This window comes from Pseudomonas cavernae, from assembly GCF_003595175.1.
In the GTDB taxonomy this organism is placed as follows: Bacteria; Pseudomonadota; Gammaproteobacteria; order Pseudomonadales; family Pseudomonadaceae; genus Aquipseudomonas; species Aquipseudomonas cavernae.
On the sequence record NZ_CP032419.1, the window covers coordinates 4,214,453 to 4,325,836 of the forward strand.

Below are 111,384 nucleotides of genomic sequence, written 5' to 3' on the forward strand. Positions count from 1 at the left end.
AACTACACCAGCCCGGCGGTGATGGAAGCCCAGGGTTCGGTGCTGACCAACAAGTACGCCGAAGGCTATCCGGGCAAGCGTTACTACGGCGGTTGCGAATACGTCGACGTGATCGAGCAACTGGCCATCGACCGCGCCAAGCAGCTGTTCGGCGCCGACTACGCCAACGTCCAGCCGCACGCCGGCAGCCAGGCCAACAGCGCGGTCTACCTGGCCCTGCTGCAGGCCGGTGACACCATCCTCGGCATGAGCCTGGCCCACGGCGGCCACCTGACCCACGGCGCCAGCGTCAGCTCCTCCGGCAAGCTGTACCACGCCGTGCAGTACGGCATCGACGGCAACGGCCTGATCGACTACGACGAAGTCGAGCGCCTGGCCGTCGAGCACAAGCCGAAGATGATCATCGCCGGCTTCTCCGCCTACTCGCAGGTCCTGGACTTCCCGCGCTTCCGCGCCATCGCCGACAAGGTCGGGGCCTACCTGTTCGTCGACATGGCCCACGTCGCCGGCCTGGTTGCCGCCGGCGTGTACCCGAACCCGGTGCCGTTCGCCGACGTGGTCACCACCACCACCCACAAGACCCTGCGCGGCCCGCGCGGCGGCCTGATCCTCGCGCGCAAGAACGAGGAGATCGAGAAGAAGCTGAATTCCGCGGTCTTCCCGGGCGCCCAGGGCGGCCCGCTGGAGCACGTCATCGCCGCCAAGGCGGTGTGCTTCAAGGAAGCGCTGCAGCCTGAGTTCAAGGCATACCAGCAGCAGGTGGTGAAGAACGCTCAGACCATGGCCAGCGTGTTCATCGAGCACGGCTTCGACGTGGTTTCCGGCGGCACCCAGAACCACCTGTTCCTGCTCAGCCTGATCAAGCAGGACATCACCGGTAAGGACGCCGACGCCGCCCTGGGTCGCGCCTTCATCACCGTCAATAAAAACAGCGTGCCCAACGACCCGCGTTCGCCGTTCGTCACCTCCGGTCTGCGCATCGGCACCCCGGCCGTGACCACCCGCGGCTTCAAGGAAGCCGAGTGCCGCGAGCTGGCCGGCTGGATCTGCGAGATCCTCAACAACCTGGGCGATGAGTCGGTGGTCGACCGCATCCGTGAGCAGGTCAAGGCCCTGTGCGCCAAGTTCCCGGTGTACGGCAACTAAGCTCTGCGCAATAGAAAAAGCCCGGCCAAGTGCCGGGCTTTTTTGTTTCTCACTCCAGGAGCCTGCTTTTGTAGGATGGGTTAAGCCGAAGGTGATACCCATGCAGGCCGGTGGCGATGGGTGTCGCTGCGCTCAACCCATCCTACGGACTGCGGGTGATGGACTCATGCCACGACGGCGGCGAAGCCCTGGCGGATCTGCTCCTCCGGCAGATTGTCACCAATAAACACCATCACGCTCTCACGCGCCTCAGCGGCGCCCCACTCGCTGTCCCAGTCGAAGCCATAGAGCTTGAGCACGCCCTGGAATACCAGGCGGCGCGGTTCGCCAGCGATGCTCAGCACGCCCTTGTAGCGCAACAGAGAGCTGCCGTGCTGCTCCAGCAGCGCGTTCATGAATTCGCTGAGCCGGTCTATGTCCAGCGCCTGTTCACTGCGCAGCACCAGGGTGGCGATGCGATCGGCATTCTTTCCGGCGGGCACCGCCGGACGCAGGTTGAGGTTCGGGCCGAGCTCGGCATTCAGGTTGAAGCCGCGCACATCGAGCAGCTCGGCCAGGTCGATACGGCCGTGCTCGACCACGCGGATCGGCGCGCGGCTATTGATCCGCTGCAAGCGCTGGGACAGCGCCGCGAAGCTGGCCGGCGCGACCAGGTCGGTCTTGCTCACCAGAATGCGGTCGGCGAAACCGACCTGGGCCTGGGCGATGGCCTCTTGCAGGTGGATGTCGGCATGCGCGGCGTCCACCAGGGTGATGATGCCGTCGAGGACATAGCGCTCACGCAACTCCTCGTCGACGAAGAAGGCCTGTGCCACCGGCGCCGGATCGGCCAGGCCGGTGCATTCGATCACCAAGCGGTCGAAGGCGATCTCGCCGCTGTCCAGGCGCTCGAGCAGCAGATACAGGGCACGCTCGAGGTCGCCGAGGATGCTGCAGCACACGCAGCCGTTGGCCAGGGTCAGCACTTGCACCGGCTGGTCGCCGAGCAGTTGGCTGTCGATGCCGGATTCGGCGAACTCGTTTTCGATCACCGCGAGCTTCAGACCGTGTTCGGCCTCGAGCAGGTAGCGCAACAGGGTGGTTTTGCCGGCACCGAGAAAGCCGCTGAGCACGGTGACGGGAATGGGCAGATGGGGCATGGGGATTCCTGAAGGTTTGGCGACCTGCATGTTGGGGAGATTTCGTAGGTTGGGCTGAGCCCGCGCCGCCCAACGACGGGGCGCGAGCCTGGCCACGGTGTTGCAGCCATCCCTGCTCGTTGGGCTTCGTCGCTACGCTCCTCAACCCAACCTACAACAGCAACGCGCCACGACGAGGCGTGGCGCGTGAGTTACAAACAACCACTTTCAGCAACAGCGAAAGCCCTTGCTGCCGCCGTAACGCGCCTCCTGACGCTCGCGGAAAAACTCCTCGTAGCTCATCACCGGCAGGTCCGGATGGGTCTTGTGCATGTGCTCGACGTAGTTATCGTAGTCCGGCATGCCCACCATCAGGCGGGCCGCCTGACCCAGGTACTTACCCAAGCGGCTGAGGTCATTGAACATATCCGGCTACCTCATGAGGGTGCGGCACTCGGCCGATTGGCCGGGTGCCGCACCAGTTTACGCCTCTGGAATCGGCTGGAACGGACTTTCCCGGTCGCTCCGCTCGCCCTTGCCCAAGGCCGCCAAGCCGACCTTGAAGGCATAGAGCAGGATGCTGAACACCACCAGCAGGAACAGCGCGGTGAGCGTGGCATTGGTGTAGGCGTTGAAGATCACATGCTGCATCTGGCCGATGTCCTTGGCCGGGGCCAGCACCTGGCCGGCGGCCAGGGCGTCGCTGTATTTCTGCCCGAGGGCGATGAAGCCGACCGCCGGGTTCGGATCGAACAGCTTGATCAGGCCGGCGGCCGTGGTGCAGATCAGCAGCCAGAGGGCCGGCACCAGGGTGACCCAGACATAGCGCTGGCGCTTCATCTTGATCAGCACCACGGTGCCGAGCATCAGCGCGATGCCGGCGAGCATCTGGTTGGAGATACCGAACAGCGGCCACAGGGTGTTGATGCCGCCGAGCGGGTCGATCACGCCTTGATACAGCAGCCAGCCCCACAGCGCCACGCAACCGGCGGTGGCGACCACGTTGGCGCCCCAGGACTCGGTATTCTTCAGCGCCGGCACGAAGTTGCCCAGCAGATCCTGCAGCATGAAACGCCCGGCACGGGTGCCGGCGTCCACCGCGGTGAGGATGAACAGCGCCTCGAACAGGATCGCGAAGTGGTACCAGAAGGCCATGGTGTTCTCACCCGGCAACACCTGGTGAAGGATGTGGGCAATGCCCACCGCCAGGGTCGGCGCCCCGCCGGCACGGGCGAGGATGGTGTTCTCGCCGATGTCCCTGGCGGTGGCCGTGAGCATTTCCGGCGTGACGGCGAAGCCCCAACTGCTGATGGTCGCCGCCACGCTGGTGACGTCGGCACCGACGATCGCCGCCGGGCTGTTCATGGCGAAGTAGATCCCCGGTTCGATCACCGACGCGGCAACCATGGCCATGATGGCGACGAAGGACTCCATCAGCATGCCGCCGTAACCGATGTAACGGGCATGCGACTCGCTGGCCAGCAGCTTCGGCGTGGTGCCGGAGCTGATCAGCGCATGGAAGCCGGATACCGCGCCACAGGCGATGGTGATGAACAGGAAGGGGAACAGTGTGCCTTTCCACACCGGCCCGGTGCCGTCGGTGAACTGGGTCAGCGCCGGCATTTTCAGCTCAGGCAGGACGATCAGGATGCCGATGGCCAGGGCGATGATGGTGCCGATCTTGAGGAAGGTCGACAGATAGTCACGCGGCGCCAGGATCAGCCATACCGGCAGCACCGCGGCGACGAAGCCGTAACCCACCAGCATCCAGGTGATCTGCACCCCGGTGAAGGTGAACACCGGCGCCCACTCCGGGCTGGCGGCGATCTGCCCGCCCAGCCAGATCGAGCCGAGCAGCAGCGCCACGCCGACCACCGAGATCTCGCCGATCCGGCCCGGACGGATGTAACGCATGTACACGCCCATGAACATCGCGATGGGGATGGTCGCCATCACCGTGAACATGCCCCAGGGGCTCTCGGCCAGGGCCTTGACCACGATCAGCGACAACACCGCGAGGATGATGATCATGATCAGGAAGCAGCCGAACAGGGCGATGGTGCCGGGCACCTGGCCCATCTCCTCACGGACCATGTCACCCAGCGAACGGCCGTTGCGGCGGGTGGACATGAACAACACCATGAAGTCCTGCACCGCACCGGCCAGCACCACGCCGGCGATCAGCCACAGGGTGCCGGGCAGGTAGCCCATCTGCGCGGCCAGCACCGGTCCCACCAGCGGTCCGGCGCCGGCGATGGCGGCGAAGTGGTGGCCGAACAGCACGTGCTTGTTGGTCGGCACGTAGTCCAGACCATCGTTGTGCAGCAGCGCCGGCGTGGCGCGGCGCGGATCCAACTGCATCACCTTCTCGGCGATGAACAGGCTGTAATAACGGTAAGCAACCAGATAGATGGCGATGGCCGCCACCACTATCCAAATCGCGTTGATGGCTTCACCGCGACGCAGGGCCACGACACCCAAGGCACAAGCACCCACTATCGCCAGCACGATCCAGGGGATGTGGCGCAGGACGCTGTTGTTATTATTCATGGAAGACTCCAAACGGATGGACAGACAGGCTGCCGCCTAAGCTTAGCCGGCTCAGTGGAATCAGCCATCAGACCTTGGTCTAGAGCCTCTGGACAGCCAAACCGCAGGCATAAAAAAGCCGGGCGAGCCCGGCTTGGGGTATGCCTGCGTGCGGGTCAGGCCGGTTGCTTGGCGTAGCGTGCCAGTTGCGCGTCGCGGCTCATGACCTCCAAGGTGGCCGTCAGCACCTGCTCGCTGGTGACATCGGCACGGGGGAAAATGGTGCCGAAATTCTGCTGGGTAACCTTGGCGAAATGCGCGCGGTCAGCCTTCTCCACGCCGAGCAGGACGGCGTAGGCATCCAGCGCCTCGCCTTGGCCCTGCGCCATATCCTCGGCGATGGAGTCGAGCATGCCGTTCATGGCAAACCAGGAACGCCCACCGTAACCCAGCTTGACACTGGAGTCGCAGCCGTTGGTGCCCGACGTCAGGCCGAAGGTGGCATTGCCGGAAGTACCGTTGGTAGTGGTCGCTATCAGGTGTGGGAACAGTCCGCGCTGACCTTCGAACAGCATGTTGCCCCAGCCGCACCCTTTACCACCGGCCTCACTGGCCTGGGCGGCCAGGCTGGCCAGGCTCAACGCGCCGATCATCAAACCTTTGCTCAGCAGTCGCTTATCCATGTTTGCGCTCCGCGGGAAATGACAGAAAAACTGCACTAGGAGCTTTGGCGACACTTCTGTTGCTGTCAAACCACGGGCGACAATAGCGCTAAACTGGGTCTGATCGTTCTGCCAGGAGGCGCCATGTCGACCCGCGAAGGCCGCATCATCCTTGCTCCGCCGCTGATCTACCTGATCTTCATCGCCCTGGTCTGGGCCCTCAGCGCCCTGCTGCCGCTGCCACTGGGGGAAAACGTCTGGACCCGCTACCTCGGCTGGGGCCTGATCGACGCCGGCATCCTGCTGGCCGCCTGGTCGGCGCTGGCGTTAGCCCAGCACAAGACCACCATCAACCCCTACAAGAAGCCCAAACGCCTGCTCGCCAGTGGCCCGTTCCGCTATTCGCGCAATCCGATCTACTTGGGTTTCAACCTGATCTACTGCGGCATCGGCCTGCTGTTGCACAGCTGGTGGCCGTGGATCGCCCTGCCGCTGCTGATCCTGACCATGAACCGCGGCGTGATCGTGCACGAGGAACAGATACTGGAACAGCTGTTCGGCGATAGCTATCGGCGTTATCGCCGCCGCGTGCGGCGCTGGCTATAGTGGACGCGACGATTCAGGAGTACGGATATGAGTGAGCCAACCCGGGAGCGCCGCCGCTTCCACCGCGTCGCCTTCGACGCCAGTACCGAAATCAGCCAGGGCGAGCGCCGCTGGCGCGCGGCACTGCAGGACCTGTCGCTGCACGGCCTGCTGGTGGAGCGCCCGCAGGACTGGGCCGGCAACCCCGCATTGCCGTTCATGGCGCGCATCCAACTGGCCAGCGATGTGCAAGTCGTCATGGAAGTGGCACTGACGCGCAGCGAGGGCGACCTGCTCGGCTTCGTCTGCCAGCACATCGACCTCGATTCGATCAGCCACCTGCGTCGCCTGGTGGAACTCAACCTCGGCGATCAAACCTTGCTGGAGCGCGACCTCGCAGCGCTCAGCGAGGAATAGCGGCGTTATTCGAACAGCGCATCCAGCGCCTGCTCCAGGCGCGTCACCGCAATCACCTGCAGCCCGCTCGGGGACTCCTTCGGCGCGTTGCCCTTGGGCACGATGGCGCGTTTGAAGCCGTGCTTGGCCGCCTCCTTCAGACGCTCCTGACCACTCGGCACCGGGCGCACCTCGCCGGACAGGCCGACCTCGCCGAACACCAGCAGGTCATGGGGTAGCGGCCGATTGCGCAGGCTGGACATCACCGCCGCCATCAAGGCCAGGTCCGAGGCGGTTTCCAGCACCTTGACCCCGCCGACCACGTTGAGGAACACGTCCTGATCATGGGTGGGGATGCCGCCGTGCCGGTGCAACACGGCCAGCAGCATGGCCAGGCGGTTCTGGTCGAGACCGAGGGTGACGCGCCGTGGGTTGGCCAGGTGGCTGGTGTCGACCAGTGCCTGCACCTCCACCAGCATCGGCCGGGTGCCTTCCCAGGTGGCCATCACCACGCTGCCGGGCACTTCCGCCTGGGCGCGGGTGAGGAAGATCGCCGAAGGGTTGGAGACTTCTTTCAGGCCACGGTCGGTCATGCCGAACACGCCGAGTTCATTGATCGCGCCGAAGCGATTCTTCACCGCGCGCAGCAGGCGCAAACGGCCGTCCGATTCGCCCTCGAAATACAGCACGGTGTCGACCATGTGTTCGAGCACGCGCGGGCCGGCCAGTGCGCCTTCCTTGGTGACGTGGCCGACCAGGAAGATCGCCGTACCGCTCTGCTTGGCGTAACGCACCAGCAGCGCCGCGCTCTCGCGCACCTGGGCGACGCCGCCGGGGGCGGACTGCAGTTGCTCGGTGAAGATGGTCTGGATCGAGTCGATTACCATGACCTTGGGCTGTTCGACGCGGGCGGTGGCGATGATGGCCTCGATGCAGGTCTCGGTCATCACCTTCAGTTGGTCTTCCGGTAGGCCCAGGCGGCGGGCGCGCATGGCCACCTGCTGCTGCGATTCCTCACCGGTGACGTACAGCGCCGGCAGGCGCGTGGCGATGTTGCACAGGGTCTGCAGGAGGATGGTCGACTTGCCGATGCCCGGATCGCCGCCGATCAGCACCACCGAGCCATCCACCAGGCCGCCACCGAGCACCCGGTCGAGCTCCGCCGAGGCGGTGGAGAAGCGTGGCATCTCCTCGACGCTGACTTGCGCCAGGGTCTTGATCTGCGCCTGTTGCCCAGCCCAGCCGAGCCGGCCATTGGCGCTCTCGCCAGCGGGCTCGATACTCTCCACCAGGGTGTTCCAGGCCCCGCATTCTGCGCATTGTCCAGCCCACTTGGGGAACGTCGCGCCGCACTCCGTGCAGCCATAGATGCGCTTGGCCTTGGCCATGGAACCACTCCGTCAGACGAAAGCGCGCATCATACCAGCGCTTTTCTCCTCGGCTTGGTTCTGAAGGCGGCCCCGCGAACTGCTGAGCAGCCGGTCGATGTCCTCGCGCAGACCACTGCGATGCAGCTTGAGCGCCGCCAGGCTGAGATTTTCCAGCGATTCGATGCCGTTCTCGACGCGGAAGATATGCTTGTCCACCGCCTCGAACTGCTGTTGCAGGCGCGATAGCCGCTCCTGCTGCCGGGCGATGGCCTTGCGCGGTACAACGGGATCGAAGGTACGCAGCTTGAAGGGCATGGCGCGACTCCCACAAGAAGATTCGGATGCTGGGTAGCCTAGCCACTTGCGCCGCCCCCGCAGTTGACCTCAATCAATAGCAAGCGAACTATTAGCCCGCCTGTTGCAACAGCTTGGCGATCTGGTCCTTCAAGACCACGCGCTGCAGTTTCAACCCCTGTAACGTCAGGTCATCGAGCGGCTGGCGGCCATCTTCGGCGGCATACACCTGCTGATCCAGGGTCTGATAGTCCTGGGCCAGACGGGAAAACTGCGCGTTGCTCTGCAGCAAGGTGCGGAGCTGGCTCTGATATTGAGGAAATTCGCGGGTCAACGGGTGGTGTTCGAGCGGCATGATCGGCCCTCCTCAACGGTGGTCCTTTCAGGCTAGACCAGTCAGGCGCGAAGGCCCGCACGCGCCGACGAAATCCACCTGAACGCCCGTGACAACCGCCAATCCTGGCAATTTCACCCGCCAATCCCGGCCGCTCACGCCGCAACCGCGCGGGTGCTGGATTACACTGCCCCCACCTCATTCAAAAAACAGGGAGTCAACCTATGAGCGTACTCAGCGAATTCAAAGCCTTCGCGGTCAAAGGCAATGTCGTCGACATGGCGGTGGGGATCATCATCGGCGCGGCGTTCGGCAAGATCGTCTCGTCCTTTGTCGGCGACGTCGTCATGCCGCCGATCGGCCTGCTGATAGGCGGCGTCGACTTCTCCGACCTGGCCATCACCCTCAAGGCGGCCGAGGGCAACATCCCCGCGGTGGTGCTGAGCTACGGCAAATTCATCCAGACGGTGCTGGACTTCCTGATCGTCGCCTTCGCGATCTTCATGGGCGTCAAGGTGATCAACAAGCTCAAGCGTGCCGAGGAAGCCGCGCCGGCGGCACCGACCAAGGATCAGGAACTGCTGAGCGAGATCCGCGACCTGCTCAAGGCGCAGCAAAACAAGTAGCTCGGCAGGACCTGGAAAGGCAAAACAGCGCCCTCGGGCGCCGTTTTGCCTTGACTCACCAGTAGTTTTCCACCGCGATCTGCCCGGGGCGACGGGTCAGGCTCAGGTGCATGTCGCGCTTTTTCAGCACGGCGCGGGTGTCTTCGATCATCTGCGGGTTGCCGCAGAGCATGACCCGCGAATGCTCGGCGCTCAGCTCCAGGCCGGCGGCGCGCTCCAGTTCGCCGTTCTCGATCAGCGTGGTGATGCGCTGGCCCAGGGCGCCGGGGTGCGCCTCGCGGGTCACCACCGGAATGTACTGCAGCTTGTGCGCGTACTCGGCCAGATAATCGCGCTGAGCCAGGCCGGCGATCAGCTCCTGATAGGCCAGTTCACGCGCCTCGCGCACGCTGTAGACCAGGATGATGCGCTCGAAGCGTTCCCACGCCCCGAAGTCCTGGAGGATCGACAGGAACGGCGCCAGCCCGGTGCCGGTGCCGAGCAGCCAGAGATCGCGGCCGTCGACGAAGCGGTCGAGGGTGAGGAAGCCGAAGGCCTGCTTGTCCACCAGTAGCCGATCGCCCTCGCGCAGGCGGCTCAGCTCGCTGGTGAATTCACCGCCGGGGATGACGATGGAGAAGAAATCCAGACACTCGTCATAGGGCGAGGACACCATCGAATAGGCGCGCCAGACCAGGCTGCCATCGGCCTTGCTCACCCCCAGACGGGCGAACTGGCCGGCGCGAAAACGGAAGCCCGGATCACGGCCGGTGCGCAGGGTGAACAGGCTGGGGGTCAGCGGCTGTACTTCGAGCAGGGTCTGACGGGTGAACTTCTCTTCGCTGGCGGTCATACTTTCGCTCCTTTCTTCTTCCAGTCTGGCGCAAATAGGCGCCGGGAAACACCGCCGGTTCTTATGCCTATATTCAGTACGCCTTTTGCCAGCCTCGATCTGCACCGCCAGCCGCCGCAACGCGATGACCCGTTGCAGGCCTTCGATGCCGCCGACGAATACCTGCTCAGCCATCTGCACGAACAGGGTCTGCGCGCCGACGCCCGGGTGCTGCTGCTCAACGACGGCTTCGGCGCCCTGGCCTGCAGCCTGGCGCCCCACGCGCGGGTGACCAGCAGCGGCGACTCGCACCTCGGTGCCCTGGCGCTGGCGCACAACCTCGCCGCCAACCAGCTGGCCTCCGAGGCGGTGCGCTTCGTGCCGGCCAGTGAAGCGGTCGCAGGGCCGTTCGACTGGGTGCTGATCCGCGTGCCGAAGACCCTGGCGCTGCTGGAGGAGCAACTGATTCGCCTGCACGGCCAGCTGGCGCCCGGCGCACGGGTGATCGCCGCGGCGATGGTCAAGCACCTGCCGCGCGCCGCCGGCGAGTTGCTGGAGCAGTACATCGGCCCGCTGCAGGCCTCGCTGGCGGTGAAGAAGGCGCGCCTGCTGTTCGCCACCCCACAGGACAAACCGGCGCCGCGCTCGCCCTACCCGAGCCACTACCGCCTGGAGCAGCCGGCGCTGGAGCTGGTCAACCACGCCAACCTGTTCTGCCGCGAAGGCCTGGACATCGGCACCCGTGCCTTTCTCCCCCATCTCCCGAGCGGACTGGGCCAGGCGCGGGTGGCCGACCTCGGCTGCGGCAACGGCGTGCTCGGCATCGCCTGCGCGCTGACCAACCCCGAGGCGCGGCTGACGCTGGTCGACGAGTCCTATATGGCGGTGCAGTCGGCGCGCGAGAACTGGCGCGCGGCGCTGGGCGAGCGCGCAGTGGAGATCCGCGCCGGCGACGGTCTGGCCGAGCAGGCGGCGGACTCGCTCGACCTGGTGCTGTGCAACCCGCCGTTCCACCAGCAGCAGGTGGTCGGCGATTTCCTCGCCTGGCGCATGTTCCAGCAGGCCCGCGCGGCGTTGGTGACCGGCGGCGAGTTGTGGATAGTCGGCAATCGCCATCTCGGCTACCACGCCAAGCTCAAGCGCCTGTTCCGCGGCGTCGAGCAGGTGGCGGCGAATCCCAAGTTCGTGGTGCTCAGGGCACGCAAATAAGCGCCCTCTCCCCCGGCCCCTCTCCCGTAAACGGGCGAGGGGTGACTCACGCCGGCACCGCCACGCTCCCCAGCCACTCCGAGCAACGTAGGATGGGTTGAGCCTGCGATACCCATCAACCCGCACCGATGGGTATCGCTTCGCTCAACCCATCCTACGCGTCACGGCGTACTCAACCCCGCGGCATTCATAACCTGGCGCAGCAGCCAGGCCACCGCGCCGAGGGCCAGCACGCTGGCGGTCCAGATCGCCAGCAGCCAGGCCAGACGTTGCCACAGCGGTTTCTGCTCGGTGCGGTTCATCAGTGGTAGCCCTGATCCGGGGTCACCTTGCCGCGGAACACGTAGTAGCTCCAGGCGGTGTACATGAGGATGAAGGGGATGATGAACAGCGCGCCGACCAAGGTGAAACCCTGGCTCTGCGGCGGTGCGGCGGCCGCCCAAATGCTCACCGCCGGCGGGATGATGTTCGGCCACAGGCTGATGCCCAGGCCGCTGTAGCCGAGGAAGATCAGCACCAGGGTGAGGATGAACGGGGCGTAGTGGGCGTAGCGCTGGATCGCCCGCAGCAGGGCGAAGGTGCACAGCAGCACCAGCAGCGGCACCGGCAGGAACCAGAACAGGTTGGGCAGGCTGAACCAGCGGCGGGCGATCTCCTCGTGGGCCAGCGGTGTCCAGATGCTGACGATGCCGGTGACCAGCAATACCGCCCACACCAGCGGCGTGCCGAGGTTGTGCATCTGCTCCTGCAGGCGGCCCTCGGTCTTCATGATCAGCCAAGTGCAGCCGAGCAGCGCGTAGGCGACGATCAGCGCCAGGCCGCAGAACAGCGAGAACGGCGTCAGCCAGTCCAGCGCCCCGCCGGCATACAGGCGGTTCTCCACCGGAATGCCGTCGATGTAGGCGCCCAGGGTCACGCCCTGGAAGAAGGTCGCCGCCAGCGAGCCGCCGATGAACGCCTTGTCCCAGATATGGCGCTTGTGCGCCTGCGCCTTGAAGCGGAACTCGAAGGCCACGCCGCGAAAGATCAGGCCGATGAGCATGAAGATGATCGGCAGGTAGAGCGCCGACAGCACCACCGAGTAGGCCAGCGGGAACGCCGCGAACAGCCCCGCACCGCCGAGCACCAGCCAGGTTTCGTTGCCGTCCCAGACCGGCGCCACGGTGTTCATCATCACATCGCGTTCGCCGTCGTCCTTGACGAAGGGGAAGAGGATGCCGATGCCGAGGTCGAAGCCATCCATCACCACGTACATCATCACGCCGAAGACGATGATGATGGCCCAGATCAGAGAGAGATCGATGCCCATGGTTCAACTCCTCGCCTCGGAATTACCGTTGTCGTCATCGTCCATGCCCTCTTCCGTCGCCGACAGCGGCCGCGCCGGCGTGCGCTGCTGGCCGGGACCGCCTATGCCCTGCTGCTTGCCCTCGTGGGTGATCGGGCCCTTGCGCACCAGGCGCATCATGTAGCCGAGGCCGGCGCCGAACAGGACGAAATACACCAGCACGAACAGCGCCAGGGTCAGGCTCATCTGCGCCAGGCTCTGTCCGGAGGAGGCGTCCGCCGTGCGCATCAGGCCATAGACCACCCAGGGCTGGCGGCCGACTTCGGTGGTGAACCAGCCGGCGAGGATGGCGAGCAGCCCGGACGGCCCCATCCACAGCACCAGATGGAGGAACGGCCGCGCCTGGAACAAGCTGCCGCGCCAGCGCAGCCACAGGCTCCACAGGCCGCAGAGGATCATCAGCAGGCCGAGGGCGACCATGATCCGGAACGACCAGAAGACGATGGTCGAGTTGGGCCGGTCCTGCTTGGGGAACTCCTTCAGCGCCGGCACCTGCTTATCCAGACTGTGGGTCAGGATCAGGCTGCCGAGGTAGGGAACCTCGAGCTTGAAGCGGGTCTCCTCGCGCTGCATGTCCGGCCAGCCGAACAGGATCAGCGGGGTCGCCTCGCCGGGATGGTTTTCCCAGTGGCCCTCCATGGCGGCGATCTTCGCCGGCTGGTGCTCGAGGGTGTTGAGGCCATGCAGGTCGCCGATGAAGGCCTGTACCGGCGCCACCAGCAGGGCCATCCACATGGCCATCGACAGCATCTTGCGGATCGCCGGGTTGTCACGCCCGCGCAGCAGGTGCCAGGCCGCCGAGGCACCGACGAAGAAGGCGGTGGCGAGGAAGGCCGCCGTAGCCATGTGCAGCAGGCGATAGGGGAAGGACGGGTTGAAGATCACCGCGAACCAGTCGATTGGGATCACCCGCCCGTCGACTATCTCGAAGCCCTGCGGGGTCTGCATCCAGCTGTTGGAGGCGAGAATCCAGAAGGTCGAGATCAGCGTGCCGATGGCCACCATCACCGTGGCGAAGAAATGCAGGCCGGGGCCGACGCGGTTCCAGCCGAACAGCATGACGCCGAGGAAGCCGGCCTCGAGGAAGAACGCGGTGAGCACCTCGTAGGTCAGCAGCGGGCCGGTGACCGAACCGGCGAAATCCGAGAAGGCGCCCCAGTTGGTGCCGAACTGATAGGCCATGACCAGGCCGGAGACCACGCCCATGCCGAAGTTGACCGCGAAGATCTTCGACCAGAAATGGTAGAGGTCGCGGTACACCTCCTCGCCGGTCTTCAGCCACAGCCCCTCCAGCACCGCCAGGTAACTGGCCAGGCCGATGGTGATGGCCGGGAAGATGATGTGGAAGGAGATGGTGAAGGCGAACTGTATTCGCGCCAGGTCTAGGGCTTCTAGGCCGAACATGGGAGCTCCTCGATCAGGTTATACGCTGGTCTGGCGCACAGGCGCACAGACCACGCACTCCAATGGAGTGCCGTGCCGGGGGAGTTGTTGTTCGGCTGGCGTTGGGTTGCGGGGGTCAGGCCAAAACGGCCTGCACGCAAAACCAAGTGGCGGTTTTGACGTGGATCAATCAATAGGGAAAGCGTAGCGCTTTGCCGAGCGCCTGCCGCTGTGGTTGATTGCCGCTGTGGCCGATTGTCACGCGACGGCCTGCCACAGCGCCCGGCGCGTCAAGCCAGATCCGCCGGCGTGTCGACGTCGCGCAGCACGCCGGGGTCGTCTACCTCGATGCCCAGCCAGGCCTCCTCATGGGCGAGCATCACGGCCCTGGCCCCCTGGTCGCCGGTCAGGCGCAGCAGCGCCGGCCAGTAGCGGCGGCCGAACAGCACCGGATGGCCGCGTTCGCCCCGGTACAGCGGAAACACGATGCGCTCGGCGTCGGCCGCCTGGGCCAGACGCAGGAGGCTGGACTCGGCGACCCAGGGCATGTCGCCGAGCAGGATGGCCAGGGCCCGGCTGCGCCGCCCGGCCAACGCGCGCACGCCGGCGGCCAGGCTGTGGCCGAGGCCGAGTTCGGCGTCGGCGCAGCGGATCAGCGGGCAGTCCGCCGGCAGGCCCAGCGCCGCGGGATCGTCCTCGGGGCGCAGCAGCACATGCACCTCGCTGAATGCCCGCCGCGCATTGGCCAGACTGGCGGCCAGCAGCGAGCGGCCGTCAGGCAAGGTGGCGCGGCGCTTGTCGCTGCCGAAGCGGCTGCCGCAGCCGGCGGCGAGGAGCAAGGCGATGACCTGGGGCATGGGTTGCCTCACGGATGCTGGTGAATAAACCGGCCCTCTCCCCCGGCCCCTCTCCCGTGAACGGGCGAGGGGTGACCGGGCCTGAATCTACTATAGCCCGACTGCAATCCTGGTTTGCCGGGGAGCCCCATCCCGAATTGCAACCGGGCTACGCCGATACGGCCAGGATGTAAATGTAGGGTGGAAAACCGCGAAGCGTTTTCCACCAGAAAAGCCGGTGGATGTAAAAGGCGACATCCACCCTACAACTGCCGTGCGTTGGCTATCGCTGCGCTCAACACCAACCTACAACAGTTCACCCTCCGGCAAGCACGCTCAGGAGCCCGACTCAATCGCACATCACGCAAACCAGCCCCCTCGCCCATTTATGGGAGAGGGTTGGGGAGAGGGCAGTTCGTAGGATGGGTTGAGCAGCGCGATACCCATCATCTCGCCCCCACTATGCATGCAGAAGCCTGCGCCACGAGCCCCGCCACGCGTGGGTATCGCTGCGCTCAACGCCACCCTACAACGCCTCTGCAGCCGACACGCCAGCGCCCCTACACCGCCCCGCGGGCAATGCCGTTGCGCACCCGCAGGATATCGGCCAGCACCGCCAGGGCGATCTCCGCCGGGGTCTTGCTGCCCAGGTTGAGGCCGATGGGCGCGGTGATTCGGGCAATCTCCGCCTCGCTCAGGCCGCCGACCCGGCGCAGGCGCTCGAAGCGCTTGGCGCTGGTCAGCCGCGAGCCCATCACGCCGATGTAGAAGGCCTCGCTGCGTACCGCCTCGAGCATCGCCAGGTCGTCGATGCGCGGGTCATGGGTCAGGGCCACCACCGCGGTGTCGGCGTGGCAGGCGCCCTGGCGGATCACTTCCGAGGGCAGTTCGCGGCGGATCTCCACGCCCGGCAGCTCGACACCCGCCAGCACTTCCTCGCGCGGGTCGCAGAGCAGCACCTCGAAGCCCAGGGCCTGGGCGAACTCCGCACACAGCTGCGCCACGCTGGAGTAGCCGGCGAGCAGCAGGCGCTGGGCGGCGCCGACGCGAATGCGCACCTGCCGGCCCTGGCGCTCGACCCGCGCACCCTGTTCGCGGTCGTCGCACAGGCGACGGCTACCCTCGGGCAAGTCGATCTCGCGGATTAGCCGGCGCTGGCCACTGAGCGCGCCTTCCAGTTCGCGCAGGTAGGCCTGCACAGCACAATCGGGGCCGAGGTTTTCCACCAGCACTTCCAGCACGCCACCGCAGGGCAGCTCGATCCGCGCGCGCGGGTCGCTGCCGTCGCCGTAGCGCACCAGCGCCACCGGCTCGGCGAAGGCGCCCTCGCCCAGGCGTTCGAGAAAGTCATCCTCGACGCAGCCGCCGGACAGCGAGCCGATCCATTGCCCCTGGTCGTTGGCCGCCAGCAGCGCACCCGGCGCACGGGGCGCCGAACCGTAGGTGACGAGCACGGTGCACAGCCACAGGCGCTGGCCGGCGCGGGACCACTCCAGCGCCTTGCGGATCACCAGCAGATCGAGATGTTGCATGGCCGCCCTCCAATCTCGCCCGTCAGTGCGCAGCCGCGCCACGCAGCGCGGCGACGCTCTCGGCCGGCAGGTCGTCCTGCAGCCCGCCCCAGGTCTGGCGCAGGTAGTTGAGCAGGTTGCGCATCTGCTCGGCGCTGAGCTTGTCGTGGAAGCCGGGCATCGGCTGCATGCGCTCGAAGCCGGTGAACTGCTGCTCCTTGATGCCGTCGTCGATCACCCGCAGCAGGTTGCGCGGGTCGTCCAGGCGCACGATGGTGTTGCCGTTCATCGCCACCGCCACGTGGTCGACGCCCTCACCCGCCGCACCGTGACAGCCGGCGCAGACGTTGAGGTAGTCCTGGCGGCCCTGCTGGGCGCTTTCGCTCAGTTGGGCCAGCGGCTGCGCCGCGATGCGCTTGGCCGGCGGCGGCTGGTCGCCAAGCAAGTAGGTGGCCATGGCCTTATGGTCGTCCAGCGGCAGGTACTGGCTGCTGTGGTGCAGCACCGGGTACATCTCGTTGAACACCGAACCCTGGGCGCTGATGCCGTGCTTGAGGAAGGTGGTCAGGTCCTCGCTGCTCCAGCCGCGCGCGGCCAGGTCGTCGGCCAGCAGACTGGGCGCCAGGTAGCCGGCGAGCACCCCGCCTTGCAGGCGCTGATCCTGCTGCAGGGCGCCGAGGGCGTTGCGCGGAGTGTGGCACTCGCCACAGTGGCCGAGCACTTCCACCAAATACTGACCGCGCTGCCACTGCTCGCTCTTGCCGTCGGCCGGCTGCAGCTGCACGCGGTTCTTGTACAGCATGTTCCAGAACGCCAGGCCGAAGCGCAGGTTGAACGGGAAGGCCAGGTCGGTCTGCGGGTTGGGCCTGGCGATCGGCGGCCGGCTCATCAGGTAGGCGTAGAGGGCGTCCGAATCCTCGCGCTTGAGCAGGTGATAGGAGGTGTAGGGCATCGCCGGATAGAGCTTGCTGCCGTCGGCGCGCTCGCCCTGGGTCACCGCGCGGTAGAAGTCCTCGGCGCTGTAGTTGCCGATGCCGTGGGTCTTGTCCGGAGTGATGTTGGTGCCGTAGATGGTACCGAACGGCGACTCCAGCGGCAGGCCGCCGGCGTACTCGGCGCCGCCCTCGACCGTATGGCAAGCCACGCAGTCGGCGGCCTGCGCCAGGTATTTGCCGCGTTCGATCAACTGTTCGTCCGCAGCCAAGGCCGCCAGCGGCAGCAGCAGGCTGGCGAGAAGGAATGCACGCATCCTCAACCCTCCTTGACCAGGCCGAGTGCCTCGACCACATCGCGCGCGGCGCTGTAGTAGCGGACGTAGCCGGTGCAGCGGCAGATGTGGTTGCCCAGCGCACCTTCGATCTCCGCTTCCAACTCGCTGCGCTTGACCGGCTGGCGCTGCAGCTTTTCCACCAGCACGGTGGCGGCGTTGACGTAGCCGGGGGTGCAGTAGCTGCACTGGAAGGCGAACTTGTCGACGAACTGCTGCTGGATCGGATTGAGCTCGCTGACCTCGCCATTGGCGTCGCGCTTGGCCAGGCCTTCGATGGTGCGCACCTGCTTGCCGGCGAAGAAATGCGCGCCGGTGATGCAGGTGCGGATCTCCTCGCTGCTGCCGTCGGGCTTGTCGAGGATCGCCACGCAGGCGTGGCAGATGCCCTGGCCGCAGCCCAGGCGCGAGCCGGTGAGGTTCAGGTACTCGTGGAGAAAGTCGATCATCATCAAATCGTCGGCCACCTCGAGGGGGCCGACGGCCTGGCCGTTGATGGTCAGGCTCAGTGCGCGCTTAGCCATGCAGGGCCTCCTTGATGCGAGCGGGAGTGAGGGGAAGGTCACGCAGACGCTTGCCGGTGGCGTGGGCCACGGCATTCACGATGGCGCCGACCACCGGGATCATCACCACCTCGGCGATGCCCTTGGCCGGGTCGCTCGGCGACAGCGGCGGCAGGATCTCCGCCGTCTGGGTCCAGACCGCGCAGTCCTTGGCGCGCGGCAACTGGTAACGGTTGAAGTTCCAGCTGCCCTCGCCCGGGCCACCCTCGTAGCGCGGCATTTCCTCCAGCAGGGCGTGACCGATGCCCATGGCGACGCCGCCTTCGAGCTGGCCGAGCACCAGTTCGGGGACTATCACCCGGCCGCACTCCAGCCAGGAGTGGTGGTTGAGCACCCGTGCCGCGCCGCTGCCCTTGTTGACCTTGACCTCGACCAGGGTCGCCACCGGGCTGTAGTAGGTGACCATGGCGTTGTTCAGCTGGGTGTCCGGGTAGTGCACGCTGACCCGGTCGAGCAGGTGGAAGCCGTGCTGGCTCATGCGCTTCTGCTTGGCCGCATCGGCGCCGTCGCCGTACTTCAGCGCCACGGCGTCCAGCGGCACGCGCTCGCGCGCGCCGTCGATGTCGAATTCGGCCTCGGCCCAACTCCAGCGGTTGAAGCCGTGCACGCTGACGCCGGTGACCAGGCCCAGTTCGTGGGCCTTGTGCGCCAGCAGCGCGAACGGCAGCGGCGGCAGGCCGGCGGCGGTGAGCTTGCCTTCGACCCAGTGGGCGTCCTCGCGGCGCACCACGTAGGGGTTGGCCAGGCCGCCCTGGATGCCCTGCCCCCAGATGCTCAGCGCCGCCGGCCACAGGCCGTGGTTGAACAGCAGGCGCGCGGCCTCGCGGGTGGCATGCCCGGAGTAGTAGGCGGAGTTGGTCGCCGAGGACGGCGAGGCCAGCTTGCCGACCCAGCGCGGGTTCTTCAGCGCGGCGTCCTGCTCGGCCTGGCTGATGAGGTAGGGATTGCCGCTGGTGGTCAGCGCCAGCTCGGCCCATTCGGTCTCGCCGGTCTTGATCTCGTGTGCCGGCTGACCGAGGTAGTCGGCCGCCAGCAGCGCCTGGGCGGTGGCCATGCCGGTGCCCATGTCGATGGCGATGTGGCGCAGCTTGACCCGGCCCTCGGCAGAGAACTCCAGGCTGGCCATCGGCGACTCGGAGCCGGTGCCGAAATCTTTCTGGCAGATGGCGAAGCCGACACCGTAGTAATGGTCCGGGTCCTCTTGTTCGAAGCGCTGCTTGCGCGCGTCGCGGGTCTTCCAGATTTCGTGCTGGGCGGCCTTGTCGAGGATCTCGTCGATCCGCAGGGCACCGGCCGGGATCGCCCCCTGGGTGTTCTTCATCCCCGACTTGAACACGTTCTTCTGGCGCAGCTCGATGGCATCCAGGCCCAGGCGCTCGGCCACTTCGTCGACCATCATCTCGGTCGCCGCCATGGTCTGCAGGGTGCCGTAGCCACGCATCGAGCCAGCTTCGACGCCGCGCGAGTGGTAGGCGGTGGCCGCCAGGTCGCTCTGCGGCAGGTAGTAGATCGACTGCGCCGCGGTGGCGCCGACCGCCGCCACCGACGGGCTGTAATTGATGCGCCCGCCGCCGTCGACGTCCATGTGCGCGCGGAAGATCTGGAAGCTGTGGTCCTGCTTGTTCACCGCCAGCTGGTAGTGCATGTCGAAGGGGTGGCGCTTGATGCCGCTCTGGAACTGTTCGTAGCGGTCGTTGGCCAGGCGCACCGGAATGCCGCCGCCGTACATCGCGGCGAGCGCGGCGTAGAACACGAAGATGTTGTTGTCCTTGGAGCCGTAGCCGACGGTGTAGCCGGGGTGCATGTTCAGCTTGGCCACCGCGAAGCTGGACGGCGCCAGCATGTGCGCGGTCTGCTCGGCCACCTCGAACGGGCACTGGGTGGCGACCACGAAGTGCAGGGTCTTGGTTTGCGCGTCGTACCAGCCGTTGCCGTTGTCCGCCTCCAGCGCGGCCGGCTCGACCGACTGGCTGCTATAGCGCTCGTCGAACACCAGCCAGTCGTCCGGCGGCGCGGCCAGTTGCTGCTGCATGCGCTCGGCGTAGAACAGGCCCTGCTCGGTGAGGTCGCCGTCGAGCTTGCCCTGGCCCCAGGCCGGTTTGCGCGCGCGGATCAGCGGGAACAGCATGCTGTCCTTGAGGCTGGAGAAGGTGTCGGGCTCGAACGGCGTGGCGCCGCCGACGCGGACGAAGCGGAAGCTGCCGTAAGGGTCGCGCTGGTACAGCTCGGCCTTGGCGCCGTAGAGGATCGCCCGCTGGTCGCGTTTGAGAATGGTCTTGGCCTGGCGGTAGCGCTCGAAGTCGTGCCAGATCAGCAGTGCCACCGGATGGCCGATGAACATCGGCACCTGGCCTTCTGGCAGGAACGGATCGGGGCCGTGGGATTCCGGCCAGGCGATGCCGTCTTTCACCAGGTCGGCGGCGGTGACCACGCGATCCGGCTGCAGCTCGGCGCTCAGCACCGAGAGGTCGAGGCCCTGGTAGAGATGATCGGCGCGGGTCGCCTTGAGCAGCAGGGCATGACCCTGCTGCTGCGGCCAACCGGGCATGTCCTGGGCGCGGATGTCGCGGGCGAACACCTTCGCCCCGCAGGCCTTGGCCACCCCATCGATACGCCCGCGCGCCTGGCCGGCGGCGGTGTACCAGGGCAGCGGCGCGGTGGTGACCTGGGCCTCGAACAAGGCGGCGAAGGCGCGACTGCCGAGCGGGGCGAAGGTCACGCCGATACCGGCGATGACGCTGCCTTGAAGGAAGCGGCGCCGGGAGAATTCACGGTTAGACATGGCGAATCCTCAGGACAGTAGTCGTGGTCCCTGGCAGCGCTCGCCGGGCGCGGCGGCGGATGCCCTGGCGGCGACCCTGTCCCGTTATGTTGGAAAATGAGACACGCCCACCCCTTCAGGCAAAAGGGGCAGATATGAGGATAGTCGATGGATAAACCTGACTTTCAGGTCAATTTTATCGAGATGGCGTTCGAGGGCAACGTTTTTCTTGTCTAAACAGTCAGAAAAATTCTGGCGATCGGCGCAACATCCGGTTACCGCCGGCGGAGCGGACTGGCAGACTATTAGCCTGCTAAGCAACCTCATCGGCGTCTTATGTCCACCCACGCAAAGCTCCTGCTGCGCCACCAGCGCCCCTTCCTCGCCTTCTGGCTGGCCCGCGTGTGCACCGCCAGCGGTTTCCAGATGCTCACCGTGGCGATCGGCTGGCACATCTACCAGCTCACCGGCAGCGTGCTCGACCTCGGCTTGGTCGGCCTGGTGGAGTTCGTGCCGCGGCTGCTGTTCATGCTGCATACCGGGCATGTCGCCGACCGCTTCGACCGCCGCAAGGTCACCGCCCTGTGCCAGGCCGGCCAGGCGCTGATCGCCCTGGCCCTGGTGCTCGGCAGCAGCAGTGGCGAGATCACCCGCGAGGCGATCTTCGTCCTCGCCTTCCTGCTCGGCGCCGCCCGCGCCTTCGAGATGCCGGCGACCCAGGCGCTGCTACCGAGCCTGGTGCCGACCGCGCTGTTCCCGGCGGCGGTGGCGGCCTCGTCCTCGGCCATGCAGCTGGCGACCATAGTCGCGCCGGCGCTCGGCGGCTTTCTGTATGCCTTCGGCAGCCTGTGGGTGTATGCGCCGACCGCCGTGCTCTACGTGCTGGCCTGCGCGCTGGTGCTCGGCCTGCCGGCGCGCCAGTTGCCACTCAGACAGGAACGCGCCTCGCTGGATTCGCTGCTGGCCGGCATCCGCTTCATCCGCAGCAGGCCGGATGTGTTGGGCGCCATCTCCCTGGACCTGTTCGCCGTGCTGCTCGGCGGCGCCACCGCGTTGCTGCCGGTGTTCGCCCGCGACATCCTGCTCACCGGGCCCTGGGGCCTCGGCCTGCTGCGTTCGGCGCCGGCGGTGGGCGCGCTGCTGATGTCGTTCTGGCTGGCGCGCTATCCGATCGAACGCGGCGTCGGGCGGACTATGTTCATTTCGGTGGCGGTGTTCGGCGTGGCGACCATCGCCTTCGGCCTGTCCACCTCGTTCTGGTTCTCCCTCGCCGTGCTGGCGGTGCTCGGCGCTGCGGACATGATCAGCATGGTGATCCGCGGCGCCTTCGTGCAGCTGCAGACCCCGGACGAAATGCGCGGTCGGGTCAGCGCGGTGAACGGCCTGTTTATCGGCGCCTCGAATCAGCTCGGCGAGTTCGAGTCGGGCCTCACCGCGCACTGGTTCGGCAGCGTGCCGGCGGTGGTGCTCGGCGGGGTCGGCACCCTGCTGGTCACCGGCGCCTGGATCAAGCTGTTCCCCAGCCTGGCCAAGCGGGATCGGATGCACGAGCAGTGAGGGCAACACCGAGGTTGCGCATTAGTCACCCCTCTCCCGTTCACGGGAGAGGGGACGGGGGAGAGGGTGGTCGCGGCCCGCAACAGCTGCCCTCTCCCCAACCCTCTCCCATACATGGGAGAAGGGGCTGTCCGTGCGACGCGGAACGCCCGGATGCACGCCCTCCCCCGTCGGACTATGCCGTCACGGCACCAACATCGCCTTCGCCACCTCGTTGCGCGTGGCCTTGCCGGCCAGCTGTTCGACCAGGGTCAGGGCGAACGCCAGCGCGGTGCCGGGGCCCTGGCTGGTGATGCAGTTGCCGTCGACCACCACCGGCTGGTCGACGAAGGTGCAGCCGGACAGCCGGTCGCTAAACGCCGGGTAGCAGGTCAGCCGCCGCTGACGCAGCACGCCGTAGCTCTGCAGGGCCACGGCCGGGGCGGCGCAGATGCCGGCGAACAGCTTGCCGGCCTTGGCCTGCTGCGCCACCCGTTCGCCGAGCGGCGCATGCTCGGCCAGACGCTGGGCGCCGGGCATGCCGCCGGGCAGCACGATCAGGTCGAACTCCTGGGCCAGCACGTCGATCAGCATGGCGTCGGCGGTCATGCGTGTGCCGCGCGCGCAGGTGAACATGCGCCGGCCTTCGATGCTGGCCACCAGCACCTCGATGTCGGCGCGCCGCAGCACGTCGATCAGGGTCACGGTCTCCAGGTCTTCCACGCCGTCGGCGACGGCAATCAGGGCACGAGCGGTCATAGCGGTTTCCTTTTCTGGAGGGCGAATGGGTTCGCCCGGACCGAGTGGAGCCAGTCAGTTCCTGACCGCCCCGCCAACAAATTCACCGGCTGCCGGCCAGCTGCTATGATGCGCGCCTTTTTCCGGCCGGTATCTACAGCACGCCTGTGCTTAGCTTTCGCCTGCCAATTCCAAAAGCCGTGGAGCCCACCATGCTGGAAAGACTATTCCAACTCCAAGCCCATAACACCAATGTGCGCACCGAGATTCTCGCCGGGGTCACGACTTTCCTGACCATGGCCTACATCCTCTTCGTCAACCCGGCGATCCTCGGCGAAACAGGCATGGACAAGGGCGCGGTGTTCGTCGCCACCTGCCTGGCCGCGGCCATCGGCTCGGCGACCATGGGCCTGATCGCCAACTACCCGATCGCCCTGGCGCCTGGCATGGGCCTCAACGCCTTCTTCACCTACACCGTGGTGCTGCACATGGGCCACACCTGGCAGGTGGCCCTGGGCGCGGTGTTCCTCTCGGCGTGCATGTTCTTCCTGATCTCGATCTTCCGCATCCGCGAGTGGATCATCAACAGCATCCCGCTGGCCCTGCGCTCGGCGATCGCCGCCGGCATCGGCCTGTTCCTCGCCCTGATCGCCCTCAAGGAAGCCAGCATCGTGGTCGCCAACCCGGCCACCCTGGTCGGCCTCGGCGACCTGGCCAAGCCGCAGCCGATCCTCGCGGTGCTCGGTTTCCTCCTGATCATCGGCCTGGAGGCCCGGCGCGTCACCGGCGCGGTGATGATCGGCATCCTCGCCATCACCTTCGCCGCCATCGCCCTGGGCATCACTAAGTTCGGCGGCGTGGTGTCGGCACCGCCGTCGCTGGCGCCGACCTTCCTGCAGCTGGACATCATGGGCGCGCTGGACATCGGCCTGTTCAGCGTGATCTTCGCCTTCCTGTTTGTCGACCTGTTCGACAACTCCGGCACCCTGATCGGCGTGGCCAAGCGCGCCGGCCTGATGGGCAAGGACGGGCACATGCCGAAGATGGGCCGCGCGCTGATCGCCGACAGCACCGCCGCCATGTTCGGCTCGCTGCTCGGGACCTCGACCACCACCAGCTACATCGAATCCGCCGCTGGGGTCAGCGCCGGCGGGCGCACCGGCCTGACCGCCATGGTGGTCGCCGTGCTGTTTCTGCTGGCGCTGTTCTTCGCCCCGCTGGCGGGCAACGTGCCGGCCTTCGCCACCGCCCCGGCGCTGTTCTTCGTCGCCGTGCTGATGGCCTCGGGCCTGGCCGAAATCGAATGGGACGACCTCACCGTCGCCGCCCCGGTGGTGATCACCGCGCTGGCCATGCCGCTGACCTTCTCGATCGCCAACGGCATCGCCTTCGGCTTCATCGCCTGGACCGCCTGCAAGCTGCTGGCCGGTCGCGGCCGCGAATTGAATTCGGCGCTGGTGATCCTGTCGATCCTGTTCGTGATCAAACTGGGCTGGTTCAACGCCTGAGTCCGCTCCTCCGCGCCCGACCTGTAGGATGGGTTGAGCGCAGCGATACCCATCGCGAAGCTGCAGGCAGCATGGGTATCGCAAGCTCAACCCATCCTACGCCGCCCTCGATGAGTACCAGATGAGCGCCCCCAAGATCGACCCCGCCAGCTACGCCACCCAACTCGCCGAAAAGCAACAGCGCCTCAGCGAACTGCTGGCGCCCTTCGACGCGCCGGCCCCCGAGCTGTTCGACTCGCCGCGCGAGCACTACCGCCTGCGCGCCGAGTTCCGTCTGTGGCGCGAAGGCGAGCAGCGCCACTACGCGATGTTCGAGGCGGGCGACAAGCACAGGCCGATCCTGATCGACGACTTCCCCATCGCCAGCACGCGGATCAATGCGCTGATGCCGCGTCTGAAGGCGGCCTGGCAGGCCAGCGCGACCCTCAGCTTCAAGCTGTTCCAGGTCGAGTTCCTCACCACCCTGGCCGGCGATGCGCTGATCACCCTGTGCTACCACCGCCCGCTCGATGCGCTCTGGCAAGCCGAGGCCGAGCGCCTGGCCGAGGAGCTGGATGTCAGCCTGGTCGGCCGTTCGCGCGGCCAACGCCTGGTGATCGGCCGCGACCATGTCATCGAGAAGCTGGAAGTGGCCGGCCGCCGCTTCCGCTACCGCCAGCCGGAAGGCGCCTTCACCCAGCCCAACGGCGTGGTCTGCGAGAAGATGCTCAACTGGGCCTTCGAGGCGCTCGGTCAGCGCGATGACGACCTGCTCGAGCTGTACTGCGGCAACGGCAACTTCACCCTGCCGCTGGCCACCCGCGTGCGCCAGGTGCTGGCCACCGAGATCAGCAAGACCTCGGTCAACGCCGCGCTGGCCAACCTGGCCGACAACGGCGTCAACAACGTCAGCCTGGTGCGTCTGTCCGCCGAGGAACTGACCGAGGCGCTCAACGAGGTGCGGCCGTTCCGCCGCCTGGCCGGCCTCGACCTCAAGAGCTATGAGTTCGGCAGCGTGTTCGTCGACCCGCCGCGCGCCGGCATGGACCCGGACACCTGTGAGCTGACCCGGCGTTTCCAGCGCATCCTCTACATCTCCTGCAACCCGGAGACCCTGGCGGCCAACATCGCCCAGTTGCACGACACCCACCGAGTCAGTCGCTGCGCGCTGTTCGACCAGTTCCCCTATACCCACCACATGGAGGCGGGCGTCCTGCTGGAGCGCCGCTAAGCGGTTCAGGCCGCGTCATCCCAGCGCAGTTGGAAGCAGTGGAAATCGCCGAGGTCCACCAGGCTCAGGGCGCCGCCGAACACCGCGCCGGTGTCGATGAACAGGTGATTGCCCAGTTCCAGTGGCCGGCCCACCACGGTGTGGCCGCAGAAGATCAGGGCGATGTGGGCGACCGGATCGGCGCGCAGACTGCTGATTCGGGTGCGCCCCCAGATGGCCTGCGTCTCGAGGCGCTGCACAGGGTCGCCGGCGCCTTCCAGGCGGTCGACGAAGGCCTGCCAGTCGCTCAGCGGGCATTCGGCATGCACCAGGCCGATCGCGCCGATCGGCGTCTGCACCTCGATGGCTATCGGCAGCGCGCGAAACGCCTCGGCAAAGCGCTGCTGCTCGACCTGCCCCAGGGCCAGGAACCAGGCGCCGCCGTTGATCAGATACAGGGCGCGGTCCAGCGCCCCGGCCGCGGCATCGATCGCCATCTGTTCGTGATTGCCGCGGATGGCGTGGAACCAGGGCTGGGCCAGGAACTCCAGCGCACGCGCGCTCTGCGTGCCCCGGTCGACCAGGTCGCCGAGGCTGAACAGGCGGTCATGCGCCGGATCGAAGCCCGCCCTCGCCAATAACCGCTCCAGCATGGCGAAGCAGCCATGGATGTCGCCGACCACGAAATCGCGGCCGGCGCTGTTGCGCGCAAAGCGCATGCAGCGGCTCATTTCCCCACCGTCCTAACCCGCCCCATAACGGCAGCAAGCTTGCGCCGAGAGACGCCCGGCGCTGCTGACAGCTTACTCCTGCAACGCCGCACTGACTCATGTCGCCGCGAGCCGGGCATATCCGGAAACATCCCGAGGCTTGGGTCGCGCGCGCGCCGCGACTAAGCTGGCCCGATCGCACTCCGGGAGCCCAGCATGCGCCGCCTCGTTCTTCTCACCACCCTACTCACCGGCCTGGCCCAGGCCGCCGAACCGCCGAGCATCGACGTCCACCGCGATGCCAACTGCGGCTGCTGCAAGGCCTGGATCAGCCATCTGCAAGCCAACGGTTTCCAGGTCAACGACCACGTCGAAACCGATATGAGCGCGGTCAAGACCCGCCTCGGCGTGCCGCACAGTCTCGGCTCCTGCCACACCGGGGTGATCGACGGCAAATTCGTCGAGGGCCATGTGCCGGCCGCCGACATCCTCAAACTGCGCCAGCGCCCCGACCTGCTCGGCGCCGCCGTGCCGGGCATGCCGATGGGCTCGCCGGGCATGGAGATGAATGGCAGGCAGGACGCCTATCAGGTCATCGGCCTCGGCCGCAACGGCCAGCAGCAGGTGCTGGCCGACTACCCGGGCAAATAGCCCAGCGCAGTAGTTTTTCAACAGCCTGCTGGACGGTCGGACTGGCGCCAACCCCAGCCAGCAACAACACTCAAGGTCCGGGGATCTTGAGGACATCGACATGCTTTGGAAAAAAGCCCGACGCAGCGACAACGTGGTGGACGCCCGCGACGACAGCGGCGGCGGTGGCGGCAGGCGCATCGGCGGCGGCCGCCTGAGCCTCGGCGCGGTGGCCGTGGTGGTGGTGATCGGCCTGCTCAGCGGCCAGGACCCGCTGCAGATCCTCGGCAACCTGGCCGGGCAGATGGGCCAGACCAGCAGCGTCAGCCCGCCGCAGGGCCGCGCCCCGGCGAGCAACGACGAGCAGGCGGAATTCGTCCGCGCCGTGCTCGGCGACACCGAGGACACCTGGCGCACCGTGTTCCAACAGGCCGGCAAGCAGTACCAGGATCCGAAACTGGTGCTGTTCCGCGGTGGGGTGAATTCCGCCTGCGGCTTCGCCTCCTCGGCCACCGGGCCCTTCTATTGCCCGGGCGACCGCCAGGTCTACCTCGACCTCGAATTCTTCCGCGAAATGGAACAGCGCTTCGCCGCCGCCGGCGACTTCGCCCAGGCCTACGTGATCGCCCATGAAGTCGGCCATCACGTGCAAACCCTGCTCGGCATCAGCGCGCGGATCAATTCGGCACGCCAGCGCGGCGAGCCGATGGAGGGCGACAACGGTCTGCTGGTGCGCCAGGAACTGCAGGCCGACTGCCTGGCCGGGATCTGGGCCTTCCATGCCCAGCAACGCCTGAACTGGCTGGAAAGCGGCGACATCGAAGAAGCCCTGAACGCCGCCAACGCCATCGGCGACGACCGCCTGCAGCAACAGAGCCGGGGCCGCGTGGTGCCGGACTCCTTCACCCACGGCACCTCGGCACAGCGCGTGCGTTGGTTCAAGATGGGCTTCGAGGGCGGCCAGATCGGCAAGTGCGATACCTTCAAGGTGGCGCAACTCTGAACGCCCCTCGCCCTCTCCCGAAGGGCGAGGGGACTGTTCGGAGTTGTCCTGACACTATGCTAGCGCTTGTCTTTCCTCTCCCACCGGCAGGGGGAGCCCCTGAAACGCCGAGCTCAATTCTTGAGCAGCAGCCTGTCCTCGATCGGCACATAGCGGCTGGCGGCACGCATCAACGCCTGCGCGGTCAACGCCGGCACGCCGTACACGCTGGCTTCGACCCCATAACTGGCGCGCACCTTGTCGAGGAGGATGGCGAAGTCGCCGTCGCCGGAGGCCAGCACCACTTCGTCGACCCGCGGCGCGGCGTCCATGATGTCGATGGTGATGCCGACGTCCCAGTCGCCCTTGGCCGAGCCATCGCTGCGCTGGATGAACGGCTTGAGCTTCACGGTGAAACCGAGGTTGCGCAGGATCTGCTGGAACTGCTGCTGCTTGGCGTCGCCGCGCTCGATGGCGTAGGCGTAGGCCTCGACTATCTGCCCGCGCGCGCTGATGTCCGCCCACAGCGCGGCATAGCTGAAGTGGCAGCCATAGGCCTGGCGCACGGTGTAGTAGAGGTTCTGCACATCGGCGAATACGGCGATTTTCTTCACCGAGAAATCCTTGGCGGACGAATAGGCCTGCAGTATGCCGAACTCGGGGGCCGAGCTGTCCAGAGTCGGACGGCGAACCGGCAGGCCGCGACGCCCTGCCGCCGCCCCAGGGCGCCCACGACTACCGGCTCTACTCGCCGGGGCCGCCACAGCTCACCCTGGAGGTGACGACCGCCGATCTGCAGCGCCTGCTGCCGCAACCGTCCAATCGGATGCTGAGTTATCACTCGCCCTAAAGCGCTGTTTGGCCGCATCCCAGCCATCGGCTAAAGTGGCGGCCCTGCTTGCTTGCCGCGAACCTGCCGATGAACCCGCTGCCGATCCTCCGCGACTCCTGGTATTTCTTCAGCCGCCATCTCGGCGCCATCGCCCGCCTGTGTCTGCCGCTGGTGGTGCTCGAGTCTCTGGCCCAGCGCCTGCTGGCCAGCGCCACCGGCATGGAGGCCTCCCCGGCCTACGGGCTGCTGGTCGGCCTGCTGTTCTACCCGCTGTATACCGCCGCGCTGATTCTGTTCCTCGACGCCCGCAGCCGCGGCCTCGCGGTGCACCACCGCGACCTGCTGGCGATGGCCCTGCAGCTGTGGCCGCGCTTCGCCGTGCTGACGGCGCTGAGCAGCCTGCTGATCATGCTCGGCGCCTCGCTGTTCATCCTGCCGGGGCTGTGGGTGCTGATCCGCCTGGCCTTCGCCGAATACCTGCTGGTGCTCGACGGCCTGCCGCCGCTGGCGGCGCTGCGCGAGAGCTTCCGCCTGACCGGCGAGCCGTTCTGGCGGGTGCTGGTGTGCGTGCTCAGCGTGATGGCGCCGTTGTGGCTGCTGGACGCCTGGAGCCTGCCGCTGCTCGCCAGCGACGGCCCGCTGGCGTTTGTTCTCGACTGCCTGCGCGGCTTCCTCCAGCTGTTCGCCAGCGTGGTGGTGTTCCGCCTGTTCATGCTGGTCAGCCCGCGGCCGGCGGTGTCCTGAATAGCGGCTAGGGTTATGGGGTCGACTGTCCCTGGAGCATCCCCCCATGACCGATATCCCGCCCAGCATCCTGTCGCACATTTCCCTCGGCACCAACCGGTTCGAGCGCGCGCTGGCGTTCTACGACCAGGTGCTGCCCACCCTCGGTTGCCAACGCCTGCTGGCCCACCCCGGCGCAGTGGCCTACGGCCGCGAGTTTCCGGAGTTCTGGCTGCAGACCCCGATTGACGGCCAACCGGCGACGGTCGGCAATGGCACCCATATCGGCTTCATCGCCACCAGCCAGGCCGCGGTGCAGGCCTTCTACCAGGCGGCGCTGGCGGCTGGCGCCCAGGGCGATGGCGAACCCGGTCCGCGGGCGGAATACGGCGCGCCCTACTACGGCTGCTTCGTCCGCGACCTCGACGGCCACAAGATCGAAGCGGCGTTCTGGGACAGTACGCTGGAGTAAGGCCTGGCCCGCAGGCAAGCCGGGCTACCTGCCGCTTTGCGGCTTGAGCCCGGAGATCCGTGGCAGCAGCACCCGCTCGAACAACCGCGGGAAGAAGCGCGCCAGCAGCCGCGCGCGCCAGTCGACATTGGACAGCACCAGCAAGCGCCGGCGCCGTAGCGCGCCCTGGTAGATCGCCTCGGCGACATCCTGCGCCGAGGCCACCTTGCCCATCGCCAGCGGTGGTTTACGGGTCACCGAGCCGTCGCCGACCAGGGCGTTCTTGCGCAGGTCGGTGGCGGTGAAACCGGGGCAGACCAACATGACATTCACTCCCGAGCCCTTGATCTCGTAGCGCAGGGTGTCGAACAGTCCGTGCAGGGCATGCTTGCTGGCGTTGTAGGCGCTGCGGTAGAGCAGCGGGGTGAAGCCGGACAGCGAGCTGAGCACGATGATCTGCCCCTGCCGTTCGAGCAGGCTGGGCAGTGCCGCTTTGGTGCAATGCAGGGCGCCGAAGTAGTTGACCGCCATGACCCGCTGGAACACCCGCAGATCGGTCTCGGCGAAGGTGCTGCGGTGGGTGATGCCGGCATTGTTGATCAGCACGTCGACGCCGCCGAAGCGCTCCAGCACCGCGGCCATCGCCTGCGCCACCGAGTCCGGGTCGGCCACGTCGCAGCGCAGCCCGAGGGCCTCGACGTTATGGTGATCGGCCAGGTGCCGGACCAGGCTGTCCAGCGCGTCCTGGTCGAGGTCGAGGACCGCCAGCCGCGCACCGGCCTGGGCCATGCGCATCACCAGGGCACGGCCGATGCCGGCACAGCCGCCGGTCACCACCACCACCTTGCGTTCGAAGACCTTGCTGGCGAAAACCTTGCGGTACATGCGTCCCCCCGAGCGAAGCGGCGCTACAGGCTGTTGTGGGTGCCGTCGCAGCACGGCGGCGTATGGGTATGTTTGCAGCCACAGAGGAACAGGGTGTCGTCCTGCTCGGCGTGGAACTTCAGCGGGGTGATGCCGCTACCCTTGTGCGAGCCGTCGCAGAACGGCTGGTTGGCGCTGCGCCCGCAGCGGCACCAGAAGTAATCCTGGCCGGCGCTGACCTCGACTTCGAAGGGGCCGCGCTGGGCAATCACGGGCTCGCTCATCTCGGCATTCCTCGCTGGCAGGTTTGGGCGTGGGGTCGGGCTCTCGGGTATGCTCTTAAGTTCTGTACGAAAAATCGCCGAGCACAGGCGGTATTCGTACCGAACCTAGGCTCTCAGCATAGTCCAAGCCCCGACTGGCCCCGCTCATGACCTTGCCGCGCGTGCTCCGCCCGATCCTCCTCAGCCTGCTGATCGTCGCCGCCAGCCTGGCCGCCCTAATCTACATCCTGACCTGGCATCCGGCCCCGCGCGAAGAGGTGCCGGTCAGCTGCAGCGACCAGGAGCAGACCCTGCTGCCCGGCCAGGCGCTGAAGGTGATGACCTGGAACCTGCAATACCTGGCCGGCAAGCGCTATGTGTTCTGGTACGACCTGGCTGACGGCAGCGGCCCCGACCTGCGCCCGACCGCCGCAGATCTGGCCTACAGCCTCGACGAAGTGGTACGGGTGATCCGCGACGAAGCGCCGGACCTGGTATTGCTGCAGGAACTGCACGAAGGCGCCAAGGCCAGCGATAACCAGGATCAGCTCGCGCTGCTCAACGAACGCCTCAGCGATCTCTACCCGTGCAGCACCCAGGCCTTCTACTGGAAGGCCGCGTTCGTGCCGCATCCGAAGATTCTCGGCAGCGTCGGGATGAAGCTCGCCACCCTCAGCCGCTATCGGATCGCCCGCGCCGAACGCCTGCAGCTGCCACTGCTCCCGAGTGACCCGATCAACCGCCAGTTCGGCCTCAAGCGCGCCCTGCTGCTCAACTATCTGCCGCTGCGCGGCGGCGGCCAGCTGGCGCTGATCAACACTCACCTGGATGCCTTCGCCCAGGGCGATGACACCCTGCACCGCCAGGTGACGATGAGCAGCAGCCTGCTCGACCAACTGGAGGCGCAGAAGACCCCGTGGATCTTCGGCGGCGACTTCAACCTGCTGCCACCCGGTCAGCGCGAGCGCCTGTCGGCGCAGCAACGTAGCGGCTACGCGGCGGACAGCGAACTGAATACGCTGGCGCAGAAGTACCCGATGATCCCCAGCCTCGAGGAAGCCGGCGGCGGCGACCAGGCCGCCTGGTACACCCACTTCCCCAACGATCCGCGCGTCGGCGCCCCGGACCGCACCCTCGACTACCTGTTCCACAGCCCGCAACTCACCCGCCTGGCCGCCAATGTGCGCCAGGCCGACACCCTGCAGATTTCCGATCATCTGCCGCTGATCGGCCGTTTCCTGCTGCCGGCGCAACCCTGACGAACAGCCGGCTGAGAGACTGGCCAAGCGCCAGCGCGCCTGCGCATACTGCCGGCCAGAACACGACAAAAAGACGGCTATAGCCGCGATGGTGTCCATGCGTATATCTGCTTACCTGCTGCCCCTGTTGTTTGCGCTCGCCGCGCGCCCCGCGCTCGCTGAACCCGCCGCCGCCCCGATAGTCGTCGGTTTCTATGACTTCCCGCCCGCGGTCTACACCGACACCAATGGCCAACCGCAAGGGTCGATGGTTGAGTTGGTCCGCCACGTCTTCCGCAAGGCCGGCTATGCCGCAGAGATGCGCTCGTTGCCCAGCGCGCGGCTCTACAATGGCTTGATCGATGGCAGCGTCCAGGTATGGGCCGGCGCCCCCGGCAAGCCGGCGCTGCAGGGTCATGTGCTGGAGGGGCGGGCGCAGCTCAGCGAGATAGCGCTCAACCTCTACTACCGCGCCGACACGCCGCGACCGCACTTGCCGGACGATCTGAACGGCCGCGACGTGATCCTGATCAGCGGCTACAGCTACTGGCCGGCGATCAACCAGATCCTCGACGCCCCCCGCCCGGCAGATCCGCCAGCACCGCACCCGCACCCATACCGCCGCGGTGGAGATGCTGCAGCGCCAGCGTGGCGATTTCCTTGTCGACTATCAGATCGCCGTGGAGCAGTCCGCCCAGCAGCTGGGCATCAGCACCCCGCCCTCGATTCAGCTACAGCGCATACCGATGCAGCTCATCGTCTCCAAGCGCAGCCCCGACGCGGCCCGCCTGCTGGAAGCGCTGGAGCGTGCCTACGAAGAACTGCAGGCCAGCGGCGAAGCGCTCGGCGATCAGCGCCGCGGCTTGGCCCGTGCGGTGGGCTCGGCAATCAGCGGGTCGTCCGGCCAGTAGTGCTTGGGGTAGCGGCCCTTGAGGTCCTTCTTCACCTCGGCGTAGGTGTTGGCCCAGAAGCTGGCCAGGTCCTGGGTCACCTGCACCGGGCGGCGCGCCGGCGACAGCAGATGCAGTTTGACGCTCTGCCGGCCGCCGGCGATGCGCGGCGTGGCAGCCAGGCCGAACAGCTCCTGTAGGCGCACCGCCAGCACCGGCGGCGCCTCGCTGTAGTCGATGGCGATCCGCGAACCGGACGGCACCGCCAGCTGCTGCGGCGCCAGTTCGTCGAGGCGCTGCGGCAGCGGCCAGGGCAGCAGGACCTGGAGCATCCCCGGCAAGTCTAGATTGGCGAAATGACTGAGACGGCTGACCTTGCCCAGGTACGGCAGCAGCCAGTCCTCCAGGCTCGCCAGCAACGCCGCGTCACTGACGTCCGGCCAGTCGCTGCGCCCCTGGGCGGCGAGATCCAGACGCCGCAACAGCGCCACCCGCGCCTGCCACTGGCGCAGCTGCGGCGTCCACGGCAGCAGTTCCAGGCCCTTGCGCCGCACCAGGCCGAGCAGCGCTCGCGCCCGCGCCGCTTCATCGAGTTCGGCCAGCGACACGCGGCTCAGCACCAGCTCGCCGACCCGGCGCTGGCGCTCGGCGCGCAACACGCCTTCGCGCTCGTCCCAATCCAGCTCCTCGCGGCTACTGAGCTGCTCGGCGAGCACCGAGTCGAACAGCTCAGGGTCGAGGTCGGCGGCCAGGTAGATGCGTTCCTCGCGCTGGCCCTGGCGGCTGCCGAGGTCGGCGATCACCAGCCAGGCGTGCTTCATCAGCGCATCCGGCTCAGCGAACTGCGCGGCGCGGCCATTGGCCAGGCGATAGTCGCCGCCACCGGGGCGGCGCTGCTGGGCGATGCGATCGGGATAGGCGAACGCCAGCAGCGCGCCGAGCCAGCGCGGATGCTCGGGATCGGCCAGCGCCTTGGCGGCCGTCTTCGGCAGCAGGTTGCGGAACTGCCGGGCCAGCTGGCGCACCCGCTGCACCGCGCCCTGGGCGCCGCGCGGCGCGCGTTCACCAGCGCCGAGCAGGGCCAGGCGGCTGTGCAGATCGGCACCGCCACCGCGCGGCCCGCCCGGTTGAATATCGCGCTCGCCGAGCAGCGCGGCGACATCGCAGGCCAGGCCGCCGAGGCCGAGGGCCTGGCCGCGCAGCAACAGATGGGCGAGGCGCGGATGCGCCGGCAGCCCGCTCATGGCCTGGCCGTGGGCGGTCAGCACGCCGCGTTGGTCGAGCGCGCCGAGGCGCACGAGCAGGTCCTGGGCCTGGGCATAGGCGGCGGCCGGCGGCACATCCAGCCAGGCCAGCTCGGCCGGTGCCACGCCCCAGCGCGCCAGCTGCAGGGCCAGCCCGGCCAGATCGGCCTGGAGGATCTCGGCACTGTCATACGCCACCAATTGCTCGTGCTGGGCCTGCGACCACAGGCGGTAACACACCCCCGGCTGCAGGCGGCCGGCCCGCCCGGCGCGCTGGGTGGCGCTGGCGCGGGAGATGCGCTGGGTGACCAGACGGGTCATGCCGCTGCCCGGATCGAAGCGCGGCACCCGCGCCAAGCCAGCATCCACCACCACGCGCACGCCGTCGATGGTCAGGCTGGTCTCGGCGATGTTGGTCGCCAGCACCACCTTGCGCCGGCCGGCCGGCGCCGGCTCGATGGCCGCGCGCTGGGCAGCGAGGTCCAGCTCGCCGTGCAGCGGGCAGAGCAGGATCTCGACCTGTTCGCCCAGGGCCTCGGCCAGGCGCTCGTGGACACGGCGGATCTCCGCCTGGCCGGGGAGGAACACCAGCAGGCTGCCGGGCTGCTCGCCCAGCGCCTGCAGCACCGTCTGCACCACCCGCGGTTCGAGCGCTGCGCCGGGCTGCAACGGCGCGCCCCATTGAGTGGCCACCGGGAACATGCGCCCCGCGCTGCGCACCACCGGGGCGTCGCCGAGTAACGCCGACAGGCGCTCGCCCTCCAGGGTCGCGGACATCAGCAGCAGCTTCAGCGGCGGCTCGTCGCGCAGCAGTTCGCGGCCGTTGAGGCACAGCGCCAGGGCCAGGTCGGCGTCCAGGCTGCGCTCGTGGAATTCGTCGAAGATCACCAGGCCGACGCCGTCCAGCGCCGGATCATCCTGCAGGCGGCGGGCGAGGATGCCCTCGGTGACCACCTCGATGCGCGTACGCGGGCCGACCTTGCTGTCCAGGCGGATGCGGTAGCCGACCGTCTCGCCGACCTGCTCGCCCAGCTCGCTGGCCAGCCGCTCGGCCGCCGCCCGCGCGGCCAGGCGCCGCGGCTCGAGCATGAGGATGCGCTGCCCGGCCAGCCAGGGCTCATCCAGCAGGGCCAGCGGCACTCGGGTGGTCTTGCCGGCGCCGGGCGGCGCTTCCAGCACCACTTCATGGCGGGTGGCGAGGGCAGCCCGCAGCTCGGGCAGAACACTGTCGATGGGTAGGGAAAGCATGGGAACTCCGGCGCAGAGCGGCGATTATAGCGGCGAACGGCCCGGGGTTTGCCGTAGTCCTAAGTCCAGCGGGACAATGCCCGGTACGCGCCGGCCGGAAGTTTTGTCATGGGCGAATTGATATAGTTGTCCGATCTTAATAAGGAGGTGCTTATGCGCATGCAGTCCCGTGTTATCGGCGGTGTTCTAGTCGCCACCCTGCTCACCCAGTTGAGCGCCTGCGGCACCCTGTTCTTTCCCGATCGCCGCGGACAGATCGAAGGCAAGGTCGATCCGGTGATCGTCGCCCTGGACGCCATCGGCATCCTCTTCTACGTGATTCCCGGCTTGATCGCCTTCGGCGTCGACTTCGCCACCGGCGCCATCTACCTGCCGGAGGGGCAAAGCGCGCAGATCGACCCGCAGTTGCTGCACCAGAGCATCGGTGCCGACGGCCAGGTCGACCCGCTCAAGCTCAAGGCGGTGATCGAGCGCGAGACCGGTCACAGCCTGCCGCTCGACGACCCGCGCCTGATCCAGCAGCGTGGCAGCCTGCAGCAGCTGGCCGCCTACGGCCTGCATCCGGCGGCCTGAGATGGCGCGCCTGCTTGCCGGTCACCTCGAGCGCCTGCTGGCCTACCACGGCTGGGCCTACCGACGCCTGCTGACCAGCCTGGACGCGCTGGATGAAGCGAGCTACCGCGCGCCCTGCGGGCTGTTCTTCGGCAGCCTGCACGGCACCCTCAATCACCTGGCCGTCGCCGACCGGCTGTGGCTGGCGCGGGTGCGTGGCGAGCCGCAACCCTTTGCCCGCCTGGATGCCGAGGCCGCCCCGGACCTGGCGACGCTGGCCGGTTTTCTCGACACCGGGGTACAGGCCTGGCAGCTCTGGCTGGGGCAGCAGGACGACGCCAGTCTCGGCGCCACCCTGAGCTATCTCAGCGTCTCCAATGGTCCGCAGCAGCGCGTGCTGGCCGATATCCTCAGCCATCTGGTCAACCACGGCACGCATCATCGCGGGCAGATCAGCACCGCGCTGACCGCCATGGGCCAGCCCGCACCGGAGCTGGACTACATCTATTTCACGGCGCTGCCGGCATGCCGCTGAACAGTCACCACGCCCGCCTGCTGCGCCAGGCGACTCTCGCCTCGCTGGCGGTGGCCTGCATTCTGATCGTCGCCAAGGGCATCGCCTGGTGGCTGAGCGGCTCGGTGAGCCTGCTCGCCGGCCTCACCGACTCGCTGCTGGACGGCGCCGCCTCGCTGCTCAACCTGCTGGCGGTGCACTACGCCCTGCGCCCGGCGGACGAGGATCACCGCTACGGTCACGGCAAAGCCGAGGCGCTGTCGGCCATGGCCCAGGCGCTGTTCATCGCCGGCAGCGCGGTGCTGATCGGCGTGCAGGCGGCGGAGCGCCTGCAGCAGCCGCAAGTCCTGGAAGGTACCCGTCTGGGCATCGCCGTGATGCTCCTGGCCCTGGCGCTGACCGCCGCGCTGCTGCTGTTCCAGCACCGGGTGATCCGCCTGACCGGCTCCACGGCGATCCGCGCCGACAGCCTGCACTACCGCTCCGACTTGCTGCTCAACACCAGCATCCTCGTCGCCCTGGTGCTCGCCGGTTTCGGCTGGACCCGCGTGGATGCGCTGTTCGGCCTCGGCATCGCCGCCTACATCCTGTGGAGCGCGGTGACCATCGCCCGCGAGGCGGTCGCCGTGCTGATGGACCAGGAACTGCCCAGCGAGGTCAGCGCGCGCATGCTCGAACTGGCTCAATCGGTACCGGGCGTGCTGGCGGTCCACGACCTGCGCACGCGGGTGTCCGGCACCCGCTGGTTCGTCCAGCTGAACCTGGAACTGCCGGGCGAGCTGAGCCTGACCGCCGCCCACGAGCGCTGCGTGCAGGTGGAAACGGCGATTCGCGCCCAGTACCCACGCGCCGAGGTGCTGGTGCACGCCGACCCGGCCGGCGCCCATGCGCAGGACGCAGACTGAGCGCAACGACTAGAGCAATTGCTCTAAACTCCCTAGACTGACGCGGCTTTCCTGCCTAACAACGAAGTCCGAGGAGCCGCACGTGCCACTTTCCCCAACCGCCCTGACCCTGCTCGGCCTGATCGCCTGGGCCCTGCTGCTGGTCGTGCTGCTCGCCAACCAGCGCGGCCTGCTGGTGCTCGGCGGCAAGCTGGCGGTCAACGCCTTCGCCCCCGACGGCAGCACCACCCCCGGCTTCGGCCAACGCCTGACCCGCGCCCACGCCAACTGCCTGGAAAACCTGCCGTTGCAGGCGCCGGTGCTGCTCTACGCCCTGCACGCCGGGCAGAGCGCGCTGACCGACCCGCTGGCGCCACTGTTGCTCGGCGCGCGCCTGTTCCAGAGCGTCATGCACCTGATCAGCACCGCCCCGCTGTTCGTCTGGCTGCGCTTCGCCGGCTTCCTGGTGCAGGTAGTGATCCTCGCCTGGTGGCTGCTGCGCCTGAGCGGCCTGCTCTAAGAGCCTGTCTCGGATCGCGCGAGCTAGAGCGAGACAAGGCGCAACGACCAACGGGAGTAACAGCCGAAGGCTGGCCCGCAGGGCGAGCGTAGCGAGTCAAACAGCCGAGGAAGCGCAGTTTACGAGTTGCAAATGAGCATGACTCGCTGCGCTCGCCCCGTCGGGGCCGCGCTAAAGCGCGTTAGCCGCAAGCGGCTTGCCGAGGCTGTTTTTAACGCAGTATCGCCGACGCGCAGCAGATCCGAGACAGGCTCTTAGGGCTTCTTCTTTCTCGGCCCGGTATTGAAGCTCGGCACCTTGCGCACCGCCTTGACCTGCGGCTGGGCCGGCGCCTCACTCTCCACCCAGCGGCCGAGGGCGGCCTTGCTGCCGGTGGTCTTGGGCTTCTTGGGTTTCTTCGGCTTCTTCAGCACCTGGCCGCTGGCGTCGGTCTGCGGCACGCGGTGGTCCGGCTCGAAATCTTGCTCGTCGATGCGCTGCAGGGTCTGCCGGGTCAGCACTTCGATGGCCGCCAGCAACTGTACTTCGTCGGCGCACACCAGCGACACGGCCTGCCCCTTGGCGCCGGCGCGGCCGGTGCGGCCGATGCGATGCACGTAGTCCTCGGCGACGATCGGCAGGTCGAAGTTGACCACCAGCGGCAGGTCGTCGATGTCCAGGCCACGCGCGGCGACGTCGGTGGCGACCAGCACCTGCACCTCGCGCGCCTTGAAGCGGTCCAGCGCGCGCTGGCGGGTGGCCTGCGGCCTGTCGCCGTGGATGCCGTCGGCAACGATGCCCTCGGCCTGCAGCAGTTCGCTGAGCTGGTCGACGCCGTTGCGGGTCTTGGCGAACACCAGCACCTGGCCCCAGCGCCGCTCGCGCAGCAGGTGCAGGAACAGCTCCGCCTTGCGCTTCTTGTCCACCGGAATCAGCCACTGCTTGACGCTGCTGGCGGCGACGTTGCGCGGGCTGACCTCGATGGACAGCGGCTCGTTGAGCATCTGCCCGGCGAGCAGGCGGATGGCCTCGGAGAAGGTCGCCGAGAACAGCAGGGTCTGGCGTTGCTTCGGCAGCGCGGCGTAGATGGCGCGCAGCTCCTCGGCGAAGCCGAGGTCGAGCATGCGGTCGGCCTCATCGAGCACCAGGGCCTGCAGCTGGCCGAACTTCAGCGCATTCTGGCGGAACAGATCGAGCAGCCGCCCGGGGGTGGCGACCAGCAGGTCGACGCCCTTGCGCAGCTTCATCATCTGCGGGTTGATGCTGACCCCGCCGTACACCGCGTAGGTGCGCAGCGGCAGGTGCTGGCCGTACTGGCGGAAGCTCTCGTGCACCTGCTCGGCCAGTTCGCGGGTCGGCACCAGCACCAGCGCGCGCACCGAATTGCTCTCCACCTGGGCGCCTTCCATCATCAGGCGTTGCAGCAGCGGCAGGGCGAAGCCGGCGGTCTTGCCGGTGCCGGTCTGCGCCGCGGCGAGCAGGTCGCGACCGGCCAGCACCGCTGGGATGGCCTGCGCCTGCACCGGCGACGGGGTTTGATAGCCGAGGGTGTCGATGGCGCGCAGCAGCGGTTCGATCAGGCCGAGGGAGGCGAAAGTCATGGCGGTACCAGGGTGTTTCCGGAAAACCGCCAGTTTACCCTGCCGCCACCCCGGGCCGCGGCAGAATCTAGGTTCTGTACGAAAACTCTCCGAGCGAAGGTCAGGCAAGGCAAAAACAGGCGAGGACGCGGAGTTTACGGGCTGTAAATGAGCAGTACTCGTTTCACTCGCCCTGACGGGCCGCCCTGCGGGCGTTCAGTGGCAAGCCACTGTCCGAGCCTGTTTTTAACGCAGCATCACCGAGCGCAGGTAGTTTTCGGACAGAACCTAGCGCAGCTTGCTCAGTTCGCTGGCAACCTTCGCCGCCGGCACCCGTTGCAGGCGGCAGAGCAACTCGTGGGACACCGCGCGCAGGCCATGCCGCTCGCGCAACCGCTCGAGCAGATGCAAGGTCAGGTTGGCGGCCATCTCGGCATCGGCCAGCGCCCGGTGGGCGCGGCCTGTGTCCGGCAGGCGCGCCCAGCTGTTGAGGGTGCCGAGCTTGTGGTTGGGCGCCTCGGGCAACAGGCGGCGGGCGAGCAGCAGTGAACAGGCGAAGGCCTGTTGGCGGCTGCGGCGAATCAGGCCCAGCTCGGCATCCCAGAACTTCTGGTCGAACGCGGCATTGTGCGCCAGCAGCGGCGTAGTACCGACGAACTCGGCGACCTCGTGCATCACCTGCGCCGCCGGCGGCGCGCTGCGCAGCATGGCGTTGCTGATGCCGGTGAGCTGCTCGATGAACGGCGGCACCCAGGCGCCACTGTTCATCAGGCTCTGGTAGCGGGCGACGATGCGCCCATCTTCGACTATCACCGCGGCGATCTCGGTGGCGCGACAGCTAGGTCCTGGGCTGATCCCGGTGGTTTCAAAGTCGATGACGGCGATGGGTTCCAAACTCGTATCTCGGGCAAATGATTGAATAGCGGGTCGCTGCAACGGCAAAGCCAGCGTTAGGCGAAACCCAGTGAAATAACCGGCCTAGCGCGAAGGCGCGATCGGCGTTGGCCGCTCAGTCGAGCCGCGCCGCGACTTCCTTCCATTCGCCCAGCCCCAGGCCATCCAGGCTCCAGGGGCCGATGCGCACGCGTACCAGGCGCAGGGTCGGCAGGCCGACCGCCGCGGTCATCCGCCGCACCTGGCGATTGCGCCCCTCGCGGATCACCAGCTCCAGCCAGCTGGTCGGAATGCTCTGGCGGAAGCGTACCGGCGGGTTGCGCGCCCACAGCTCGGGCGCCTCGATCCGCCGCGCCTGCGCCGGCAGGGTCGGGCCGTCGTTGAGCTCGACGCCGTCGCGCAGGCGCTGCAGCTGCGTCTCGTCCGGCTCGCCTTCCACCTGCACCCAATAGGTCTTCGCCAGCTTGTGCTTGGGGTCGGCGATGCGCGCCTGCAGGCGGCCGTCGTTGGTCAGCAGCAGCAGGCCTTCGCTGTCGCGATCCAGGCGCCCGGCCGGGTAGATGCCGGGGATCGCGATGAAATCCTTGAGCGTCGCCCGCCCCTGCTCGTCGCTGAACTGGGTGAGCACGTCGAACGGCTTGTTGAAAAGGATCAACCGCGGCTCGGCCGGCGGCGCCTTGGCCACCCGCCGGGGCGCCGGCTGAGCGCGTGGGGCCGGCCGGGAGGAGCGGGAAGCGGGACGTGGAGGACGGGGCATGATTGCAAAAGGTGTCGGCGCTGCTGGCAGCGAGGAGCGGCCATGCTAGGTTGGGCATCTGCCATCCGCAAGAGCGCCCCGCCATGCCCGCCCCGCTGCGCCCCCTCTGGCTGCTCAACCTGCTGACCCTGCTCGGGCGCGACCAGCCCTACCAAGGGCCGCCCAGCGCGCATTTCGACGGCCAACGCTTTCGCAACCTGCAGCCGACCGCGCACAAGGGCCTGCGCGACTTGTTGAAATGGCAACTCGAACGCCCGCGCCAGGCACCCTGGATCGCCCCGCCGCCGGCGCCGCCAGCCGCTATTAGTGCACGGGTGAGCGGCGACACCTTGCACGTCACCTATATCAACCACGCCACCCTGCTGCTGCAGCTGCACGGCCTGAACATCCTCACCGACCCGGTGTGGTCGCAGCGGGTCAGCCCGTTCAGCTTCGTCGGCCCGCGCCGCCATCATCCGCCGGGGCTGAGCCTCGAGCAGTTGCCGCCGATCGACCTGATCCTGGTCAGCCACAACCACTACGACCACCTCGACCTGTGGAGCCTGCGCCAACTGGCCCAGCGCTTTCCCGCCGCGCGGGTGGTCAGCGGCCTGGGTAACGGCGCGCTGATCGGCGCCTGCGGCTTCGCCGAGGTGATCGAACTGGACTGGTGGCAGAGCCTGCCGCTGGCCGACGGCCTGAGCCTGCACGGGGTACCGGTGCAGCACTGGTCGGCGCGCAGCCGCAAGGACACCAACCAGACCCTGTGGCTGGGCTTCGTGCTCGACTCGCTGCACGGCCCGCTGCTATTCCCCGGCGATACCGGCCTCGGCCCGGAGTTCCAGCTGATCCGCCAGCGCTTCGGCCCGCTGCGCTTCGCCGCCCTGCCGATCGGCGCCTACGCGCCGCGCTGGTTCATGCGCGACCACCACATGAATCCCGACGACGCGGTGCAGGCGCATCGCCAGCTGCAGGCGCAGACCAGCATGGCCATTCACTTCGGCACCTTCCGCCTCACCGACGAGGGCCAGTTCGACCCGCCGCGCGACCTGGCGCTGGCCCTGACCGAACACGGCGTCGACCCGCAGAGCTTCCGCGCCCCGGTGCCGGGCGAGCAGTGGGCGGTGCCGGCGTTGGTCGCGCAGGGAGCGTAGGTTGGGTTGAGACGCGCAGCGACGAAGCCCAACAGGCGATGTTTGCCCCGACAACCTGGCCTGGGCCGGGCACCGTTGTTGGGCTTCGTTGCACTCAGCGCCAACCTACAAATGCGCTCCCTAGCTTGGGCTGAGTTCCGCGAAGCCCTGCTAATTGTTCCCCCAGATCAGCGGAACGGCGGCTCGTCGAAGCTGCGCAGCTTGCGCGAGTGCAGGGCGTTGAGCTGGCTGCGCAGCAGATCCAGGGCGGCGATGCCGATGTGCAGGTGCTGGGTCACCGCCCGCTCGTAGAACGCGCCGGCGGCGCCGGGCAGCTTGATCTCGCTGTGCAACGGCTTGTCCGACACGCACAGCAGGGTGCCGTAGGGCACCCGCAGGCGATAGCCCTGGGCGGCGATGGTGCCGCTTTCCATGTCTACCGCCACCGCCCGCGAGAGGTTGATCAGCGGCCGCTCCTGGGCCCAGCGCAGCTCCCAGTTGCGGTCGTCGTAGGTCAGCACGGTGCCGGTGCGCAGACGCCGCTTGAGCGCCTCGCCGCGCTCGCCGGTGACCTGTGCGGCGGCTTCCTGCAGCGCCTGCTGCACCTCGGCCAGGGCCGGCAGCGGGATATGCGGCGGCAGCACGCGGTCGAGGATGCCGTCGCGGCGCATGTAGGCGTGCGCCAGCACGTAGTCGCCGATGGTCTGCGATTGGCGCAGGCCGCCGCAGTGGCCGATCATCAGCCAGCAGTGCGGACGCAGCACGGCCAGGTGGTCGGTGATGTTCTTCGCGTTGGACGGGCCGACGCCGATGTTGACCAGGGTCACGCCATGGCCGTCGCCGGCGATCAGGTGGTAGGCCGGCATCTGGTAGCGGTGCCAGACCACCGCATCGGCGACCGCCTGGGCATCCTCGTCGGAGGTGCCGCGCTCGATGATGACGTTGCCCGGCAGCACCATGCGCACATAGCGCGGGTTGTCGCGCAACTGCGCCAGGCCGTGACGGATGAACTGGTCGACGTAGCGGTGGTAGTTGGTCAGCAGGATCCACGGCTGGACATGACGCCAGTCGCTGCCGGTGTAGTGCTGCAGGCGCTTGAGGGAGAAATCCACCCGTGCCGCGTCGAACAGCGCCAGCGGCATCGGGTCGGCATGCTCCCAGTCGTACAGGCCGTCGGCCACACCGTCGGTGGCGGCCGACAGGTCGGTGCTGGGGAACACCCGCGCCAGCTCGGCGGCGGTGACCCCGGAACCGGCCAGCTCGTCGCCCTGCTCAACCACGTAGGGATAGGGGATGTTCTGCTGGCTGAGGCCGACTTCCACGGTGACGGTGAAGTCCTCCATCAGCGGCCGCAACTGATCGAGCAGGTAGCCGCGGAAGGCCGCCGGCTGGGTCACGGTGACGCTGTAGGTGCCCGGCACCTGGACCTTGGCGAAGGCGCGGGTGGTGCTCGGCACCTCGCCCTGGCAATGGTAGGTCAGGCGCAGTTCCGGGTAGCGGAACTGGTTGCGCCGCTCGGCATCCGGCTTGCTGCGTTCCTTGAGGTAGCGCTTGAGCGCCTGGCTGAGGCCCTGGGTGGCCTGCTGGTGCAGGGCGGCGAGGAGGTCGACCGCCGCCTCGGCGGTTTCGGCGACGACAAAGGCTTCGGAGAGAGCGGTCACGTTGGGCATTCCTGTCTGGGCACGCAAGGCTCTATCTTGCCTGCTTCACGCAGAAAAGCCATGGCCGCCCAGCGAGCGGGCTCAGCAAGTAGTGAGCCCGCCCAATGCCGGTGCGGGGCTCAGAGCCTGTTCACCATCCGCTGTCCGTCGGCGTTGCTGCTTTTGCCCCCTCTCCCCCTGCTTCTGAAGAAAGGTGGGAGAGGGCTAGGTTGGCTGACCGGCACCCTCTCCCCCAGCCCCTCTCCCACAAGTGGGAGAGGGGAGCCAAGCGTCAGACCAGATGCGGCGTGCTGCGCGCCACCAGCGCCTCGACATCGATCCCGCGCGGCAAGGTGCCGTAGACCCGCCCGCCTTGGCCCAGGCGGCTGGCGATAAAGGCATCGGAGACAGTGGCATTGCCGGCCTCCAGCAACAGCTTGGCCTGCAGGGCAATGGCCACGTCTTCAGTCAGCTGGCGGGCGCGGTACTGGATGTCGCCGGTGTCGCGGAAGGCCGCCTGCAGTTGCTGGATATGCGTCTTGAGGCGGGCATCGCCGTGGCCGTCGCCGAGTTCGGCAAACAGCGCGTCGAGCACGCCCGGCTCCTTGGACAGCGCGCGCAGCACGTCCAGGCACTGGACGTTGCCCGAGCCCTCCCAGGTGGAGTTGACCGGCGCCTCGCGGTACAGCCTTGGGAGGATGGTGTCCTCGACATAGCCGGCGCCGCCCAGGCACTCGGCGGCCTCGTTGATCATCGCCGGGGCGCGCTTGCAGATCCAATACTTGCCGACCGCGGTGACCAGGCGGGCGAACTTGTCCTCCTGGGCGTCGTGCGGGTTGTCCAGGGCGCGGCCCATGCGCATGGTCAGCGCCAGCGCCGCCTCGCTTTCCAGGGCCAGGTCGGCCAGCACGTTCTGCATCAGCGGCTGTTCGGCCAGCACCCGGCCGCCGACCTGGCGGTGCGCGCAGTGGTGCGCGGCCTGGGTCAGCGCTTGGCGCATCAGCGCACTGGAGCCGACCATGCAGTCGAAGCGGGTCAGCGCCACCATCTCGATGATGGTCGGCACGCCGCGGCCTTCTTCGCCGATCATCCAGGCCAGGGCGCCGCGGTACTCGACTTCGCTGGAGGCGTTCGACCAGTTGCCCAGCTTGTTCTTCAGGCGCTGGATGTAGAACTCGTTGCGGCTGCCGTCCGGGCGGTGGCGCGGCAGCAGGAAGCAGGTCAGGCCCTTGTCGGTGTAGGCCAGGGTGAGGAAGGCATCGCACATCGGCGCCGAGCAGAACCACTTGTGGCCGACCAGCTCGTAGGCCTGGCCCGGGCCGGGAATGCCCACCGGATAGGCCTTGGTGGTGTTGGCGCGGACGTCGGTGCCGCCCTGCTTCTCGGTCATCGCCATGCCGATGGTGGCGCCGGCCTTCTGCCCGATCGGCAGGTTGCGCGGGTCATACTGGGTGGCGAGGATCTTCGGCAGCCAGGCTTCGGCGATGTTCGGCTGCAACTTGAGCGCCGGCACGCTGGCGTAGGTCATGGTCAACGGGCAGCCGCTGCCGGCCTCGGCCTGACTGTGCAGATAGCTCATCGCCGCGCGGGCGACCTGGGCGCCGGCACGCGGGTCGGTCCAGGGCAAGGACGGCAGGCCGTGCTCGATGGCCGTGCGCATCAGCTCGTGATAGGCCGGGTGGAACTCCACCAGATCGATGCGATGGCCATAGCGGTCATGGCTCTTGAACACCGGCTTGTTCTCGTTGGCGAGAAAACCGGCGGCCAGCAGCGGGCCGCCGGCCAGGGCGCCATAGGCGTCGATGCGCGCCTCGGCCCAGCCGCCACCGAAGCGGCGGGTCCACTCCTGCAACGGCAGGTCGACGCGATAGAGGTTGGCGCCGTCCAGCGGCGGCACCTGGTTGAGTACTTCATGGGTCTCGGCGAACTGGTGCAGGCTCATGGTTATTGCTCCTCAGTTGGCAAGTGCGCGCCCACGGCGCGCAGGCAGAAAGTGACCAGGGCCTGACTGACGTCGGCCAGCTCCAGGCTCGGCCGTCCCGACTCGCGCGCCGCACGGGCCGGCGGCGACAGCGGGCCGACCAGCGCTTCGGCGATGGCGCCGACCAGGCAGGCGGCGCTCAGGGGGATGGGTTGCTGGCGCAATACGCCGACCTGCACGCCCTCCTCCAGCAACTCGGCGAACAGGCCGGCATAGGCCTCGCGGTAGCGCAGGCGCTGTTCGTCGACTTCCGGATCGACCGGCTCGGCGATCAAGGCGAAGGCCAGGCGGCGACTGTGCCAGGCGCGCGCGGCGAACTGTTCAAGCCCCGCGGTGAGACGCGCGGCGACACTGCCGGGGGCGCGCAGGGCCTGACCCAGCATATCCACCTCATGCTGGCTGGCGCGGGCGAAGACCTCCGCCGCCAACTCGCCCTTGCCGCGAAAATGCCGGTACAGACTGCCGGTGGCGATGCCGACGTCCTCGGCCAGGCCCTGCATGGTCAAGGCGGCGAAACCGCCAGCGGCGACCCGCGCCAGCGCGCAGTCGAGGATGCGTTCGCGCAACTCGAGGTCGCGGTCCTGACGGGCTTCGGTGGTGCGATAGGCCATAAACTGAATCCTGATTCACTCTTTGCCTAGTGAATCAGGATTCAGATCTTGCAGAAAGCGGGATTTGCGCCAAAACCACGCGCGTATTGGTCGCCGGGAAAGAGTGCCGCGGCGCGGGCACGTTACGCGCGCAGAGTTAGATAAGGCGCTGCTGCCGCCGAAAGCGGCGCCACTCAGAGCAGGCACTGCCGCGCCTGCCAGGCTGACTGAACGCCGTGACTAGTGGCCTGTACGGTTAGTTGGTTAACTCAAGTTCGGATGGCTGAGGTTCTGAGACCAGGCGCTGCGACGAGTCATAGCAGGGCTATGGCGAGGAGCAGCAACGCAGTATCGGGACCTCAGGCGCCGAAATTGACTAATTGAACTAACCACACAGGCCACTAGCAACCTGGCAGGGCGGGTCAGGCCTGAACCCCAGGGGGCGGGCTGCCTGCCGGCTGGCCCAGCAGCCAGGCCTGCAACAGCGTCTGCAGCGCCTCGAACTTCACCGGCTTGGCCAGGTAGTCGCTCATCCCGGCCGCCAGGCAACGCTCGCGGTCGCCGCTGTGGCTGTGCGCGGTGATCGCCAGCACCGGCAGCTCGGCGCAGCCCGGCAGGGCGCGCAGCGCGCGGCAGGTGGCGAAGCCGTCCATCACCGGCATCTGACAATCCAGCAACACCGCGTCCACCGCCTCGCGGCGCAGCAGTTCGAGGGCCTCGGCGCCGTTGTCGGCATAGCGCACCCGGTAACCGAGCTTGAGCAGCATGCCGCGGGTCACCAGCTGGTTGATCGCGTTGTCCTCGACCACCAGCACCGTGCACTGCTCGGGATGGCGCCCCGGAGTGCCGGCCGCGTGCTTCGGCGTCGACGCCACGGCCGTCTGCGCCGGCAACGACAGAGGTACGCAGAGCTGGAAGCAACTGCCCTGCCCCGGCATGGACTGATGGCTGAGCGTGCCGCCGAGCAGGTCGACCAGTTGCCGGCAGATCGCCAGGCCGACACCGAGGCCGCCATAGGCGCGGGTCATCGAGCCGTCCAGCTGCTGGAAGCGCCGGTACAGGCTGCCATCCGCCGGCACGCTGAAGCCGATGCCGCTGTCGATCACCTCGACGCACAGCGGCAGGCTGCCGCGCTCGACCACGGCGCGACGCACGCGCAGGCAGACGCCGCCAGTCGAGGTGAACTTGATCGCGTTGTCGAGCAGGTAGCCGAGGCACTGCGCCAGCTTGCCGGCATCGCCTTCGAGGGTGTCGGGCAGGCTGTCACCCAGTTCCAGGCTGAAGCTCAGGCCTTTGGCCTCGGCGCGCGGGTTGAACTGCCCGTGCAGGCCATCGCACAGGCCGCGCAGACTGAACGGCTCGCGCCGTGGATAGAGCTTGCCGGCCTGTAGCTCGGTGAGGGTGAGGATGTCGTTGACCATGCGCATCATGTCGCGCGCCGAGCTGGCCGCAGTGTTCTGGTACTGCGCCAGCTCGGCGTCCAGCGCCACCGTCTGCATCAGTTCCAGCGAGCCGATCACCCCGTTCATCGGCGTGCGCAGCTCATGGGTGACGGTGGCGAGGAACTCGTCCTTGAGACGGTTGCTGTTGGCCAGTTCCTGGTTCAGCGCCTCCAGCTTGCGCCCGGACTCGTAGAGAATCCGCGCCCGCTCCTCCTTCATCGCGTTGATGCGGTCGGCCAGCGCCAGCGACAGCAGGCCGACCTCGATCGCCGAGCCGATCTGGCTGGCGTACATGGTCAGGAACATGTTCGGCAGATAGCCTAGGACCATCAGGGTGTTGACGATGCCCCCAAGCAGGAAGGCGCTCCAGGCGATGATGAAATAGCGTGCCACCCGCATGTTGCGACGCCAGGCGGAGAAAGCGGCGGCAAAGATCACCACGGTGAACAACAGGGCGACATAGGTGGCCCAGCGCAGTGAGAAACCGTAGCTGGCGGTGAGCGCCAGCAGCATCGCCAGCGCGCCGAGCGCCATCATGCCGAGCAGACTGCGGTCGATCCACGGGCTGTGTTCGGCGGTGTGCAGGAAGCTGCGCGCGAACTGGCAGCCGAACAGCGCCGCCGAGCCGATCAGGAACGGCGTCGCGGCGTTCGCCCACCAGGGGCTGTTGGGCCAGAAGTACTCGATGCCGGCGCCGTTCACCGACACTTGGTAGAGGCCGAACGAGGCGATATAGAGGATGTAATAGAGGTAGCTGGTGTCGCGCACGCTGAGGTAAATGAACAGGTTGTAGATCAGCATCACCAGCAGCACGCCGTAGATGATGCCGAGCACATAGATGCGCCCCGGCTGCGCCTCTAGATAAGCGGTCGGCGACCACAGGCTCAGCGGCGCCTGGATCGAACCCTGGCTCTTCAGGCGCAGGTACAGGCGCTGCGGCTGCCCGGGCTGCAGGTCGAGTTCGAACAGGTAGTTGTTCTGGCGGATCTGCCGGCTGGTGAACGGATGCGCATCGCCGGTGCGCTGGGCGAGCTGGAAGCCGCCGCGACCGTCGGCCAGGTAGAGGTCGAGGTGATCCAGCGGCGGGTAGGCCAGCTCCAGCAGCCAGGCCTGCTGGCCACGGGCCGCTTGCGGTCGGTAGTCGAGATCGAGGCGCAGCCAGAACACCGAGCGCGAGTAGCCAGCGTTCAGCACGTCCCGATCGAAGCGGCGGAAACTGCCTTGCAAGGCCGGCGAGAGGATCTCGTCGATGCTGGCGTCGCCACGCACGTCCTCGAACACCTCCATGTGCCGGCCGAGCGGCAGCTGGCGGGTATGCTCGTCGAATTCGACCGCGCCGGCCAGGCTGGCCAGCAGGCATAGGAATAGAAACAGGCTGTAGCGCATGCGGCCCCGCAGAGACCCCGTCGCAGCACGCCGAGAGTCCCCACTCTCGCCGCTGGCGCTACCGCGCAGGGCCGGATTATTGAGTTTGGCGCCACTCTAGTGTCCCGAACCGGAAGTTGGCTATTTAATTTTGCCGGTGCCTCTTGCCGGCATGCGGCGTTGCCACTCCTCGCCATAGCGGAGCCATGCTCGTCGCGGCGCCTGGCCTGCCAACAACATTCACGCGCCAACTCTTAAACGAACTCCCAATTCAGGACACTAGTGGCCTGTACGGTTAGTTGGTTAACTCAAGTTCGGATGGCTGAGGTTCTGAGACCAGGCGCTGCGACGAGTCATAGCAGGGCTATGGCGAGGAGCAGCAACGCCGTATCGGGACCTCAGACGCCGAAATTGACTAATTGAACTAACTACACAGGCCACTAGCACCGCCGCCCGGCGGAAAAGCCAGGCATCCCCGGCGTGACCCAATAGCTGACGCCACGGTCAATTAAGGCCATCGCCAACGGAAAAATGCTAAGCTCGCGCACCATGAATACCTACAGTTCCCGCCCCGTTGTTCTCTGCCTTTCCGGCCACGACCCCAGTGGTGGTGCCGGCCTGCAGGCGGATATCGAAGCCCTGCTGGCCCAGGGTTGCCACGCCGCTCCGGCGGTCACCGCGCTGACCGTGCAGGATAGCGTCAACGTCCAGGACTTTCGCGTGCTCGACCGCGCCTGGGTGCTGGCCCAGGCCCATGCGGTGATCGCCGATCTGCCGGTCGCCGCGGTCAAGCTGGGCATGCTCGGCTCGGTGGAGATGGTCGACACCGTGCTGGAAATCATGCAGGCGCTGCCCGGTGTGCCGCTGGTCTGCGACCCGGTGCTGCGCGCCGGCGGCGGCGGCGCCCTGGGCAAGGACGAAGTCGGCTACGCCATGCGCGAACGCCTGCTGCCGCTGGCGACCATCGCCACCCCCAACCTGCCGGAAGCCCGCATCCTCGCCGAACTGCCGAATGGCAGCGCCGACGAATGCGCGGAGAAGCTGCTGCCTTATGTCCAGCATCTGCTGATCACCGGCGGCCACGGCGACGAGGCCGAAGTGCACAACCGCCTGTATTCGCGCGACGGCAGCCGCCACAGCTTCAGCTGCCAGCGCCTGCCCGGCAGCTACCACGGCTCCGGCTGCACCCTGGCCAGCACCCTGGCCGGTCGCCTGGCCCTGGGCGAGCACCTCGCCAGCGCGGTGGAATCGGCGCTGGCCTATACCTGGCGCACCCTGCGCGACGCCGAACAGCTGGGCCACGGCCAGTTCATCCCGCGCCGCCTGCCGCTGGACTTCTGTTCATGAGCCCACAACTGCGCGGTCTCTACGCCATCACCGACAGCCAGCTGCTGGCCGATGGCAAGCTGCTGCCCTATGTGGAAGCGGCATTGGCCGGCGGCGCCCGCCTGCTGCAGTACCGCGACAAGTCCGGCGACGCGGCCCGTCGCCTGGACGAGGCCAGCGCCCTGCACGAGCTGTGCCGGCGCCATGGCGCCGAACTGCTGATCAACGACGACGCCGAGCTGGCCGCACGCCTGGGCGTCGGCGTGCACCTGGGCCAGGGCGACGGCTCGCTGGTCGCCGCCCGCCGCCGGCTCGGCGGGGACGCCATCATCGGCGCCACCTGCCACGCTCAGCTGGAACTGGCCGAGCAGGCAGTCGCCGATGGCGCCAGCTATCTCGCCTTCGGCCGCTTCTTCAACTCCAACACCAAGCCCGGCGCGCCGGCCGCCACGCTCGAACTGCTGAATGAAGCGCACAGTCGCTTCCAACTGCCGATCGTCGCCATCGGCGGTGTCAGCCTGGACAATGCGCCGGCGCTGATCGCCCGCGGCGCCAGCCTGATCGCCGTGATCCACGCGCTGTTCGCCGCCGACTCGGCTGCCGAGGTCGAGCGCCGTGCACGCGCCTTCAGCGCCCTGTTTGCAGCCCATTGATTCCGTTTTAGAGAGCCTCGCCATGTCCCGTTCGGAAACCCTGTTCGCCAACGCTCAGAAACACATTCCCGGCGGGGTCAACTCGCCGGTGCGCGCGTTCAAGAGCGTCGGCGGCACGCCGCTGTTCTTCAAACACGCCGCCGGCGCCTACGTCACCGACGAGGACGACAAGCGCTATGTCGATTACGTCGGCTCCTGGGGCCCGATGATCCTCGGCCACAGCCACCCGGACGTGCTCGATGCGGTGCGCAAGCAGCTCGAGCACGGCCTGTCCTACGGCGCGCCGACCGCGCTGGAAGTGCAGATGGCCGACCTGGTCTGCAGCCTGGTGCCGTCCATGGAGATGGTGCGCATGGTCAGCTCCGGCACCGAGGCGACCATGAGCGCCATCCGCCTGGCCCGCGGCTTCACCGGCCGCGACAGCATCATCAAGTTCGAGGGCTGCTACCACGGCCACTCCGACAGCCTGCTGGTTAAGGCCGGCTCCGGCGCCCTGACCCAGGGCGTGCCGAATTCCGCGGGCGTGCCGGCGGCTTTCGCCCGGCACACCCTGACCCTGCCGTTCAACGATCTGGAGGCGGTGGCGCAGTGCCTGGCCGCAGTCGGCCAGGACGTCGCCTGCATCATTGTGGAACCCGTCGCCGGCAATATGAACTGCGTGCCGCCGGCCCCGGGCTTTCTCGAAGGGCTGCGCGCGCAGTGCGACCAGCATGGCGTGGTGCTGATCTTCGACGAGGTGATGACCGGCTTTCGCGTCGCCCTCGGTGGCGCCCAGGCGCACTACGGCATCACCCCGGACCTGTCGACCTTCGGCAAGATCATCGGCGGCGGCATGCCGGTCGGCTGCTTCGGCGGCAAGCGCGCAATCATGGAACACATTGCCCCGCTCGGTCCGGTCTACCAGGCCGGCACCCTGTCCGGTAACCCGCTGGCGATGGCCGCCGGCCTGACTACCCTCAAGCTGATCAGTCGCCCGGGCTTCCACGCCGAACTGAGCGACTACACCACGCGCCTGCTCGACGGCCTGCAACAGCGCGCCGATGCCGCCGGCATCCCCTTCGTCACCACCCAGGCCGGCGGCATGTTCGGCCTGTATTTCAGCTCGGCCTCCGACATCGTCACCTTCGCCGACGTGATGGCCAGCGACGCCGAGCGCTTCAAGCGCTTCTTCCACCTGATGCTGGACGGCGGCGTCTATCTGGCTCCGAGCGCCTACGAAGCCGGCTTCACCTCCATCGCCCATGGCGATGCCGAGCTGAAAATTACCCTCGACGCCGCCGAGCGGGCCTTCGCCGCCCTGAAATGAGGCCCCACTGCGCCGACGGTCAGGCCGCTGGCCGGCGGCGCAGAAAAGCAAGTAAAGCCTTTGTAAGAACGAGCCCGCTTATTTCATAATGTGAAAGCCGACGCGTTTCGTCGGTGGGCATACCGCCCGCTCGGTTTCCTGAGGCGCTTGGATTTCCATGAACCGCACCGGACGCAGCCTGACCTGGGGTTGCCTGATGCTCACCCTGCCCCTGCTGGCACAAGCGGGAGGCAACTCCCTATTGATTCCGGCGACCGGCCGCTGCTCGCTGAACACCAGCCCCGAAGCCCTGGCCGAAGCCCTCTCCACCTGCCGGCAAGCCGCGCAGAACGGCGACGTGCAAGCCGAATATGAGCTCGGCGAGTTCTATTACGACGGCCAACGCACCCCGCGCGACCTCAGCCAAGCCCTCAACTGGTTCGAACAAGCCTCGCTGCAAGGTCATGCCCAGGCGCAATCACGCCTAGGCATGATGTTCTTCCGCGGCGAAGGCGTGCCGGCCAACAACGTTCAGGCCTATATCGTGCTGAAGATGGCGGCGGTGAATGGCGCCGAAGAAGCGATGGACAGCGCCGACCTGGTGGCCGCACAGATGCGCAGTGACGAGCTGGAAATCGCCACCCAGGTACTCGGCCAGATCTTCCGCAGCTACCTGCAGGAGCTGCAGACCGCCGACGGCGCCGTGCCGCTCGCGCCTCTGCAAGCCCCGTCCGAGCCTTAAGCGGACAGCCGCCAGCGCCGCGCATATGCGCGCAGGCAAATCATCTTTTTAGTTAGCGAGTAGCTTGCCGCTTACTTATCCGGCATTGGCACGGGGAACGGCATGACGTTACCGCCGCCCTTGGCCTCGCTGATCTTCGGCGTGCCGAGGCGCTCGACCTCGTCGATGCGGACGATCGCGTGCATGGGCACAAAGCTGCGCACCACGCCTTCGAACTGCGCCTTCAGCTTCTCTTCACTGGGGTCGACCACTACCTGGGTGCGCTCGCCGAAGACGAGCTCCTCCACCTCCAGGAAGCCCCACAGATCGCTCTGATAGATCTGCTTGGCATAGATCTCGAAGACCTGGCCCTGGTTGAGGAAAATCACCTTGTAGATGGGTTCGCGCTTGCTCATGGATGACGAATGACGGCGGGGGAAAAATGAGGGCGCGCATCATAGCACAGGGTTCCGACACGCAACCCTAGGAAGCCTGCCCCATGGCCACTATAATGCGCGGTCCTGTGAACCTGCCGACGAACGCGCATGACCAAGAAGCTTTACATCGAAACCCACGGCTGCCAGATGAACGAGTACGACAGCTCGCGGATGGTCGACCTGCTGGGCGAACATCAGGCCCTGGAAGTCACAGAAAACCCGGCGGAAGCCGACGTGATCCTGCTCAATACCTGCTCGATCCGCGAAAAAGCCCAGGACAAGGTGTTCTCCCAACTGGGCCGCTGGCGCGAGCTGAAAATCGCCAACCCCGATCTGGTGATCGGCGTCGGCGGCTGCGTGGCCAGCCAGGAAGGCGCTGCCATCCGCGATCGCGCGCCCTATGTCGACGTGGTGTTCGGCCCGCAGACCCTGCACCGCCTGCCGGAAATGATCGACGCCGCACGCAGCACCAAGACCGCCCAGGTCGACATCAGCTTCCCCGAGATCGAGAAGTTCGACCGCCTGCCCGAGCCGCGCGTCGACGGCCCCAGCGCCTTCGTCTCGGTGATGGAAGGCTGCAGCAAGTACTGCACCTTCTGCGTGGTGCCCTACACCCGCGGCGAGGAAGTCAGCCGCCCGCTCGACGACGTGCTGGCCGAGGTCATCCACCTGGCCGAAAACGGCGTACGCGAAGTCACCCTGCTCGGCCAGAACGTCAATGGCTACCGCGGCGCCACTCACGACGGTCGCATTGCCGAGTTCGCCGAGCTGATCCGCGTGGTCGCCGCCATCGACGGCATCGACCGCATCCGCTACACCACCTCGCATCCGCTGGAGTTCTCCGACGCCCTGATCCAGGCCCACGCCGAAGTGCCGGAACTGGTGAAGTTTGTCCACCTGCCGGTGCAGGCCGGTTCCGACCGCATCCTCGCGGCGATGAAGCGCAACCACACGGCGCTGGAATACAAGTCGCGGATCCGCAAGCTGAGGGCGGCGGTGCCGGACATCTGCATCAGCTCGGACTTCATCGTCGGCTTCCCCGGCGAGACCGAGAAGGACTTCGAGCAGACCATGAAGCTGATCGAGGACGTCGGTTTCGACTTCTCCTATTCCTTCATCTACAGCGCGCGACCGGGCACCCCGGCGGCCGACATGGCCGACGACACCCCGGAAGAGCTGAAAAAGCAGCGCCTGAACATTCTCCAGCAACGCATCAACCAGCAGGGCTTCGAGATCAGCCGACGAATGGCCGGCAGCGTCCAGCGCATCCTGGTCAGCGACTATTCCAAGCGCGACCCCGGGATGCTCACCGGGCGCACCGAGAATAATCGAATCGTCAACTTCCGCTGCGACAATCCCCGCCTGATCGGCCAGTTCGTCGACGTGCGCATCGACGAGGCCCTGCCGCACTCGCTGCGCGGTACCTTGCTGAACGACGGCGCCGGGCGCTTGCACTAAAACCGCAGGCGCCCCTGCTTTCACCCTTGGGCGCCTGGGGGTATTCTTCGATTCACCATCCCTGCCGACTGGCGGCCAACAGACCACTTTGAACGCACCCATAGAACCGCTTCGTTTCCTCCTCGAACCCTTCGAAGCTCGCCGCTTCGCCAACCTCTGCGGACAATTCGACGAGCACCTGCGCTTGATCGAGCAACGCCTGGGCATCGAAATCCGCAACCGCGGCAACCAATTCGAACTGCTCGGCGCCAGCGCGAAAACCCATGCCGCCGAGCAGCTGCTGCAGCGCCTGTACCGCGAAACCAAGGCCACCGAGCTGTCGCCCGATCTGGTGCACCTGTTCCTGCAGGAATCCGGCATCGAGGAGCTGGTCAACCCCAGCGCCGAGCCGAGCGTCAGCCTGCGCACCCGCAAGGGCGTGATCCGCCCGCGCGGCGCCAACCAGCAGCGCTACGTCAAGTCGATCCTCGAGCACGACATCAACTTCGGCATCGGCCCGGCCGGCACCGGCAAGACCTACCTGGCCGTGGCTTGCGCGGTGGACGCCCTGGAGCGCGAGCAGGTGCGGCGCATCCTCTTGGTGCGCCCGGCGGTGGAAGCCGGCGAAAAGCTCGGCTTCCTGCCTGGCGACCTGTCGCAGAAGATCGATCCCTACCTGCGCCCCTTGTACGACGCGCTCTACGAGATGCTCGGCTTCGAGCAGGTGGCCAGGTTGATCGAGAAGCAGGTCATCGAGGTCGCGCCGCTCGCCTACATGCGCGGCCGCACCCTGAACAACAGCTTCATCATCCTCGACGAAAGCCAGAACACCACGCTGGAACAGATGAAGATGTTCCTCACCCGCATCGGCTTCGGCTCGACGGCGGTGATCACCGGCGACATCACCCAGGTCGACCTGCCGCGCGGCACGCGCTCGGGCCTGACCCATGTGATCGACGTGCTGCGTGAGGTACCGGGCATTGCCTTCACCCACTTCAAGTCCAAGGACGTGGTCCGCCACCCGCTGGTGCAGCGCATCGTCGAAGCCTACGAGCGCTACGACAACCGCCAGCACGGCAAGGTCGACGACGAGACGGACAACGACCATGCTTGAGCTGGACCTGCAAGTCGCCACCCAAGCCACCACCCCCAGCGCCAGCCAGTTCCGCCAGTGGTGCGAGCTGGCCCTGCGCCAGCGCAGCGCCGATTCCGAGCTGACCATCCGCCTGGTCGACGAGGCGGAAGCGCGCGAGCTGAACCACAGCTACCGGCACAAGGACTACGCCACCAACGTGCTGTCCTTCCCCGCCGAAGTGCCGGATGAGCTGCTCGACATCCCGCTGCTCGGCGACCTGGTGATCTGCGTTGCCGTGGTCGAGCGCGAGGCGGCGCAGCAGGGCAAGGCGCCGGAGGCGCACTGGGCGCACCTGGTGATCCACGGCTGCCTGCACCTGCTCGGCTACGACCACATCGAGGATGCCGAGGCCGAAGAGATGGAAGCCCTGGAACGGCAATTGCTAGCTGAGCTGGGTCACCCCGACCCCTACCGTGACGACGAATAAGAAAACACAGAGCACAGACATATGAGCGAAGATCGATCGAGCAACGGGCACAGGTCCTGGCTGGGAAAAATCACCCAGGCCTTTGCCCATGAGCCGAAGAACCGCCAGCAGCTTCTCGAGCTGCTGCGCGAAGCCCATCAGAACAAACTGCTCGACAGCGAGGCGCTGGCCATCGTCGAAGGCGCCATCCAGGTCGCCGACCTGCAGGTCCGCGACATCATGGTGCCGCGCTCGCAGATGGTCAGCATCAAGGCCGGCCACACGCCGCACGAATTCCTCCCGGCGATCATCGAATCCGCCCATTCGCGCTACCCGGTGTGCGGCGAGAGCCTCGACGACGTGATCGGCGTGCTGCTGGCCAAGGATCTGTTGCCGCTGGTGCTGCACGACAACAACCACGGTTTCAACCTCAAGGACCTGCTGCGCCCGGCCACCTTCGTGCCGGAGTCCAAGCGCCTCAACGTGCTGCTGCGCGAGTTCCGCGCCAACCACAACCACATGGCCATCGTCATCGATGAATACGGCGGCGTTGCCGGCCTGGTGACCATCGAGGACGTGCTCGAGCAGATCGTCGGCGACATCGAGGACGAGCATGACGTCGAGGAGGACAGCTACATCAAGCCGCTGCCCAGCGGCGACTTCCTGGTCAAGGCCCTGACGCCGATCGACAACTTCAACGAGGCCTTCAAGAGCCAGTTCAGCGACGACGAGTTCGACACCGTTGGCGGCCTGGTGATGAGCGCCTTCGGCCACCTGCCCAAGCGCAACGAAGTGACCGAGATCGGCGACTTCCGCTTCCGCATCCTCAGCGCCGACAGCCGCCGCGTCCACCTGTTGCGCCTGACCCCGCTGGAGCGCTGAGGCTCGACCGTGGGTTAGCGGCGCGAAACACCCCATCCTGCCGGCAGCGACAAGCTATGGGCGCCGCGTAACCCACCGGACGAAACCCAGGCCCGTCTCCGCTGGCGGGTTACGGCGCAACAGGCCATGCGCAGGCCGGCAAGACGCTACCATGCGCCTAACCCACCCTACGCGCTCCTCCCCGCTTCCGGCTTCTCCTAGCTTCCAGTACCCTTGCCCGCCTGACCCCACTCAAGGATTTCCGATGCGCTGGATCACCCGTCCCGGCTGGCCGGGCAACCTGCTGGCCCTGGCCGCCGGCGCCCTCACGCCGCTGACCCTCGCACCCTTCGATCTGTGGCCGCTGGCCCTGCTATCCCTCGCCCTGTTCTACCTCGGCCTGCGTCAACTGAGCCCGAAGCAGGCGCTGTGGCGCGGCTGGTGCTACGGCTTCGGCCTGTTCACCGCCGGCACCAGCTGGATCTACGTCAGCATCCACGACTACGGCGCCGCTTCGGCGCCGCTGGCAGCCTTCCTGACCATCGGCTTCAGCGCCGCCGTGGCCTTCTTCTTCGCCCTGCCGAGCTGGCTGTGGGCACGCTGGCTGCGGCGCAACGAAGCGCCATTGGCCGACGCCTTGGCCTTCGCCGCCCTGTGGCTGGCGCAGGAAGCCTTCCGTGGCTGGTTCCTCACCGGCTTCCCCTGGCTCTACGCCGGCTACAGTCAGCTCGCCGGGCCGCTGGCGGGGCTGGCGCCGGTCGGCGGCATGTGGCTGATCTCCTTCGTCCTGGCCCTCAGCGCCGCGCTGCTGGTCAACCTGGCCAGGCTGCGCGTGCGCCGGCTGTTCCTCGGCCTCGGCCTGGTCCTGCTGGTCGGCCCCTGGTTCGCCGGCCTGGCGCTCAAGGGCCATGCCTGGACCGTACCGGCCGGCGCGCCGCTGAGCGTCGCCGCCATCCAGGGCAATGTCGCCCAGCAACTGAAATGGGACCCCAAGCAGCTCGAAGCGCAGCTGGCGCTGTACCGCGACATGAGCCTGACGGCGCGCCCAACCGATTTGATCGTCTGGCCGGAAACCGCGGTGCCGGTGCTCAAGGAGTTCGCCGAAGGCTATCTCGGCGTGATGGGCCGTTTCGCCAATGACCGCCAGGCCGCGCTGATCACCGGCGTACCGATCCGCCAGCTCAACCCGCAGGGCGAGAAACGCTACTACAACGGCATCACCGTGCTCGGCCAGGGCCAGGGCAGCTATCTGAAGCAGAAGCTGGTGCCGTTCGGCGAGTACGTGCCGCTGCAGGAGGTGCTGCGCGGCCTGATCGCCTTCTTCGACCTGCCGATGTCCGATTTCGCCCGCGGCCCGACCGATCAGCCGCTGTTACAGGCCAAGGGCTACGCGATCGCACCCTATATTTGCTACGAAGTGGTCTATCCGGAATTCGCCGCCGGCCTCGCCGCGCAGAGCCAACTGCTGCTGACGGTGAGCAACGACACCTGGTTCGGCACCTCGATCGGCCCGCTGCAGCACCTGCAGATGGCGCAGATGCGTGCCCTCGAGGCCGGACGCTGGATGATCCGCGCCACCAACAATGGCGTCACCGCGCTGATCGACCCGTTCGGCCGCATCACCACGCAAATTCCGCAGTTCCAGCCGGGCGTGCTGTACGGCGAGGTGGTGCCGATGCAGCAGCTGACGCCCTACCTGTACTGGCGCGGCTGGCCGCTGGCGATCCTCTGTGCCCTGCTGTTCGCCTGGGCGCTACTGGCCAGCCGTATGGCCAAGACCCTGTAGCGCCCACGCCGGCTCAGCGGTAGAGCAGGTCCGTAGGGTGGATCACGCTTCACCGATCCACCTGACACACCCATCGGTGGATGGAAAAAACGCCATCCACCCTACCTGGGACTCGCCTCACTCATAGGCCAAGGGATAGACCAGCAGCCCCAGCACCTCGTTGAGCAGCATGCCGCTCTGCCACACCGCCTTGTTTTCCGGCAGCCAACCGCCGGCGGGGCGGCCGTTGGCCACGCCGAGGTAGCCGAACGGCGCGGCGACCACCTCGAAGCCGGCCCGCTCGAAGCACCAGCGCGCCCGCGGCATATGGTTGGCCTGGGTCACCAGCAGCACTCGGCGGATGCCCTGCTTTTGCAAGAGTTCAGCGCTGTAGCGCGCGTTTTCCCAGGTCGTCCGGCTCCGCCCCTCCTGCCAGCGCACACTCACGGCAAAGTCGCGGGCCAGCGTATCGGCCATCAACGCCGCCTCGCTGGGCGGCTCGCCGTAGTGCAGGCCGCCGCTGGTCAGCAGCGGCAGACCGCTGGCCCTGGCCAGGCGCGCGGCATAGCGCAGCCGCTCGATGGCCATCACACCCGGCTGATCGCCGCCCCAGGCCGGATCGGCCCGCTCGCGTCCGGAGCCGAGCACGACAATGGCATCGGCCTGTTGCGCCAGACCGCCCCACTGCGCTTCGGCCAGCGGCGGTTCGGTTTCCAGGACACGCGCCGACCATTCGACCATGATCGGCAGACTCATCAGCCACAAGCCGCCGCAGCCGAGGACGAAGCAAGCGCTCGCCAGCCGCGGAAAGCGTCGGCGCAACCACCAGGCCGCCAATAGCAGGACCAGCAGCAGGCCCGGCGGCAGCAGCAGTTGCTTGAAGATATAGCGAATCGGCATCGGACACCCCCTGAGTGTCCGCAGCCTAGCGGGGTTTGCTCGCGCGGAAAAGCTGCGAGCCGCAGGCCAAGCAGCCGCGAATCCCCTGTCCGGGCTGCCAGTCGGCCGGCGTACCGCACAGGGCACAGCACAGGCCTTGACGCCTCTTGAGCAGCGGTTTGGCCCGCCCCGGCACGCGGATGGTCGGGCGACTGCCATTACTGGCCGGCCGGGGCGGACGTAGGGGCTTGCGCTCGAGCAGCGCCAACTCCTCCGCCGCGGCGTGCCAGCCGCTCAGCCAGCGCAAGTCGTGGGCCATATAGGCCTGGATCAGTTCCACCTCGGCCGGGCTCAGGCCGCGCAACTCCAGCTCCCGGGGCACCTCGTCACGCAGGCGCACCGCGGTATCGGCCTCGTCCAGGGCCAGCGCGAGACGTTGCAACAGCCGCTCGTACAGGCCGCCTCCCGCATCCGCTCGCCGCAACTCAGCCATCCACCCACCTCACGCGGGGCGAAGTCGAACCGCCCCTGTTGAAAGCTTAGCGTCCACCTCCCGCACGGCGATGTGCCGCGACCAACGGCGGCGCCGGCCGGAGCCACGAGCAATCAGGGTTTCCCTCCACCAAGGGGGGTCATGTATGCTACGGCGCTTCCTGCAATTCCACCCGCAGCTCGGCCTCACGCCCGAAACGGCCAGCGGCCCGCGTGCCGGACACGCGTCCCGCCACAGGCCCGAGCTGCAACGGAATGAATCCTCTTTTTCAGCGCCAGTAACCATGCACGAACAGTATCAGCCCCGCGAAATCGAAGCCGCCGCCCAAACCCACTGGGATACGCAGAAATCCTTTGTCGTCAGCGAACAGCCAGGCAAGGACACCTTCTATTGCCTGTCGATGTTCCCCTACCCGAGCGGCAAGCTGCACATGGGCCACGTGCGCAACTACACCATCGGTGACGTGATCGCCCGCTACCAGCGCATGCAGGGCAAGAACGTGCTACAGCCGATGGGCTGGGACGCCTTCGGCATGCCGGCGGAAAACGCCGCGATGAAGAACAAGGTCGCGCCGGCCAAGTGGACCTACGAAAACATCGCTTACATGAAGACCCAGCTGAAATCGCTGGGCCTGGCCGTCGACTGGACCCGCGAAGTCACCACCTGCAAGCCGGACTACTACCGCTGGGAACAGTGGCTGTTCACCAAGCTGTTCGAGAAGGGCGTGATCTACCGCAAGAACGGTACCGTCAACTGGGACCCGGTGGACCAGACCGTGCTGGCCAACGAGCAGGTCATCGACGGTCGCGGCTGGCGTTCCGGCGCGCTGATCGAGAAGCGCGAAATCCCCATGTACTACTTCAAGATCACCGCCTACGCGGATGAGCTGCTGAGTAGCCTGGACGAGCTGGATGGCTGGCCGGAGCAGGTCAAGACCATGCAGCGCAACTGGATCGGCAAGAGCTTCGGCGCCGACATAATATTCGACTACGACGTCGCCAGCGTCGGTATCGAAGGCCAGCTGAAGGTCTACTCGACCCGCCCGGACACCCTGATGGGCGCCACCTACGTCGCTGTCGCCGCCGAGCACCCGCTGGCCCAGCGCGCCGCCGCGAAGAACCCCGAGATCGCCGCCTTTATCGCCGCATGCAAGGCCGGCTCCGTGGCCGAGGCCGACATGGCCACCATGGAGAAGAAGGGCATCGCCACCGGCGAGTACGTGATCCATCCGCTGAGCGGCGACAAGCTGCCGGTGTTCGTCGCCAACTACGTGCTGTGGGGCTACGGCGAAGGCGCGGTGATGGCCGTGCCGGCCCATGACGAGCGCGACTTCGAGTTCGCCCACAAGTACGGCCTGCCGGTCACCCAGGTCTACGCCGCCGCGGACAAGGCCTACGACGCCAGCCAGTGGCAAGCCTGGTACGGCGACAAGGACGGCCTGACCACCGTCAACTCCGGCAAGTACGACGGCCTCGACTTCACTGCCGCCTTCGACGCCATAGTCGCCGACCTGGAAGCCAGCGCCCACGGCGCGCGCAAGACCCAGTTCCGCCTGCGCGACTGGGGCATCAGCCGCCAGCGCTACTGGGGCTGCCCGATCCCGATCATCCATTGCGACAGCTGTGGCGACGTGCCGGTACCGGACGAGCAGCTGCCGGTGGTGTTGCCGGAAGACGTGGTGCCGGACGGCGCCGGTTCGCCGCTGGCGCGCATGCCGGAGTTCTACCAGTGTCAGTGCCCGAAATGCGGCGGCGCGGCCAAGCGCGAAACCGACACCATGGACACCTTCGTCGAGTCGTCCTGGTACTACGCGCGCTACGCCTCGCCGCAATACAGCGGCGGCTTGGTCGACCCGGCCGCGGCCAACCACTGGCTGCCGGTGGACCAGTACATCGGCGGCATCGAACACGCCATCCTCCATCTGCTCTACGCGCGCTTCTTCCATAAGCTGATGCGCGACGAAGGCCTGGTGTCATCCAATGAGCCGTTCAAGAACCTGCTGACCCAGGGCATGGTGGTCGCCGAGACCTACTACCGCATGCTGGATAACGGCGGTAAGGACTACTTCAACCCGGACGACGTCGAAGTCGAGCGCGACGCCAAGGGCAAACACATCAGCGCCAAGCTGATCAGCGACGGCCTGCCGGTGGAAATCGGCGGCACCCAGAAGATGTCCAAGTCGCTGAACAACGGCGTCGACCCGCAATCGATGATCGACGCCTACGGCGCCGACACCTGCCGCCTGTTCATGATGTTCGCCTCGCCGCCAGACATGAGCCTGGAATGGTCCGACTCCGGGGTTGAGGGCGCCAGCCGCTTCCTCCGCCGCGTCTGGCGCCTGGCCCACAGCCACGTCAGCGCCGGCCTGCCGGGCGTGCTGAACAAGGCTGCGCTGAGCGATACGCAGAAGGAGGTGCGCCGCGCCATCCACCTGGCGATCAAACAGGCCAGCACCGATGTCGGCCAGTTCCACAAGTTCAACACCGCCATCGCCCAGGTGATGACCCTGATGAACGTGCTGGAGAAGGCGCCCACCGCCAGCGCCCAGGACCGCGCGCTGCTGCAGGAAGGTCTGGAAGCCGTGACCCTGCTGCTCGCACCGATCACCCCGCACATCAGCCATGAGCTGTGGCAGCGCCTCGGCCATAGCAATGCGGTCATCGATGCACCCTGGCCGGCGGTCGATGCCAGCGCCCTGGTGCAGGACAGCCTGCAACTGGTCATCCAGGTCAACGGCAAGCTGCGTGGCCAGATCGAAGTGGCGGCCAATGCCTCGCGCGAGGAAGTCGAGGCGGCGGCGCGGCAGAACGAAGGCGTGCTGCGCTTCACCGGCGGCCTGACGATCCGCAAGGTCATCGTCGTACCTGGCAAGCTGGTCAACATAGTCGCCAGTTGATTACCCTCTGCAGCCGGCCTCGCCGCCGCTGCAGAGAAGCGCTTCAGGTGTCGCGGCCGCCAGCCGGCAGCGACCCACATGGATAAGGGGATAACACCATGCTCAAACGGAATCTGATGGTAGTGGGCCTGGCCGCCCTGCTCAGCGCGTGCGGCTTCCAACTGCGCGGCACCGGCGACACCCAGTTCGCCCTCACCGAACTCAACGTCACCGCCCGCAATGCCTATGGCAGCACCGTCAAACTGGTGCGCGAGGTGCTGGAGGACAACGACGTCAAGGTCTCTGCCGGGGCGCCCTACACCCTGGTGCTGGCCCGCGAAGGCGAAACCCAGCGCGCCGTCAGCTACACCAGCAACGCCCGCAGCGCCGAATATGAGCTCAGTCTGGCGCTCGACTACGAACTGCGCGGTGTCAACGACCTGCTGCTGAGCAACGACAAGCTGGAAGTGCAGAAGGTCTACGTGCAGGACGACAACAACCTGGTCGGCTCCGGCCAGGAAGCCGCTCAGCTGCGCGAGGAAATGCGCCGCGACCTGGTGCAGCAGCTGGCCCAGCGCCTGCAACAGGTCACCCCGGCCCAGCTCGATCAGCTGCAGGCGACCGCCGCAGCCAAGGCCCAGGCAGAAGCCGAGGCCGTGGAAGCCGCGCGCAAGGCTCAGGCCGAGCAGCCGCAGCAATCGCCGCTGCAACTGCCGATCAAGCTGCAGTAAGCCATCCGGGGCCGCCAGCGCGGCCCCGTTCGCCTCTTCGCCATGAAGCTCAATCCCGCGCAACTCGGCAAACACCTGCAAGCCAGCCTGGCCCCGGTCTATGTGGTCAGCGGCGACGAACCGCTGCTGTGCCAGGAGGCCGCCGACGCCATCCGCGCCGCCTGCCGCAGTCAGGGCTTCAGTGAGCGCCAGGTCTTCAACGCCGAAGCCAACTTCGATTGGGGCCTGCTCTACGAGGCCGGCGCCAGCCTCTCGCTGTTCGCCGAGAAACGCCTGCTGGAACTGCGCATCCCCAATGGCAAGCCCGGCGACAAGGGCACCGCCGCCCTGCTGGAATACCTGGCGCGGCCGCCGGAAGACACCCTGCTGCTGATCAGCCTGCCGAAGCTCGATGGCAGCGCGCAGAAGACCAAGTGGGCCAAGGCACTGATCGAGGGGCCGCAGACGCAGTTCGTGCAGGTCTGGCCGATCGAGGTCGCGCAACTGCCGCAGTGGATCCGCCAGCGTCTGGCCCAGGCCGGCCTGGCCGCCACTCAGGAGGCCGTCGAGCTGATCGCCGCGCGGGTCGAGGGTAACCTGCTGGCCGCCGCCCAGGAGATCGAGAAGCTCAAGCTGCTCGCCGAAGGCGGCCAGATCGACGCCAGCACGGTCCAGGCGGTGGTCGCCGACAGCGCCCGCTTCGATGTGTTCGGCCTGATCGACGCGGCCCTCAACGGCGAGGCCGCCCACGCCCTGCGCACCCTCGAAGGATTGCGCGGCGAAGGGGTGGAAACCGCGGTGATCCTCTGGGCCCTGGCCCGCGAGTTGCGCCTGCTGGCCGGCCTGGCCCAGCAGCATGGCCAAGGCGTGCCACTGGACAAGGCCTTCGCCGCCGCACGCCCGCCGGTCTGGGACAAGCGCCGGCCACTCCTCGGCAAGGCCCTGCAACGCCACAGCGCCGCGCGCTGGGGGCAACTGCTGCAGGACGCCCAGCAGATCGACGCGCAAATCAAGGGCCAGGCCGCCGGCGATCCCTGGACCAGCCTCAGCCGCTTGACCCTGCTGCTGGCCGGCAAGCGCCTGACGCTGCCCAACGCCTAGACCCCGCCCTGGACTTTTCCGCCCGCCCGGCCGATGATCCGCGCGCCGGCGCCCCGCTGGCTCCGCATGAGGAATGTCCATGGCGAAGAAATCCGCCCACGGCCCGAACAAGGCCAAAGCCCTGATCGCCCAACCACTGTTTCGCTGTCGCCAGCAGCGCGCGAAAAAAGGCAAAGGCAGCTACCACCGCGAAGCCTCCCACTGGGAGGCTTCGTCGCTTCTGGCGGCCTGAAGCGCCGTGCGGCGGCCGCAGCTCCAGCCCGCCGTGGTAAGGTGGCCGCTGGCAACAACGCTGTGAGATTTCTTCATGCTGAAACAGCCCTTGCGCGGCCTGAGCTGCGCCGCCCTGAGCCTGCCCCTGAGTTTGCTCGCCGCCTGCGCCGAAGCGCCGGCCCAGACCGTCATCCCACCGACTGCTTCGGCCAACGCCAGCGCCCAGAGCAAGCCGCAGGCCAGCCTCCAACCGACCGCCCCGCTTCCGGCCCAGAGCTTTGCCGCCTGGCGCGACCAGTTGCGCCAGGAAGCCGTGCGCGCCGGCATCAGCGCCAGCCTGTTCGACCGCGCCTTTGCCGGCGTCACCCTCGACCCGTCGGTGGTCGCCGCCGATAGCAGCCAGCCGGAATTCACCCGCCCGGTGTGGGCATACCTCGACAGCGCCGTGTCGCCGGCCCGTATTGCCCGTGGCCAGGCGCTGATCGCGCAGAACCAGAACACCTTCATGCAGATCCAGCAGCGCTATGGCGTGCCGGAAGAAGTGCTGGTGGCGATCTGGGGCATGGAAAGCGCCTTCGGCAGCCACATCGGCAACCACAACGTGATCCGTTCGCTCGCCACCCTGGCCTACGAAGGCCGCCGCCAGGCGTTCTGGCGCGAACAGCTGCTGGCCGCCCTGCAGATCCTCCAGCATGGCGATATCAACCCCGAGCGGCTGATCGGCTCCTGGGCTGGCGCCATGGGCCAGACCCAGTTCATGCCGACCACCTACAACCAGCACGCGGTGGACTTCGACGGCGACGGCCGCCGCGACCTGTGGAACTCCTCGGCCGATGCCCTGGCTTCCGCCGCCCACTACCTGAGCAATTCCGGCTGGCAAGCCGGCCAGCCCTGGGGGTTCGAGGTGCGCCTGCCGAGCGGCTTCGACTACAGCCTGGCCGATCCCGACAACCGCCGCAGCCTGGCCGAATGGGCCGCACTGGGGGTCAAGCCGCTCGGCGGCGCCCTCGCGCCGACGTCGGCCGGTGAATCCGCCACCCTGCTGCTGCCCGCCGGCCACCGCGGCCCGGCCTTCCTCCTGCTGAACAACTTCCGCAGCATCCTGCGCTACAACAACTCCTCATCCTACGCCCTGGCGGTCGGCCTGCTGTCCGACGGCTTGCGCGGCGGCAGCGGCCAAGTGCAGGCCGCCTGGCCGCGCGACGACCGCCAACTGGGCCGCAGCGAGCGCATCGAACTGCAGGAACGCCTGAGCCAGCAGGGCTTCGAGCCCGGCGCCGCCGACGGTATCATCGGCGCCAACACGCGCAAGGCCGTGCGTGCCCTTCAGCAGCGCCTCGGCGAACCCGCCGACGGCTACCCGAGCCTGGAATTGCTCGAGCAACTGCGCGCCAAGCGCTGATCGATCGGCAATAAAAAGGGCGGCCCGCGGGTCGCCCTTTTTTATTGCCGCCATGCCTCAGCTTTTGACGCCATGCGCCTGCTGGTCGGCATGGTAGGAGGAACGCACCAGCGGCCCGGAGGCGACGTGCTTGAAGCCCATCTTCGCGCCTTCCTCGGCGAACCAGGCGAAGGTGTCCGGATGGACGAAGCGCTGCACCGGCAGGTGGCTACGCGACGGCTGCAGGTACTGGCCGAGGGTGAGCATGTCGATGTCGTGCTCGCGCATGCGCTGCATGACCTCGATGACTTCCTCGTCGGTCTCGCCGAGGCCGAGCATCAAGCCGGACTTGGTCGGCACGTGCGGCACGCGCTTCTTGAAGTTCTCCAGCAGGTCCAGCGACCACTCGAAGTCCGAACCCGGGCGCGCGGCCTTGTACAGGCGCGGCACGGTTTCCAGATTGTGGTTGAACACATCCGGCGGCTCCTGCTCGGTGATCGCCAGGGCCACGTCCATGCGCCCGCGGTAGTCCGGCACCAGGGTTTCCAGCTGGACGCCCGGCGACAGCTTGCGGATCTCGCGCAGGCAGTCGACGAAGTGCTGGGCGCCGCCGTCGCGCAGGTCGTCGCGGTCCACCGAGGTAATCACCACGTACTTCAGGCGCAGGTCGGCGATGGCCACCGCGAGGTTCTTCGGCTCGTCCAGATCCAGCGGCTTCGGCCGGCCGTGGCCGACGTCGCAGAACGGGCAACGGCGGGTGCAGATGTCGCCCATGATCATGAAGGTGGCCGTACCGCCGGAGAAGCATTCACCGAGGTTCGGGCAGGAGGCTTCCTCGCAGACGCTGTGCAGCTTGTGCTTACGCAGCAGCTGCTTGATGCGGTCGACCTCCGGGGACACCGGAATGCGCACGCGGATCCAGTCCGGCTTCTTCGGCAGCTCTTCGGTGGGCAGGATCTTCACCGGAATGCGCGCGACCTTCTCGGCCCCGCGCAGCTTGACGCCGGCTTCCACTTTGGCCGGTTTGCCGGCGCTTTCCACAGTACTCATCAGTATTCGAGTCCGCCCGCGAGGGTCTTCTGTTCAGCGTAATCGAGGTGGTGGACAAGCTGCGCACGCAGTCGGGCACTCACCTCGGCGATCTCTCTCGGCCCGACCAGATCGCGCAACTGGGTCATGGCCATGTCCGCATACCCGCAGGGGTTGATGCGCCGAAAGGGTTCCAGGTCCATGTCCACGTTCAGGGCCAGGCCATGGAAGGAGCGACCGTTGCGGATGCGCAGGCCGAGTGAGGCGATCTTCGCCCCGTCCACATACACACCCGGCGCATCGGCCTTGGCCAGCGCCGTGACGCCGTAGTCGGCCAGCGTGGCGATGATGCTGCGCTCGATGCGGCTGACCAGCTCGCGCACGCCGAGGCCGCCGCGGCGCACATCCAGCAGCAGGTAAGCGACCAGCTGGCCGGGACCATGGTAGGTCACTTGGCCGCCACGATCGACCTGCACCACCGGAATATCTCCGGGAAACAGCAGGTGCTCGGCCTTGCCGGCCTGGCCCTGGGTAAACACCGGCAGGTGCTGCAACAACCAGACCTCGTCCGGGGTATCCGCTCCGCGCTGGCTGGTGAATCGCTGCATCGCCTGCCAGGTCGGCTCGTAAGGCACCAGGCCGAGCTCGCGAAAGCCCAGCACCAGGCCGCTCATCAAAGCACCATGTGCACGCGGCCGGTGGCGCGCAGGTCGCTGTTCAGGGCTTCCAGCTGTTCGATGCCGGTGGCGGTGATCAACAGCTGCACGGTCTGGTAGCGGCCATTGCGGCTGTCGCGCAGCACCAGGGTGCCAGTATCGAGGTCCGGCGCATGGCGCTGGAGGATCTCGATGACCAGCGCGACGAAACCTTCGCCGGCGTCACCGATCACCTTGATCGGGTAGCGCTCGCAGGGGAATTCGATGGTGATGTTTTGGATATCGGTATCGGTCATGGCGGCGAACTCGTGATCCGCGGAGCCAGTACCCCTCCGGCCGCTTTTGGAGGCCAGGGGGGCGCTAGTCAGCAACTCGGGTGAACAGACTTCAGTTGAACAGGCCGTAGAAGAACAGGCGGATGCTATCCCACAGACGACGGAACAGGCCACCCTCGTCGACGTTCTGCAGCGCAATCAGGTCGGCGCTCTTGACCACTTGGTCGCCCATCTTGACCTCGACCTTGCCGATCACGTCGCCCTGCTTGATCGGCGCGATCAGTTGCGGGTTCATGCTCATGCTGGCCGCCAGGTTCTTCAGCTGGCCCTTGGGCATGCTCAGGGTCAGGTCCTCGGCCAGGCCGGCCTTGATCTGCCGCTCGGCGCCCTTCCACACCGGCGCTTGCGCCAGTTCGGTGCCTTTCTGGTAGAAGGTGCGGGTTTCGAAGAAGCGGAAGCCGTAGGTCAGCAGCTTCTGGGTTTCGGCGGCGCGCGCTTGTTCGCTGTTGGTGCCGAAGACCACGGCGATCAGGCGCATGTTGTCACGCACGGCCGACGCCACCAGGCAGTAACCGGCCTCGTCGGTGTGCCCGGTCTTCAGGCCGTCGACGGTCTTGTCACGCCACAGCAGCAGGTTGCGGTTGGGCTGCTTGATGTTGTTCCAGAGGAACTCTTTCTGCGAATAGATGGCGTAGTGCGCCGGATCTTCATAGATGATCGCGCGGGCCAGACGGGCCATGTCGTGGGCCGTGGAGTAGTGCTCCGGGTCCGGCAGGCCGGTGGCGTTCATGAAGTGGCTGCCGGCCATGCCGAGGGTGCCCGCGGTGGTGTTCATCATGTCGGCGAAGGCATCTTCGCTGCCGGCGATGTGCTCGGCGACCGCGACGCTGGCGTCGTTGCCGGACTGGATGATGATGCCGTGCAGCAGATCGCCGAGGGTCACCTGGGTGCCGACCTGGATGAACATGCGTGAGCCGCCGGTGCGCCAGGCGTGCTCGCTGACGGTGACCTGGTCGCTCTCGCCGATCTGGCCCTTGCGGATTTCCAGGGTGGCGATGTAGGCGGTCATCAGCTTGGTCAGGCTGGCCGGCGGCAGACGTTGGTCACCGTTGTTTTCCACCAGCACGTTGCCGCTGGCGGCATCCATCAGCACATAGGCTTTGGCCGCCAACTGCGGCGCCGCCGGCATCGCCTGCTCGGCAGCCCAGGCGGTGGGCGTGAGGATCAACAAGGCTGGCAGCAGCAGGCGTTTGGCAAAGGTGGTGATGTTCATCCGTCTCTCTGTGATTCTCAAATGTAAAAGCGTGCCCAGGCGGGCAAGGTCGGGTCAGCCGTCACTCCGGCTTGACCAAGGTCGGCTGGCCGAGCTTGGCCAGTCGCACACTGTCTTGAAGTTGCAGGGCCTCATCCTGAGTGCCGATCGGCCCCAGGCGCACCCGATGCAGGATTTGCTGGTTGCGCACCACCGAGCTGATAAACACCGGCGCACTCACCGTCCCGCTCAGCTTGGCCTTGAGGAGCTCGGCAGCGTCCGGATTGGCGAAGGCTGCCACTTGGAGATACAGGCCAGAGGCTCCGACTGAAGCGTTTTTTTTTGCGTCGATCTGCACCGGCACGACGGCCGCGGCATGCTGCTGCGGCGGCGGCGTGTACTGCTCGATCGGCGCGCTGGCGACCTGCGCCACCGGCTGCGGCTGCACCTGAACCCGCTGCGGCTGTGCCAGCACCATCGGCACCGGCTTGCCCTGCTGGGCCCACCACTGATGTGGATCGATGCCCTCGACCTTGACCCGCGCGGTGCCGACTTCGGCGTAACCGAGCTTCTTCGCCGCGGCGAAGGACAGGTCGATGATGCGGTCGGAATAGAACGGCCCGCGGTCGTTGACCCGCAGGATCACGCTCTTGCCATTGTCCAAGTTGGTGACCCGCACGTAACTGGGCAGCGGCAACGTCTTGTGCGCCGCACTCATGCCGTAGAGGTCGTATTTCTCGCCGTTGGCGGTGGCCTGGCCGTGGAACTTGGTGCCGTACCAGGAGGCGGTGCCGACCGCCTTGTAGCTGCGCGCGTCGTTCAGCGGGTAGTAAGTCTGCCCCAACACGGTGTAGGCGTTGGCCTTGTAGGCGCCGTAATGCGGCATCGGCACGGCATCGGGAATCCGTGACACGTCGACCTCCCACCAGGGCGCGCCGTCCCGGTGCGGGCGGTTGTAATCGACCGGACCGGACAGCCCGCCGCCCGCCGGCAGCGGCTGCGGCGCCTGGCTGGTCGAGCAGCTGGCCAGCAGCAGCGCCAGGGCGCCGTAAGCCGCCAATCGGGTCGGCAATGCTTGCATCACTTGCTGCTCCGTGCTTTCACCAGTGCCTCGGACAGTTGATAGACCGCCATGGCGTACATCGCGCTGCGATTATAACGAGTGATTACATAAAAGTTCGGCAAACCCAGCCAGTACTCCGCCCCGGCCTCACCTTCCAGACGGAAGGCGGTGACCGCCAGCTCATCGCGCAGCGCTTCATGGCTGGCCCAGCCGAGGGCGCGCAGCTCGCCGACCGTCTTCAGCGGATCCAGGCCCGGGCTCAGGCCCGAATCGGCCTGCTCGCCGCTGACCTTGGCGGTACTGACCACTGGCTCGCCGGTCACCCAGCCATGGCGCTTGAAGTAGCTGGCGACGCTGCCGATGGCATCGTCCGGATCGCTCCAGATGTTGATGTGGCCATCGCCGTCGAAGTCCACCGCGTAGGCGCGGAAGCTGCTCGGCATGAATTGCGGCAGGCCCATGGCGCCGGCGTAGGAACCCTTCAGCGTCAGCGGATCGACCTGCTGCTCGCGGGCCAGGAGGAGGAACTGCTTGAGTTCCTTGCGGAAGAACTCGGCGCGCGGCGGATAGTCGAAGCCCAGGGTCGACAGCGCGTCTATCACCCGGAAGCCGCCGGTATTGCCGCCGTAGAAGGTCTCCACGCCGATGATGGCGACGATGACCTGCGCCGGCACCCCGTACTCGCGCTCGGCGCGGGCCAGGCTGGCCTCGTGTTCGCGCCAGAACGCCACGCCATTGGCGATGCGCTTGTCGGTGATGAAGATCGGCCGGTAGTCCTTCCACGGCTTGACCCGCTCGGCCGGGCGCGAGATGGCATCGAGAATGCTCTGCTTGCGCTCGACCTCATTGAACAGGCTGATCAGCTGTTCGCCGGCAAAACCATAATCGCGGGTCATCTCGGCGACGAACTCGGCGACCTGCGGCGAGCCCTCATAATCGGCCGCCAGCAGCGGCTGAGCCAACCCGATCATGCCCGCGAAGCCGACCCAATGTGCACTTCGAGCAGCCCAACGCCGCAGTACTCGCATTAAATTCCCCATCAAACCTGAGCGATCCATTTACGGTGCGTGTGGATCGCCATTAAAAGCCCAAACCCTGACAGCAGCGTCACCAGGTGAGTTCCGCCGTAACTAATAAAGGGCAAGGGCACCCCCACCACCGGCAACAGGCCACTGACCATGCCGATGTTCACGAATACATAGACGAAGAAGGTCATCGTCAGACTGCCGGCCAACAGCTTACCGAACAGTGTCTGGGCCTGCACTGTGATCGCCAGGCCACGCCCGATCAAGAGCAAATAAACCAGCAGCAACAAACAGATACCGACCAGGCCGAACTCTTCGCCGAGCACCGCAATGATAAAGTCCGTATGGCTTTCCGGCAAAAAATCCAGGTGCGACTGGGTGCCGAGCAGCCAGCCCTTGCCGAACACGCCGCCGGAGCCGATCGCCGCCTTCGACTGGATGATGTTCCAGCCGGTGCCCAGCGGATCGCTCTCCGGATCGAGGAAGGTCAGCACCCGCTGCTTCTGGTACGCGTGCATGACGAAGAACCACATGGCCACCGCCACCGGCACCACCGCCGCCACCGCGCCGAGAATCCAGCGCCACTGCAGGCCACCGATGAACAACACGAACATCCCGGAGGCGAGGATCAGCAACGCGGTGCCGAGGTCGGGCTGACGCACGATCAGCGCGAACGGCACGACGATCAGCGCCAGACACAGCGCAACGTGCCTGAGCTTCGGCGGCAGGCTGCGCTTGGCCAGGTACCAGGCGATGGTCGCCGGCATGAGGATCTTCATGAATTCGGCGGGCTGGAAGCGAATCACCCCGGGGATGTTGATCCAGCGCGTGGCGCCCATGGCGTTGTGGCCCATCACCTCGACCACCACCAGCAGGCCGACGCCGATCACATAGCCGAGCGGCACCCAGCGCGCCAGGAAGCGCGGCTCGAACTGGGCGATGACGATCATGCCGAGGATGCCGAGGCCGAAGGACGAGGCCTGCTTGATCAGCAGGTCCCAGTTCTTGCCGCTGGCCGAATACAACACGAACAGGCTGCCGGCGGCGAGGATCAACAGCAGCAGCAACAGCGGGCCGTCGATGTGCAGGCGTTGCAGCAGGCTCGAGCGGCGGCGCAGCACGTCCTCGCTGGACAGGGTGCGGTCGAAGTTGCTGTTCATCGGCTGGCACTCATATTGTCGGCGTCCGGCTGCGGCAGGCGGTATTCGGGTTTCAGCTGGCCGTCCGTGCCGAGCAGCCAGGCGTCCATCACCTGCTTGACCACCGGCGCGGCGACCCCGGAGCCGGACTCGCCGTTCTCGACCATCACCGCGACGGCGATTTTCGGGTTGTCCGCCGGCGCGAAGCCGATGAACAGCGCATGGTCGCGATGGCGTTCCTGCACCTTGGAGCGGTCGTACTTCTCGCCCTGCTTGATCGCCACCACCTGTGCGGTACCGCTCTTGCCGGCGATCCGGTAGACCGCCGAGTCGCCGACCTTGCGCGCGGTGCCGCGGGCGCCGTGCATCACCTGTTCCATGCCGTTGCGGCCGTAATCCCAGAATTTCGGATCATGCAGGATGATGTCCGGCAGCGGATTGGGGTCGACCGGCGGCTGGCCTTCGATGGTCTTGGCCAGGTGCGGGCGAATCCACTTGCCGTGGTTGGCCACCAGCGCGGTGGCCTGCGCCAGCTGCAGCGGCGTGGCCTGCATGTAGCCCTGGCCGATACCGAGAATCAGCGTCTCGCCGGGGAACCAGGGCTGGCGATAGCGGCCGCGCTTCCAGTCGCGCGACGGCATCAAGCCGGCGGATTCCTCGAACATGTCCAGCGACACCCGCTGGCCGAAGCCGAAACGGCTCATGTAGCTATGCAGGCGGTCGATGCCCATCTTGTGCGCGAGGTCGTAAAAGTAGGTGTCGTTGGAACGCATGATGGCCATTTCCAGATTCACCCAGCCATCGCCGGTGCGGTTCCAGTTGCGGTACTTGTGCTCGTAATTGGGCAGCTGATAGAAGCCCGGATCGAACACCCGCGAGGCCGGGGTCACCACCCCGGCATCCAGGCCGGAGATCGCCACCATCGGCTTGACCGTCGAGCCCGGCGGGTAAAGACCGCGCAACACCCGGTTGAACAGTGGCCGGTCGATGGAATCGCGCAACCCGGAATAGGCCTTGAAGCTGATGCCGGTGACGAACAGATTGGGGTCGAAGCTCGGCTGGCTGACCATCGCCAGCACTTCGCCGCTGTTCGGATCGAGCGCCACCACCGCGCCGCGGCGGCCGCCGAGGGCCTGTTCGGCGGCCCCCTGCAGCTGGACGTCGAGGCCCAGGACCAGGTCGTCGCCGGGAATCGGGTCGGTGCGCTTGAGCACCCGCAGCACGCGGCCGCGGGCGTTGGTTTCCACTTCCTCGTAACCGACCTTGCCGTGCAACTGGTCCTCGTAGAAGCGCTCGATACCGGTCTTGCCGATATGGTGGGTGCCGCTGTAGTTGACCGGATCGAGGACCTTGAGCTCCGCTTCGTTGATCCGCCCGACATAGCCGACCGAGTGGGCGAAGTGCTCGCCCTGCGGGTAATGGCGCACCAATTGGGCGACCACCTCGACCCCCGGCAGGCGGAACTGATTGACCGCGACGCGGGCGATCTGCTCCTCGGACAGCTCGAACAGGATCGGCACCGGCTCGAACGGCCGCCGCCCCTGCTTCATGCGCTTCTCGAACAGCGCGCGATCCTCCGGGGGCAGCTGCAGCACTTCGACTATCACATCGAGCACCTGGCGCCAGTCGCCGGCGCGCTCGCGGGTGACGCTGAGGCTGAAGCTCGGGCGGTTGTCGGCAATCACCACGCCGTTGCGGTCGAAGATCAGCCCGCGGGTCGGCGGAATCGGCTGGACATGGACGCGGTTGTTCTCCGACAGTGTCGAGTGGTACTCGTACTGGATCACCTGCAGGTAGTACTGGCGGGCGATCAGCACGACCGTCAGCAGGCCCACGGCGATGGCGCCGACGATCACCCGCGCGCGCACCAGACGGGCGTCTTTCTCGTGGTCTTTGAGGTGAATCGGCTGCGGCATCGGCGACTGCGGAACTACTTGTGATAAGGGTGCCCGGACAGAACCGTCCAGGCGCGATAAATCTGCTCACCGATCAGGATGCGCACCAGCGGATGCGGCAGGGTCAGCGGCGACAACGACCAGCGCTGCTCGCTGCGCGCCTGCACCTCAGGCGCCAGGCCCTCGGGACCGCCGACCATCAGGTTGACCGTGCGTGCGTCCAGGCGCCAGCGTTCCAGCTCGACGGCCAGCTGCTCGGTGCTCCAGGGCTTGCCGCCGACCTCCAGGGTCACCACCTTCTCGCCCGGCTGCACCTTGGCCAGCATGGCCTCGCCTTCCTGGCGGATCAGCCGCGCCACATCGGCATTCTTGCCGCGGGTGTGCAGGGGGATTTCCACCAGTTCCAGCGGCAGCTCGGCGGGCAGGCGCTTGACGTATTCCCGCCAGCCCTCCTCGACCCAGCCCGGCATGCGCGAGCCGACGGCGATCAGACGCAGACGCAAGGGATGCCCTTATTCCTGTTCCGGCAGATGGTGCGCGCGGCTCTGTTCGGCACCCTGCCACAGGCGTTCGAGGTCGTAGAACTGGCGGGTGGCGACCTGCATCACGTGCACCACCACATCGCCGAGGTCGAGCAGGGCCCATTCGCCGCCGTCCAGACCTTCGCTGCCGAGCGGGCGCACGCCCTGCTCCTTGACCTTCTCCAGCACGTTGTCGGCGATGGATTTGACGTGCCGGCTGGAGGTGCCGCTGGCGATCACCATGTAATCGGTGACGCTGGTCTTGCCGCGCACATCGATGGTGGTGATTTCCGCGGCCTTGATGTCTTCCAGGGCGGCGACAGCCAGTTTGACCAGCTCTTCGCTCTGCATGGTTTTTTTGCTCATAGGTAACTCGGGGCTCTCATGTTCAGTTCGGCGCACGGTACAGACCGTGCGTATGGATATAGGCCAGCACCGCATCGGGCACCAGGAACCGCGCGGAGCGGCCACTGGCCAGCAGCTGGCGGATCTGGGTGGCGGACACCGCCAGCGGCGTCTGCCAGGCGAAGACAATTTGCCCGGCCGGCCCGTCGATGGCCTGTGGATCATTGTTGCTACGCGCCGCGAGCAGGTCGCGCAGGGCTTCCGGCGCCTCGCTGTCGGCATCCGGGCGCTGCAGCACCAGCAGATGGCAGTGCTCGAGCAATTCCGCCCAGCGATGCCAGGTCGGCAGCCCGCAAAAGGCATCCCAACCCAGCAGCAGAAACAGCTGGTCGTCGGCGTCTAACTCGGCGCGCAGGGACTCCAGGGTGTCGATGCTGTAGGACGGCTTGTCGCGCCGCAGTTCGCGGTCATCGACCCGCAGCGACGCCTCCCCCTGCACCGCCAGCTCGACCATCGCCAGTCGATCCGCCGCCGACACCTGCGGGGTGTCGCGATGCGGCGGCCGCGCGCTGGGAATCAGGCGCAGCTCGTCGAACTGGAACTCTTCGGCGATCTCCAGTGCGCCACGCAGGTGGCCGATGTGCACGGGATCGAAAGTGCCGCCGAAGATGCCGATGCGCCGGGCCATCAGGTGCGGATGTGTCCGTCGCCGAACACCACGTACTTCTCGCTGGTCAGGCCGTCCAGGCCGACCGGACCGCGGGCGTGCAGCTTGTCGGTGGAAATGCCGATTTCCGCCCCTAGCCCGTACTCGAAGCCGTCGGCGAAGCGCGTCGAGGCGTTGACCATCACCGAGGCAGAGTCCACTTCGGTGAGGAAGCGCCGCGCATCGCTGAAGTTCTCGGTGATGATCGCGTCGGTGTGCTGCGAGCCGTAGCGGTTGATGTGCTCGATGGCCTGCTCCAGGCCGTCGACGATGCGGATCGACAGGATCGGCGCGTTGTACTCGGTGCGCCAGTCTTCCTCGGTCGCCTCGAGCACGTCAGCGCCGAGCAGCGCGCGGGTCGCTGCGTCACCGCGCAGTTCCACGCCCTTGTCGCGGTAGATCGCCGCCAGCGGCGGCAGCACGCGGGCGGCGATGCCTTCGTGCACCAGCAGGGTTTCCATGGTGTTGCACGGCGCGTAGCGCTGGGTCTTGGCGTTGTCGGCGACACGAATGGCCTTGTCGAGGTCGGCGGCAATGTCGATGTACACATGGCAGATGCCATCGAGGTGCTTGATCACCGGCACCTTGGCATCGCGACTGATGCGCTCGATCAGGCTCTTGCCACCGCGCGGGACGATCACGTCGACGAACTCCGGCATGCTGATCAGCGCACCGACGGCGGCGCGATCGGTGGTTTCCACCACCTGCACGGCGGCAGCCGGCAGGCCGGCTTCGGCCAGACCGAGCTGGATGCAGCGGGCGATCGCCTGGTTGGAATGGATCGCCTCCGAGCCGCCGCGCAGGATGGTCGCGTTGCCGGACTTCAGGCACAGGCTGGCGGCGTCGATGGTCACGTTCGGCCGTGACTCGTAGATGATGCCGATCACCCCGAGCGGCACGCGCATCTTGCCGACCTGGATGCCCGACGGCAGGAAGCGCATGTCGCGAATTTCGCCGATCGGGTCGGGCAGCGTGGCGACCTGGCGGAGACCTTCGATCATCTCGTCGATGCGCGCCGGCGTCAGCGCGAGGCGGTCGAGCATCGCCGGCTCCAGGCCGTTGGTGCGGCCGTTGGCCAGGTCTTTCTCGTTGGCGACGGTCAGTTCGGCGCGGGCGGCGTCGAGCGCCGCGGCGGCTGCGTGCAGGGCGCGGTTCTTCTGCGCGGTGCTGGCGCGGGCGAGCACCCGCGAGGCTTCGCGCGCTGCGCGGCCCAGGCGGGTCATGTAGTCGAGCACGGACTCGGTCATGGTCTCGGAGGTCTGGCGTTGGGAAAAGTGGCTGATTATAGCGAGCGCACCGGCCCACGCCCAGCGGCGCCGGGCGGATGGTCAACAAGCCGTCGCCGCCGCCCCCGGCGTAACACTGCCGCCGGCCGCCACAGGCCAGACAGTGACAGCCGCCGCGCCATGCCGGCCGAAGGTTGGGTAACCAAAATCGCCGCCGCCGCTTACCTTCAAGCTAGCCCCACCACCGGCGCAGTTTGCGCCCCTTCGTCAGCCGGACGACAAGAACAACAGCCCCGCGCCGGAGTGTTCGCCATGCATTACCGTACCGACTACAGCGCCGCCCTGCTGGCGGGGCGCCCCGAGCTACTCTGCCTGGGCCGCTGGCAGCTGCATTACCAGGCCTACTCGCGGCATGCCGATGACCGCCGCGCGCCGGTGCTATTGCTCGGCGGCGCGTTCCAGAGCTTCCGCTCCTTCGCCAACGAGGTGCAGGAACTGCTCGACGAACATCCGGTGATTCTCCTCGATCTGCCCAGCCAGGGCGGCAACCTGCAACTGGCGCCGGAGCTTGGGCTTGAGGCGCTGGCCGATCTGATTGCCGCCTTCGCCTGCGAACTGCAGCTGCCGCCGCTGCAGCCCATCGGCCTGTCCTACGGCTCGGCGCTGGCGGCGTTGTTCGCCGCCCGTCATCCGCAGCACTGCGCGCGCCTGCTGCTGGCCGGCATCACCGCCTTCGGCCGCAGCGGCGCCCGTCGCCTGCTGGAGGAAAGCCTGGCGCTGCTCGCGGAAGGCGAGCTCGGCGCCTTCGCCCAGGGTGCGCTGAGCGGGCTGCTCAACCCGCTGCGCGCGGCCGAGGTCGGCATCGCCACGGTGTTTCGCAAGGCCCTGCTGCGCCAGTTACAACGCCTGAGTCCGGCGGAGATCGAGCGCTACCGGCAGAACAGTCGGCGCCTGCTGGATTTTCCCGGCTTCAGCCGCCACCCGGCCTGCCCGACCCTGGTGCTGGCCGGCAGCCACGATCACTTCACCCAGCCCTGGGAACACGCGCACTTCGCCGCCGCCTGCCCGGCAGCCGAGTGCGCGCTGATCCACGGCGCCGACCATCTCGCCCAGTTCGAGCGGCGCGCGGCCTGCGCCGCGCTGTATGCGCCGTTCCTGCGCGGCGCCGAACTGCCGAGCCACAGCCTCGGCAGCACGCGCCTGGCCCCCAGCCAGCTGCTGCAACTGGACAAACGCCAGGAGCCGCGCCGGCCGCCGCCGCAACGGCGCGCCCAGCTGCGACATGGCGAAGGTGGCACCTGGCCAGTGGAGATGGCCGAGCTGGGCTTCTTCGGTTGCCTGCTACTGGGCGATCTGCCCGCCGAGCTACCCGCCCGTGGCTGGCAGCTATGTACGGCCGAACTGCCACCGCTGCCCCTGCTCCCCCTGCGCCAAGGCGAGCGCGGCCTGGCCTGTGTGTTCAGCCACACCGACGCCCAGGCCAGCGCGGCGCTGGCTGCACAGATCAGCACGGCGGCGCTGCCGGCGGCGGCCTGCGCCTAGGTTGGCTGGAGGAGCCAACGCCGGAATGTGGGGGTATCGCTGCGCCCAGCCCAACCGACGACCAAGCGCTATGGCACGCGCGCCTCGATCACCCGCAGCAGGCTCGGCGCGCCCTGATCCGGCAGCCCGAGGCCGGCGCCGTCGTGCTCGGGGTCGAGCACCGCGACCCGGCGGAAGCCACAACCCTCGAACGCGGCGACTATCTCCGCCTGGTCACGGTAATGCAGCCAGTAGTCGCCACGGGTCAGCCGGCCGACCAGGTCGACCCCCCAGCGCAACTGGCGGTAGCGCGGATGCTCGCGCAGATCGGGGTACAGGTCGGTCAGGTAGCTGGCCTGCGGGAAGCGCGCCAGCTGCGCGGCCAGGCGGGTCCAGAAGCCTTCGAGCAACTCGCGCGGGAAGTAATTGACCAGGCCCTCGGTGATTACCAGCACCGGCGCGTGCTGGTCCAGATCGGCGAACAGCGCCTGCAGACTCAGCGCGCCCCGCGCGGCGAGGATATCCACGTCCCTGACCCGATGGCGGCCATCCAGCCAACCCTCGCCGTGCAGCAGCAAGCGTTTGCGCGCCGCCATCGCCGGCAGGTCCGCCTCCAGGTACTGCAGCTGCGGATAGCGCTGACAGAAGCGCCGGCCGCGCGGCGACAAGCCGCAGGCGATTTCCACCACCTGGCGCACCCCACCCTGCTCGATGGCCGCGCGCAGGCGTGCGTCGATCAGCAGATGACGTTGTAACAGGACATGTTCCAGATCCAGCCCCAACACCTCGCGCACACCCCAGACCAATGGCTTCAACAAGCCATAGGCCAAGCGCCCGAAACCGGTGGCGAAGGCCGGCTCGGCCAACTGGTGGCGATACCAGACATAACCGGTGTAGTGCGCGCTGGGGCTGATGTGGGCGCTGTCGGCACGGGTACGCGGGGACATGGGCGTGGCTCTTATTGCTATCATCGCGCCCAGCCTAAGCCTTGCAGACGCGCCCCGACAGCCCATGCTCGCCGATCCCACCCTTAGTTTGCCGCCCGCCGCCGAATGCGCCTGGCCCGCCAGCCGCGCACTGCCGGACAGCTTCTTCGACCGCGATGCGCAGATCCTGGCCCGCGCCCTGCTCGGCAAGGTCATCCGCCACCGCCTCGGCGACCTGTGGCTGGCGGCGCGGATCATCGAGACCGAGGCCTATTACTGTGCGGAGAAGGGCAGCCACGCCTCGCTCGGCTACACCGCGAAGCGCCGCGCGCTGTTTCTCGACGGCGGCCACATCTATATGTACTACGCACGCGGCGGCGACTCGCTGAACTTCAGCGCCCACGGCGCCGGCAATGCGGTGCTGATCAAGTCCGCCTATCCCTTCGTCGACGCCCATTCCGCCGCCGCCAGCCTGGCGCGCATGCAGCAGCTCAACCCCGACGCCCGCGGCAACCCGCGCCCGGCGCAGAAGCTGTGCGCCGGGCAGACCCTGCTGTGCAAGAGCCTCGGCCTCAAGGTGGCGGACTGGGACGCCCAGCGCTTCGACCCGCAGCGGCTGTTCGTCGAGGATGTCGGCGCCACCCCGGCGCGGATCATCCAGACCACCCGCCTGGGCATTCCCCACGGGCGCGACGAGCACCTGCCGTACCGCTTCGTCGACGCCGCCTACGCCCGCCACTGCACGCGCAACCCGCTGCGCCGTGGCCAGTGCGAAGGGCACGACTACCATCTGTTCACTCACCCACCAGCCGAAGGAGTCTGATCGATGGGCGAATGGCTCGCCAGCCTCACCACTTGGCTCAGCGCCCACCCGCAATGGCTGGGCCTGGCGATCTTTCTGGTGGCCTGCACCGAGTGCCTGGCCGTCGCCGGCATTCTGGTGCCCGGCACCGTGCTGCTGTTCGCCATCGCCGTGCTGGCCGGCAGCGGCGCCCTGACCCTGTGGCAAACCCTGCTGCTGGCCTACAGCGGCGGCCTGCTCGGCGACGCGCTGTCCTATGCCCTGGGCCGGCGCTTCCACCAGAACATCCGGCGCCTGCCGGTGCTGCGCCACCATCCGGAATGGATCGGCAGCGCCGAGCTGTATTTCCATCGCTACGGTGTGATCAGCCTGCTGCTGGGCCGCTACATCGGCCCGTTGCGGCCGATGCTGCCGATGGTCGCCGGCATGCTCGACATGCCGCTCGGGCGCTTCATCGGCGTCAGCCTGATCGCCGCCGCCGGCTGGTCGGTGGCCTATCTGCTGCCCGGCTGGGCTACCGGCGCGGCCATGCGCCTGCCGCTGCCGGCGGGCTTCTGGGGCGAGGCGGCGGTGGTGGTCGGCGCGCTGCTGTTGGTCCTCGGCCTGACCCTGCACAGCAGCCTGCGCGGCTGGCGCCTGACCACGCCGCTGACCGCCGGCCTCAGCCTGCTGACCCTGCTCGCCCTGCTGCTCGGCTGGCCGCGCCTGCAGCAACTCGACCAGGGCCTGATGACGCTGATTCAGGAGCAGCGCCATAGCCACCTCGACAGCGCCATGGTGCTGATCACCCGCCTCGGCGACTTCAACACCCAACTCGCCGCCGGCACCCTGCTGACCGGCCTGTTGCTGCTCACCCGCCAGTGGCGCACCGGGTTGTTCGCCGGCGGCGCGCTGCTCGGCACGGCGCTGGCCAATGGCACCCTGAAGCTGCTGTTCGCCCGCAGCCGCCCGGAGGTGCTGATCGAGCCGCTGAACAGCTTCAGCCTGCCCAGCGGCCATAGTTCGGCGGCCTTCGCCTTCTTCCTGGTGCTGGGGATTCTCGCCGGCCGCGGCCAGCCGCTGCGCCTGCGCCTGACCTGGCTGCTGCTGGCCTGCCTGCCGGCGCTGGCGATTGCCCTGTCGCGGGTCTACCTCGGCGTGCACTGGCCGACCGACATCATCGCCGGTGCGCTGCTGGCCGGCGGGCTGTGCGCCAGCAGCCTGAGCCTGACCCAGCGGCGCTCCCCGCTCGCCCCGCTGACGCCACGCATCTGGTGGCTGCTGCTGCCGGCCTGCCTGGCGCTGCTGGGCGTGTTTGCTCTCTGGGCGCTGCCGGAGGCCTTGCTGCGCTACGCCTATTAACGGCGGCCCGGCCGCTCAGAACCTGTCTACGATCTGCTGCGCGTCGGTCAAGCTGCGTTGAAAACGGCTTCGGAATGCTCATTTACAACGCGTAAACTCCGCTTCCTCAGCCGTTTTCGCCTTGTTTGACTCTAGCTCGCGAGATCGTAAACAGGCTCTCAGGCGTGCATTTGGCCCTGCAGCTGGTCGAGCAGACGCTGGATCAGCACCAGCTGTTGCTGTGGCTCATCGAGCTGCAGCAACTCCAGCTTCTGCGTCAGCGGGAACGGCAGCAGATAGGCCAGCTGGTTGGCCAACGCCTGCTGGCTGGCCACCACCCCGCCCATGCCCAGCTCGGCGACCATCGGGTGCTCGGCCAGCGCCGCCAGCAGGGCGGCGAGATCGGCCTGCTCGGCGAGCAATGGCAGCGCCGCGGACTCGTCCAGCCAGTCGACCTCGGCCACGGTCAGCTGATCGCGCTGCACTATGGCACTGCCGATCCGGAAGCGCCGACCGCCCTCGACGCGAATCCCCAGCAGGCCATTGGGACGCTGCTGCCAGTCGCGGATCAGCGCCTCACAGCCGATGGCGGCGAAGCGTTCGGCGGCCTCGCCGACCTCGTCACCCTCGAGGATGCCGACCACGCCAAAGCTGCTGCCCTGCTTCAGGCAGCGGCCGAGCATGTCCAGATAGCGCGCCTCGAACAGTTGTAGATCGAGGATGCAACCGGGAAACAGCACGGTCTTCAGCGGAAACAGTGGCAGCTGCATTACAACCCCTTGCTCAACCAGTCTTATCCAAGCTTATACGATCAGCGCCACCGCCAGCGGCAACAGCACCGCCGTAGCCACGCCCATCAAGCTCATGCCGAGGGCGGCGAAGGCGCCGCACTCCTCGCCCTCCTGCAAGGCGCGCGAGGTGCCCACCGCATGCGCGGTGATGCCCAGCGCCAGGCCTTGGGCCGCTGGGTGATGCACGCCGATCCGGCGCAGCAGTTCGGGGCCGCAGATCGCGCCGATCACCCCGGTGATCAGCACGAACACCGCCGCCAGGGCGGCGATGCCGCCGATCTGGCTGGCCACCAGCATGGCGATCGGCGAGGTCACCGATTTCGGCGCCAGGCTCATCAGCATCAGCTGTTCGGCGCCGAACAGCCAGGCCAGCAGCACGCCAAGCACGGTGGCCACCAGGCCGCCGATCAGCAGGGTCAGCAGGGTCGGCCAGAACAGCTGGCGGATGCGCTTGAGGTTAAGGAACAGCGGCACCGCCAGCGCCACCGTGGCCGGGCCGAGGAACACCGTGAGCACTTCGGCGCTCTGGCGGTACTCGCTGTAGTCCAGGCCGCAGGCGAGCAGCACGGCGATCACCAGCAGCATTGCCACCAGTACCGGCTGGAGGAACACCCAGCGGGTCTTCTCATAGCCGGTCAGGGCCAACTGGTAGGCGCCGAGGGTGATGCCGAAGCCGAACAGCGGATGGTGGATCAGCGCCTGCCAGGCGCCGTGCCAGTCGAGACTCATGGCTGCCCCCGGCGCCGCGCCTGGCGGTCGATCAGCTTCTGCATCAACCAGCCAACGAACAGCAGCGCCAGCAGCAGCGACAACACCAGCGAGCCGGCCACCGCCCAGAAATCCGCGGCGATATCGCGCGCATAGACCATCACCCCGACTGCCGCCGGCACCAGCAGCAGCGGCAGGTAGCGCAGCAGGCTGGTGGACGCCGCCGCCAGCGGCTCACTGACTTCGCCGCGCAGCATCAGGGTCGCCAGCAGCAGCAGTAGGCCGATGATCGGGCCCGGCAACATGGGCAGGAACAACACATTGATCGCCGTGCCGAGCAATTGGCACAGCACCAGCCAGGTCAGGCCGCGTAGCAGCATGGGAAATCTCCGAGGCAAACGGTCGAGGGCCTTGGGCATTGGCAAACCGACAGCGGCGAGCTCAGCCTCGCCGCGGCGGCCATTATAAGCATGCTAAGCAGCCACCTATACCTAGCCATTCGCCGCAGCCATGCTGGCTTGACCCAAGGTTCGGCGCATGGTGATCTAGCCGTGATTCGGCTCCACGCCAAGAACAATACCTCGCCCCTCAAGGAGGCTCTATGCCGTTCGTACCCGTCGCAGAACTGAAGAACTACATTGGCAAGGACCTCGGCCATTCCGACTGGCTGACCATCGACCAAGAGCGCATCAACCAGTTCGCCGAATGCACCGGCGACCACCAGTTCATCCACGTCGATCCGGAAAAAGCCAAGAAGACCCCATTCGGCACCACCATCGCCCACGGTTTCCTGTCGTTGTCGCTGATTCCCAAGCTCAGCGAAGGCCTGTTTCTTGCGCCGGAAGGCCTGAAAATGGGCGTCAACTACGGTCTGGACAGCGTGCGTTTCATCCAGCCGGTGCCGGTCAACTCGCGCGTACGCCTGGCCATCACCGTCCTCGACGTGACCGAGAAGAACCCCGGCCAGTGGCTGCTCAAGTCGCGCTGCACCCTGGAGATCGAAGGTCAGGCCAAGCCGGCCTATATCGCCGAAAGCCTGGCCCTCTGCTTCGTCTAAGAGCCTGTTTACGATCTGCTACGCGTCGGCCATACGGCGTTGAAATCGGGCTCAGAATGCTCATTTACAACGCGTAAACTGCGCTTCTTCGCCCGATTTCGCCTTGTCTGGCTCTAGCTCGCGAGATCGTAAACAGGCTCTAAGCCCGCGTTGCACCCCCGGGGCGCCGCCGGCGCCCCGTTTCCGCCTGATCGTCCCTCACGAAAACCCGTGTTTGCGGCATACTCCCCCGGATGCCACGACTTGGACGTCCGCCATGTACCGCCTGCTTGCCCCCCTCAGCCTCGCCCTGCTGCTCGCCGCCTGCGGCGAAGGCGAACCGCTGCTACCGCCGAATGCCATATTGCCCGATGGCGGCCGCTATCGTGGCGAGCTGGTCGACGGCCTGCTGCAGGGCCAGGGCCGCCTCGACTATGCCAACGGCAGCTGGTACGCCGGGCAGTTCAAGGACGGCCAACTGGAGGGCCCCGGGCAATGGCGGGGACCGAACGGCGAACGCTATCTCGGCGACTTCCACCTCGGTCTGTTCGACGGCCAGGGCAAGCTCAGCTACCGCGACGGCACCACTTACGAAGGCGGCTTCAAGCTGGCGCAGATGCACGGCGAAGGCACTCTCAGCCAGGGCGGCCTGCGCTATCACGGCGAGTTCAAGCGTGACCAGTACAACGGCCTGGGCAAGCTCGAACTGGCCGACGGCAGCAGCTTCCAGGGCCAATTCAGCGATGGTCAGCCAAACGGCGCCGGGGTACGCCTCGACAGCGACGGCGGGCAGTTCAGCGGCACCTTCAGCCAGGGTCGGCTGAACGGCCAGGGCAGCTACCAGAGCAGCGCCGGCGATCACTACAGCGGCCAGTTCCGCAACGACCAGTTCGACGGCAAGGGCCGCTACGTCAGCGCCGACGGCGACGCCTGGCTCGGCCAGTTCAAGAACGGCGCGCTGAACGGCAAGGGCGAATTTCGCGGCGCCGACGACAGCCACTACGAGGGCGACTTCCGCGACTGGCGCTATCACGGCGAAGGCCGCCTGCGCCTGGCCGACGGCAGCGTCTACCAGGGCCACTTCGCCCATGGCGCCTACAGCGGCACCGGCACCCTGACCCAAGCCGACGGCAGCCTGCAGGGCGGCAGTTGGCTCGATGGTCAACGCCTCCGCGACGAGCGCGGCCGCCTGCTGGCCGATCCGCTGGAGGTCGGCCTGCTGCAACAGGGGCCGTTGCTCGACCAGGCCATCGCCGCCATTCCCGCCTCCACGCCGGCCGTCGAGCTGTACAGCCTGACCCTCGCCGGCGACGGCACGCAGAGCGTGTTCCTGCGCGAGGCCGACTATGTCAGCCAGCTGCTGCGCCAGCGTTTCGGCGCCTTCGGCCAGATCAGCCTGGCCAACCACCGCGACCACTTCAGCGACCGCCCGCTGGCCACCCGCGAAAGCCTGACCCGTGCGGTGCGCGCCCTGGCCGAACGCAGCGGCGCGGAGGATTTGTTCTTCCTCTACCTGACCAGCCATGGTTCGCGCGACCACGAACTCGACCTCGCTCAGCCGCGTCTGCAACTGGCCAGCCTGCCGGCCGACGAACTGGCGGTACTGCTGCAACCGCTGAAAGACCGTTACAAGGTGGTGGTGATTTCCGCCTGCTACTCCGGCGGCTTCATTCCGCCACTGAAGGACGACAAGACCCTGGTGATCACCGCCGCGCGCGCCGACCGGGTGTCGTTCGGCTGCTCGGAAGAGAACGACTTCACCTACTTCGGCCGCGCCCTGTTCGCCGATGCGCTGAACGAGACCGACGACCTCGAGCGCGCCTTCGGCCGCGCCAAGGAACTGGTTGCCGAACGCGAGCGCGCCGACGGCTTCGAGCCCTCGGAGCCGCAGATCTGGGCGCCGCCGGCGGTGCTCAAGCACTGGCAGCAACTGCGCGAAAGCCAGGCGCGCAAGGCGATGAACGCGCAGGCCAGCGAGAAAAAAGCGCAATAGCCCCTAAACTCAAGGTGTATCCGCCCAGAGACCAGTCCATGTATCTGACGCCGCAACATATCCTGCTCGCCGGCGCCACCGGCCTCACCGGCGAACACCTGCTCGATCGCCTGCTCAACGAGCCGACGGTGCGCCGCGTGCTGGCGCCGAGCCGCCGGCCGCTGGCCGAGCACAAGCACCTGGACAACCCGCAGGGCGAGCTGCTGGACCTGCTGCCGCAGCTCAGCGGGCCGATCGACACCGCGTTCTGCTGCCTCGGCACCACCATCAAGCAGGCCGGCTCGCAAGAGGCCTTCCGCGGCGTCGACCACGATCTGGTCCTGGCCTTTGCCGAGCGTGCCCGCGCCCTCGGCGCGCGGCACTTCCTGGTGATCAGCGCACTCGGCGCCGATGCGAAATCGGCGGTGTTCTACAACCGCGTCAAGGGCGAGCTGGAAGCCTCGCTGCGCGCGATGGGCTGGCCGCAACTGACCATCGCCCGGCCCTCGCTGCTGCTCGGCGAGCGCAACGAGACGCGCCTCGGCGAGCAGTTGGCCGCCCCGCTGGCGCGCCTGATCCCCGGCAAATACCGCGGCATCCGCGCCTGCACCCTGGCCCACGCGCTCTGGCGCCTGGCCCTGGAGGAACAGGACGGCGTGCGGGTGGTCGAGTCGGATGAGTTGCGCAAGCTGGGGCGCTAAACTCACCGCCCCTTTACCGCGAAGAAGCCTTCATGAGCCAATCCAGCAGCCTGTTAGACGCCCTTGCCTCCACCGACATGCTGGAGATCGACGGGCTCTACGCCTGGCACTTCGAGCTGCATAGCGACACCCCTGAGCAGCTGCTCAGCATCGAGGTCATGGACGGCAGCAGCCGCCGGCTGTGGCGCTTCACTCAGGCCGAGGTGCAGGCCGCCCGCTACGAGGCCGCCAGCGACAGTTGGCACTTGGCCAAGGGCGATGCCAGCCACCGGCTGAAATGTCTGGGCGCGTTGGTGGCCGACAATGCCGACGTCGGCGAAGACGAATAGACCGGCACCGGCGCCGGCTCAGTAACCGCCAGTCACGCCCAGATTGACGCCCAGCACGGCGGCCAGCGAGAACGGCAACAGCAGGGTGTCCAGCAAGGCACTGGCCGGCAGATCGATGCCGGCGTACTCCGGTGCCTCGGCGCCGAAGCGGTCCAGCGGACAGCAGCCGCCATTCAGCGTGTACCAGTCCAGGCGCGTGCCGGCATACACCAGCGGCGCGCCTGGCTTGGCCGCATCGAGGGTGCGCACCGTGGCGCAACCGGAGAGCAGCAAGGCGCAAATCACTAGCGCCACGTTTTTGTAAGGGCCCGGAGCTGCTTCAGTCATCGCCACTGACCTGATGGTGTTCGCCCCAGCGCGGCAGCATGTCCTGCGGGATGTCGAGCAGGTTGAGGATACGCGCGACGACGAAGTCGATCAGGTCGTCGATGGTCTGCGGCTGGTGATAGAAGCCCGGCGAGGCCGGCACTATCACCGCGCCGAGGTTGGAGAGCTTGAGCATGTTCTCCAGATGGATGCTCGAATACGGCGCCTCGCGCGGCACCAGGATCAACTGACGGCGCTCCTTCAGGGTCACGTCGGCGGCGCGTTCGATCAGGTTGTTGCAGGCGCCACTGGCGATTGCCGACAGCGTGCCGGTCGAACACGGCACCACCACCATCGCCCCCGGCGCGCTGGAGCCGGAGGCCGGCGGCGCCATCCAGTCTTCCTTGCCGTAGACGCGGATCTGCCCCGGCGCGGCGCCGGTGTATTCGCTGAGGAACGCCTGCATCGCCTGCGGCTTGCTCGGCAAGGTGACGTCGGTTTCGGTGGCCATCACCAGCTGCGCCGCCTTGGAGATCAGGAAGTGCACCTCGCGCTCCTCCTGGACCAGGCAGTCGAGCAGGCGCAGGCCGTACTGGGCGCCGGAGGCGCCGGTCATGGCCAAGGTAATGCGTTCCGGCCCGCTCATAAATTCACCCTCAATGCTGTTGCGCTTGGTTATGCCGCGTTGAAAACCTGCTCAAAATGCTCATTTACTAAAGTAAATTCCGCTTTCTCGCAGGTTTTCGCCTTGCCTAACCTGCGCTCACGACGCATTGAGAGCGAATTTCCGCTGCTTATTTGATCAGGTCGAACCGTAGGATGGGTTGAGGAGCGCAGCACCGATACCCATCGAGCCGATGCCGATGGGTATCGCTTCGCTCAACCCATCCTACAGCTCTATTTCAACGCGTCTGCCAGCTTGCCATGCAGGCCGCCGAAGCCGCCGTTGCTCATGATCACCACCTGGGTGCCCGGCGTCGCGTGGGCCTTGACCCCGGCGATGATCGCCTCCAGCGAATCGCACACCGCGGTCGGCACCGTCGAGCCGGCGACGGTGGCGGCCAGGTCCCAACCGAGGTTCGGCGGCGCGTACCAGAACACCCGGTCGGCCTGCACCACCGAATCTGGCAGACCGTCGCGGTGGGCGCCGAGCTTCATCGAGTTGGAACGCGGCTCGATGATGGCGATCAGCGGCGCCTCGCCGACGCGCTTGCGCAGGCCGTCGAGGGTGGTGGCAATGGCGGTCGGATGGTGGGCGAAGTCGTCATAGATGGTCACGCCCTTGACCTCGGCGACCTTCTCCATGCGCCGTTTGACGTTCTTGAACGCACTCAGCGCCTCGGCGCCCTGCGCCGGCAGCACGCCGACGTGCCGGGCCGCAGCCAGGCAGGCCAGGGCGTTGGCGACGTTGTGTTGGCCGGTCAGCTGCCAGTCCACGGTGCCCTGCACGGCGCCGTCGAACAGCACCTCGAAGCGCGAGCCGTCGTCGCTGAGCAGGCGCGCCTGCCACTGGCCGCCAGTGCCGGTGGTCTGCACCGGGGTCCAGCAGCCCATGCGAAGCACCCGCTGCAGGGCCTCCTCGCCTTGCGGATGGATGATCAGCCCATCACCCGGAATGGTCCGCACCAGATGATGGAACTGCCGCTCGATGGCCGCCAGATCGGGGAAGATATCCGCGTGATCGTACTCGAGGTTGTTGAGGATCGCGGTGCGCGGGCGGTAGTGGACGAACTTCGAGCGCTTGTCGAAGAAGGCGCTGTCGTACTCGTCGGCCTCGACCACGAAGAACGGCGTGCCGCCGAGGCGCGCCGACACCGCAAAGTTCTGCGGCACACCGCCGATCAGGAAGCCCGGGCTCATGCCGGCGTGTTCCAGCACCCAGGCGAGCATGCTGCTGGTGGTGGTCTTGCCGTGGGTGCCGGCCACCGCCAGCACCCAGCGGCCCTGCAGCACATGGTCGGCCAGCCACTGCGGGCCGCTGACATAGGGCAGGCCCTGGTTGAGCACGTATTCGACCGCCGGGTTGCCGCGCGACAGGGCATTGCCGACCACCACCAGGTCCGGCGCCGGCTGCAGTTGCGCCGGGTCGTAGCCCTGGGTCAGGGCGATGCCCTGGGCTTCCAGCTGGGTGCTCATGGGTGGGTAGACATTGGCGTCGGAACCGGTGACGCGGTGGCCGAGCTCCTTGGCCAGGACCGCCAACGAGCCCATGAAAGTGCCGCAAATGCCGAGAATATGGATATGCATGTATGACCTCAAAGAACGGACCGCGTCAGCCCGGAAAAATCTCGCCGCAGGTTAGCACAGCGGGGGCCGGCGCCTTAGCCCCCTCTCCCCCGGCCCCTCTCCCATAAATGGGCGTGGGCTTCGCGCCCATTTGTAGCCTGTAGGATGGGTTGAGCGCAGCGATACCCATCCTACGAATCAGGCCGTCGCCCGGATGCAATCCGGGGAGGCAGGCTCACTCCGACCGCACCATCGCCAAAAAGGTCTCGATCAGGCGCCGCGATTGCTGCTCGCGTAGGCATACCAGGGTCTCGGTCATCCGCCGTTGGCAGTCGCGGATCGGCAGGGCCTGCACCTGCGGGTTGTTGCCGAACTCGGCGGCCGACACCACGCCGATGCCGAGCCCGGCGAGGACCATCTCGCGCACCGCCTCGCGGCCCTCGACTTCGATCCCCAGGCGCAGGCGCAAGCCGGCGCGGCGCATTTCCTCTTCGAGGATCTGGCGGGTCATCGAGCCCTGTTCGCGCAGGACCATGGGCACGTCGTCGAGGTCGACGAGGCTGATCGACTCGCGCCTGGCCCAGGGGTGGTCCTGGCCGACGAAGGCCACCAGCGGATCGCTGCTCAGGGTCACCCGCAGCAGGCGTTGGTCCTCCACCGGGCGGCCGAGCACGGCGAGGTCGGCCTTGTAGGCGAACAGCCGCTCCAGCGCCTCGTCGGTGTTGCCGGTCACCAGGCTGATGCGGATGCCCGGGTAGCGCTCGCTGAAGCGGGCGATGTAGGGCAGCACGTGCACCGGCGAATCCACCGCCAGGGTCAGGCTGCCGCTCTGCAGGGCGCGCGAGCTGGACAACAGCTCCTGCGCCTCGGCCTCCACGGCGAACAGGCGCAGGGTGACGCTGAGCAACTGTTCGCCCAGTTCGGTGAGCTGCACCGAGCGCTTGTTGCGGTGGAACAGCAGCACGCCGAAGTATTCCTCCAGCTTGCGCACCTGGTCGGACACCGCCGGCTGACTGAGGAACAGCTGCTCGGCGGCGCGGGTGAAACCGCCATGCACGGCGACGGCGTGGAAGGCCTTGAGCTGGGAATGGGAGACCGCCACGGCGAATCCTCTGGACTCATAAGTCAGACTTGTTATTGAAATACTATAAAACGATTTTTTTTATTAGTTCGGAATTGTTTTGATCACCTCCAACGCGGCCCCACCGCCCATTACAAGAATGCTGGAGACGATCATGAGCAAAGCCGAATTCCCCACTTCCCGTGCCGCCCTTGCCACCCCCGCCCTCGGCGAACCCTACCTGCTGACCCCCGGCCCGCTGACCACTTCGCTGGCCACCAAGGAAGCCATGCTGCGCGACTGGGGCTCGTGGGACGCCGACTTCAACCAGGTCACCGCCGAAATCCGCCAGGGCCTGCTGGCCATGGCCGGGGTCGACGACGACAGCTTCGCCTGCGTGCCCCTGCAGGGCAGCGGCACCTTCGCCGTCGAGGCCGCGCTGGCTACCGCCATCCCGCGTGACGGCAAGGCGCTGGTGCTGATGAACGGCGCCTATGGCAAGCGCGCCGCGCAGATCCTCGACTACCTGGGCCGCGCCCATATCGACCTGGACAAGGGCGACTACCTGCCACCGCAGCCGGAAGAAGTCGCCGAACTGCTGCGCACCAATCCGGACGTGACCACGGTGTTCCTGGTCCACTGCGAAACCAGCTCGGGCATCCTCAACCCGCTCAAAGAGATCGCCGAAGTGGTCAAGGCCCACGGCAAGAGCCTGGTGGTCGACGCCATGAGCTCGTTCGGCGCGGTGCCGCTGACCGTCGAGCAGATCCCCTTCGACGTCATGGTCTCCTCGGCCAACAAATGCATCGAGGGCATCCCTGGGTTCGGCTTCGTGGTCATCCGCCGCAGCCTGCTGGAAGCGGCCAAGGGTCGCGCCCACTCGCTGAGCCTCGACCTGCACGAGCAATGGGCCTACATGGAGAAAACCGGCCAGTGGCGCTTCACTCCGCCGACCCACAGCGTGGTGGCGTTTCGCAAGGCGCTGGAACAGCACACGGCCGAGGGCGGCGTGGCCGGGCGCCTGGCGCGCTACACGCGCAACCGCGACCTGCTGGTCGCCGGCATGCGCCAACTGGGTTTCGCGACCCTGCTGGAAGACCGCTGGCTGTCGCCGATCATCACCACCTTCTTCAGCCCCGATCATCCGAACTTCGAGTTCAAGCGTTTCTATAACGAGCTCAAGGCCCGCCAGTTCGTGATCTACCCCGGCAAGCTGACCATCGCCGAGAGCTTCCGCATCGGCTGCATCGGCCAGATCGACGAGGCCGTGGTCGCCCAGCTGCTGCGCGCCATCGCCGACAGCCTGGCGGCGATGGGTGTCGATCGCTGCCAGCCGGCCGCCTGACCGCTGTGCCAGGGCGGCGCCGGCCCTCACCCCGGCACCGCCCCGTGCCTGGCAACCCACGCCCTTGCACGACCTGTAGTACGAGACCGCAACCGTTCGGCGCCAAGCCAGGAAACCTTGTTCAGCCTGACTCACCATGGCGGACAAGCCGGCGCCTGCTCATCCAGGAAGGGAACCTGCGGCCTCGATTGATCTGACCAAGACCGTTCGCCAAGACGGCACCCGAAGTGCTCTACGACAACAACAAAGGCAGCCAGTCATTGAACTGCCAGCACATATATCTGAGAGGTCAGCACAGTGAACAATAAATCCGGCTTTCCCTTCTTCTCGCTGAGCGGCAGCGACATCCAGCGCTGGCGCCTGCAGATCTTCGCCATCACCTGGCTGGCCTATGCCGCCTTCTATTTCACCCGTAAGGCCTTCTCGGTGGCCAAGCTGGGCATCGCCGACGACGCCAGTTTCGAGCTGGAAAAGGCCACCATGGCCAACCTCGACGCCCTGTATCTGGGCGCCTACGCCATCGGCCAATTCACCTGGGGCATCCTCGCCGACCGCTTCGGCCCGCGTGTGGTGGTGCTCGGCGGCTTGATCATCTCCGCCGTGGTGGCGGTGATCATGGGCAGCTTCGCCACCCTGCCGATCTTCGCCACCTGCATGGTGGTCCAGGGCCTCGCGCAGTCCACCGGCTGGGCCGGGCTGTGCAAGAACATCGGCAGTTTCTTCGCCACCCACGAGCGCGGCCGTGTACTCGGTTTATGGAGCAGCTGCTACGCCTTCGGTGGCCTGGTCGCCTCGCCGTTCGCCGGGTGGTGGGCTTATCAGGTCTATGGCGACTGGCGCGCGGCGTTCTTCTCCAGCGCCGTGGTGGTCGCGGTGGTTGCCGTACTGTTCTTCATTCTGCAACGTAACACCCCGCAAGATGTCGGCCTGCCGCCGGTCGAAGTGGCCGATGAGCCGCAGCGCGATGGCAATGGCCGCCATGCCAGCTTCGGCTCCTGTCTGAAGACCATCATGCAGAACCGCACCGTGCTGGTGCTCGGCCTCGCCTACTTCCTGCTCAAGCCGGCGCGCTACGCGATTCTGCTGTGGGGCCCGGTGATGGTTTATGAGCGCATGCCGTCGATTGGCAAAGTCGCCTCGGCCATCGTGCCGACCGCCTTCGAAGTCGCCGGCCTGGTCGGCCCGCTGCTGATCGGTTTGCTCTCGGACAGGTTGTTCGGCGCCCGGCGTTTCCCCGCCTGCGTGATCAGCCTGCTCGGCCTGACCGTCTGCCTGGCGCTGTTCGTGCCGGCCATGCAAAGCGGCAGCGTGCTGGTGGTGGTCGGCCTGCTGTTCATGATGGGCCTGACCCTGTACGGACCGGACTCGATGATCAGCAGCTCGGCGGCCATCGACTTCGGCAAGGGTAGCGCCGGCACCGCAGCAGGCTTCGTCAACGGCTGCGGTTCGATCGGCGCCATCCTCGGCGGCCTGTTGCCCGGCTACTTCGACACCGAAACCGTGTTCCTGGTCTTCACCATCACCGCCCTGTTGGCCACCGCCCTGCTGGTGCCGCACTGGAACAGCCGCCCGCACGGCAGCAGCGCCCCGGCACCGCGGGTCAAACGAAACAAAGCGCTGGCCTGAATTCCCGTACCACCTAAACGCTCAATCCCGAACACTGCACCTGGAGTATCCGCAATGAACTACCAAGCCCCCACCCAACTGCAAGCCGTGATCCTCGACTGGGCCGGCACCGTGGTCGACTTCGGCTCCTTCGCGCCGACCCAGATCTTCGTCGAGGCCTTCGCCGAGTTCGGCGTCGCCGTCAGCCTGGCCGAAGCGCGCGGGCCGATGGGCATGGGCAAGTGGGACCACATCCGCACCCTCTGCGACGTGCCGGAAATCGCCGCCCGCTACCAGGCCAAGTTCGGCCGCACGCCGACCGACGATGACGTGACGGCACTCTACGAGCGCTTCATGCCGCTGCAGATCGAGAAGATCGCCGTGCACTCGGCGCTGATCCCCGGCGCCCTCGACACCATCGCCACGCTGCGCGGCAAGGGCCTGAAGATCGGTTCCTGCTCCGGCTACCCGAAGGTGGTGATGGACAAGGTCGTAGCCCTGGCCGAACGCAACGGCTACGTCGCCGACCACGTGGTGGCCACCGACGAAGTGCCTAACGGCCGCCCGCACCCGGCCCAGGCCCTGGCCAACGTGATCGCCCTGGGCATCAACGACGTCGCCGCCTGCGTCAAGGTCGACGACACCTGGCCGGGCATCCTCGAAGGCCGCAGCGCCGGGATGTGGACGGTGGCGCTGACCATGTCCGGCAACGCCCTGGGCCTCACCTACGCGCAGTACCAGGCGCTGCCGGAGGCACGCCGTGCCGAGGAGCGCGCGCGCATCGGCCAGCTGTTCGAGGGCTCGCGCCCGCACTACCTGATCGACACCATCGCCGACCTGCCGGCGGTGATCGCCGACATCAATGCGCGCCTGGCGCGCGGGGAAACTCCGCAGGGCGTCTGACCCGTAGGCGCGAGCCTGCTCGCGAAAGGCGCGCCTGCTGATCGCGAGCCAGCTCGCTCCTACAAAAAATTCGTGCGCCGCGGCGGCCCTCTGCCTAACCCAAGGACGCCGCGCTGCCACTAACGGCAGGCCCGCTGCTGCGGCCAGCCCTTCCACAACAAGAGAGGCCAACCATGATCTACGCCCAGCCTGGCACTCCCGGTGCCGTCGTCTCCTTCAAGTCCCGTTACGGCAACTTCATCGGCGGCGAATTCGTGCCGCCGGTGAATGGCCAGTACTTCACCAACACCTCGCCTGTGAATGGCCAGGTGATCGCCGAATTCCCCCGTTCCAGCGCCGAGGACATCGACCGGGCCCTGGACGCCGCCCACGCCGCCGCCGATGCCTGGGGCAAGACCTCGGTGCAGGAGCGCGCGCTGATCCTGCTGAAGATCGCCGACCGCATCGAAGCCAATCTCGAAGCCCTCGCCGTCGCCGAAACCTGGGACAACGGCAAGGCCGTGCGTGAGACGCTGAACGCCGACGTGCCGCTGGCCGCCGATCACTTCCGCTACTTCGCCGGCTGCATCCGCGCTCAGGAAGGCAGCGCCGCCGAGATCAACGAGCACACCGCCGCCTACCACTTCCACGAGCCGCTGGGCGTGGTCGGGCAGATCATCCCGTGGAACTTCCCGCTGCTGATGGCCGCCTGGAAGCTGGCCCCGGCCCTGGCCGCCGGCAACTGCGTGGTGTTGAAACCGGCCGAGCAGACGCCGCTGTCGATCATGCTGTTCGCCGAACTGATCGGCGACCTGCTGCCGGCCGGCGTGCTCAACATCGTCCAGGGCTTCGGCAAGGAAGCCGGCGAGGCGCTGGCGACCAGCAAACGCATCGCCAAGATCGCCTTCACCGGCTCCACCCCGGTGGGTTCGCACATCCTCAAATGCGCGGCGGAAAACATCATCCCGAGCACCGTCGAGCTGGGCGGCAAGTCGCCGAACATCTTCTTCGAAGACATCATGCAGGCCGAGCCGGCGTTCATCGAGAAGGCCGCCGAGGGCCTGGTGCTGGCCTTCTTCAACCAGGGCGAGGTGTGCACCTGCCCGTCGCGGGCGCTGGTGCAGGAATCCATCTACCCGGCATTCATGGCCGAGGTGCTGAAGAAGGTGCAGGCGATCAAGCGCGGCAACCCGCTGGACACCGAGACCATGGTCGGCGCCCAGGCCTCCGAGCAGCAGTTCGACAAGATCCTCGGCTACCTGGAAATCGCCCGCCAGGAAGGCGCCGAGATCCTCACCGGCGGCGGCGTGGAGAAACTCGAGGGCAGCCTGGCCAGCGGTTACTACGTACAGCCGACCCTGCTCAAGGGCCACAACCAGATGCGCGTGTTCCAGGAGGAAATCTTCGGCCCGGTGGTCGGCGTCACCACCTTCAAGGACGAGGCCGAAGCCCTGGCCATCGCCAACGACAGTGAGTTCGGCCTCGGCGCCGGGGTGTGGACCCGCGACATCAACCGCGCCTACCGCATGGGCCGGGCGATCAAGGCCGGGCGGGTGTGGACCAACTGCTACCACCTGTACCCGGCGCACGCCGCGTTCGGTGGCTACAAGAAGTCCGGGGTCGGCCGCGAGACCCACAAGATGATGCTCGACCACTACCAGCAGACCAAGAACCTGCTGGTCAGCTACGACATCAATCCGCTGGGGTTCTTCTAGCCCGAGGCGCTCTTGTAGGTTGGCGTTGAGCGCAGCGATACCCAACAGCTGCGGCATGGGTATCGCAGCGCTCAACCCATCCTACGGACCTGGCCTGCCCCGTAGCCCGGATGCAACCGGGGGAAGCCGGCAACTCGGTCTCCCGGATTGCATCCGGGCTACGCTCTGGCCCGCCAACCCCTCGCTGGACGGTAATCCGCCCTGGCTAATCCCCCCGTCGCCCCACCCGTCGCGCCTTCCCCCGCGGGCCGGACATGTCACCAGGCCAGCACGCGAATTCTGAACTAGAGTCTCAACATCCCGAGCGCAATCGGGCGGCATGCTGCTTCTTCGCCGTGCATGCCGGAAACCCTGGAAGTTTGTTTGGCTGTCAACTTCGATACACCTGATCCAAGGAGTCGTTCTTTGGCATCTGAAGGAACAGCAAGCAGCGACGGCGAGCATTTCTTGAGCCCCGCAGAGACCGGCAAGCGACCTGGCGCCCGCCAGAGCGTGACGGTCTGCCTGCACCCCAGTCACCACCGCGCGCCGCCCACCGTCACCCTGGCCAGTTCACCCCCTCGCCCCGGCGCAATGCCCGGGTCGTTGGCGGGCGCCCCACGGCTAGCGGTGACCTTCGCCGTACCCCGCGATCGACCTGCCGCCGAGACCGACAACGGGCTCGAGAGCCGCGTCCGCAGCAGCGCCGTTCGCCGGCAACCACCGCGCCCCATCCATCGACAGTAAGGACTTGCCCAGACAACGAGTCGAGCCAACAGCTCACGCAGGAGAGGATCATGAAACAGCAAGCGGGAGTCAGTTACACAACGGTCGATCAAACCTATTTCCAGAAACGTGGCCTGCGCCGCTATGCCGGGGTCTGGTCGCTGTGGGCGCTGGGCGTCGGCGCGGTGATCTCCGGGCACTTTTCCGGCTGGAACTTCGGCCTGGCCAACGGCTGGGGCAGCCTGCTCATCGCCAGCATCGTCATCACGGTGATGTACCTGGGCCTGGTCTTCTGCCTGGCGGAAATGTCGCCGGCCCTGCCGCACACCGGCGCCGCCTACTCCTTCGCCCGCAGCGCGATGGGGCCCTGGGGCGGCTTCGTCACCGGCCTGTCGGAGAACGTCGAGTACGTGCTCACCCCGGCGGTGATCGTGTTCTTCATCGGCAGCTACATGGGCAGCATCTTCGAGACCCCCACCGAGATGCAGCCGCTGTGGTGGATCGGCTTCTACGTGGTGTTCATCTGGCTCAACGTGGTCGGCGTCGAGCTGTCCTTCAAGGTCACCCTGGTGGTGACCCTGCTCGCCCTCGCCTGCCTGGTGGTGTTCTGGATCAGCGCCTTCCCGCACCTCGACTTCAGCCGCTGGGCGATGAACGTCGGCCCGGGCGGCGTCGAGCTGCCGGAGGGCAACGGCCCCTTCCTGCCCAAGGGCTGGGTCGGCGTGCTCGCCTCGCTGCCGTTCGCGGTGTGGCTGTTCCTGGCCATCGAGCAGTTGCCGCTGGCCGCCGAGGAGTCGGTCGATCCCAAGCGCGACATGCCCAAGGGCATCATCCTCGGCATGCTCACCCTGATCGTCTCGGCGTTTATGATCCTCTGGCTCAACCCGGCGGTGAGCGGCGTCGGCGCGTTCGCCCTGGGCACCTCCGGCGAGCCGCTGCTGGACGGCTTCAAGATGATCTACGGCGAGAACATCGCCAAGCTGCTGGCGCTGGTGGCGGTGGTCGGCCTGGTCGCCAGCTTCCACACCATCATCTTCGCCATGGGCCGGCAGATCTTCTCCCTCAGCCGCGCCGGCTACTTCTTCTCGGCGCTATCGGTCACCCACGGCCAGCGCAAGACCCCGCACGTGGCGATGATCATCGGCAGCCTGCTGGCGCTGGCGGTGATGATGACCCTGTGGTTCATCTTCGGCGAGGAGAAGGGCGGCGCGGTGATCGGCGGCACACTGCTGAACATGGCGGTGTTCGGCGCGATGTTCTCCTACTTCATGCAGGCGCTGTCGTTCATTCTGCTGCGCAAGAACCTGCCCGACATCGAGCGGCCCTACCGCAGCCCGCTGGGCATTCCGGGCGCCGTGGTGACCATGGTGATCGCCGCGGTGACCCTGTACTACCAGCTCACCGGCGACCCGGCCTACACCCTCGGCGTGTTCTGGGTGGCGGTGTGGTTCGGCATCGGCATCCTCTACTTCGCCTTGTTCGGTCGGCATCACCTGATCCTCTCGCCCGAAGAAGAATTTGCCCTGCAAGAACGCGAGAAGGCCAACCCGGCCCCCTGAACGGCCAGCTGCGCCTGACTTCGGCCGTGCCTGCCGGGCGCGGCCCTCTTCCCGGAGGACTTAAGGATGACCGCCCCCCTGACCCTGGCCGAGCTGCGCAAAATGGCCGAAGCCGGCACCATCGACACCGTTCTCGCCTGCCTGGTCGACATGCAGGGCCGGCTGATCGGCAAGCGCTTCCAGGTCGAGTTCTTCCTCGACAGCGCCTATGAGGAAACCCACGGCTGCGACTACCTGCTGGCCGACGACATCGACATGGAACCGGTGCCCGGCTACGCCGCCGCCAGCTGGAAGAAGGGCTACGGCGACTTCGTGTTCAAGCCCGACCTCTCCACCCTGCGCGTGGTGCCCTGGCTGGAAGGCGCCGCCCTGGTGCTCTGCGACGTACAGGACCATCACCACCAGGACCTGCCGCACAGCCCGCGCGGTATCCTCAAGCGGCAGATCGCCCGCCTCGAAGAGCGCGGTCTCAAGGGCCTGTTCGCCTCGGAGCTGGAGTTCTACCTGTTCGACGAGAGCTACGAAGCGATCCACAACCGCAACTACCACAACCCCAAGACCGCCAACTACAACATCGAGGACTACAGCATCCTGCAGTCCATCCGCGAGGAGCCGGTGATGCGCGCCATCCGCAAGCACCTGCAGGCGGCGGGGATTCCGGTGGAGAACTCCAAGGGCGAATGGGGTCCGGGGCAGGAAGAGATCAACGTGCGCTACGCCGATGCGCTGACCATGGCCGACCGCCACAGCATCATCAAGCACGCCTGCAAGGAGATCGCCATGCAGCAGGGCAAGGCGCTGACCTTCATGGCCAAATGGCGCTATGACCTGGCCGGCTCCAGCTGCCATATTCACAACTCGCTGTGGAGCCTGAAGGGCAACAAGCCACTGTTCTACGACCCCAAGGCCGAGTTCGGCATGTCCACCCTGATGCGCCAGTGGGTCGCCGGCCAGCTCAAGTACGCCCGCGACATCACCTACTTCCTGGCGCCCTACATCAACTCCTACAAGCGCTTCCAGGTCGGCACCTTCGCGCCGACCCGCGCGGTGTGGAGCCGCGACAACCGCACCGCCGGCTTTCGTCTATGCGGCGAGGGCAGCAAGGCGACCCGCATCGAATGCCGGATCGGCGGCGCCGACCTCAACCCCTACCTGGCTTACGCCGCGCTGATCGCCGCTGGTCTGGCCGGTATCGACGAACAGCTGGAATTGGCTAAACCCTATGTCGGTGATGCCTACCAGAACGCCAAGCTGCCCGAAGTGGCCAAGACCCTGCGCGACGCCGCTACCGCGCTCAAGGCCTCGAAGCTGCTCAAGCAGGCGTTCGGCGCCGAGGTGGTCGCCCACTACCTGCATACCGCCAACTGGGAGCAGTCGGAGTACGACCGGCGCATCACCGACTGGGAACTGCGGCGTGGGTTTGAAAGGTATTGAGCGGCGAACCGCTCGTGTAGGTTGGCGTTGAGCGCAGCGATAGCCAAGGCGCGGCAGATCGGCCGGCTAAACGGTTATGCAGGCAATCAAGCATAGGTGGCGGAATGATGGGTATCGCTACGCTCAACCCATCCTACGAAGCTAGGAACTCCCCTCTCTCGTTTACGGGGAGGGACAGCCGCGAAAGGCCCCGTAGCCCGGATGCAATCCGGGGCGCGGAGTCGGGGGGACTCCCCGGATTGCATCCGGACTACCAGTCCCTGTCTTGAACCGGCACGCAAGGGAAGGAGGAACGCCCATGAGTGACCGCATCCGCTTGATCTCGCCGGTCGACGGCCTCGTCTACGCCGAGCGCCCGTACGCCAGCTCTGCCGACATCGACCAGGCCCTGCACGATGCCACCCAGGCCCAACACGCTTGGCGCCAGCGGCCGCTGGCCGAGCGCGCCGCCTACTGCACGGCGGCGGTGGAAGCCATGCTGGCGATGAGCGACGAAATCGTCCCCGAACTGGCCTGGCAGATGGGCCGCCCGGTGCGCTATGGCGCCGGCGAGCTGCGTGGCTTCGCCGAGCGCGCACGGCATATGATCGCCCTCGCGCCGCAGGCCCTCGGCCATATAGAAGCGGAGCCGAAGTCGGGCTTTCGCCGCTATATCCGCCGCGAACCGCTGGGCACCGTGCTGGTCATCGCACCGTGGAACTACCCCTACCTGACCGCGGTGAACTCGATCATCCCGGCGCTGATGGCCGGCAACGCGGTGCTGCTCAAGCATGCCAGCCAGACCCTGCTGGTCGGCGAACGTTTCGCCAAGGCTTTCCGCCGCGCCAAGCTGCCCGCCGGGTTGTTCCACAACCTGGTCCTCGACCACCGGCAAGCGGCGGCCATCATCGCCTCGGGGCATGTGCATCAGGTCAACTTCACCGGTTCGGTGGCCGGCGGCCAGGCCATACAGGCCGCCGCCAGCGGCCAGTTCCTCGGCCTCGGCCTGGAACTCGGCGGCAAGGACCCGGCCTACGTACGCGCCGACGCCGACCTCGCCCATGCGGTAGAGAACCTGGTGGACGGCAGCTTCTTCAACTCCGGGCAGAGCTGCTGCGCCATCGAGCGCATCTACGTCGACCAGGCGATCTACCCGCAATTCGTCGAAGCCTTCGCCAAGCTGACCCGCCAGTACGTGCTCGGCAACCCGCTGGAGGAGGCCACTACCCTCGGCCCGCTGGTCAGCCCGGCGGCCGCCGACTTCGTCCGCGGGCAGATCGCCGATGCCCTCGGCATGGGCGCCACGGCGCTGATCGATCCCCAAGGCTTTGCCGCCGACGCGCCGGGCAGCGCCTACCTGGCGGCACAGGTGCTGATCGACGTCGACCACCGCATGGCGGTGATGCGCGAGGAAAGCTTCGGCCCGGTGGTCGGCATCATGCCGGTGACCAGCGAGGCGGAAGCCATCGCCCTGATGAACGACAGCGCCTTCGGCCTCACCGCCTCGATCTGGACCCGTGACCTCGCCGCCGCCGAGCGCATCGGCGACGCCCTGGCCACCGGCACCGTGTTCATGAACCGCTGCGACTACCTCGACCCGGCACTGGCCTGGACCGGGGTCAAGCACAGCGGCCACGGCGCCAGCTTGTCGCGGGTCGGCTACGAGAGCCTGACCCGGCCGAAGTCCTTTCATCTGCGCCATGAGCTGTAGGGTGGCTGGCGCTTTGCACATCCACCACCGCGGCGGTGGAAAACGCTTCGCGGTTTTCCACCCTACAAGGCTATCGCGCCACATCCCATTTGCACGGGCTGCTTTTGCCCAGTTTCTAGCCCGCGAGGTCAGCCCATGAACAAGACCGCCAACTGGAACTACCCCACCTCGGTGCACTTCGGCGTCGGCCGGATCAAGGAGCTGCCTGAACTGTGCCAAGCCCTGGGCATCCTCCGGCCCCTGCTGGTCACCGACCGCGGCCTGGCCAGCGCGCCGATGACCACTGCGGTGCTCGACGCCTTGCTGGCCGCCGGCCTCGGCGCCGCGCTGTTCAGCGACCTCAAGCCCAACCCGATCGAAGCCAACCTCGAGGCCGGCCTGGCCGCCTATCGCGCCGGCCACCACGACGGCGTGGTCGCCTTCGGCGGTGGCAGCGGCCTGGACATGGGCAAGCTGATCGCCTTCATGAGCGGACAGAGTCGCCCGGTGTGGGACTTCGAGGACATCGGCGACTGGTGGACCCGTGCCAACCCCAGGGGCATCGCCCCGGTGATCGCCGTACCGACCACCGCCGGCACCGGTTCGGAAGTAGGCCGCGCCGGGGTGCTCACCGACGAGCGCACCCATACCAAGCGGATCATCTTCCACCCGCAGATGATGCCCAGGATGGTGATCAGCGACCCGGCGCTGTCCGTCGGCATGCCGGCGAAGATCACCGCCGGCACCGGCATGGACGCCTTCGCCCATTGCCTGGAGGCCTACTGCGCGCTGGGCTTCCACCCGCTGGCCGACGGCATCGCGGTGGAAGGCATGCGCCTGGTCGCCGGCGCGCTCAAACGCGCGGTGCACAGCCCCGACGACCTCGATGCGCGGGCCGACATGCTGGCCGCCGCGGCCATGGGCGCGACCGCCTTCCAGAAGGGCCTGGGCGGCATGCACGCGCTGTCGCACCCGGTCGGCGCCTTGTACGACACCCACCACGGCATGACCAACGCGGTGTTCATGCCTTATGTGCTGCAGTTCAACCGCAGCGCCATCGAGGAACGCATCAACCGCCTGGCCGCCTACCTCGGCCTGGCCAAGCCGAACTTCGCCGGCTTCCTCGACTTCGTTCTGGAACTGCGCGCCGACATCGGCGTGCCGCACACCCTGCCGGATCTGGGCGTGGATGACCGCCAGGCCGGGCTGATCGCGCAGATGGCGGTGGTCGACCCGTCCGCCGGCGGCAACCCGCTGCCGCTGAGCGAGGCCGACACCGCGGCGATTTTCGCGGCGGCCATGCACGGCCGCCTCTGACCCACCCCGCAGAGAGCCGCCGCCCATCGGCGGCGGCGCTGCACGCGGGCGGCTTCTGCTATGCCAATAAGACCTCCCGCACTCCGCACCATCCGCCGGCCCGCGCCCAGGCTGTGTAAGCCTGGCCCGCGCGCCGCCATCCGACCAGAGGGGCCCGTCATGCTCTATGCCCAACCCGGCACGCCCGGTGCCATCGTTTCCTTCAAGAGCCGTTACGGCAACTACATCGGCGGCGAGTTCGTGCCGCCGGTCAAGGGCCAGTACTTCACCAACACCTCGCCGGTGAATGGCGAGGTGATCGCCGAGTTCCCCCGTTCCGGCGCCGAGGACATCGACAAGGCGCTGGACGCCGCCCACGCCGCCGCCGACGCCTGGGGCAAGACCTCGGTGCAGGAGCGCGCCAACGTCCTGCTGAAGATCGCCGAGCGCATCGAGGCCAATCTGGAGCTGCTGGCCGTCAGCGAAACCTGGGACAACGGCAAGGCCGTGCGCGAGACGCTGAACGCCGACATCCCGCTGGCCGCCGACCACTTCCGCTACTTCGCCGGCTGCATCCGCGCCCAGGAAGGTGCCGCCGCCGAGATCGACGGCAACACCGTGGCCTACCACATCCACGAACCGCTGGGCGTGGTCGGGCAGATCATCCCGTGGAACTTCCCGCTGCTGATGGCCGCCTGGAAGCTGGCCCCGGCGCTGGCCGCCGGCAACTGCGTGGTGCTCAAGCCAGCCGAGCAGACGCCGCTGGGCATCTGCGTGCTGCTGGAACTGATCGGCGACCTGCTGCCACCCGGCGTTCTCAACGTGGTGCAGGGCTTCGGCAAGGAGGCCGGCGAGGCGCTGGCCACCAGCAAGCGCATCGCCAAGATCGCCTTCACCGGCTCCACCCCGGTCGGTTCGCACATCCTCAAATGCGCGGCGGAGAACATCATCCCGTCCACCGTCGAGCTGGGCGGCAAGTCGCCGAACCTGTTCTTCGAGGATGTCATGCAGGCCGAGCCGGCGTTCATCGAGAAGGCCGCCGAGGGCCTGGTGCTGGCCTTCTTCAACCAGGGCGAAGTCTGCACCTGCCCGTCGCGCGCGCTGGTGCAGGAGTCGATCTACCTGCCGTTCATGCGCGAGGTGCTGAACAAGGTCGCGGCGATCAAGCGCGGCGACCCGCTGGACACCGACACCATGGTCGGCGCCCAGGCCTCCGAGCAGCAGTACGACAAGATCCTCTCCTACCTGGAGATCGCCCGGAACGAAGGCGCCGAGTTCATCACCGGCGGCGGCGTGGAAAAACTCGAAGGCAGCCTGGCCGGCGGCTATTACATCCAGCCGACCCTGCTCAAGGGCCACAACCGGATGCGCGTGTTTCAGGAGGAGATCTTCGGCCCGGTGGTCGGCGTGACCACCTTCAAGGATGAGGCCGAAGCCATCGCCATCGCCAACGACACCCAGTACGGCCTCGGCGCCGGGGTCTGGACCCGCGACATCAACCGCGCCTACCGGGTCGGCCGCGCGCTGAAGGCCGGGCGGGTGTGGACCAACTGCTTCCACCTGTACCCGGCGCACGCCGCGTTCGGCGGCTACAAGAAGTCCGGCATCGGCCGCGAAACCCACAAGATGGCGCTGGAGCACTACCAGCAGACCAAGAACCTGCTGGTCAGCTACGACATCAATCCCCTGGGGTTTTTCTAGACCACGGCGCTCTTGTAGGTTGGCGTTGAGCGCAGCGATACCCAACAGCTGCGGCAGGGGTATCGCTGCGCTCAACCCATCCTACGGATCAACCGATGCAGGCCGCGCCGGATGGCCTGGATCAGGCCGGATAGCGGAACCGGTCGCCGCTGGCGTCGCGGTCGTAGACCTGCTCGCCGGCCACGTAGGTGGCGCGCACCGCGCGGTCGTCGCCAAGGATCATCAGCACGAACAGCTCCTCGACGATTTCCTTGCTGAACTCGCTGCGGAACTCCATCAGCGGCGTGGCCTTCTTGTCGAGCACCACCAGGTCGGCCTCGAAGCCCTTGGCCACGGTGCCGATCTGCTGGTCCAGGCAGAGTGCCTCGGCGCTGCCGCGAGTGGCCAGGTAGAAGGCCTGGATGGCGTTCAGCTTGGTCTTGTTCAGCTGCGCGACCTTGTAGGCCTCGTTGAGGCTCTGCAGCTGGCTGAAGCTGGTGCCGGCGCCGACGTCGGTGCCCAGGCCGACGCGCACCGGGCGCTTCGGGTCCTTGGCGTCGAACAGGCGGAACAGCCCGCTGCCGAGGAACAGGTTGGAGGTCGGGCAGTGCGCCAGCGCCGCGCCGGTCTGGTGGCAGGTGCAGAAGTCTTCCTCGGTGAGGTGCACGCCGTGGCCGTACACCGAGCGGTCGCGGACGATGCCGGCGTTGGCGTAGACGTCCAGGTAGCTCTTGCGCTCGGGGAACAGCTCCTTGACCCACTGGATCTCGTCGAGGTTCTCGCACAGGTGGGTCTGGATGAAGGCGTCCTGGTGCTCGCGGGCCAGAGTGCCGCAGACGTCGAGCTGCGCCTGGGTGCTGGTCGGCGCGAAGCGGGGGGTGATGCAGTAGTGCTGACGGCCCCGGTTGTGCCAACGCTCGATCAGTGCCTTGCTCTCGTCGTAGCCGCGCTGTGCGGTGTCGAGCAGGGCGGCGGGGGCGTTGCGGTCCATCAGCACCTTGCCGGCGACCATCCGCGTGTTGAAGCGGCTGGATTCGCCGAAGAAGGCGTCCACCGACTGCGGGTGCACGGTGCAGTAGACCACCGCGGTGGTGGTGCCGGCACGCAGCAGCTCGCGCAGGAACACCCGCGCCACCCGCTCGGCGTGGGCCTGGTTGGCGAAGTGCTGCTCGGCGACGAAGGTGTACTTGTCCAGCCACTCCAGCAGTTGCTCGCCGAAGGCGCCGATCATCTCGGTCTGCGGGTAGTGGATGTGGGTGTCGATGAAGCCGGCGGAGATGATCGAGTCCGGGTAATGCACCGGCGTGACACCGGCCGGCAGGCGCTTGCTCACTTCGGCGGCCGGGCCGAGGTCGACGATCTTGCCATCGTCGATCACCACGATGGCGTCGGGGATGTGCACCAGGCAGTCTTCCGGCTTTTTCAGGAAGGGGTCGTCCTTGAACGTGACGACGTCGGCGCGGAGCGCGGAAATCTTGGACATGCTCGGTTCCTTTCGAGAGGGTTCGGGACGGCAGGAGCCCGAAGGCTCCCGCGTTCGGGAAGCGTTACGGCTGCTTCGGATACGACTCGCGCATGATCAGCGCCAGCACCAGGGCGATGCCCAGGGCGATCATGATCGGCTCAGCGGCGTACTCGGCCAGCGCCAGGGTGTGCTCCGGCAGGCCGGCGGCCTGGCCCGACACCACCCGGGCGCCCGGCGCGGCGATCATGATGCCGCCGGCGATGAACGCCAGGCCGTTGACGAAGGCCGCCGAGGTGCCGATCAACTGCGGCGGCACCACGTCGGCGGCCGAGCTGAAGGTCAGCATGTGCGCGGCGTTGGCGACGCCGAAGAAGAAGCACATGGCCATGGCCGCCGGAATGGCGATGCCAGGGACGTACAGCAGTGCGCCGGCGCAGGCCAACTGCACCACGCAGCCGACGATGATCAGCGGCTTGCGCTTCTTCATCTTGTCCGACCAGGCCGGCAGCACCAGGCAGCCGGCGGCCAGGCCCAGCCACAGCAGCGAGGAGCTGAACGCGGCGGTTTCCGGGCTGGCGCCGAGCACCAGCAGCAGCTTCGGCGCCCACACCACGCCGCCGGCGAGCAGGCTGCCGAACAGCGCCGAGCAGATCAGCGCGCTGATCCACACGTGGGGTAGCTTGGCCACGTCGACCAGCGCCGAGATCACCGAGCCGATGAAGCTGCCGAAGCCCTGCTCGCTGCGTTGCACCGGCTCCGGGTTGCGCAGGAAGAGGAAGGCCAGCACGGTCAGGCCGATGCCGAACACGCCGACATAGTAGAACAGCGTGCGCCAATCCATCTGCTGCAGGCCCCACTGCAGGGCGTTGACCGAGAAGGCGGAAGACAGCGAGGCGCAGAACTGCACCAGGCCGAACATCAGGCTGAACTTGGCCATGCCGAACCACTGCCCACCGATGTAGCCGGCGCCGACGAAGCCGGTGCAGGCGCCGAGGGCCATGACGAACTGCGAGAGCAGCAGCATCGAATAGGAGCTAGCGTTGGCGAAGATGAACACGCCGAGGGTCACCAGCACCACCGAGGCGGGCAGCACCTTGTGGGCACCGAGGCGGTCGAGCAGCGCGCCGCCGAAGAACTGGCAGATGGCGAACGCCCAGGTGTAGGTGGCGGCGATGGTGGCCACCTGGGTCACCGTCAGCGACACGCTTTTCTGGATGTCCGGGTTAACGATGGAATAACCGGTCTGCACGCTGAACAGATAAATCACGAAGGCGACGGCGAGCCCCCACACCCACCATGCCTGCGTCCCACCTAACTTGACTGTACTCACTGCCTATCTCCTTGATGGCCTTTGCATTCTTCTTGTGCGCGAACAACCGGCCGAGGAATTCGGTCCTCCCTGACCGACAGATGGCGCGCAGGCCGCAGATTAGACCAGTTCCACCCTCCGCACAAAGCTGACCAAACGGTCACATCGCTACAGCGGCGCAAAAAAAAAGCGGCCCCACCAACCGGCGGGCCGCCCAAATTCACGGAGTTGCGTACATCGCATGGCCGCGCTGACGGTGCGGCCACCTTGCTTGGATCACTTTTCCAGGATCGCGGTCACACCCTGGCCGCCGGCGGCGCAGATGGAGATCAGCCCGCGGCCCTGCTGCGCCGCCGCCAACAGCTTGGCCAGGTTGGCGACGATGCGCCCGCCGGTGGCGGCGAACGGGTGGCCGGCGGCCAGCGAACTGCCCTTGACGTTGAGCTTGGCGCGGTCGATGGCGCCGAGCGGCGCGGCGAGGCCGAGGCGGCTCTGGCAGTAGTCGGCGTCCTCCCAGGCCTTGAGGGTGCACAGCACCTGGGCGGCGAAGGCTTCGTGGATCTCGTAGTAGTCGAAGTCCTGCAGGCTCAGGCCGTTGCGCGCCAGCAGCCGCGGCACGGCGTAGGCCGGGGCCATCAGCAGGCCCTCCTGGCCCTTGACGAAGTCCACCGCCGCCGCCTCACCGTCCCTGAAGTAGGCGAGGATCGGCAGGCCGCGCGCCTTGGCCCACTCCTCGCTGGCCAGCAGCACCAGCGAGGCGCCGTCGGTCAGCGGCGTCGAATTGGCCGCGGTCAGGGTGCCGCGCGGGCCTTTGTCGAACACCGGCTTGAGGCTGGCGAGCTTGTCCAGGCTGATGTCGGCGCGCAGGTTCTGGTCGCGGGTCAGGCCGAGGAACGGCGTCAGCAAGTCGTTGTGCCAGCCCTCGGCGTAGGCGGCGGCCAGCTTGACGTGGCTCTCGTAGGCCAGCTGGTCCTGCGCGTCGCGCGGGATCGCCCAGCGCTGCGCCATCTGCTCGCAATGCTCGCCCATCGACAGCCCGGTACGCGGCTCGCCGTTCTTCGGGATGTGCGGCAGCAGATGGCGCGGGCGGACCTGCAGCAGCGCCTTGAGCTTGTCCGCCGTGGACTTGCCGCGGTTGGCTTCGAGGAGAATCTTGCGCAGCCCCTCGTTGACGCCGATCGGCGCATCCGAGGTGGTATCGACGCCGCCGGCGATGGCGCTGTCGATCTGCCCGAGGGCGATCTTGTTGGCGGTCAGGATCACCGCCTCCAGGCCGGTGCCGCAGGCCTGCTGGATGTCGTAGGCCGGGGTTTCCGGGGCCAGGCGCGAGCCGAGCACGCATTCGCGGGTCAGGTTGAAGTCCCGCGAGTGCTTGAGCACCGCGCCCGCCGCCACCTCGCCGATGCGCTCGCCATGCAGCTTGTAGCGCTCCACCAGCCCTTCCAGGGCGGCGGTCAGCATCTCCTGGTTGCTCGCGGTGGCGTACAGGGTGTTGGAGCGGGCGAAGGGGATGCGGTTGCCGCCGACGATGGCGACCCGGCGCAGTGGGTTCATGGCGAACTCCTTGCAGGATTAGTTGGGTTGGCGGTCAGACTGGATGCTGCCTAAACAAGCTTCATGCGAAACATGCCCTGTAGGAGCGAATTCATTCGCGAACAGCTCCGCTCCGAGCGGCCCCTATCGCGAATGAATTCGCTCCTACTCAAAGCTAGTCATGGGTAGCTTTCAGACAGAGCCTAGCGTGCATCGACACCGGCGCATTGGCCGACTCGCCGCAATCCCGCTCAACCTCGGTCAATGCATGAAACGGTCCGCTGCGTAGAGTGGTCAACACTGCAACCCTTACCGGCCGAACGCCTACACTCTTCGAGCCTTATAGTCTGGAGTCCATTCCATGTCCGACCGCTACCTCAGCTTCGCCAACTCCAACGCCGGCCGCCGCCTGCTCGGCGCCCTCGGCCTGCCGGCGCCGCTGCGCCTGGAACGCTGGCGGGCCGGGCGGGTGCGGCCGGTGGACGGCGCCCTGCTGATTGGCGGCGACGGCCCCCTGGCAGCAGCGGCCAACGCCTGTCTGCTACGCCTCACCGACCAGGCGTTCGCCGCCGCGGACGGCCAGTTCGGCCTGCCGCGCTGGAGCGCCGAGGCCGGGCCGAAGCTCAAGGCGCTGGTGTTCGACGCCAGCGCCATCGCCAGCGTCGAGCAGCTGATCGCCCTGCGCGACTTCTTCCAGCCGGCGCTCAAGAGTCTCGACCAGTGCCCGCATGTGGTGATCCTCGGCCGCGCCCCGGAAAGCCTCAAGGACCCACTCGCTGCCAGCGCCCAGCGCGCCCTGGAAGGCTTCAGCCGCTCGCTGGGCAAGGAACTCCGCCGCGGCGGCACGGTGCAGCTGCTGTACATCGGCAAGGGTGGCGAGGAACAGCTGGAAGGTGCGCTGCGCTTCTTCCTCTCGCCCAAGAGCGCCTACGTGTCCGGCCAGGTCGTGCGCCTCGGCGCCTATAGCGCGCAAGTCGCCGACTGGACGCGACCGCTGGCCGGGCAGAAGGCGCTGGTCACCGGCGCCAGCCGCGGCATCGGCGCGGCCATCGCCGAAACCCTGGCACGCGACGG

General features: G+C 67.1%; 105 protein-coding genes and 1 pseudogene (2 of these 106 only partly in view). 51 read left to right on the forward strand and 55 right to left on the reverse strand.

Features of this window, described 5'->3' with window-relative positions; translation table 11 throughout:
- A protein-coding gene (glyA, locus tag D3880_RS19170) for a serine hydroxymethyltransferase (RefSeq protein WP_119895008.1) crosses the window boundary here: on the forward strand, positions 1–1,146 show its 3' portion. 108 nt of this gene lie to the left of the window's left edge; 1,146 of the gene's 1,254 nt are visible here — the last part of the coding sequence; its start codon lies beyond the left edge, outside the window; its stop codon occupies positions 1,144–1,146.
- A gap of 164 nt (positions 1,147–1,310) precedes the next feature.
- On the opposite strand, the gene yjiA is transcribed toward glyA, so the two are convergent.
- The 4 genes from yjiA to D3880_RS19190 all read right to left on the reverse strand — a co-directional run bounded on the left by yjiA (position 1,311) and on the right by D3880_RS19190 (position 5,476).
- A complete protein-coding gene (yjiA, locus tag D3880_RS19175) occupies positions 1,311–2,285 on the reverse strand; it encodes a GTPase (RefSeq protein WP_119895009.1) in 975 nt (324 codons plus the stop codon).
- A gap of 207 nt (positions 2,286–2,492) precedes the next feature.
- Positions 2,493–2,690, reverse strand: a complete 198-nt coding sequence (locus D3880_RS19180) for a YbdD/YjiX family protein (RefSeq protein WP_119895010.1) — start codon at positions 2,688–2,690, stop codon at positions 2,493–2,495.
- Between the two features lie 57 nt (positions 2,691–2,747).
- Complete coding sequence (locus D3880_RS19185) at positions 2,748–4,814, reverse strand: carbon starvation CstA family protein (RefSeq protein WP_119895011.1); 2,067 nt, start codon at positions 4,812–4,814, stop codon at positions 2,748–2,750.
- A gap of 155 nt (positions 4,815–4,969) precedes the next feature.
- On the reverse strand, positions 4,970–5,476 hold the full coding sequence (locus tag D3880_RS19190; protein ID WP_119895012.1) for a DUF3015 domain-containing protein: 507 nt from the start codon (positions 5,474–5,476) through the stop codon (positions 4,970–4,972).
- Between the two features lie 123 nt (positions 5,477–5,599).
- Here D3880_RS19190 and D3880_RS19195 point away from each other — a divergent pair, with 123 nt between their 5' ends.
- Together D3880_RS19195 and D3880_RS19200 are read left to right on the forward strand one after the other, a co-directional pair.
- A complete protein-coding gene (locus tag D3880_RS19195; RefSeq protein WP_119895013.1) occupies positions 5,600–6,061 on the forward strand; it encodes a methyltransferase family protein in 462 nt (153 codons plus the stop codon).
- 27 nt (positions 6,062–6,088) lie between these two features.
- Positions 6,089–6,457: a PilZ domain-containing protein gene (locus D3880_RS19200; RefSeq protein WP_119895014.1), complete on the forward strand. Its 369-nt coding sequence runs from the start codon at positions 6,089–6,091 to the stop codon at positions 6,455–6,457.
- 5 nt (positions 6,458–6,462) lie between these two features.
- On the opposite strand, the gene radA is transcribed toward D3880_RS19200, so the two are convergent.
- The 3 genes from radA to D3880_RS19215 form a co-directional block, all read right to left on the reverse strand.
- On the reverse strand, positions 6,463–7,824 hold the full coding sequence (radA, locus tag D3880_RS19205) for a DNA repair protein RadA (RefSeq protein WP_119895015.1): 1,362 nt from the start codon (positions 7,822–7,824) through the stop codon (positions 6,463–6,465).
- 12 nt (positions 7,825–7,836) lie between these two features.
- The gene (locus tag D3880_RS19210; RefSeq protein WP_119895016.1) at positions 7,837–8,121 is read right to left on the reverse strand and encodes a DUF465 domain-containing protein; all 285 of its coding nucleotides are present in this window, start codon (positions 8,119–8,121) and stop codon (positions 7,837–7,839) included.
- Between the two features lie 91 nt (positions 8,122–8,212).
- Complete coding sequence (locus D3880_RS19215; RefSeq protein WP_119895017.1) at positions 8,213–8,455, reverse strand: HP1242/YdcH family protein; 243 nt, start codon at positions 8,453–8,455, stop codon at positions 8,213–8,215.
- 203 nt (positions 8,456–8,658) lie between these two features.
- Between D3880_RS19215 and mscL the strand changes: the two genes are divergently transcribed.
- Entirely contained in the window at positions 8,659–9,060 is a 402-nt protein-coding gene (gene mscL / locus D3880_RS19220; protein WP_119895018.1) for a large-conductance mechanosensitive channel protein MscL, read from the forward strand.
- Positions 9,061–9,115: 55 nt separating this feature from the next.
- Here mscL and D3880_RS19225 read toward each other — a convergent pair whose 3' ends face one another.
- Positions 9,116–9,892 (reverse strand): ferredoxin--NADP reductase, encoded by a 777-nt coding sequence (locus D3880_RS19225; protein WP_119895019.1) that lies wholly within the window; start codon positions 9,890–9,892, stop codon positions 9,116–9,118.
- 63 nt (positions 9,893–9,955) lie between these two features.
- On the opposite strand from D3880_RS19225, the gene D3880_RS19230 reads away from it, so the two are divergent.
- On the forward strand, positions 9,956–11,080 hold the full coding sequence (locus D3880_RS19230) for a methyltransferase (RefSeq protein ID WP_119895020.1): 1,125 nt from the start codon (positions 9,956–9,958) through the stop codon (positions 11,078–11,080).
- Between the two features lie 161 nt (positions 11,081–11,241).
- Here D3880_RS19230 and D3880_RS19235 read toward each other — a convergent pair whose 3' ends face one another.
- From D3880_RS19235 to D3880_RS19270, 8 genes are all read right to left on the reverse strand, one after another.
- Positions 11,242–11,382: a DUF2474 domain-containing protein gene (locus tag D3880_RS19235; RefSeq protein ID WP_119895021.1), complete on the reverse strand. Its 141-nt coding sequence runs from the start codon at positions 11,380–11,382 to the stop codon at positions 11,242–11,244.
- Entirely contained in the window at positions 11,382–12,389 is a 1,008-nt protein-coding gene (gene cydB / locus D3880_RS19240; protein ID WP_119895022.1) for a cytochrome d ubiquinol oxidase subunit II, read from the reverse strand. The genes D3880_RS19235 and cydB overlap by 1 nt, the downstream gene beginning before the upstream one ends.
- Before the next feature lie 3 nt (positions 12,390–12,392).
- Entirely contained in the window at positions 12,393–13,832 is a 1,440-nt protein-coding gene (locus D3880_RS19245; protein WP_119895023.1) for a cytochrome ubiquinol oxidase subunit I, read from the reverse strand.
- Positions 13,833–14,101: 269 nt separating this feature from the next.
- Positions 14,102–14,668: a nucleotidyltransferase family protein gene (locus D3880_RS19250; RefSeq protein ID WP_119895024.1), complete on the reverse strand. Its 567-nt coding sequence runs from the start codon at positions 14,666–14,668 to the stop codon at positions 14,102–14,104.
- A gap of 539 nt (positions 14,669–15,207) precedes the next feature.
- A complete protein-coding gene (locus D3880_RS19255; protein WP_119895025.1) occupies positions 15,208–16,179 on the reverse strand; it encodes an XdhC family protein in 972 nt (323 codons plus the stop codon).
- Positions 16,180–16,201: 22 nt separating this feature from the next.
- Entirely contained in the window at positions 16,202–17,407 is a 1,206-nt protein-coding gene (locus tag D3880_RS19260) for a cytochrome c (RefSeq protein ID WP_119895026.1), read from the reverse strand.
- A 2-nt stretch (positions 17,408–17,409) separates the two neighbouring features.
- On the reverse strand, positions 17,410–17,949 hold the full coding sequence (locus D3880_RS19265) for a (2Fe-2S)-binding protein (protein ID WP_119895027.1): 540 nt from the start codon (positions 17,947–17,949) through the stop codon (positions 17,410–17,412).
- Positions 17,942–20,770 (reverse strand): xanthine dehydrogenase family protein molybdopterin-binding subunit, encoded by a 2,829-nt coding sequence (locus D3880_RS19270; RefSeq protein WP_119895028.1) that lies wholly within the window; start codon positions 20,768–20,770, stop codon positions 17,942–17,944. Before D3880_RS19270 ends, D3880_RS19265 begins: the two co-directional genes overlap by 8 nt.
- A 315-nt stretch (positions 20,771–21,085) precedes the next feature.
- On the opposite strand from D3880_RS19270, the gene D3880_RS19275 reads away from it, so the two are divergent.
- Positions 21,086–22,306: an MFS transporter gene (locus D3880_RS19275; protein ID WP_119895029.1), complete on the forward strand. Its 1,221-nt coding sequence runs from the start codon at positions 21,086–21,088 to the stop codon at positions 22,304–22,306.
- Between the two features lie 183 nt (positions 22,307–22,489).
- Here D3880_RS19275 and D3880_RS19280 read toward each other — a convergent pair whose 3' ends face one another.
- Positions 22,490–23,044 carry a DJ-1 family glyoxalase III gene (locus D3880_RS19280; protein WP_119895030.1) on the reverse strand — a complete coding sequence of 185 codons (555 nt, stop codon included), beginning with the start codon at positions 23,042–23,044 and terminating at the stop codon, positions 22,490–22,492.
- Between the two features lie 191 nt (positions 23,045–23,235).
- On the opposite strand from D3880_RS19280, the gene D3880_RS19285 reads away from it, so the two are divergent.
- Both D3880_RS19285 and trmA read left to right on the forward strand, forming a co-directional pair.
- Positions 23,236–24,531 (forward strand): NCS2 family permease, encoded by a 1,296-nt coding sequence (locus tag D3880_RS19285; RefSeq protein ID WP_119895031.1) that lies wholly within the window; start codon positions 23,236–23,238, stop codon positions 24,529–24,531.
- A gap of 121 nt (positions 24,532–24,652) precedes the next feature.
- On the forward strand, positions 24,653–25,741 hold the full coding sequence (gene trmA / locus D3880_RS19290) for a tRNA (uridine(54)-C5)-methyltransferase TrmA (RefSeq protein WP_119895032.1): 1,089 nt from the start codon (positions 24,653–24,655) through the stop codon (positions 25,739–25,741).
- 5 nt (positions 25,742–25,746) lie between these two features.
- Here trmA and D3880_RS19295 read toward each other — a convergent pair whose 3' ends face one another.
- Positions 25,747–26,439, reverse strand: coding sequence for a metallophosphoesterase (locus D3880_RS19295; protein ID WP_238474378.1), 693 nt, complete (start codon positions 26,437–26,439; stop codon positions 25,747–25,749).
- A gap of 207 nt (positions 26,440–26,646) precedes the next feature.
- On the opposite strand from D3880_RS19295, the gene D3880_RS19300 reads away from it, so the two are divergent.
- The gene (locus D3880_RS19300) at positions 26,647–27,081 is read left to right on the forward strand and encodes a DUF411 domain-containing protein (protein ID WP_119895034.1); all 435 of its coding nucleotides are present in this window, start codon (positions 26,647–26,649) and stop codon (positions 27,079–27,081) included.
- Positions 27,082–27,181: 100 nt separating this feature from the next.
- A complete protein-coding gene (ypfJ, locus tag D3880_RS19305; RefSeq protein WP_119895035.1) occupies positions 27,182–28,063 on the forward strand; it encodes a KPN_02809 family neutral zinc metallopeptidase in 882 nt (293 codons plus the stop codon).
- A gap of 113 nt (positions 28,064–28,176) precedes the next feature.
- On the opposite strand, the gene D3880_RS19310 is transcribed toward ypfJ, so the two are convergent.
- Positions 28,177–28,656: a LabA-like NYN domain-containing protein gene (locus tag D3880_RS19310; protein ID WP_119895036.1), complete on the reverse strand. Its 480-nt coding sequence runs from the start codon at positions 28,654–28,656 to the stop codon at positions 28,177–28,179.
- Positions 28,657–28,961: 305 nt separating this feature from the next.
- Between D3880_RS19310 and D3880_RS19315 the strand changes: the two genes are divergently transcribed.
- Entirely contained in the window at positions 28,962–29,618 is a 657-nt protein-coding gene (locus tag D3880_RS19315; protein ID WP_119895037.1) for a YciC family protein, read from the forward strand.
- Positions 29,619–29,664: 46 nt separating this feature from the next.
- Complete coding sequence (locus D3880_RS19320) at positions 29,665–30,069, forward strand: VOC family protein (RefSeq protein ID WP_119895038.1); 405 nt, start codon at positions 29,665–29,667, stop codon at positions 30,067–30,069.
- A gap of 24 nt (positions 30,070–30,093) precedes the next feature.
- Here D3880_RS19320 and D3880_RS19325 read toward each other — a convergent pair whose 3' ends face one another.
- Both D3880_RS19325 and D3880_RS19330 read right to left on the reverse strand, forming a co-directional pair.
- Positions 30,094–30,933, reverse strand: a complete 840-nt coding sequence (locus D3880_RS19325; RefSeq protein ID WP_119895039.1) for an SDR family oxidoreductase — start codon at positions 30,931–30,933, stop codon at positions 30,094–30,096.
- A gap of 23 nt (positions 30,934–30,956) precedes the next feature.
- A complete protein-coding gene (locus D3880_RS19330; RefSeq protein WP_119895040.1) occupies positions 30,957–31,196 on the reverse strand; it encodes a CDGSH iron-sulfur domain-containing protein in 240 nt (79 codons plus the stop codon).
- Between the two features lie 146 nt (positions 31,197–31,342).
- Between D3880_RS19330 and D3880_RS19335 the strand changes: the two genes are divergently transcribed.
- From D3880_RS19335 to D3880_RS23140, 3 genes and pseudogenes are all read left to right on the forward strand, one after another.
- The gene (locus tag D3880_RS19335; protein WP_119895041.1) at positions 31,343–32,434 is read left to right on the forward strand and encodes an endonuclease/exonuclease/phosphatase family protein; all 1,092 of its coding nucleotides are present in this window, start codon (positions 31,343–31,345) and stop codon (positions 32,432–32,434) included.
- Between the two features lie 97 nt (positions 32,435–32,531).
- Positions 32,532–32,738: pseudogene (locus D3880_RS23455) on the forward strand (bifunctional lytic transglycosylase/amino acid ABC transporter substrate-binding protein); the annotation flags it as partial.
- Between the two features lie 307 nt (positions 32,739–33,045).
- Positions 33,046–33,324, forward strand: coding sequence for a hypothetical protein (locus D3880_RS23140; protein WP_238474474.1), 279 nt, complete (start codon positions 33,046–33,048; stop codon positions 33,322–33,324).
- Here D3880_RS23140 and hrpB read toward each other — a convergent pair.
- Positions 33,264–35,795: an ATP-dependent helicase HrpB gene (gene hrpB / locus D3880_RS19345; RefSeq protein ID WP_119895042.1), complete on the reverse strand. Its 2,532-nt coding sequence runs from the start codon at positions 35,793–35,795 to the stop codon at positions 33,264–33,266. The genes D3880_RS23140 and hrpB overlap by 61 nt on opposite strands.
- Positions 35,796–35,948: 153 nt before the next feature.
- Here hrpB and D3880_RS19350 point away from each other — a divergent pair, with 153 nt between their 5' ends.
- The 4 genes from D3880_RS19350 to D3880_RS19365 all read left to right on the forward strand — a co-directional run bounded on the left by D3880_RS19350 (position 35,949) and on the right by D3880_RS19365 (position 38,265).
- On the forward strand, positions 35,949–36,368 hold the full coding sequence (locus D3880_RS19350; RefSeq protein WP_119895043.1) for a polyribonucleotide nucleotidyltransferase: 420 nt from the start codon (positions 35,949–35,951) through the stop codon (positions 36,366–36,368).
- A 1-nt stretch (position 36,369) separates the two neighbouring features.
- A complete protein-coding gene (locus D3880_RS19355) occupies positions 36,370–36,882 on the forward strand; it encodes a DinB family protein (protein ID WP_119895044.1) in 513 nt (170 codons plus the stop codon).
- Entirely contained in the window at positions 36,873–37,766 is an 894-nt protein-coding gene (locus D3880_RS19360; protein WP_119895045.1) for a cation diffusion facilitator family transporter, read from the forward strand. Before D3880_RS19355 ends, D3880_RS19360 begins: the two co-directional genes overlap by 10 nt.
- An 82-nt stretch (positions 37,767–37,848) precedes the next feature.
- A complete protein-coding gene (locus tag D3880_RS19365) occupies positions 37,849–38,265 on the forward strand; it encodes an MAPEG family protein (RefSeq protein WP_119895046.1) in 417 nt (138 codons plus the stop codon).
- Positions 38,266–38,519: 254 nt separating this feature from the next.
- Here D3880_RS19365 and D3880_RS19370 read toward each other — a convergent pair whose 3' ends face one another.
- The 3 genes from D3880_RS19370 to D3880_RS19380 all read right to left on the reverse strand — a co-directional run bounded on the left by D3880_RS19370 (position 38,520) and on the right by D3880_RS19380 (position 41,403).
- Positions 38,520–39,845 carry an RNA helicase RhlE1 gene (locus tag D3880_RS19370; protein ID WP_119895047.1) on the reverse strand — a complete coding sequence of 442 codons (1,326 nt, stop codon included), beginning with the start codon at positions 39,843–39,845 and terminating at the stop codon, positions 38,520–38,522.
- 267 nt (positions 39,846–40,112) lie between these two features.
- Positions 40,113–40,718, reverse strand: coding sequence for a 3'-5' exonuclease (locus D3880_RS19375; protein WP_119895048.1), 606 nt, complete (start codon positions 40,716–40,718; stop codon positions 40,113–40,115).
- Between the two features lie 115 nt (positions 40,719–40,833).
- Complete coding sequence (locus tag D3880_RS19380) at positions 40,834–41,403, reverse strand: pseudouridine synthase (protein WP_162935021.1); 570 nt, start codon at positions 41,401–41,403, stop codon at positions 40,834–40,836.
- 155 nt (positions 41,404–41,558) lie between these two features.
- Here D3880_RS19380 and D3880_RS19385 point away from each other — a divergent pair, with 155 nt between their 5' ends.
- Positions 41,559–42,608 (forward strand): MBL fold metallo-hydrolase, encoded by a 1,050-nt coding sequence (locus D3880_RS19385; RefSeq protein WP_119895050.1) that lies wholly within the window; start codon positions 41,559–41,561, stop codon positions 42,606–42,608.
- A 167-nt stretch (positions 42,609–42,775) separates the two neighbouring features.
- Here D3880_RS19385 and amn read toward each other — a convergent pair whose 3' ends face one another.
- The 4 genes from amn to D3880_RS19405 all read right to left on the reverse strand — a co-directional run bounded on the left by amn (position 42,776) and on the right by D3880_RS19405 (position 49,626).
- Positions 42,776–44,248 (reverse strand): AMP nucleosidase, encoded by a 1,473-nt coding sequence (gene amn, locus D3880_RS19390; protein ID WP_420800840.1) that lies wholly within the window; start codon positions 44,246–44,248, stop codon positions 42,776–42,778.
- A 271-nt stretch (positions 44,249–44,519) separates the two neighbouring features.
- On the reverse strand, positions 44,520–46,169 hold the full coding sequence (locus D3880_RS19395; RefSeq protein WP_119895052.1) for an acyl-CoA dehydrogenase family protein: 1,650 nt from the start codon (positions 46,167–46,169) through the stop codon (positions 44,520–44,522).
- 2 nt (positions 46,170–46,171) lie between these two features.
- Positions 46,172–46,819: a TetR/AcrR family transcriptional regulator gene (locus D3880_RS19400; RefSeq protein WP_119895053.1), complete on the reverse strand. Its 648-nt coding sequence runs from the start codon at positions 46,817–46,819 to the stop codon at positions 46,172–46,174.
- A 401-nt stretch (positions 46,820–47,220) separates the two neighbouring features.
- A complete protein-coding gene (locus D3880_RS19405) occupies positions 47,221–49,626 on the reverse strand; it encodes a hybrid sensor histidine kinase/response regulator (RefSeq protein ID WP_119895054.1) in 2,406 nt (801 codons plus the stop codon).
- Positions 49,627–50,154: 528 nt separating this feature from the next.
- Here D3880_RS19405 and D3880_RS19410 point away from each other — a divergent pair.
- The 4 genes from D3880_RS19410 to D3880_RS19425 all read left to right on the forward strand — a co-directional run bounded on the left by D3880_RS19410 (position 50,155) and on the right by D3880_RS19425 (position 53,611).
- Positions 50,155–50,952: a hydroxymethylpyrimidine/phosphomethylpyrimidine kinase gene (locus D3880_RS19410; RefSeq protein WP_162935022.1), complete on the forward strand. Its 798-nt coding sequence runs from the start codon at positions 50,155–50,157 to the stop codon at positions 50,950–50,952.
- Positions 50,949–51,584 (forward strand): thiamine phosphate synthase, encoded by a 636-nt coding sequence (gene thiE, locus D3880_RS19415; RefSeq protein WP_119895056.1) that lies wholly within the window; start codon positions 50,949–50,951, stop codon positions 51,582–51,584. Before D3880_RS19410 ends, thiE begins: the two co-directional genes overlap by 4 nt.
- Before the next feature lie 22 nt (positions 51,585–51,606).
- Positions 51,607–52,890, forward strand: coding sequence for a glutamate-1-semialdehyde 2,1-aminomutase (hemL, locus tag D3880_RS19420; RefSeq protein ID WP_119895057.1), 1,284 nt, complete (start codon positions 51,607–51,609; stop codon positions 52,888–52,890).
- Positions 52,891–53,047: 157 nt separating this feature from the next.
- The gene (locus D3880_RS19425; RefSeq protein ID WP_119895058.1) at positions 53,048–53,611 is read left to right on the forward strand and encodes a tetratricopeptide repeat protein; all 564 of its coding nucleotides are present in this window, start codon (positions 53,048–53,050) and stop codon (positions 53,609–53,611) included.
- 71 nt (positions 53,612–53,682) lie between these two features.
- On the opposite strand, the gene D3880_RS19430 is transcribed toward D3880_RS19425, so the two are convergent.
- Entirely contained in the window at positions 53,683–54,006 is a 324-nt protein-coding gene (locus tag D3880_RS19430; protein WP_119895059.1) for a DUF1820 family protein, read from the reverse strand.
- A gap of 129 nt (positions 54,007–54,135) precedes the next feature.
- Between D3880_RS19430 and miaB the strand changes: the two genes are divergently transcribed.
- The 5 genes from miaB to lnt all read left to right on the forward strand — a co-directional run bounded on the left by miaB (position 54,136) and on the right by lnt (position 59,652).
- Entirely contained in the window at positions 54,136–55,485 is a 1,350-nt protein-coding gene (miaB, locus tag D3880_RS19435; protein ID WP_119895060.1) for a tRNA (N6-isopentenyl adenosine(37)-C2)-methylthiotransferase MiaB, read from the forward strand.
- An 88-nt stretch (positions 55,486–55,573) separates the two neighbouring features.
- On the forward strand, positions 55,574–56,578 hold the full coding sequence (locus tag D3880_RS19440) for a PhoH family protein (protein WP_119895061.1): 1,005 nt from the start codon (positions 55,574–55,576) through the stop codon (positions 56,576–56,578).
- On the forward strand, positions 56,571–57,026 hold the full coding sequence (ybeY, locus tag D3880_RS19445) for an rRNA maturation RNase YbeY (RefSeq protein WP_119895062.1): 456 nt from the start codon (positions 56,571–56,573) through the stop codon (positions 57,024–57,026). Before D3880_RS19440 ends, ybeY begins: the two co-directional genes overlap by 8 nt.
- A 21-nt stretch (positions 57,027–57,047) precedes the next feature.
- Complete coding sequence (locus D3880_RS19450) at positions 57,048–57,887, forward strand: HlyC/CorC family transporter (RefSeq protein WP_119895063.1); 840 nt, start codon at positions 57,048–57,050, stop codon at positions 57,885–57,887.
- Positions 57,888–58,131: 244 nt separating this feature from the next.
- The gene (gene lnt, locus D3880_RS19455) at positions 58,132–59,652 is read left to right on the forward strand and encodes an apolipoprotein N-acyltransferase (protein ID WP_119895064.1); all 1,521 of its coding nucleotides are present in this window, start codon (positions 58,132–58,134) and stop codon (positions 59,650–59,652) included.
- A gap of 117 nt (positions 59,653–59,769) precedes the next feature.
- Here lnt and D3880_RS19460 read toward each other — a convergent pair whose 3' ends face one another.
- Both D3880_RS19460 and D3880_RS19465 read right to left on the reverse strand, forming a co-directional pair.
- Positions 59,770–60,531, reverse strand: coding sequence for a YdcF family protein (locus tag D3880_RS19460; RefSeq protein ID WP_119895065.1), 762 nt, complete (start codon positions 60,529–60,531; stop codon positions 59,770–59,772).
- 25 nt (positions 60,532–60,556) lie between these two features.
- A complete protein-coding gene (locus D3880_RS19465) occupies positions 60,557–61,003 on the reverse strand; it encodes a hypothetical protein (protein ID WP_119895066.1) in 447 nt (148 codons plus the stop codon).
- A gap of 283 nt (positions 61,004–61,286) precedes the next feature.
- Between D3880_RS19465 and leuS the strand changes: the two genes are divergently transcribed.
- The 5 genes from leuS to D3880_RS19490 all read left to right on the forward strand — a co-directional run bounded on the left by leuS (position 61,287) and on the right by D3880_RS19490 (position 67,304).
- On the forward strand, positions 61,287–63,899 hold the full coding sequence (gene leuS, locus D3880_RS19470; protein ID WP_119895067.1) for a leucine--tRNA ligase: 2,613 nt from the start codon (positions 61,287–61,289) through the stop codon (positions 63,897–63,899).
- Positions 63,900–63,997: 98 nt separating this feature from the next.
- Positions 63,998–64,609: an LPS-assembly lipoprotein LptE gene (locus D3880_RS19475; RefSeq protein WP_119895068.1), complete on the forward strand. Its 612-nt coding sequence runs from the start codon at positions 63,998–64,000 to the stop codon at positions 64,607–64,609.
- A gap of 42 nt (positions 64,610–64,651) precedes the next feature.
- Positions 64,652–65,689, forward strand: coding sequence for a DNA polymerase III subunit delta (gene holA / locus D3880_RS19480; protein WP_119895069.1), 1,038 nt, complete (start codon positions 64,652–64,654; stop codon positions 65,687–65,689).
- Positions 65,690–65,768: 79 nt separating this feature from the next.
- On the forward strand, positions 65,769–65,921 hold the full coding sequence (gene arfA, locus D3880_RS19485; protein WP_119895070.1) for an alternative ribosome rescue factor ArfA: 153 nt from the start codon (positions 65,769–65,771) through the stop codon (positions 65,919–65,921).
- Between the two features lie 75 nt (positions 65,922–65,996).
- Positions 65,997–67,304, forward strand: a complete 1,308-nt coding sequence (locus tag D3880_RS19490) for a lytic murein transglycosylase (RefSeq protein WP_119895071.1) — start codon at positions 65,997–65,999, stop codon at positions 67,302–67,304.
- Between the two features lie 57 nt (positions 67,305–67,361).
- Here D3880_RS19490 and lipA read toward each other — a convergent pair whose 3' ends face one another.
- The 12 genes from lipA to D3880_RS19550 all read right to left on the reverse strand — a co-directional run bounded on the left by lipA (position 67,362) and on the right by D3880_RS19550 (position 78,436).
- Positions 67,362–68,333, reverse strand: coding sequence for a lipoyl synthase (gene lipA / locus D3880_RS19495; protein ID WP_119895072.1), 972 nt, complete (start codon positions 68,331–68,333; stop codon positions 67,362–67,364).
- Positions 68,333–68,986, reverse strand: a complete 654-nt coding sequence (lipB, locus tag D3880_RS19500; RefSeq protein WP_119895073.1) for a lipoyl(octanoyl) transferase LipB — start codon at positions 68,984–68,986, stop codon at positions 68,333–68,335. Before lipB ends, lipA begins: the two co-directional genes overlap by 1 nt.
- Positions 68,986–69,264 carry a DUF493 domain-containing protein gene (locus tag D3880_RS19505; protein ID WP_119895074.1) on the reverse strand — a complete coding sequence of 93 codons (279 nt, stop codon included), beginning with the start codon at positions 69,262–69,264 and terminating at the stop codon, positions 68,986–68,988. Before D3880_RS19505 ends, lipB begins: the two co-directional genes overlap by 1 nt.
- Before the next feature lie 91 nt (positions 69,265–69,355).
- Positions 69,356–70,516, reverse strand: a complete 1,161-nt coding sequence (locus D3880_RS19510; protein WP_119895075.1) for a D-alanyl-D-alanine carboxypeptidase family protein — start codon at positions 70,514–70,516, stop codon at positions 69,356–69,358.
- Between the two features lie 61 nt (positions 70,517–70,577).
- Complete coding sequence (locus D3880_RS19515) at positions 70,578–71,576, reverse strand: septal ring lytic transglycosylase RlpA family protein (protein WP_119895076.1); 999 nt, start codon at positions 71,574–71,576, stop codon at positions 70,578–70,580.
- On the reverse strand, positions 71,576–72,586 hold the full coding sequence (gene mltB, locus D3880_RS19520; RefSeq protein ID WP_119895077.1) for a lytic murein transglycosylase B: 1,011 nt from the start codon (positions 72,584–72,586) through the stop codon (positions 71,576–71,578). The genes D3880_RS19515 and mltB overlap by 1 nt, the downstream gene beginning before the upstream one ends.
- Positions 72,587–72,597: 11 nt before the next feature.
- Positions 72,598–73,701: a rod shape-determining protein RodA gene (rodA, locus tag D3880_RS19525; RefSeq protein WP_177412203.1), complete on the reverse strand. Its 1,104-nt coding sequence runs from the start codon at positions 73,699–73,701 to the stop codon at positions 72,598–72,600.
- A gap of 38 nt (positions 73,702–73,739) precedes the next feature.
- The gene (gene mrdA, locus D3880_RS19530; protein ID WP_119895079.1) at positions 73,740–75,638 is read right to left on the reverse strand and encodes a penicillin-binding protein 2; all 1,899 of its coding nucleotides are present in this window, start codon (positions 75,636–75,638) and stop codon (positions 73,740–73,742) included.
- A 14-nt stretch (positions 75,639–75,652) separates the two neighbouring features.
- Positions 75,653–76,120, reverse strand: a complete 468-nt coding sequence (gene rlmH, locus D3880_RS19535; RefSeq protein ID WP_119895080.1) for a 23S rRNA (pseudouridine(1915)-N(3))-methyltransferase RlmH — start codon at positions 76,118–76,120, stop codon at positions 75,653–75,655.
- Between the two features lie 9 nt (positions 76,121–76,129).
- Complete coding sequence (rsfS, locus tag D3880_RS19540) at positions 76,130–76,489, reverse strand: ribosome silencing factor (RefSeq protein WP_119895790.1); 360 nt, start codon at positions 76,487–76,489, stop codon at positions 76,130–76,132.
- 37 nt (positions 76,490–76,526) lie between these two features.
- Positions 76,527–77,171 carry a nicotinate-nucleotide adenylyltransferase gene (nadD, locus tag D3880_RS19545; protein ID WP_119895081.1) on the reverse strand — a complete coding sequence of 215 codons (645 nt, stop codon included), beginning with the start codon at positions 77,169–77,171 and terminating at the stop codon, positions 76,527–76,529.
- Positions 77,171–78,436, reverse strand: coding sequence for a glutamate-5-semialdehyde dehydrogenase (locus D3880_RS19550; protein ID WP_119895082.1), 1,266 nt, complete (start codon positions 78,434–78,436; stop codon positions 77,171–77,173). The genes nadD and D3880_RS19550 overlap by 1 nt, the downstream gene beginning before the upstream one ends.
- A 291-nt stretch (positions 78,437–78,727) precedes the next feature.
- Between D3880_RS19550 and D3880_RS19555 the strand changes: the two genes are divergently transcribed.
- A complete protein-coding gene (locus D3880_RS19555) occupies positions 78,728–79,957 on the forward strand; it encodes an alpha/beta fold hydrolase (RefSeq protein WP_119895083.1) in 1,230 nt (409 codons plus the stop codon).
- 68 nt (positions 79,958–80,025) lie between these two features.
- Here the strand turns inward: D3880_RS19555 and D3880_RS19560 are convergent, their stop codons facing one another.
- Positions 80,026–80,883 carry a class I SAM-dependent methyltransferase gene (locus D3880_RS19560; RefSeq protein ID WP_119895084.1) on the reverse strand — a complete coding sequence of 286 codons (858 nt, stop codon included), beginning with the start codon at positions 80,881–80,883 and terminating at the stop codon, positions 80,026–80,028.
- Between the two features lie 64 nt (positions 80,884–80,947).
- On the opposite strand from D3880_RS19560, the gene D3880_RS19565 reads away from it, so the two are divergent.
- A complete protein-coding gene (locus D3880_RS19565) occupies positions 80,948–81,685 on the forward strand; it encodes a DNA-3-methyladenine glycosylase (protein WP_119895085.1) in 738 nt (245 codons plus the stop codon).
- A 3-nt stretch (positions 81,686–81,688) separates the two neighbouring features.
- Positions 81,689–83,005 (forward strand): bifunctional DedA family/phosphatase PAP2 family protein, encoded by a 1,317-nt coding sequence (locus D3880_RS19570; RefSeq protein ID WP_119895086.1) that lies wholly within the window; start codon positions 81,689–81,691, stop codon positions 83,003–83,005.
- A gap of 158 nt (positions 83,006–83,163) precedes the next feature.
- Here D3880_RS19570 and D3880_RS19575 read toward each other — a convergent pair whose 3' ends face one another.
- The 3 genes from D3880_RS19575 to D3880_RS19585 are packed head-to-tail and all read right to left on the reverse strand — an operon-like array spanning position 83,164 to position 84,863.
- Positions 83,164–83,754, reverse strand: coding sequence for an LON peptidase substrate-binding domain-containing protein (locus D3880_RS19575; RefSeq protein ID WP_119895087.1), 591 nt, complete (start codon positions 83,752–83,754; stop codon positions 83,164–83,166).
- Between the two features lie 33 nt (positions 83,755–83,787).
- Positions 83,788–84,504, reverse strand: coding sequence for an LrgB family protein (locus tag D3880_RS19580; protein WP_119895088.1), 717 nt, complete (start codon positions 84,502–84,504; stop codon positions 83,788–83,790).
- The gene (locus D3880_RS19585; protein WP_119895089.1) at positions 84,501–84,863 is read right to left on the reverse strand and encodes a CidA/LrgA family protein; all 363 of its coding nucleotides are present in this window, start codon (positions 84,861–84,863) and stop codon (positions 84,501–84,503) included. Before D3880_RS19585 ends, D3880_RS19580 begins: the two co-directional genes overlap by 4 nt.
- A gap of 221 nt (positions 84,864–85,084) precedes the next feature.
- On the opposite strand from D3880_RS19585, the gene D3880_RS19590 reads away from it, so the two are divergent.
- The 4 genes from D3880_RS19590 (at position 85,085) to D3880_RS19605 (ending at position 88,521) form a co-directional block, all read left to right on the forward strand.
- On the forward strand, positions 85,085–85,540 hold the full coding sequence (locus D3880_RS19590; RefSeq protein WP_119895090.1) for a MaoC family dehydratase: 456 nt from the start codon (positions 85,085–85,087) through the stop codon (positions 85,538–85,540).
- A 256-nt stretch (positions 85,541–85,796) separates the two neighbouring features.
- Entirely contained in the window at positions 85,797–87,512 is a 1,716-nt protein-coding gene (locus D3880_RS19595; protein ID WP_119895091.1) for a C13 family peptidase, read from the forward strand.
- A gap of 38 nt (positions 87,513–87,550) precedes the next feature.
- On the forward strand, positions 87,551–88,192 hold the full coding sequence (locus D3880_RS19600) for an oxidoreductase (RefSeq protein WP_119895092.1): 642 nt from the start codon (positions 87,551–87,553) through the stop codon (positions 88,190–88,192).
- Between the two features lie 32 nt (positions 88,193–88,224).
- A complete protein-coding gene (locus D3880_RS19605) occupies positions 88,225–88,521 on the forward strand; it encodes a DUF5629 family protein (protein WP_119895093.1) in 297 nt (98 codons plus the stop codon).
- An 18-nt stretch (positions 88,522–88,539) separates the two neighbouring features.
- Here D3880_RS19605 and D3880_RS19610 read toward each other — a convergent pair whose 3' ends face one another.
- The 4 genes from D3880_RS19610 to D3880_RS19625 all read right to left on the reverse strand — a co-directional run bounded on the left by D3880_RS19610 (position 88,540) and on the right by D3880_RS19625 (position 92,155).
- Entirely contained in the window at positions 88,540–88,848 is a 309-nt protein-coding gene (locus D3880_RS19610) for a YceK/YidQ family lipoprotein (RefSeq protein WP_119895094.1), read from the reverse strand.
- Complete coding sequence (gene ubiX / locus D3880_RS19615) at positions 88,841–89,473, reverse strand: flavin prenyltransferase UbiX (protein WP_119895095.1); 633 nt, start codon at positions 89,471–89,473, stop codon at positions 88,841–88,843. Before ubiX ends, D3880_RS19610 begins: the two co-directional genes overlap by 8 nt.
- A gap of 251 nt (positions 89,474–89,724) precedes the next feature.
- The gene (gene mpl / locus D3880_RS19620) at positions 89,725–91,074 is read right to left on the reverse strand and encodes a UDP-N-acetylmuramate:L-alanyl-gamma-D-glutamyl-meso-diaminopimelate ligase (RefSeq protein ID WP_119895096.1); all 1,350 of its coding nucleotides are present in this window, start codon (positions 91,072–91,074) and stop codon (positions 89,725–89,727) included.
- Between the two features lie 214 nt (positions 91,075–91,288).
- The gene (locus tag D3880_RS19625) at positions 91,289–92,155 is read right to left on the reverse strand and encodes a LysR substrate-binding domain-containing protein (RefSeq protein ID WP_119895097.1); all 867 of its coding nucleotides are present in this window, start codon (positions 92,153–92,155) and stop codon (positions 91,289–91,291) included.
- A gap of 133 nt (positions 92,156–92,288) precedes the next feature.
- Here D3880_RS19625 and D3880_RS19630 point away from each other — a divergent pair, with 133 nt between their 5' ends.
- The 9 genes from D3880_RS19630 to exaC (D3880_RS19670) all read left to right on the forward strand — a co-directional run bounded on the left by D3880_RS19630 (position 92,289) and on the right by exaC (D3880_RS19670) (position 106,024).
- Entirely contained in the window at positions 92,289–93,458 is a 1,170-nt protein-coding gene (locus D3880_RS19630) for a 2-aminoethylphosphonate--pyruvate transaminase (protein WP_119895098.1), read from the forward strand.
- Positions 93,459–93,755: 297 nt separating this feature from the next.
- Positions 93,756–95,084 (forward strand): MFS transporter, encoded by a 1,329-nt coding sequence (locus D3880_RS19635; protein WP_119895099.1) that lies wholly within the window; start codon positions 93,756–93,758, stop codon positions 95,082–95,084.
- Positions 95,085–95,138: 54 nt separating this feature from the next.
- Positions 95,139–95,966: a phosphonoacetaldehyde hydrolase gene (gene phnX, locus D3880_RS19640; protein WP_119895100.1), complete on the forward strand. Its 828-nt coding sequence runs from the start codon at positions 95,139–95,141 to the stop codon at positions 95,964–95,966.
- Positions 95,967–96,139: 173 nt separating this feature from the next.
- Positions 96,140–97,660: an acetaldehyde dehydrogenase ExaC gene (gene exaC, locus D3880_RS19645; protein WP_119895101.1), complete on the forward strand. Its 1,521-nt coding sequence runs from the start codon at positions 96,140–96,142 to the stop codon at positions 97,658–97,660.
- A gap of 776 nt (positions 97,661–98,436) precedes the next feature.
- Complete coding sequence (locus D3880_RS19650; protein ID WP_119895102.1) at positions 98,437–99,924, forward strand: amino acid permease; 1,488 nt, start codon at positions 98,437–98,439, stop codon at positions 99,922–99,924.
- 66 nt (positions 99,925–99,990) lie between these two features.
- Positions 99,991–101,358 carry a glutamine synthetase family protein gene (locus D3880_RS19655; RefSeq protein WP_119895103.1) on the forward strand — a complete coding sequence of 456 codons (1,368 nt, stop codon included), beginning with the start codon at positions 99,991–99,993 and terminating at the stop codon, positions 101,356–101,358.
- Positions 101,359–101,656: 298 nt separating this feature from the next.
- The gene (locus D3880_RS19660) at positions 101,657–103,048 is read left to right on the forward strand and encodes an aldehyde dehydrogenase family protein (RefSeq protein WP_119895104.1); all 1,392 of its coding nucleotides are present in this window, start codon (positions 101,657–101,659) and stop codon (positions 103,046–103,048) included.
- Between the two features lie 135 nt (positions 103,049–103,183).
- Positions 103,184–104,344: an iron-containing alcohol dehydrogenase gene (locus D3880_RS19665; RefSeq protein ID WP_119895105.1), complete on the forward strand. Its 1,161-nt coding sequence runs from the start codon at positions 103,184–103,186 to the stop codon at positions 104,342–104,344.
- Between the two features lie 159 nt (positions 104,345–104,503).
- Positions 104,504–106,024, forward strand: a complete 1,521-nt coding sequence (exaC, locus tag D3880_RS19670; RefSeq protein ID WP_119895106.1) for an acetaldehyde dehydrogenase ExaC — start codon at positions 104,504–104,506, stop codon at positions 106,022–106,024.
- Between the two features lie 121 nt (positions 106,025–106,145).
- On the opposite strand, the gene guaD is transcribed toward exaC (D3880_RS19670), so the two are convergent.
- From guaD to D3880_RS19685, 3 genes are all read right to left on the reverse strand, one after another.
- Positions 106,146–107,486, reverse strand: coding sequence for a guanine deaminase (guaD, locus tag D3880_RS19675; RefSeq protein ID WP_119895107.1), 1,341 nt, complete (start codon positions 107,484–107,486; stop codon positions 106,146–106,148).
- Between the two features lie 64 nt (positions 107,487–107,550).
- On the reverse strand, positions 107,551–108,798 hold the full coding sequence (locus tag D3880_RS19680) for an MFS transporter (RefSeq protein ID WP_119895108.1): 1,248 nt from the start codon (positions 108,796–108,798) through the stop codon (positions 107,551–107,553).
- 255 nt (positions 108,799–109,053) lie between these two features.
- Entirely contained in the window at positions 109,054–110,331 is a 1,278-nt protein-coding gene (locus D3880_RS19685) for an acetyl-CoA C-acetyltransferase (protein WP_119895109.1), read from the reverse strand.
- Between the two features lie 340 nt (positions 110,332–110,671).
- Here D3880_RS19685 and D3880_RS19690 point away from each other — a divergent pair, with 340 nt between their 5' ends.
- Positions 110,672–111,384 carry the 5' portion of a 3-oxoacyl-ACP reductase gene (locus D3880_RS19690; protein ID WP_119895110.1) on the forward strand. It continues 643 nt past the right edge of the window, so only the first 713 of its 1,356 coding nucleotides appear in the window; it begins with the start codon at positions 110,672–110,674; its stop codon lies beyond the right edge, outside the window.

What these genes read in the sequence shown, in the direction of transcription:
- yjiA (WP_119895009.1), bottom strand. Translation starts at nt 2,285, where the DNA reads ATGCCCCATCTGCCCATTCCCGTCACCGTGCTCAGCGGCTTTCTCGGT.
- D3880_RS19180 (WP_119895010.1), bottom strand. Translation starts at nt 2,690, where the DNA reads ATGTTCAATGACCTCAGCCGCTTGGGTAAGTACCTGGGTCAGGCGGCC.
- D3880_RS19185 (WP_119895011.1), bottom strand. Translation starts at nt 4,814, where the DNA reads ATGAATAATAACAACAGCGTCCTGCGCCACATCCCCTGGATCGTGCTG.
- D3880_RS19190 (WP_119895012.1), bottom strand. Translation starts at nt 5,476, where the DNA reads ATGGATAAGCGACTGCTGAGCAAAGGTTTGATGATCGGCGCGTTGAGC.
- D3880_RS19195 (WP_119895013.1), top strand. Translation starts at nt 5,600, where the DNA reads ATGTCGACCCGCGAAGGCCGCATCATCCTTGCTCCGCCGCTGATCTAC.
- D3880_RS19200 (WP_119895014.1), top strand. Translation starts at nt 6,089, where the DNA reads ATGAGTGAGCCAACCCGGGAGCGCCGCCGCTTCCACCGCGTCGCCTTC.
- radA (WP_119895015.1), bottom strand. Translation starts at nt 7,824, where the DNA reads ATGGCCAAGGCCAAGCGCATCTATGGCTGCACGGAGTGCGGCGCGACG.
- D3880_RS19210 (WP_119895016.1), bottom strand. Translation starts at nt 8,121, where the DNA reads ATGCCCTTCAAGCTGCGTACCTTCGATCCCGTTGTACCGCGCAAGGCC.
- D3880_RS19215 (WP_119895017.1), bottom strand. Translation starts at nt 8,455, where the DNA reads ATGCCGCTCGAACACCACCCGTTGACCCGCGAATTTCCTCAATATCAG.
- mscL (WP_119895018.1), top strand. Translation starts at nt 8,659, where the DNA reads ATGAGCGTACTCAGCGAATTCAAAGCCTTCGCGGTCAAAGGCAATGTC.
- D3880_RS19225 (WP_119895019.1), bottom strand. Translation starts at nt 9,892, where the DNA reads ATGACCGCCAGCGAAGAGAAGTTCACCCGTCAGACCCTGCTCGAAGTA.
- D3880_RS19230 (WP_119895020.1), top strand. Translation starts at nt 9,956, where the DNA reads ATGCCTATATTCAGTACGCCTTTTGCCAGCCTCGATCTGCACCGCCAG.
- D3880_RS19235 (WP_119895021.1), bottom strand. Translation starts at nt 11,382, where the DNA reads ATGAACCGCACCGAGCAGAAACCGCTGTGGCAACGTCTGGCCTGGCTG.
- cydB (WP_119895022.1), bottom strand. Translation starts at nt 12,389, where the DNA reads ATGGGCATCGATCTCTCTCTGATCTGGGCCATCATCATCGTCTTCGGC.
- D3880_RS19245 (WP_119895023.1), bottom strand. Translation starts at nt 13,832, where the DNA reads ATGTTCGGCCTAGAAGCCCTAGACCTGGCGCGAATACAGTTCGCCTTC.
- D3880_RS19250 (WP_119895024.1), bottom strand. Translation starts at nt 14,668, where the DNA reads ATGCCCCAGGTCATCGCCTTGCTCCTCGCCGCCGGCTGCGGCAGCCGC.
- D3880_RS19255 (WP_119895025.1), bottom strand. Translation starts at nt 16,179, where the DNA reads ATGCAACATCTCGATCTGCTGGTGATCCGCAAGGCGCTGGAGTGGTCC.
- D3880_RS19260 (WP_119895026.1), bottom strand. Translation starts at nt 17,407, where the DNA reads ATGCGTGCATTCCTTCTCGCCAGCCTGCTGCTGCCGCTGGCGGCCTTG.
- D3880_RS19265 (WP_119895027.1), bottom strand. Translation starts at nt 17,949, where the DNA reads ATGGCTAAGCGCGCACTGAGCCTGACCATCAACGGCCAGGCCGTCGGC.
- D3880_RS19270 (WP_119895028.1), bottom strand. Translation starts at nt 20,770, where the DNA reads ATGTCTAACCGTGAATTCTCCCGGCGCCGCTTCCTTCAAGGCAGCGTC.
- D3880_RS19275 (WP_119895029.1), top strand. Translation starts at nt 21,086, where the DNA reads ATGTCCACCCACGCAAAGCTCCTGCTGCGCCACCAGCGCCCCTTCCTC.
- D3880_RS19280 (WP_119895030.1), bottom strand. Translation starts at nt 23,044, where the DNA reads ATGACCGCTCGTGCCCTGATTGCCGTCGCCGACGGCGTGGAAGACCTG.
- D3880_RS19285 (WP_119895031.1), top strand. Translation starts at nt 23,236, where the DNA reads ATGCTGGAAAGACTATTCCAACTCCAAGCCCATAACACCAATGTGCGC.
- trmA (WP_119895032.1), top strand. Translation starts at nt 24,653, where the DNA reads ATGAGCGCCCCCAAGATCGACCCCGCCAGCTACGCCACCCAACTCGCC.
- D3880_RS19295 (WP_238474378.1), bottom strand. Translation starts at nt 26,439, where the DNA reads ATGCGCTTTGCGCGCAACAGCGCCGGCCGCGATTTCGTGGTCGGCGAC.
- D3880_RS19300 (WP_119895034.1), top strand. Translation starts at nt 26,647, where the DNA reads ATGCGCCGCCTCGTTCTTCTCACCACCCTACTCACCGGCCTGGCCCAG.
- ypfJ (WP_119895035.1), top strand. Translation starts at nt 27,182, where the DNA reads ATGCTTTGGAAAAAAGCCCGACGCAGCGACAACGTGGTGGACGCCCGC.
- D3880_RS19315 (WP_119895037.1), top strand. Translation starts at nt 28,962, where the DNA reads ATGAACCCGCTGCCGATCCTCCGCGACTCCTGGTATTTCTTCAGCCGC.
- D3880_RS19320 (WP_119895038.1), top strand. Translation starts at nt 29,665, where the DNA reads ATGACCGATATCCCGCCCAGCATCCTGTCGCACATTTCCCTCGGCACC.
- D3880_RS19325 (WP_119895039.1), bottom strand. Translation starts at nt 30,933, where the DNA reads ATGTACCGCAAGGTTTTCGCCAGCAAGGTCTTCGAACGCAAGGTGGTG.
- D3880_RS19330 (WP_119895040.1), bottom strand. Translation starts at nt 31,196, where the DNA reads ATGAGCGAGCCCGTGATTGCCCAGCGCGGCCCCTTCGAAGTCGAGGTC.
- D3880_RS19335 (WP_119895041.1), top strand. Translation starts at nt 31,343, where the DNA reads ATGACCTTGCCGCGCGTGCTCCGCCCGATCCTCCTCAGCCTGCTGATC.
- D3880_RS23140 (WP_238474474.1), top strand. Translation starts at nt 33,046, where the DNA reads ATGCTGCAGCGCCAGCGTGGCGATTTCCTTGTCGACTATCAGATCGCC.
- hrpB (WP_119895042.1), bottom strand. Translation starts at nt 35,795, where the DNA reads ATGCTTTCCCTACCCATCGACAGTGTTCTGCCCGAGCTGCGGGCTGCC.
- D3880_RS19350 (WP_119895043.1), top strand. Translation starts at nt 35,949, where the DNA reads ATGCGCATGCAGTCCCGTGTTATCGGCGGTGTTCTAGTCGCCACCCTG.
- D3880_RS19355 (WP_119895044.1), top strand. Translation starts at nt 36,370, where the DNA reads ATGGCGCGCCTGCTTGCCGGTCACCTCGAGCGCCTGCTGGCCTACCAC.
- D3880_RS19360 (WP_119895045.1), top strand. Translation starts at nt 36,873, where the DNA reads ATGCCGCTGAACAGTCACCACGCCCGCCTGCTGCGCCAGGCGACTCTC.
- D3880_RS19370 (WP_119895047.1), bottom strand. Translation starts at nt 39,845, where the DNA reads ATGACTTTCGCCTCCCTCGGCCTGATCGAACCGCTGCTGCGCGCCATC.
- D3880_RS19385 (WP_119895050.1), top strand. Translation starts at nt 41,559, where the DNA reads ATGCCCGCCCCGCTGCGCCCCCTCTGGCTGCTCAACCTGCTGACCCTG.
- D3880_RS19395 (WP_119895052.1), bottom strand. Translation starts at nt 46,169, where the DNA reads ATGAGCCTGCACCAGTTCGCCGAGACCCATGAAGTACTCAACCAGGTG.
- D3880_RS19400 (WP_119895053.1), bottom strand. Translation starts at nt 46,819, where the DNA reads ATGGCCTATCGCACCACCGAAGCCCGTCAGGACCGCGACCTCGAGTTG.
- D3880_RS19405 (WP_119895054.1), bottom strand. Translation starts at nt 49,626, where the DNA reads ATGCGCTACAGCCTGTTTCTATTCCTATGCCTGCTGGCCAGCCTGGCC.
- D3880_RS19410 (WP_162935022.1), top strand. Translation starts at nt 50,155, where the DNA reads ATGAATACCTACAGTTCCCGCCCCGTTGTTCTCTGCCTTTCCGGCCAC.
- thiE (WP_119895056.1), top strand. Translation starts at nt 50,949, where the DNA reads ATGAGCCCACAACTGCGCGGTCTCTACGCCATCACCGACAGCCAGCTG.
- hemL (WP_119895057.1), top strand. Translation starts at nt 51,607, where the DNA reads ATGTCCCGTTCGGAAACCCTGTTCGCCAACGCTCAGAAACACATTCCC.
- D3880_RS19425 (WP_119895058.1), top strand. Translation starts at nt 53,048, where the DNA reads ATGAACCGCACCGGACGCAGCCTGACCTGGGGTTGCCTGATGCTCACC.
- D3880_RS19430 (WP_119895059.1), bottom strand. Translation starts at nt 54,006, where the DNA reads ATGAGCAAGCGCGAACCCATCTACAAGGTGATTTTCCTCAACCAGGGC.
- miaB (WP_119895060.1), top strand. Translation starts at nt 54,136, where the DNA reads ATGACCAAGAAGCTTTACATCGAAACCCACGGCTGCCAGATGAACGAG.
- ybeY (WP_119895062.1), top strand. Translation starts at nt 56,571, where the DNA reads ATGCTTGAGCTGGACCTGCAAGTCGCCACCCAAGCCACCACCCCCAGC.
- D3880_RS19450 (WP_119895063.1), top strand. Translation starts at nt 57,048, where the DNA reads ATGAGCGAAGATCGATCGAGCAACGGGCACAGGTCCTGGCTGGGAAAA.
- lnt (WP_119895064.1), top strand. Translation starts at nt 58,132, where the DNA reads ATGCGCTGGATCACCCGTCCCGGCTGGCCGGGCAACCTGCTGGCCCTG.
- D3880_RS19460 (WP_119895065.1), bottom strand. Translation starts at nt 60,531, where the DNA reads ATGCCGATTCGCTATATCTTCAAGCAACTGCTGCTGCCGCCGGGCCTG.
- D3880_RS19465 (WP_119895066.1), bottom strand. Translation starts at nt 61,003, where the DNA reads ATGGCTGAGTTGCGGCGAGCGGATGCGGGAGGCGGCCTGTACGAGCGG.
- leuS (WP_119895067.1), top strand. Translation starts at nt 61,287, where the DNA reads ATGCACGAACAGTATCAGCCCCGCGAAATCGAAGCCGCCGCCCAAACC.
- D3880_RS19475 (WP_119895068.1), top strand. Translation starts at nt 63,998, where the DNA reads ATGCTCAAACGGAATCTGATGGTAGTGGGCCTGGCCGCCCTGCTCAGC.
- holA (WP_119895069.1), top strand. Translation starts at nt 64,652, where the DNA reads ATGAAGCTCAATCCCGCGCAACTCGGCAAACACCTGCAAGCCAGCCTG.
- arfA (WP_119895070.1), top strand. Translation starts at nt 65,769, where the DNA reads ATGGCGAAGAAATCCGCCCACGGCCCGAACAAGGCCAAAGCCCTGATC.
- D3880_RS19490 (WP_119895071.1), top strand. Translation starts at nt 65,997, where the DNA reads ATGCTGAAACAGCCCTTGCGCGGCCTGAGCTGCGCCGCCCTGAGCCTG.
- lipA (WP_119895072.1), bottom strand. Translation starts at nt 68,333, where the DNA reads ATGAGTACTGTGGAAAGCGCCGGCAAACCGGCCAAAGTGGAAGCCGGC.
- lipB (WP_119895073.1), bottom strand. Translation starts at nt 68,986, where the DNA reads ATGAGCGGCCTGGTGCTGGGCTTTCGCGAGCTCGGCCTGGTGCCTTAC.
- D3880_RS19505 (WP_119895074.1), bottom strand. Translation starts at nt 69,264, where the DNA reads ATGACCGATACCGATATCCAAAACATCACCATCGAATTCCCCTGCGAG.
- D3880_RS19510 (WP_119895075.1), bottom strand. Translation starts at nt 70,516, where the DNA reads ATGAACATCACCACCTTTGCCAAACGCCTGCTGCTGCCAGCCTTGTTG.
- D3880_RS19515 (WP_119895076.1), bottom strand. Translation starts at nt 71,576, where the DNA reads ATGCAAGCATTGCCGACCCGATTGGCGGCTTACGGCGCCCTGGCGCTG.
- mltB (WP_119895077.1), bottom strand. Translation starts at nt 72,586, where the DNA reads ATGCGAGTACTGCGGCGTTGGGCTGCTCGAAGTGCACATTGGGTCGGC.
- mrdA (WP_119895079.1), bottom strand. Translation starts at nt 75,638, where the DNA reads ATGCCGCAGCCGATTCACCTCAAAGACCACGAGAAAGACGCCCGTCTG.
- rsfS (WP_119895790.1), bottom strand. Translation starts at nt 76,489, where the DNA reads ATGCAGAGCGAAGAGCTGGTCAAACTGGCTGTCGCCGCCCTGGAAGAC.
- nadD (WP_119895081.1), bottom strand. Translation starts at nt 77,171, where the DNA reads ATGGCCCGGCGCATCGGCATCTTCGGCGGCACTTTCGATCCCGTGCAC.
- D3880_RS19550 (WP_119895082.1), bottom strand. Translation starts at nt 78,436, where the DNA reads ATGACCGAGTCCGTGCTCGACTACATGACCCGCCTGGGCCGCGCAGCG.
- D3880_RS19555 (WP_119895083.1), top strand. Translation starts at nt 78,728, where the DNA reads ATGCATTACCGTACCGACTACAGCGCCGCCCTGCTGGCGGGGCGCCCC.
- D3880_RS19560 (WP_119895084.1), bottom strand. Translation starts at nt 80,883, where the DNA reads ATGTCCCCGCGTACCCGTGCCGACAGCGCCCACATCAGCCCCAGCGCG.
- D3880_RS19565 (WP_119895085.1), top strand. Translation starts at nt 80,948, where the DNA reads ATGCTCGCCGATCCCACCCTTAGTTTGCCGCCCGCCGCCGAATGCGCC.
- D3880_RS19570 (WP_119895086.1), top strand. Translation starts at nt 81,689, where the DNA reads ATGGGCGAATGGCTCGCCAGCCTCACCACTTGGCTCAGCGCCCACCCG.
- D3880_RS19575 (WP_119895087.1), bottom strand. Translation starts at nt 83,754, where the DNA reads ATGCAGCTGCCACTGTTTCCGCTGAAGACCGTGCTGTTTCCCGGTTGC.
- D3880_RS19580 (WP_119895088.1), bottom strand. Translation starts at nt 84,504, where the DNA reads ATGAGTCTCGACTGGCACGGCGCCTGGCAGGCGCTGATCCACCATCCG.
- D3880_RS19585 (WP_119895089.1), bottom strand. Translation starts at nt 84,863, where the DNA reads ATGCTGCTACGCGGCCTGACCTGGCTGGTGCTGTGCCAATTGCTCGGC.
- D3880_RS19590 (WP_119895090.1), top strand. Translation starts at nt 85,085, where the DNA reads ATGCCGTTCGTACCCGTCGCAGAACTGAAGAACTACATTGGCAAGGAC.
- D3880_RS19595 (WP_119895091.1), top strand. Translation starts at nt 85,797, where the DNA reads ATGTACCGCCTGCTTGCCCCCCTCAGCCTCGCCCTGCTGCTCGCCGCC.
- D3880_RS19600 (WP_119895092.1), top strand. Translation starts at nt 87,551, where the DNA reads ATGTATCTGACGCCGCAACATATCCTGCTCGCCGGCGCCACCGGCCTC.
- D3880_RS19605 (WP_119895093.1), top strand. Translation starts at nt 88,225, where the DNA reads ATGAGCCAATCCAGCAGCCTGTTAGACGCCCTTGCCTCCACCGACATG.
- D3880_RS19610 (WP_119895094.1), bottom strand. Translation starts at nt 88,848, where the DNA reads ATGACTGAAGCAGCTCCGGGCCCTTACAAAAACGTGGCGCTAGTGATT.
- ubiX (WP_119895095.1), bottom strand. Translation starts at nt 89,473, where the DNA reads ATGAGCGGGCCGGAACGCATTACCTTGGCCATGACCGGCGCCTCCGGC.
- mpl (WP_119895096.1), bottom strand. Translation starts at nt 91,074, where the DNA reads ATGCATATCCATATTCTCGGCATTTGCGGCACTTTCATGGGCTCGTTG.
- D3880_RS19630 (WP_119895098.1), top strand. Translation starts at nt 92,289, where the DNA reads ATGAGCAAAGCCGAATTCCCCACTTCCCGTGCCGCCCTTGCCACCCCC.
- phnX (WP_119895100.1), top strand. Translation starts at nt 95,139, where the DNA reads ATGAACTACCAAGCCCCCACCCAACTGCAAGCCGTGATCCTCGACTGG.
- exaC (WP_119895101.1), top strand. Translation starts at nt 96,140, where the DNA reads ATGATCTACGCCCAGCCTGGCACTCCCGGTGCCGTCGTCTCCTTCAAG.
- D3880_RS19650 (WP_119895102.1), top strand. Translation starts at nt 98,437, where the DNA reads ATGAAACAGCAAGCGGGAGTCAGTTACACAACGGTCGATCAAACCTAT.
- D3880_RS19655 (WP_119895103.1), top strand. Translation starts at nt 99,991, where the DNA reads ATGACCGCCCCCCTGACCCTGGCCGAGCTGCGCAAAATGGCCGAAGCC.
- D3880_RS19660 (WP_119895104.1), top strand. Translation starts at nt 101,657, where the DNA reads ATGAGTGACCGCATCCGCTTGATCTCGCCGGTCGACGGCCTCGTCTAC.
- D3880_RS19665 (WP_119895105.1), top strand. Translation starts at nt 103,184, where the DNA reads ATGAACAAGACCGCCAACTGGAACTACCCCACCTCGGTGCACTTCGGC.
- exaC (WP_119895106.1), top strand. Translation starts at nt 104,504, where the DNA reads ATGCTCTATGCCCAACCCGGCACGCCCGGTGCCATCGTTTCCTTCAAG.
- guaD (WP_119895107.1), bottom strand. Translation starts at nt 107,486, where the DNA reads ATGTCCAAGATTTCCGCGCTCCGCGCCGACGTCGTCACGTTCAAGGAC.
- D3880_RS19685 (WP_119895109.1), bottom strand. Translation starts at nt 110,331, where the DNA reads ATGAACCCACTGCGCCGGGTCGCCATCGTCGGCGGCAACCGCATCCCC.